The organism is Marinobacter goseongensis (assembly GCF_023156235.1).
In the GTDB taxonomy this organism is placed as follows: Bacteria; Pseudomonadota; Gammaproteobacteria; order Pseudomonadales; family Oleiphilaceae; genus Marinobacter; species Marinobacter goseongensis.
This window is the reverse complement of sequence record NZ_JAKZAI010000015.1, coordinates 1-96,169: the sequence shown is the minus strand read 5'-3', so window position 1 is coordinate 96,169 and position 96,169 is coordinate 1. Positions and strand designations below refer to the sequence as shown.

The 96,169-nt window shown below is 58.8% G+C and carries 77 protein-coding genes and 2 tRNA genes; 26 read left to right on the top strand and 53 right to left on the bottom strand.

Features of this window, described 5'->3' with window-relative positions; all coding sequences use genetic code 11:
• Window positions 1-74: 74 nt before the first annotated feature.
• Window positions 75-1,955, bottom strand: coding sequence for a type VI secretion system Vgr family protein (locus tag MLC70_RS14260; protein ID WP_248184869.1), 1,881 nt, complete (start codon window positions 1,953-1,955; stop codon window positions 75-77).
• Window positions 1,956-2,158: 203 nt separating this feature from the next.
• Between MLC70_RS14260 and MLC70_RS14255 the strand changes: the two genes are divergently transcribed.
• Complete coding sequence (locus MLC70_RS14255) at window positions 2,159-3,184, top strand: NADP-dependent oxidoreductase (RefSeq protein WP_248184867.1); 1,026 nt, start codon at window positions 2,159-2,161, stop codon at window positions 3,182-3,184.
• Window positions 3,185-3,255: 71 nt separating this feature from the next.
• Here MLC70_RS14255 and MLC70_RS14250 read toward each other — a convergent pair whose 3' ends face one another.
• From MLC70_RS14250 to MLC70_RS14230, 5 genes are all read right to left on the bottom strand, one after another.
• Window positions 3,256-4,221: an NAD(P)H-quinone oxidoreductase gene (locus tag MLC70_RS14250; protein ID WP_248184879.1), complete on the bottom strand. Its 966-nt coding sequence runs from the start codon at window positions 4,219-4,221 to the stop codon at window positions 3,256-3,258.
• Window positions 4,222-4,295: 74 nt separating this feature from the next.
• On the bottom strand, window positions 4,296-6,026 hold the full coding sequence (locus MLC70_RS14245) for a sugar phosphorylase (protein WP_248184864.1): 1,731 nt from the start codon (window positions 6,024-6,026) through the stop codon (window positions 4,296-4,298).
• Window positions 6,023-7,246, bottom strand: coding sequence for a glycosyltransferase family protein (locus tag MLC70_RS14240; RefSeq protein WP_248184862.1), 1,224 nt, complete (start codon window positions 7,244-7,246; stop codon window positions 6,023-6,025). The genes MLC70_RS14245 and MLC70_RS14240 overlap by 4 nt, the downstream gene beginning before the upstream one ends.
• A 31-nt stretch (window positions 7,247-7,277) precedes the next feature.
• Window positions 7,278-8,081 (bottom strand): HAD-IIB family hydrolase, encoded by an 804-nt coding sequence (locus MLC70_RS14235; RefSeq protein ID WP_248184860.1) that lies wholly within the window; start codon window positions 8,079-8,081, stop codon window positions 7,278-7,280.
• Between the two features lie 15 nt (window positions 8,082-8,096).
• On the bottom strand, window positions 8,097-9,035 hold the full coding sequence (locus tag MLC70_RS14230; RefSeq protein ID WP_248184859.1) for a hypothetical protein: 939 nt from the start codon (window positions 9,033-9,035) through the stop codon (window positions 8,097-8,099).
• 106 nt (window positions 9,036-9,141) lie between these two features.
• On the opposite strand from MLC70_RS14230, the gene MLC70_RS14225 reads away from it, so the two are divergent.
• The gene (locus tag MLC70_RS14225; protein WP_248184857.1) at window positions 9,142-10,596 is read left to right on the top strand and encodes a protein adenylyltransferase SelO; all 1,455 of its coding nucleotides are present in this window, start codon (window positions 9,142-9,144) and stop codon (window positions 10,594-10,596) included.
• A gap of 26 nt (window positions 10,597-10,622) precedes the next feature.
• On the opposite strand, the gene MLC70_RS14220 is transcribed toward MLC70_RS14225, so the two are convergent.
• Entirely contained in the window at window positions 10,623-12,137 is a 1,515-nt protein-coding gene (locus MLC70_RS14220; RefSeq protein ID WP_248184855.1) for a fumarate hydratase, read from the bottom strand.
• Window positions 12,138-12,294: 157 nt separating this feature from the next.
• On the opposite strand from MLC70_RS14220, the gene MLC70_RS14215 reads away from it, so the two are divergent.
• Together MLC70_RS14215 and MLC70_RS14210 are read left to right on the top strand one after the other, a co-directional pair.
• Window positions 12,295-13,068: an enoyl-CoA hydratase gene (locus tag MLC70_RS14215; RefSeq protein ID WP_248184854.1), complete on the top strand. Its 774-nt coding sequence runs from the start codon at window positions 12,295-12,297 to the stop codon at window positions 13,066-13,068.
• 101 nt (window positions 13,069-13,169) lie between these two features.
• Window positions 13,170-16,106, top strand: coding sequence for an MECDP-synthase (locus MLC70_RS14210; protein ID WP_248184853.1), 2,937 nt, complete (start codon window positions 13,170-13,172; stop codon window positions 16,104-16,106).
• A gap of 149 nt (window positions 16,107-16,255) precedes the next feature.
• Here MLC70_RS14210 and MLC70_RS14205 read toward each other — a convergent pair whose 3' ends face one another.
• Window positions 16,256-16,612, bottom strand: coding sequence for an EF-hand domain-containing protein (locus MLC70_RS14205; protein WP_248184851.1), 357 nt, complete (start codon window positions 16,610-16,612; stop codon window positions 16,256-16,258).
• A gap of 112 nt (window positions 16,613-16,724) precedes the next feature.
• On the bottom strand, window positions 16,725-17,846 hold the full coding sequence (locus tag MLC70_RS14200) for a CaiB/BaiF CoA transferase family protein (RefSeq protein ID WP_248184840.1): 1,122 nt from the start codon (window positions 17,844-17,846) through the stop codon (window positions 16,725-16,727).
• 174 nt (window positions 17,847-18,020) lie between these two features.
• On the opposite strand from MLC70_RS14200, the gene MLC70_RS14195 reads away from it, so the two are divergent.
• Complete coding sequence (locus MLC70_RS14195; protein ID WP_248184839.1) at window positions 18,021-19,037, top strand: AraC family transcriptional regulator; 1,017 nt, start codon at window positions 18,021-18,023, stop codon at window positions 19,035-19,037.
• Between the two features lie 17 nt (window positions 19,038-19,054).
• Here the strand turns inward: MLC70_RS14195 and MLC70_RS14190 are convergent, their stop codons facing one another.
• Complete coding sequence (locus MLC70_RS14190) at window positions 19,055-19,915, bottom strand: hypothetical protein (protein ID WP_248184837.1); 861 nt, start codon at window positions 19,913-19,915, stop codon at window positions 19,055-19,057.
• Between the two features lie 5 nt (window positions 19,916-19,920).
• Window positions 19,921-21,204 carry a DNA recombination protein RmuC gene (locus MLC70_RS14185; protein ID WP_248184836.1) on the bottom strand — a complete coding sequence of 428 codons (1,284 nt, stop codon included), beginning with the start codon at window positions 21,202-21,204 and terminating at the stop codon, window positions 19,921-19,923.
• 86 nt (window positions 21,205-21,290) lie between these two features.
• Here MLC70_RS14185 and MLC70_RS14180 point away from each other — a divergent pair, with 86 nt between their 5' ends.
• From MLC70_RS14180 to MLC70_RS14165, 4 genes are all read left to right on the top strand, one after another.
• Entirely contained in the window at window positions 21,291-21,662 is a 372-nt protein-coding gene (locus tag MLC70_RS14180) for a hypothetical protein (RefSeq protein WP_248184835.1), read from the top strand.
• Window positions 21,663-21,830: 168 nt separating this feature from the next.
• Window positions 21,831-22,625, top strand: coding sequence for an ATP-dependent zinc protease family protein (locus MLC70_RS14175; RefSeq protein WP_248184834.1), 795 nt, complete (start codon window positions 21,831-21,833; stop codon window positions 22,623-22,625).
• Entirely contained in the window at window positions 22,622-24,142 is a 1,521-nt protein-coding gene (locus tag MLC70_RS14170) for an inactive transglutaminase family protein (protein ID WP_248184833.1), read from the top strand. The genes MLC70_RS14175 and MLC70_RS14170 overlap by 4 nt, the downstream gene beginning before the upstream one ends.
• Complete coding sequence (locus MLC70_RS14165; protein WP_248184832.1) at window positions 24,142-25,092, top strand: alpha-L-glutamate ligase-like protein; 951 nt, start codon at window positions 24,142-24,144, stop codon at window positions 25,090-25,092. Before MLC70_RS14170 ends, MLC70_RS14165 begins: the two co-directional genes overlap by 1 nt.
• A 76-nt stretch (window positions 25,093-25,168) precedes the next feature.
• Here MLC70_RS14165 and MLC70_RS14160 read toward each other — a convergent pair whose 3' ends face one another.
• Window positions 25,169-26,758: a BCCT family transporter gene (locus MLC70_RS14160; RefSeq protein WP_248184831.1), complete on the bottom strand. Its 1,590-nt coding sequence runs from the start codon at window positions 26,756-26,758 to the stop codon at window positions 25,169-25,171.
• Between the two features lie 200 nt (window positions 26,759-26,958).
• Here MLC70_RS14160 and MLC70_RS14155 point away from each other — a divergent pair, with 200 nt between their 5' ends.
• Complete coding sequence (locus tag MLC70_RS14155; RefSeq protein WP_248184830.1) at window positions 26,959-28,602, top strand: FMN-binding glutamate synthase family protein; 1,644 nt, start codon at window positions 26,959-26,961, stop codon at window positions 28,600-28,602.
• A gap of 121 nt (window positions 28,603-28,723) precedes the next feature.
• Window positions 28,724-28,800, top strand: a tRNA-Pro gene (locus MLC70_RS14150).
• 105 nt (window positions 28,801-28,905) lie between these two features.
• Here the strand turns inward: MLC70_RS14150 and MLC70_RS14145 are convergent.
• The 22 genes from MLC70_RS14145 to MLC70_RS14040 all read right to left on the bottom strand — a co-directional run bounded on the left by MLC70_RS14145 (window position 28,906) and on the right by MLC70_RS14040 (window position 55,997).
• Window positions 28,906-29,271, bottom strand: coding sequence for a MerR family transcriptional regulator (locus MLC70_RS14145; RefSeq protein WP_248184829.1), 366 nt, complete (start codon window positions 29,269-29,271; stop codon window positions 28,906-28,908).
• Window positions 29,252-29,554: an integration host factor subunit alpha gene (gene ihfA, locus MLC70_RS14140; RefSeq protein WP_213476749.1), complete on the bottom strand. Its 303-nt coding sequence runs from the start codon at window positions 29,552-29,554 to the stop codon at window positions 29,252-29,254. The genes MLC70_RS14145 and ihfA overlap by 20 nt, the downstream gene beginning before the upstream one ends.
• A 4-nt stretch (window positions 29,555-29,558) precedes the next feature.
• Window positions 29,559-31,931, bottom strand: a complete 2,373-nt coding sequence (pheT, locus tag MLC70_RS14135; protein ID WP_248184828.1) for a phenylalanine--tRNA ligase subunit beta — start codon at window positions 31,929-31,931, stop codon at window positions 29,559-29,561.
• A gap of 59 nt (window positions 31,932-31,990) precedes the next feature.
• Window positions 31,991-32,989 carry a phenylalanine--tRNA ligase subunit alpha gene (gene pheS, locus MLC70_RS14130; RefSeq protein WP_248184827.1) on the bottom strand — a complete coding sequence of 333 codons (999 nt, stop codon included), beginning with the start codon at window positions 32,987-32,989 and terminating at the stop codon, window positions 31,991-31,993.
• 152 nt (window positions 32,990-33,141) lie between these two features.
• Window positions 33,142-33,495, bottom strand: coding sequence for a 50S ribosomal protein L20 (gene rplT, locus MLC70_RS14125; RefSeq protein ID WP_248184826.1), 354 nt, complete (start codon window positions 33,493-33,495; stop codon window positions 33,142-33,144).
• Window positions 33,496-33,545: 50 nt separating this feature from the next.
• Window positions 33,546-33,737 (bottom strand): 50S ribosomal protein L35, encoded by a 192-nt coding sequence (gene rpmI, locus MLC70_RS14120; RefSeq protein WP_007151842.1) that lies wholly within the window; start codon window positions 33,735-33,737, stop codon window positions 33,546-33,548.
• 95 nt (window positions 33,738-33,832) lie between these two features.
• Complete coding sequence (infC, locus tag MLC70_RS14115; protein ID WP_248184877.1) at window positions 33,833-34,369, bottom strand: translation initiation factor IF-3; 537 nt, start codon at window positions 34,367-34,369, stop codon at window positions 33,833-33,835.
• Between the two features lie 2 nt (window positions 34,370-34,371).
• Window positions 34,372-36,297: a threonine--tRNA ligase gene (gene thrS, locus MLC70_RS14110; RefSeq protein ID WP_248184825.1), complete on the bottom strand. Its 1,926-nt coding sequence runs from the start codon at window positions 36,295-36,297 to the stop codon at window positions 34,372-34,374.
• A gap of 159 nt (window positions 36,298-36,456) precedes the next feature.
• Window positions 36,457-39,057, bottom strand: a complete 2,601-nt coding sequence (locus tag MLC70_RS14105) for a TRAP transporter permease (RefSeq protein WP_248184824.1) — start codon at window positions 39,055-39,057, stop codon at window positions 36,457-36,459.
• A gap of 85 nt (window positions 39,058-39,142) precedes the next feature.
• Window positions 39,143-40,126 (bottom strand): TAXI family TRAP transporter solute-binding subunit, encoded by a 984-nt coding sequence (locus tag MLC70_RS14100; RefSeq protein ID WP_248184823.1) that lies wholly within the window; start codon window positions 40,124-40,126, stop codon window positions 39,143-39,145.
• 184 nt (window positions 40,127-40,310) lie between these two features.
• Window positions 40,311-42,695: an efflux RND transporter permease subunit gene (locus MLC70_RS14095; RefSeq protein WP_248184822.1), complete on the bottom strand. Its 2,385-nt coding sequence runs from the start codon at window positions 42,693-42,695 to the stop codon at window positions 40,311-40,313.
• Window positions 42,696-42,741: 46 nt separating this feature from the next.
• A complete protein-coding gene (locus tag MLC70_RS14090) occupies window positions 42,742-43,836 on the bottom strand; it encodes a WD40/YVTN/BNR-like repeat-containing protein (RefSeq protein ID WP_248184821.1) in 1,095 nt (364 codons plus the stop codon).
• A 202-nt stretch (window positions 43,837-44,038) separates the two neighbouring features.
• Window positions 44,039-45,427 carry a DUF1329 domain-containing protein gene (locus MLC70_RS14085; RefSeq protein WP_248184820.1) on the bottom strand — a complete coding sequence of 463 codons (1,389 nt, stop codon included), beginning with the start codon at window positions 45,425-45,427 and terminating at the stop codon, window positions 44,039-44,041.
• A gap of 142 nt (window positions 45,428-45,569) precedes the next feature.
• Complete coding sequence (gene pepN / locus MLC70_RS14080) at window positions 45,570-48,212, bottom strand: aminopeptidase N (RefSeq protein WP_248184819.1); 2,643 nt, start codon at window positions 48,210-48,212, stop codon at window positions 45,570-45,572.
• A 72-nt stretch (window positions 48,213-48,284) separates the two neighbouring features.
• On the bottom strand, window positions 48,285-49,127 hold the full coding sequence (locus MLC70_RS14075; protein ID WP_248184818.1) for a DUF2797 domain-containing protein: 843 nt from the start codon (window positions 49,125-49,127) through the stop codon (window positions 48,285-48,287).
• On the bottom strand, window positions 49,124-49,414 hold the full coding sequence (locus MLC70_RS14070; RefSeq protein ID WP_248184817.1) for a YeaC family protein: 291 nt from the start codon (window positions 49,412-49,414) through the stop codon (window positions 49,124-49,126). The genes MLC70_RS14075 and MLC70_RS14070 overlap by 4 nt, the downstream gene beginning before the upstream one ends.
• 177 nt (window positions 49,415-49,591) lie before the next feature.
• Window positions 49,592-50,452 carry a rhomboid family intramembrane serine protease gene (locus tag MLC70_RS14065; protein WP_248184816.1) on the bottom strand — a complete coding sequence of 287 codons (861 nt, stop codon included), beginning with the start codon at window positions 50,450-50,452 and terminating at the stop codon, window positions 49,592-49,594.
• A gap of 3 nt (window positions 50,453-50,455) precedes the next feature.
• Window positions 50,456-51,469: a metallophosphoesterase gene (locus MLC70_RS14060; RefSeq protein ID WP_248184815.1), complete on the bottom strand. Its 1,014-nt coding sequence runs from the start codon at window positions 51,467-51,469 to the stop codon at window positions 50,456-50,458.
• 2 nt (window positions 51,470-51,471) lie between these two features.
• Entirely contained in the window at window positions 51,472-52,356 is an 885-nt protein-coding gene (locus MLC70_RS14055) for an NAD(+) kinase (RefSeq protein WP_248184814.1), read from the bottom strand.
• A gap of 123 nt (window positions 52,357-52,479) precedes the next feature.
• On the bottom strand, window positions 52,480-53,073 hold the full coding sequence (locus MLC70_RS14050) for a hypothetical protein (protein ID WP_248184813.1): 594 nt from the start codon (window positions 53,071-53,073) through the stop codon (window positions 52,480-52,482).
• On the bottom strand, window positions 53,074-53,718 hold the full coding sequence (locus MLC70_RS14045; RefSeq protein ID WP_248184812.1) for a hypothetical protein: 645 nt from the start codon (window positions 53,716-53,718) through the stop codon (window positions 53,074-53,076).
• A 209-nt stretch (window positions 53,719-53,927) separates the two neighbouring features.
• Window positions 53,928-55,997 (bottom strand): oxidoreductase, encoded by a 2,070-nt coding sequence (locus tag MLC70_RS14040; protein ID WP_248184811.1) that lies wholly within the window; start codon window positions 55,995-55,997, stop codon window positions 53,928-53,930.
• 174 nt (window positions 55,998-56,171) lie between these two features.
• Here MLC70_RS14040 and MLC70_RS14035 point away from each other — a divergent pair, with 174 nt between their 5' ends.
• The gene (locus MLC70_RS14035) at window positions 56,172-57,236 is read left to right on the top strand and encodes an AraC family transcriptional regulator (RefSeq protein ID WP_427902110.1); all 1,065 of its coding nucleotides are present in this window, start codon (window positions 56,172-56,174) and stop codon (window positions 57,234-57,236) included.
• Window positions 57,237-57,282: 46 nt separating this feature from the next.
• Here the strand turns inward: MLC70_RS14035 and MLC70_RS14030 are convergent.
• Window positions 57,283-57,359, bottom strand: a tRNA-Asp gene (locus tag MLC70_RS14030).
• A 168-nt stretch (window positions 57,360-57,527) separates the two neighbouring features.
• Entirely contained in the window at window positions 57,528-58,532 is a 1,005-nt protein-coding gene (locus tag MLC70_RS14025; protein WP_248184810.1) for an AraC family transcriptional regulator, read from the bottom strand.
• A 259-nt stretch (window positions 58,533-58,791) separates the two neighbouring features.
• On the opposite strand from MLC70_RS14025, the gene MLC70_RS14020 reads away from it, so the two are divergent.
• A complete protein-coding gene (locus tag MLC70_RS14020) occupies window positions 58,792-59,664 on the top strand; it encodes a MaoC family dehydratase (RefSeq protein WP_248184809.1) in 873 nt (290 codons plus the stop codon).
• On the opposite strand, the gene MLC70_RS14015 is transcribed toward MLC70_RS14020, so the two are convergent.
• The 3 genes from MLC70_RS14015 to MLC70_RS14005 are packed head-to-tail and all read right to left on the bottom strand — an operon-like array spanning window position 59,661 to window position 64,343.
• Window positions 59,661-61,226: an ATP-binding response regulator gene (locus MLC70_RS14015; protein WP_248184808.1), complete on the bottom strand. Its 1,566-nt coding sequence runs from the start codon at window positions 61,224-61,226 to the stop codon at window positions 59,661-59,663. The genes MLC70_RS14020 and MLC70_RS14015 overlap by 4 nt on opposite strands.
• A gap of 44 nt (window positions 61,227-61,270) precedes the next feature.
• Window positions 61,271-61,897: a response regulator FixJ gene (gene fixJ / locus MLC70_RS14010; protein WP_248184807.1), complete on the bottom strand. Its 627-nt coding sequence runs from the start codon at window positions 61,895-61,897 to the stop codon at window positions 61,271-61,273.
• Between the two features lie 37 nt (window positions 61,898-61,934).
• Window positions 61,935-64,343, bottom strand: a complete 2,409-nt coding sequence (locus tag MLC70_RS14005) for a Lon protease family protein (RefSeq protein WP_248184806.1) — start codon at window positions 64,341-64,343, stop codon at window positions 61,935-61,937.
• 279 nt (window positions 64,344-64,622) lie between these two features.
• Between MLC70_RS14005 and MLC70_RS14000 the strand changes: the two genes are divergently transcribed.
• Window positions 64,623-65,000, top strand: a complete 378-nt coding sequence (locus tag MLC70_RS14000; RefSeq protein WP_248184805.1) for a PilZ domain-containing protein — start codon at window positions 64,623-64,625, stop codon at window positions 64,998-65,000.
• 64 nt (window positions 65,001-65,064) lie between these two features.
• Here MLC70_RS14000 and MLC70_RS13995 read toward each other — a convergent pair whose 3' ends face one another.
• The 3 genes from MLC70_RS13995 to pncC form a co-directional block, all read right to left on the bottom strand.
• Window positions 65,065-65,535 carry a flavodoxin family protein gene (locus MLC70_RS13995; protein ID WP_248184804.1) on the bottom strand — a complete coding sequence of 157 codons (471 nt, stop codon included), beginning with the start codon at window positions 65,533-65,535 and terminating at the stop codon, window positions 65,065-65,067.
• Between the two features lie 172 nt (window positions 65,536-65,707).
• Complete coding sequence (gene recA / locus MLC70_RS13990) at window positions 65,708-66,766, bottom strand: recombinase RecA (protein ID WP_248184803.1); 1,059 nt, start codon at window positions 66,764-66,766, stop codon at window positions 65,708-65,710.
• 74 nt (window positions 66,767-66,840) lie between these two features.
• Window positions 66,841-67,341, bottom strand: coding sequence for a nicotinamide-nucleotide amidase (gene pncC / locus MLC70_RS13985; protein ID WP_248184802.1), 501 nt, complete (start codon window positions 67,339-67,341; stop codon window positions 66,841-66,843).
• 82 nt (window positions 67,342-67,423) lie between these two features.
• On the opposite strand from pncC, the gene mutS reads away from it, so the two are divergent.
• Together mutS and fdxA are read left to right on the top strand one after the other, a co-directional pair.
• Window positions 67,424-70,054, top strand: a complete 2,631-nt coding sequence (gene mutS, locus MLC70_RS13980; protein ID WP_248184801.1) for a DNA mismatch repair protein MutS — start codon at window positions 67,424-67,426, stop codon at window positions 70,052-70,054.
• 132 nt (window positions 70,055-70,186) lie between these two features.
• A complete protein-coding gene (fdxA, locus tag MLC70_RS13975) occupies window positions 70,187-70,510 on the top strand; it encodes a ferredoxin FdxA (protein ID WP_248184800.1) in 324 nt (107 codons plus the stop codon).
• Window positions 70,511-70,583: 73 nt separating this feature from the next.
• Here fdxA and MLC70_RS13970 read toward each other — a convergent pair whose 3' ends face one another.
• The 6 genes from MLC70_RS13970 to MLC70_RS13945 form a co-directional block, all read right to left on the bottom strand.
• On the bottom strand, window positions 70,584-71,219 hold the full coding sequence (locus MLC70_RS13970) for a LysE family translocator (RefSeq protein ID WP_248184799.1): 636 nt from the start codon (window positions 71,217-71,219) through the stop codon (window positions 70,584-70,586).
• A gap of 39 nt (window positions 71,220-71,258) precedes the next feature.
• Window positions 71,259-72,308 carry a hypothetical protein gene (locus MLC70_RS13965; protein ID WP_248184798.1) on the bottom strand — a complete coding sequence of 350 codons (1,050 nt, stop codon included), beginning with the start codon at window positions 72,306-72,308 and terminating at the stop codon, window positions 71,259-71,261.
• Window positions 72,309-72,457: 149 nt separating this feature from the next.
• The gene (locus MLC70_RS13960; protein ID WP_248184797.1) at window positions 72,458-73,408 is read right to left on the bottom strand and encodes a DegV family protein; all 951 of its coding nucleotides are present in this window, start codon (window positions 73,406-73,408) and stop codon (window positions 72,458-72,460) included.
• Between the two features lie 121 nt (window positions 73,409-73,529).
• Window positions 73,530-74,363, bottom strand: a complete 834-nt coding sequence (locus MLC70_RS13955; RefSeq protein WP_248184796.1) for a metal-dependent hydrolase — start codon at window positions 74,361-74,363, stop codon at window positions 73,530-73,532.
• Window positions 74,364-74,558: 195 nt separating this feature from the next.
• The gene (locus MLC70_RS13950) at window positions 74,559-76,187 is read right to left on the bottom strand and encodes an acyl-CoA synthetase (protein ID WP_248184795.1); all 1,629 of its coding nucleotides are present in this window, start codon (window positions 76,185-76,187) and stop codon (window positions 74,559-74,561) included.
• Window positions 76,188-76,383: 196 nt separating this feature from the next.
• Window positions 76,384-77,793 (bottom strand): aminotransferase-like domain-containing protein, encoded by a 1,410-nt coding sequence (locus MLC70_RS13945; protein ID WP_248184794.1) that lies wholly within the window; start codon window positions 77,791-77,793, stop codon window positions 76,384-76,386.
• Between the two features lie 179 nt (window positions 77,794-77,972).
• On the opposite strand from MLC70_RS13945, the gene MLC70_RS13940 reads away from it, so the two are divergent.
• The 5 genes from MLC70_RS13940 (at window position 77,973) to MLC70_RS13920 (ending at window position 82,713) form a co-directional block, all read left to right on the top strand.
• On the top strand, window positions 77,973-78,281 hold the full coding sequence (locus MLC70_RS13940) for a hypothetical protein (RefSeq protein ID WP_248184793.1): 309 nt from the start codon (window positions 77,973-77,975) through the stop codon (window positions 78,279-78,281).
• Window positions 78,278-79,081 (top strand): PhzF family phenazine biosynthesis protein, encoded by an 804-nt coding sequence (locus MLC70_RS13935; RefSeq protein ID WP_248184792.1) that lies wholly within the window; start codon window positions 78,278-78,280, stop codon window positions 79,079-79,081. The genes MLC70_RS13940 and MLC70_RS13935 overlap by 4 nt, the downstream gene beginning before the upstream one ends.
• 93 nt (window positions 79,082-79,174) lie before the next feature.
• A complete protein-coding gene (locus MLC70_RS13930) occupies window positions 79,175-80,230 on the top strand; it encodes an NAD(P)-dependent alcohol dehydrogenase (protein ID WP_248184791.1) in 1,056 nt (351 codons plus the stop codon).
• Between the two features lie 21 nt (window positions 80,231-80,251).
• Complete coding sequence (locus MLC70_RS13925) at window positions 80,252-81,433, top strand: BaiN/RdsA family NAD(P)/FAD-dependent oxidoreductase (RefSeq protein WP_248184790.1); 1,182 nt, start codon at window positions 80,252-80,254, stop codon at window positions 81,431-81,433.
• Window positions 81,433-82,713 carry an MgtC/SapB family protein gene (locus MLC70_RS13920; RefSeq protein WP_248184789.1) on the top strand — a complete coding sequence of 427 codons (1,281 nt, stop codon included), beginning with the start codon at window positions 81,433-81,435 and terminating at the stop codon, window positions 82,711-82,713. The genes MLC70_RS13925 and MLC70_RS13920 overlap by 1 nt, the downstream gene beginning before the upstream one ends.
• Here the strand turns inward: MLC70_RS13920 and alkB are convergent.
• Complete coding sequence (gene alkB / locus MLC70_RS13915; protein ID WP_427902109.1) at window positions 82,710-83,363, bottom strand: DNA oxidative demethylase AlkB; 654 nt, start codon at window positions 83,361-83,363, stop codon at window positions 82,710-82,712. The genes MLC70_RS13920 and alkB overlap by 4 nt on opposite strands.
• Window positions 83,364-83,606: 243 nt before the next feature.
• On the opposite strand from alkB, the gene djlA reads away from it, so the two are divergent.
• On the top strand, window positions 83,607-84,383 hold the full coding sequence (djlA, locus tag MLC70_RS13910; protein ID WP_248184788.1) for a co-chaperone DjlA: 777 nt from the start codon (window positions 83,607-83,609) through the stop codon (window positions 84,381-84,383).
• A 9-nt stretch (window positions 84,384-84,392) separates the two neighbouring features.
• Here djlA and MLC70_RS13905 read toward each other — a convergent pair whose 3' ends face one another.
• Entirely contained in the window at window positions 84,393-84,998 is a 606-nt protein-coding gene (locus MLC70_RS13905; protein ID WP_248184787.1) for a methyltransferase family protein, read from the bottom strand.
• A 187-nt stretch (window positions 84,999-85,185) separates the two neighbouring features.
• On the opposite strand from MLC70_RS13905, the gene MLC70_RS13900 reads away from it, so the two are divergent.
• Together MLC70_RS13900 and MLC70_RS13895 are read left to right on the top strand one after the other, a co-directional pair.
• On the top strand, window positions 85,186-86,652 hold the full coding sequence (locus MLC70_RS13900; protein ID WP_345799557.1) for an amidase: 1,467 nt from the start codon (window positions 85,186-85,188) through the stop codon (window positions 86,650-86,652).
• Window positions 86,653-86,786: 134 nt separating this feature from the next.
• Window positions 86,787-88,676 carry a putative bifunctional diguanylate cyclase/phosphodiesterase gene (locus MLC70_RS13895; RefSeq protein WP_248184785.1) on the top strand — a complete coding sequence of 630 codons (1,890 nt, stop codon included), beginning with the start codon at window positions 86,787-86,789 and terminating at the stop codon, window positions 88,674-88,676.
• On the opposite strand, the gene MLC70_RS13890 is transcribed toward MLC70_RS13895, so the two are convergent.
• From MLC70_RS13890 to MLC70_RS13880, 3 genes are read right to left on the bottom strand one after another with little or no spacing between them, the layout of a single operon-like run.
• On the bottom strand, window positions 88,664-89,401 hold the full coding sequence (locus tag MLC70_RS13890) for a pseudouridine synthase (RefSeq protein ID WP_248184784.1): 738 nt from the start codon (window positions 89,399-89,401) through the stop codon (window positions 88,664-88,666). The genes MLC70_RS13895 and MLC70_RS13890 overlap by 13 nt on opposite strands.
• Entirely contained in the window at window positions 89,398-92,469 is a 3,072-nt protein-coding gene (locus MLC70_RS13885; protein WP_248184782.1) for an efflux RND transporter permease subunit, read from the bottom strand. The genes MLC70_RS13890 and MLC70_RS13885 overlap by 4 nt, the downstream gene beginning before the upstream one ends.
• Window positions 92,470-92,474: 5 nt before the next feature.
• Window positions 92,475-93,557, bottom strand: coding sequence for an efflux RND transporter periplasmic adaptor subunit (locus MLC70_RS13880; RefSeq protein WP_248184779.1), 1,083 nt, complete (start codon window positions 93,555-93,557; stop codon window positions 92,475-92,477).
• Window positions 93,558-93,883: 326 nt separating this feature from the next.
• Between MLC70_RS13880 and ilvG the strand changes: the two genes are divergently transcribed.
• Window positions 93,884-95,590: an acetolactate synthase 2 catalytic subunit gene (ilvG, locus tag MLC70_RS13875; RefSeq protein WP_248184778.1), complete on the top strand. Its 1,707-nt coding sequence runs from the start codon at window positions 93,884-93,886 to the stop codon at window positions 95,588-95,590.
• Entirely contained in the window at window positions 95,587-95,865 is a 279-nt protein-coding gene (locus tag MLC70_RS13870; protein WP_248184776.1) for an ACT domain-containing protein, read from the top strand. Before ilvG ends, MLC70_RS13870 begins: the two co-directional genes overlap by 4 nt.
• The last annotated feature ends 304 nt before the right edge of the window (window positions 95,866-96,169 follow it).

Here is a 96,169-nt window from a genome sequence, read left to right as displayed (position 1 = left end):
CTTTTTCATGTTCATCGTCCTCTGCTGTGATGAACATTACTAAGCTGAAAACGGTTAAGCTAGAGGGGAGCAGGTCAACCCCCCGGCGACCCCCCAGAATTTATCTTGATCCCCGGCCCCGCCAGCGTCACGCCGCTCGGGTCCAGTTTAAGCAGGCTGCCGCCGGCGGAGATGGTGAGTTCTGCGCCCGCGTCCAGCACCACCTTGGCACCCGCCTTGTGGTGCACTTCGGTGCCCGCTTCGCTGAGGGTGCCTTTGCCGGATTTCTGGTGGAAGGTGCCGACGATGTTCTGGCTGCAGTCGCCGCTGACGGATTCGCGCTTCTCGCCATCTACGGTGCAGTGGTCATCGCCCTTGATGTGGTTAAACGCGTCGTTCTCTACCGTACAGTGGCTGTCGTTTCTGATGACTTCCGTGCGGTTGTTTTCGGTCAGCAGGTCCAGGTCTTTCTGGGCGTGGAGGTAGATCTGCTCTTTGTCGGCTTCGTCTTCAAACCGCAGTTCGTTGCTGCCCTCGCCCTTGTGGGTCTGGGTTTTTAATGTGGTGCGGGTTTTGTGTTCCGGCAGCGCATACGGCGGCGTGCTGGTGGCGTGGTAAGTTCTTCCGGTAATAATCGGCTGATCCGGATCGCCGTCCAGGAATGAAACAATGACTTCGTGGCCGATTCTGGGCAGCGCCATGAAGCCATACTGACCGCCGGCCCAGCCCTGGCTGACCCTCAGCCAGGCGCTGCTGTGTTCGTCGTTTTTACTGTATCTGTCCCACGGGAACCGCACCTTGATCCGGCCGTGCTCGTCGCAGTGGATCTCTTCGCCTTCGGGGCCGGTAACGATCGCCATCTGCGGCCGGTCCATCAATGGGCGGTATCCGATCTGCGGGCGCCAGGTGCGGTCCGCGGGCACGGCCTTGAAACGATTGCTGTAGCTGGTGGGGTCGGAACCGCCCTCTTCTTCCAGCGCTTGAGGCTGTTTGCCGGTGTGGACAATGCCGGTCAGCAGCCATTCCCGGTTCAGGGGCTCACTGTCGTGGTCGGTGAGGGTAACTTTGGCACCGGGGGTGAAATCGGCGCGGTTGCTTTCACCGCTGGCGGCGCTGACGTCGTTTCGCAGGGCATCCAGCCGGGCTTCGGTGAAGGGCTGGCCACTGGCGTCGGCCTTGAAGCGGCCGGGGTATTGATAGCTCTGGTAGTCCTCGCGGTGATTGAGGTCGGCACCGGCGTCTTCGTGCATCAACGCGTAAGCGGGGTTCTTGAAGGTGTAATCCTTCATGGCCACCGAACTGGTGCGCACTCGCTCCTGACAGGCGAAGCGGAACACGCAGGGGGTTTTGGCGCTGCCGCCGGCTGTGCCGTTGTATTCCACAGCGTCCAGTTTCGGGGCGTCGCCGTGGTGGTCGGCGATGATCAGGGCGGGTTGTTCACTGCCATCCACGGAACCGTGCTGGTAGCGGTAGTGCCAGCCTTCCTCGGCGGCCAGGCGCTCGACAAAGGCCAGGTCGCTTTCCCGGTGCTGCACGCAGTATTCCCGCTCTTCGGGCGTGCGCTTCAGGTCGAACACGGTGTCAACAATGCCGCGCTCTTCCAGCAAGGTGCGCACAATGGTATCGGTGGTCTGAGTCTGGAAAATGCGGCTGTTGTGCATCAGTCCCAGGCGCCACAAGGGGGGCTGGAACACGACTTCGTAGCGGGTGCGGCGGTGGCCGCTGTCGCCGCGGGCGAATTCGTTGGCGACGCCGGTGAAGCGCCGCAACGGGGCACCGTCCTGCCAGACCACCAGGTCCACGGTCTGTTCCAGCACATCGGCGGCGGCGACCGAGGGATCGGTGCTGGCCAGCTCCAGTGTACCGTTGAACAGGTCGGACAGGTGTTCCGTCAGCTGGAAGCCGACAACGGAAAAATGATCAGAGGAAAATTCGCCAATGGTGGCGGTGAACTGCCGTCCGCTTGCCTGGGGCATGTCTTCGGTCCCTGAAGAGAGGTATGTATTTCCGGGGCTCATCCTGAGCGAAACCGATTATAACGATCAGGCCATGGAATGTAACCCCGCGGTCCACAGGTTGAGAGGTTGACCTCAAACCCGATCTGCTGCACTCTCTGCCCCATACAATCTGGTTTCATTATGCAACCGATAACCCGAACAGGCAACAATGGAGAATGTCAGTGAGCGACGTTAAAAACCACGCAGTTGTGCTAAAGCAGCGTCCGCAGGGCGAAATTCAGAACGGTGATCTGGTGATGGAAGAGCGCCCCGTTCGCGCACCGGGAGAAGGCGAAGTGGTCGCCCAGGTGCTTTGGCTGTCCCTGGATCCCTACATGCGCCCACGCATGAACGATGCCAAGGGTTATATGGATCCCATCGCCATTGATGAAGTTATCGTCGGTGAAAGCGTGGCGCGCATCGTGGAATCCCGCTCCGATACACTCAAGGTGGGTGACCTGGTGACCTGTTATTCCGGCTGGCAGGAATACGTCACCTTCCCGGCGAATGCGCCGATGGTCTACAAGATTGAGCAGAAAGAGCATGTGCCGCTGCAGACCTACCTCGGCGTGGCCGGCATGCCGGGTCGCACCGGGTACTGCGGCCTGGTGTATGTGGGCAAGCCCAAAGCTGGTGAAACCGTGGTGGTGTCTGCGGCATCCGGTCCGGTTGGCACCGTGGTTGGCCAGACAGCGAAAAAAGAGGGCTGCCGCGTTGTGGGCGTGGCCGGTGGTCCGGAAAAATGTCGGTTTGTGGTGGACGAACTCGGGTTTGATGCCTGTGTGGATTACAAAGCGGGGAATCTGGAGGGCGACCTGAAAGCCGCCTGCCCGGATGGTATCGACATCTATTTCGAGAACGTCGGCGGCGCGGTCACCCGGGCGGTTGCGCCATTACTCAATCCGGGCGCGCGCGTGCCCATCTGTGGTTATGTGTCCGCCTACAACGCCACCGATATGGCCGAAGTGGAGACGCCGTTCCACGTGCTGAAAGCCCTGGATCCGGTTCCGGAGCACCGTTTCTTTCTGGTGACCGAATGGCAGGACAAGCATCAGGAAATTACCAACATTCTTGCAGACCGTATCGCCAGCGGCGAACTGAAGTACCAGGAAACGGTGGCTGAAGGGTTGGAAAACGCGGTTGAGGCGTTTAAAGGTATGCTGAAAGGCAGGAACTTTGGTAAGCAATTGGTGCACATTGCTGATTGAGGGGATTGGTCGGATTGCGCTTCGCTAATCCGACCTGCACTCTTTGCTGATCCGGCCTACGTACAGCCGGGTCAGGAGTTTACGCTCAGCAGCACTTTGCCGGTGTTTTTGTTGGCGGCGACGTAGGCCATGGCCTCCGCGGCTTCTTCGATGGGCCAGGCGTGATCAATCATGGGTACGATCTGGCCGGAGCTCAGCAAGGGCCACACATGGCGCTGCAGCGCCTGCATCACCTCACCTTTTACCGCGACGGGCCGCGATCGCAGCGTCGAGCCGATCAGCCGATGGCGCTTGATCAACATTACTCCAAGATCCACTTCCGCGGTCCGGCCACCCATCAGGCCGATCAGTACAATGCAACCATCCACGTTCAGCACTTTCTGATTGTCGGCCATGTAGCTGCCGCCCACGGGGTCCAGCACCATATCGATACCGCCCCATTTCCGGACCGCGTCCACAAATGAGCCGTTGCGACGGTTCCAGATGCCCGACGCCCCCAGTTTCTGGCACACCGCCAGCTTCTCATCGTCCCCTGCCGTGGCAAACACCGGGTTGCCGAAGGCAGTGGCCAGCTGTATCACGGCCGTGCCCAGACCACTGGCTGCCGCGTGCAATAACACTTTATCGCCCGGCTGCAATTCCGCTTCCTGATATAGATTCAGCCACGCCGTAGCAAACACCTCCGGCACCGCCGCTGCTTCCTTCAGGGACAGACCTTTGGGAACAGGCAGCACCTGAACCGCAGGTACGACGACGCTGGTGGCATAGCCACCGCCGGTCAACAAGGCACACACTTCGTCACCCGGGCTGAAGTCGCTCACGCCCTCACCCACGTCGGCAATGGTGCCACTGACTTCCAGTCCGAGAATCTCGGACGCCCCCGGGGGTGGCGGATAGACGCCGGCTCTCTGCATCAGATCAGCACGATTGATAGCGGTCCACGCCACATCTATCCGGACATGGCCTTCTGGCAACTCGGCCGGGGCCTCGACTTGCTCCCAGCGCAATTCGTCACCGACAATCCTGATCGCTTTCATCATATGCGTACGCTCCGGTGGATCTTTCGTTAGCCGGAGAGCATACCGCGTCATCGCCGATGGTTACAGAGCCTCTACGCGCGATTGGACAACCACACGCTCTGATAGGGTTTGAGGGTAATGGCGCCACTCAGATCATCCAGGCGCAGCCCGGAGATCAGGTCGACCCACTCATCGGTACCGATCAGATTAATGTCACTGAGGGCAATCTGTTGCACCTCGTCGCTGATGTTGTGAATGCAGAATATGGACTGGTCCCGACGCATGCTCTGGCGCCAGAACCCGAACACCTGCAACCCCAGGTGCAGGGTGAACTGCGTGGCGTTCGGGTGAAATGCCGGCTGGCGGCGGCGGATGGCGATCAGCCGCTTCAGCTCCTTGAACGCCTTGCTGTGATGGCTGAGGGGATCGGCCAGCTCACTTTCGATCACGTCCAGGTTCCATTGACCGCGGTTGATGGAGCGCAGGCGGCCGGTGTGCTCTGCGCGCTCGTAATCGTTTTCGGTAGCCAACAGACTGTGGATATAGAACGCCGGGATGCCCTCGAGCGCCAACATCACGGTATGGGCACAGATGAAACGTGGTAACTGCCAGTGATCGGCGCCGCCTTTGACCGTGCCCTTCAGCGCATCGTAGAGCGCAATGTTCATCTCATAAGGCTGATCGCGGCCGTCTTCCGTACGGCGATAGGACACTTTTCCACCAAAGGATTCCATGGTGTTGATCAGCCCCTGCTTCTCTTCCTCACTCAGCAGGCCATCGGTGGGGCGCAACCCCACGCCGTCGTGGGAGGCAATAAAATTGAGGTAGGTAGTGCCCATCTGGGCCGGCGGCATGCTCATCAGCCAGGTTTTCAAGTGGCGGCAGTTACCGGTTATCAGAGTATGGATCAGCAGCGGCGGCAGGGAGAAGTTGTAGATCACATGGGCTTCGTTGGCGTTGCCAAGATACGTGAGGTTTTCTCGGTTAGGCACGTTGGTCTCGGTGATCACCACCGCCTGCGGGCTGTGATGCTCAATCAGTAGCCGCAGAATCTTGATCAGCTCATGGGTCTGCTGCAGATGAATAGACGGTGTGCCCGGCTCTTTCCACAGGAACGCCACCGCATCCAGCCGGAACATGATGACGCCGTGCTCCAGGTATCGGCGGATGATGGCGACAAATTCCACCAGCACCTGCGGGTTGGCAAAATTCAGATCCACCTGATCTTCGCTGAAGGTGCACCACACGTAGCGCTCGCCGTCTTCGGTCATTACCGGGTTGAGCAACGGGGACGTGCGCGGGCGCACCACCGCGCTCAGATCGTCTGTCAGGCTGGCCTCAAAGAAGTAGTCCTTGCCCGGGTCCACACGCTTGCGGAAATTCTCGAACCAGCGGCTACGCGCCGACATGTGATTGATCACCAGGTCCGCCATCAGTTTGAAGTCCCCGGCAATGCGTTCGATGTCGTCCCAATTGCCGTGGGATTCATTCACCGCCAGATAGTCCATGACGGAAAAGCCGTCGTCGGAGCTGAACGGAAAAAACGGCAGAATGTGAACGGCCGACACTGTGTCTGCGAGGCAATCGGTCAGAAATTCGTTGAGGGTAACCAGCGGCTTTTCGTCGGCACGGCGGATGGTATCGGCGTAGGTGATCAGCACCACGTCGGATTCATCCCAGTTGTTCTGATGGGCCGGAGGCGGCTCCTGATTGGGGGCCAGGCGCATGGTTTTGAGCAGTTTTTCCGCCAGAAACCCACAGTCGAGATCCGGATAAACCACGTCCAGCATACCCGTGAGTTTGGATTTCAGTGGCTCGCTCATGGGCGGAACTCCTCGTTGTCCAGGTCCACCGCCTCCATCAGCTGTTCCTTGATGTCCGGGATGGCACTGGCCACCCGGTTCCAGCTGGGAATAAACGGCGTGTCCATAGGATTATCGAGGAAATAGGCCCCCGCGCGCATCACATTCTGCGCGAACAGCTCCACCGCTTTCTCTTCCTTGTGCCGATCAAACGTCAGGCCGTTGATGATGGCGTCGTTCTGGTAGGTTTCGACGAAATCCAGCGCAATGCGAAAGTACGCCGCCTTGATGGTGCGGAACTTTTCATTGGAGAAAATCTCACCGTTGGTGGCCAGTTTGCGGAACAGGGCCTTGGAGATGTCAGTGCTCATTTTAGACAGACCACGGCTGGCGTCTTCCGGTGACAGCTCCTGATGCTTGTGATCGTAGGTATCGGCGATGTCCACCTGGCACAGGCGATTGGTGGCGTAATTGCGCTTCATTTCTGACAGCACCCCCACTTCCAGCCCCCAGTCACTGGGGATACGCAGATCGTTGATCACGTCGGTGCGGAAGGAAAACTCGCCGGCCAGCGGGTAGCGATAGCTATCCAGATAGTCGAGAAAATCGTTGGGGCCGCAGACTTTCTTCAGCGCGCGAATGAGCGGGGTGACCAGCAGACGGCTGACCCGGCCATTCATTTTGCTGTCGGCCACACGGGCGTAATAGCCTTTGCAGAACATGTAATTGAAGGCCGGATTGGCGACCGGGTAAATCAGCCGTGCCACCAGATCCCGCGAGTAAGTCAGGATATCGCAGTCGTGCAGGGCCACCGACTTGCTGAGCCCGGACGCCAGCACATAGCCAAAGCAATACCAGACGTTGCGCCCCTTCCCCATCTCCGTGGGCGCCAGGTTCTGCTCACGCAGCTTGAGATCGATGGCGCGCAGTCTCGGGCCGTCGTTCCAGAGCACCTTGAAGTTCTGAGGGAGCTCGGAAAAATACTCCAGCGCATGGCGGTACTGCTCTTCGTTGGCTCGATCCAGGCCGATGACAATCTGTTCCAGGTAGGGCACCTTCGCCAACTCGCTGACGATGTGCTTGAGTGCCGGTCCTTCCAACTCCGAATACAGCGACGGTAAAACCAGCGACATGGGCCGCGCCTTGCGGAAACTCATCAGTTCCTGCTCAAGATCCTCAACCGGGCGCCGGGTAAGATTATGAAGGGTGGTGATGATGCCGTTCTGATAAAAGTCGCCCATGGCGGTCTTCCTCTGGTCCTGGGTGGAGAGTTCAGTAGCCGAACTCAACAAGAATATTCAGTAAACAGTCGTTCCAGCCTGCCGGGCCGGGTTTGAGGGAGCGCATGGCGTGGCGATCGGAGGTCAGCTCCACCTGATCGGACTGCACACCACGGATAATCACCGGAATGTTCACCGCTTCCAGCATGCGCTGATCGTTGGGGCTGTCGCCCAGCCCGATGGTCACCCAGGACGTATCGCGCGACTGCTCCCGGTATTTACCCAGCAAGAAACGGACCCCATCGGCTTTGTCGAAATTCCCCATGGCGTGGAGAAAGCGCCCGCCTTGCACCAGTCGCAAACTTTCGGCCGCCAGTTTTTCCGTGAACTCCGCCAGCTCCTCGTCATTGCCCTGCCACAACAACGGCTCGGTTCCGAGGCGGTCTTTTGCAAGCTCCGCAGAGGCCAGGGAGAGCCCGGACATGTCCGCCAGCTCCTCAGCCGACATGTCGGCAAATCCGCGAAACTGGAATCCCTCAGCCCGAAAATCCTGCAACACCGCCAGCACCTGTGTGCGGGATGCCCCAAAATTCACCACCTGTTCCTCCCCCGGTCCAAAACAGTTCGCCGGGATCACCACGGCTGCACCGTTTTCGACAATGAACGGGTCGTGATTAGACAGCTGTGTCCGCACGTCACGAATCTCTGATGCAGTCTTGCTGGAGTTCAGAATCAACGGAACCCCCGCCTCGGCCAACCGCCCCAATGCCGGTACCGCAGCTTTCCAGTCGTAGGTGTCGTGATCCAGCAAGGTGCCGTCCAGATCAGTAAATACAAGCAGATGGGGCTGTTCCATAGCGTCTGACTCTGATCAGTTTGGTCGGGTTGTGAAAACGGGTAAGCCAAGCCGGTGATTCTCGGCGACGTCCACCACCACATCCGCCCGCGACGGCATTTCCGTCAGGCAACGGCGAGTGATGCGCTCGTAATGCATGATAAAACGGGCCACCTCGTCATCGCTCATGATTCTCAGAGTTCGCTCTCCGCCGCCCTCTTTTGGTGCGGACTCAATGCGGCGCGCCAGCTTGTGCTCCTGAAGTGTGCGCCATTCCAGAACACACTCCATGGACGGCGCTTTGAGCATGATCAGCGTATCCATCTGCCCGAAGAAAGACCGGTAACTTTCACTCAGGCACTCATTGACGTATTCACGCCACACCACGTCCGGGTCCTCCGCCAACTCAAGGGCGTTGACCGGGTTGGCCAGATCCCGATGGTCCGTCTGCGGCACTGCCCCCAGACACCAGCCTTCCACCAGAATGACATCTGCGGGACCCTCGAACACCGGCCAGCGGCTCTCAGGACAGCGGTCGTCTGTGGCCTTATCAAAGGCGGGAACGGGCACGCACTCCCCGGGGCCGGCCGCTATTAACTGGTCCAGCAGCCGCTGGCCCAGCGCAACGTCGTGGGTGCCCGGCACGCCCCGGGTAATCAGCAGCGGATGCACGGTGTCGGCAAGGTGTTCGCGCTCGGCCCGGGTGAGGTAAATGTCGTCCAACGAAAAACTGGCGGTGCGGCAATCGAAATGCCGATCCAGTAACTGCCGCAAGAACAGGGTGAGTGTCGATTTCCCGGTACCCTGGGCGCCATGAAGCCCTACAACCACGGCTCGCTGCGTTGTCCGGCGTAGCTCGAGTATGTGCCTGGCCAGCGGCAGAATGGTCTGCTCCACCGTAGTCACGTAGGATGACGGAAGGGCTTCCTGATCAATCAGCGCCTGAACCATGGTCATAAGAGGTTGGTCAATCACGTAGTTGTTCCTGCACGCAGTGTGTTTGCATGGCGATGAGCGGGCCTCTTGCTGTTTTATAGCTATCACCAGCACGTTTTGTACCAGATGGGAGTATAGGCGTTACATGAGTCACAAGGGTTTCAAAGTGGAACATCGCTATCTGGAGCTGCCGGACAGCTTCTATACCCGGGTACAGCCAACGCCCCTGAAGGACGCCCGCATGGTGTGCTTCAATCACGCGCTGGCCAGCGAGATGGGATTTCACAGCGATCAGCCGGAAGACTGGACCGGCGTAGGCGCCGGCACCGAACTGCTCGACGGCATGGACCCGGTGGCGATGAAATACACCGGCCACCAGTTCGGCACATACAACCCGGATCTCGGGGATGGCCGCGGCCTGCTGTTGTGGGAAACCATCGGGCCGGACGGCCGCCGCTGGGACTGGCACCTGAAAGGCGCCGGCACCACGCCCTACTCCCGCTTCGGTGATGGCCGCGCCGTGCTGCGCTCCACCATCCGTGAATACCTCTGCAGCGAAGCCATGGCGGGCCTTGGCATTCCCACCACCCGCGCCCTGTTCATGGTCAGCGCCCGCGACCCGGTGCGCCGTGAGTCCATCGAAACCGCTGCGGCGCTGGTGCGCGTGGCCGAGAGCCACATCCGCTTCGGGCATTTCGAGTTTGCCGCCCATCACGAGGGTAAAGAGACCCTGAAAACACTGGCTGAGCATGTCATTGCCCTCCACTTCCCTCACCTCATCGAACTGCCGGCGGATGAACGCTACGCGCGCTGGTTCGAGGAGGTGATTCAACGCACCGCGCGGCTGATTGCCGATTGGCAGGCAGTAGGCTTTTGCCACGGGGTCATGAACAGCGACAACATGTCCATCATCGGCGACACCTTCGATTATGGTCCCTACGCCTTCCTGGACGATTTCGACGCCGGCTACATCTGCAACCACACCGACCAGGGCGGACGCTACGCCTACAATCGCCAGCCCAATATCGGTTTTGTAAACTGCCAGTATCTGGCCAACGCGCTGCTACCGATTATGGACGAGGACACCCTCCGCCGGAGCATGCGGCATTATGAAACCACCTACAACGGTCGCTTCCTGCAGAACATGCGGGACAAACTCGGGCTGGCACGGGAGGACGAGTCTGATCTGCCGCTGATCATGGACACCTTCAGCATGCTCCACGAGCACCACGTGGATTACACCCGATTCTTCCGCGGGCTTTCCAACCTGCACGGCCTTGGCACCGCACCCATCCGCGATCTGTTTGTGGATCGCAGTGTGGCGGACGAGTGGCTGCAGCGTTACCAGGAGCGCCTGCAGAAAGAGACCCGTGCCCACGATGAGCGCGAGTTCGCCATGCGCAAGGTGAACCCCAAATACATTCTGCGCAACTACCTGGCCCAACAGGCGATCCAGGAGGCACAGAACGGCGATTACGAACCGCTGAAGGAATTACTGACGGTGTTGCAGAAGCCGTTCGACGAACAGCCAAAATTTGAAGGGTATGCGGCGCTTCCCCCGGACTGGGGGAAGCACCTCAACATCAGCTGTTCTTCCTGAATTCAGGCAAGAACCGCTGACCGGCCTTACACGGCCTTGGCGGCGATGATCTTCTCGTGCCACTCGACCGGGCCGGTCTGGTGCACGGAGGAGCCTTTGGAGTCCACGGCGACCGTCACCGGCATGTCTTCCACTTCGAACTCGTAGATCGCTTCCATGCCCAGTTCCGGGAAGGCCACCACTTCGGCGTGCTTGATCGCCTTCGATACCAGGTACGCCGAACCGCCTACCGCCATCAGATACACCGCGCCAAACTCGCGAATGGCATCAATTGCCACCTGACCACGCTCGGCTTTACCGATCATGCCGGTGAGGCCGGTTTTCTCCAGCATGGTCCGGGTGAACTTGTCCATGCGCGTGGCGGTGGTAGGGCCGGCGGGGCCGACCACTTCCTCGCGTACCGGGTCGACCGGGCCCACGTAATAGATGAAACGACCTTTCAGATCCACCGGCAGCTCTTCGCCGCGCTCGATCATGTCCACCATCTTCTTATGGGCGGCATCGCGGCCGGTCAGCATCTTGCCGGACAGCAACACGGTTTCGCCGGGCTTCCAGTCTTTGACATCTTCCGGGGTGACCGTGTCCAGGTTCACGCGGCGCACGCTGTCGCCCACTTCCCAGGTGATTTCCGGCCAGTCTTCCAGGCTCGGTGGGGTCTGCAGTGACGGGCCGGTGCCGTCCAGCACGAAGTGCGCGTGGCGGGTGGCGGCGCAGTTCGGAATGATCGCCACCGGCTTGTTAGCCGCGTGCGTGGGGTAATCCTTCACTTTCACATCCAGTACCGTGGTCAGGCCGCCCAGACCCTGGGCACCGATGCCGAGCTCGTTGACCTTCTCAAACAACTCCAGGCGCAGCTCCTCGGAGCGATCGGACGCGCCACGGGCCTGAAGGTCGTGGATATCGATGGGATCCAGCAGCGACTCTTTCGCCAGCTCCATCGCCTTTTCGGCGGTGCCACCAATACCAATACCCAGCATGCCCGGCGGACACCAGCCCGCGCCCATCTGCGGCACCATTTTCAGCACCCAGTCCACCACCGAGTCGGACGGGTTCAGCATGGCAAATTTGGTCTTAGCTTCCGAACCGCCGCCTTTCGCCGCGACGTGCACGTCAACCGTATTACCGGGCACAATCTTGTAGTGGATAATCGCCGGGGTGTTGTCTTTGGTGTTGGTGCGTTTGCCGTCCGGGTCCGCCAGAATAGAGGCGCGCAGCACGTTGTCCGGATGCATATAGGCCCGGCGAACGCCTTCGTTGATGATGTCATCCAGCGCCATGTCGGCATCCCACTGCACGTCCATACCGACGGTGACGAACACCGTCACGATACCGGTGTCCTGGCACAGTGGCCGCTTGCCCTGGGCACACATGCGGGAATTGATCAGGATCTGCGCCATGGCATCCTTGGCCGCCTGGGACTCTTCTTTCTGATAGGCCTCATACACAGCCTGAATAAAATCTTTCGGGTGGTAGTAGGAAATGAACTGCAGCGCGTCCGCTACGCTCTCAATCAGGTCGTCCTGGCGGATTACGGTGGTCATAGGCGTCTCATCAGTGTTGGTTTAGTGATGACAAAATCGGAAGCCGGAGTTTACCAGAAACCGCCGGAACGGGGCATGCGACCGTGATGGAAAAAAGGTACTATCGAAAAAAGGTACCATCCTAAGTAATTTACCAACAAAAAGAGCAGGAGACACCGTGACCGACCTCGTCCTCACTGAACAACAGGGCCACGTGCTGGTGGTGCGCATCAACCGGCCAGACCGCAAGAACGCCCTGACTCACGCCATGTACACCGCCCTCGGCGACGCCGTTGAACAGTTGCACGAAAACGCTGCCATTCGGTGCGTGCTGTTCACCGGCAGCGAAGAGTGCTTCACCGCCGGTAATGACCTGAGCGATTTTGCCGCCGGCCTGCCCGGTGCTTTCGAGGAAACCCCGGTCGGCCGTTTCCTGTTTCTGCTGGCCACCGCCACCAAGCCCGCGGTGGCCGCCGTCAACGGCCCTGCCGTGGGCATCGGCACCACCCTGCTGCTGCACTGCGACATGGTGTTCGCCGGCAACAACGCCCGCTTTCAGATGCCCTTCGCCAACCTCGGCCTGTGCCCAGAAGGCGGCTCCAGCCTTTTACTGCCCTCCTGGCTCGGGCGGGTGCGTGCCGCCGAACTGCTGATGCTGGGCGGCGCCTTCACCGCTGACGACGCTTACCGGCTGGGGCTGATCAACCGGATCTGCGAACCGGCAGACACCGAAGCCACCGCGCTGGACACCTGCCAGAAACTAGCCGCCCAGGCACCGGCCGCCCTTCGCGCCACCAAGGAACTGCTCAATCGGCCCACACTGGAAGAGCTCAAAACCACCATGCTGGTCGAAGGAAAGAAGTTCAGCGAACGTCTGAAATCGCCGGAGGCAGCAGAAGCCTTCAAAGCCTTTATGGAAAAGCGTACTCCCGACTTCTCAAAATTCGACTGAGAGCCTTGTGGAAACTCGACAAACGTCTAAGCGCCAACTATTTTTCATTCAGGCCAATTTCCAACTGTGCGCCAAGTCTTTGAAACGCCAGAATCACACTTTTGGCTGATCAACAGTGGCCGTGCTGCCGCTATAGTCGAGGCTCCAGAAATTGGCACAAAGCGCTGACTACAATTTCAGAGATGAACAAAAGAAGAACAGGCCTCTGGCAAAGGGTTTACCGGACCATACCGGCCCCGTCATCGGCCGATCATAACGACACAACAACAGGAAAAGGTTCCACACCCATGTTCAAGAAAACACTAATCAGTCTTGCCGTGGCGTCTTCCCTTGGGCTGACGGGCTGCTTCGATAGCGCCGACTCAGGGTCGAATGCGAATCCGGATTTTAAGATCAACGACACAACAATCGATCAGACCCTTGTCAGACCGATTTTCGATCCTATTCTCACTTCGCCGACTTTCGATATTCCGGCCAATTTTGACTTGGTCTTGCTGCTGGGTGCGGGCCAGAGCACAAACTACGACTTCACCGGCTTCACATCGGGCACTGACCCCGCATCAAACTCCGTGAAGGACCTTGAGGGTTTCTCTACCTCCAGCCCCATCAATATTCGATTCAACGGCTCCGTTGATCCTGAAACGGTCATTTTGGGTCAGACCGTTCACTTGATTCCGATCAACATGAACCCGGTGTCAGACAGCACGCCGAACATCGAGCTGACGTCAAACCCTTCCTATATCGATACGGCAGACCCGTTTGATCTGGCGAAACTGGCAGAACAGAATCTGCGCGCAGAAGTGGTATCGCTCGATGGCGGTTCAGACAATGTAATTCGCATTACGCCTCTTGAGCCACTCGCTGACCAGACCAAGTATCTCGTTTTGGTGACCGACGGCGTCAAAGGCGCTGATGGACGGCCTACTGCCCAGTCCACGCCCTACACTCAAATCGTTGGCGACGGCCCGCTGGGCAACGCCGGGTTCGCTGCAATCCGCGATGTATTGAACGCGGCGGTTGGATTGTCCGAGGGATTCCTGGCTGCCAATAGTATCGACAGCGACATTACTCTGGCTTACACCGTCACCACGTCGAATACCAAAACGGTATTCAATGCGATCACCTCACCTGGCACCTATTTAACAACGCTTGGACAGCAGGTGGTTCTGTATTCAGCACTTGAGGTTGTGCGCAGCAATTTAGCAGAAACAGCGACTGCAAGTACGGTCTTTGCCGCTCTCGCAGACGCACTGAGCGATGAGCCAGAAAATGCTGAACTGGCACAAGCGGTCGGTGCAGCCATCGGACCTTACATCTCCGACCCGACGCTGGGTCAGCAAGTTGTCGGTTCAATAGTGCCTGACCTGCCGTTTCCGCAGCCGAGAACTACTGCTTTCTACAGTTCAACCACCAAGTCTGCTGACACCTTACCAGCGATTGCCCTGTCGGGTAATGCGCCGCTCATCGGCGCGGCTGGTGTTGTCAATGTAACAGAAGGTGCCATTGAACTTCCTTACTACCTGGAGCTTCCGGGCGCAGGTGGCGCGGGTCTGGTGCAGGGCTTGTGGAGAGGCAGTGAAAGCCTTGAGGCGGGCCTGAACGAGACCATCGATGCCCTCAAGGGTTCAAACCCGACTTTGTCCAATTTCAGCTTCCCGCGGGACAACGATGGAACGCTGAACCTGACCCAGTACATGCCGTTCCCTGAGGAAAACGCAAAGGTAGTTGCGCCCGTGACTGTGTTCTACCCGAAGGGTGGATGCGCCATTACCGATGTGGTCATATTCCAACACGGCATCACCGTTGACCGCAGTGTAGCGACAATCCCCGCCATCAATATTGCGGCACAAACCCAGCCCGGTGCATGCATTGCAACCGTAGCGATCGATCAGCCACTGCATGGTCTGGGTGGAGACACGGTTGGGACGATACCCGGCCTAACGCCGGCAAGCTCGTATATTGAGGAAACCGATTTCCCGGATGCGGACTTTGTCGGTGAACGTCACTTCAATTACTCCACGCCAGAAGGTGCTTTCGCGCCCCAGCAAGAAGCAGACATTACAGATGTAAGGTCTGGCAGCCTCTTTATCAACCTGGGAAGCTTGCAGACTAACCGCGATAACCTGCGCCAAGGCGCTGTAGATCTGCTTAATCTGGCGGCAACCATCAAGTCCGGCGCCTTCGACATTGATGGCGATGCTGGAACCTATGGCGCCACTAGCCTGCAGACTGCGAATTTCCACTTTGTGGGTCATTCGCTGGGCGGCATCACAGGCACAGTATTCTCGTCGCTAGTGTCCGATCCAGTGCTGCGTGGAACCTATGACGGTGTACCCGGCCTGAATGCGTTGTATCCAGAGCTTAGCTCTGTATCCCTGATGAACACCGGGGGCCAGCTCACCAAGCTGGTCGAGAATTCTCCGGCCTTCGCCCCGGCAATTCTCGGTGGTCTTGCGGCAGCCGGTGCAGAACAGGGAACCTCCACACTGGAAGCATTCCTGTACGTATTCCAGTCCACCATCGACGGCATTGATCCGGTCAACTACGGTAAATCACTGGGGGCCAATGCTGTCGCTGCTCCAACAGTAGGCTTGCTGATCTCCGAAGTTGTGGGGGATCTGACCGTACCGAACGAAGCAAACGTATCGCCGCGCGGACAGGCCCTGTCAGCACCTTTGGCAGGAACCGAGCCTCTGATGGCGTTGATCGACCTCGGTGCCGGCGGCACCAATCTTGCGGACGGCACGGAGCTCTCGCTGATCAGCGCCAGCAGCCCAATGACAGCTGCAGCACCAGTGGCATCATTCTTCTTCGGTCAGGATCCCTGCACGAACGCCAACCACGGCACCTTCGTAGCGCCCGCGACTCCTGCAGATGAGAACGATGCAGTGTGCCCGAATGGGTCGAATACTGGAGCGGCGTTCGCTGAAATGATTGGTGAAGTGATCGGCAACATCACGGTACAGACAATACCGGTCAACAACGCAGCAGTACTGGGTGACAGCAATACAGTAGAGTCAACGCTCGATCAGAACTAATCGCTAAAGCAAAAAATGCCCCGCGCAAGCAGGGCATGGTTGTAAAAGACAAACCCCGGATTTCCGGGGTTTGTTTTTTTGAAGCCCATAATCTCAATCAAGCAACACGTAAAGCAAAAGGCCTGTTCATTGGGCTTTCCGGGCAATCCTCACTCCATACTCTCAAACTCATCCTGCGTAAGCTGCCCATCACTGTCCTGATCCAACTCCATCATCATGTCACGGGTATCCTGACCGGACATGCCAGCTTCATCGGGGTTGCCAGCGGCGGTACTGCCATACACGTTGAGTTCGTCTTCGGTAATCACACCGTCCTGGTTAGCGTCAAGTTCGTCAAAGGTTGCAGTACGTGCGCCCGGTCCGGCGGCGCCGGTTTGTTGTTCCATCGGGTCACTACTGCCAGTTGCGTCTTTTCCCATGTCGCCGGTGTCGTCGGCGGCGTAAACGGCAGGGACAGCGAGCGCCAGGGACATCATGGCGGACAGGCTCAGGGTTTTAATGCTCATCAGACACCTCCTTGATCATTTTTTGATCTATGGTTGACTGCCTTTCCATTAAAGACCGGGGCCAGCTAAATTGCCAATGACTCTTTAGTAAGATCGGCGCGTTCTTAGATCATTAAAGTATGTCGTCGTTGTCTGCCCCCAGCTTTTTACCCACATAACCCGCCGAACAGTTGGTTTGACTGAACTTGATCGGAAAGCCGATCTGGCGTTGTTCACTGCCGTCATCCCGGGATACGCCGATCACCATATTTCTGGCCTTGAGTTGAGGATGTTCCGCGGCTTCGGTAATGGTCAGCACCGGTTCCACGCAGGCGTCCTGCTCGGCAAAAATCGCCTGCCACTCGGCCAGGGTTTTCTCGGCAATTCTGGATTTCAGCGCGGCTTTCAGTTTCTGTTGGTGTTCGGGGTTCTGGCTCAGTGCGTAGCTTTTCAGCTCGTCCAGCCCCAGTGTCGCGCACAGCCGGGTGGAGAATTGCGGCTCCAGGCTGCCTACCGAGAGCCAGCGGCCGTCGGCGGTCTGGTAATAATCGTAGAAACTGCCGCCATTGAGCAGGCTGCTTTCCGGTTTCTGTTCCTGACCGCCCGCCAGGCAGGCGGCGCCCGACATGGCGTTCAGGGCGAAGGCGGCGTCTGTCATGCTGACATCCACAAACTGCCCTTCCCCAGTCTGCTGGCGATGAATCACCGCCGCGAGCAGACCCATAACCGCGTGGTGAGAGCCACCCGCAACGTCTGCGATCTGGATGCCCATCGGGGGCGGACCGCTCTCGGTACGGCCGCAGTGGCTGGAGACGCCCGCCAACGCCAGGTAGTTGATGTCATGGCCGGCACGATCGCGGTAGGGGCCGGTCTGGCCGTAGCCAGTAATTGCACAGTAAATCAGGCCCGGGTTGATGGCCTTGAGGGCTTCATAACCAATGCCTAACCGGTCCATTACCCCGGGACGGAATTGCTCGATCACCACATCGTATTCGCTGACCAGATTCTTGATGATGTCGGTGCTGCCCTCTTTTTTCAGGTCCAGCCCCAGCGACCGTTTGCCACGATTAAGAAAACCGTGGGCCGTGCTGACACCGCCGTCGTGTGGCGGCATCACCCGGGTCAGATCCATGCGGTCCGGCGCCTCCACGCGCAGTACGTCGGCGCCCATGTCGGCCAGCAGCATGGTGGCGTAGGGACCGGGCAACAGGGTGCTGAAATCAAGAATCTTGAGGGAGGTCAAAGGGCCTGCCATGGAATGTCTCCTTGTGGGTTGTTACCGCTATCGTGACCGTTTTTACTGAGCAGGCCAACTGCGGGTTCCGTCATTCCAGTTGGCCATTTCTACCAGCTTTCCGACGGTCCGGCGGTTGCATTGTGGCCCGGGGGTTTTATGATGGGCTTCGTTTTCCAAGGAATTGCGAGCGGCATGTCCAACCTGACGGTTTCACGGCATTTTGTAGAGGCATCTCTGATTGGCGCAGAGCGTGCCGGTTTCGATACCCGCGATATGTTGCGGGAAGCCGGTATTTCGCCGGATTTGCTGAAAATCGAGATGGCCCGCGTCAACAGCGACCAGTTCAGCCGCCTGATGCAGCTGATCTGGACCCGCATGGATGATGAGTTCATGGGACTGGGCCCTCGCCAGTGCCGGGCCGGCACCTTTGCCACCATGTGTGCACTGGTGATGGATTGCCCGAATCTGGAGTCCGTGTACAAACAGGCGTTCCAGTTCTCGCGGCTGTTCGAACCGATGGTGTGTATGAAACTCGAGGTGGACGACAAAGTGGCCAGGCTGGTCACGGTGATCGAAGGCGAGATCAACGATCCGCTGTATTTCATGCGGGAGAGCCTGCTGGTGATCTGGCATCGCCTGGGCAGCTGGTTGGTGGGCCAGCCGGTCGAATTGCTGAAAGCGGAGTTTGACTACGCACGCCCGGACCACGGCGATGAGTACCGCCACATCTTCCGCTGCCCGCTGGAGTTTGAAGCGAGCCGCACCGCCCTCACCTTTGACAAGCGCTTCCTGAGCGCGCCGGTGATTCGCGACCGACCGGAAATGCACCAGTTTCTGAAGACCTCCCCCGCGGACCTGCTGTCACGACCCGACGAGAGCAACACCTTCACGGGTCGGATCCGCGCGCTGATCGGCCGGGATTTCTCCAAACCGCTGCCGGACTTCGAGTGGATCGCCGCGGAGCTTCATACCAGCCCGCAAACCCTGCGCCGCAGGCTCAAACAGGAGAACACCTCGTTCCAGGAGATCAAGGATCTGCTGCGCCGGGACATGGCCATCTACTACCTGGGCCGGCAGGACTTGCCCATCAACGACATCGCCAGCAAGGTGGGCTTTACCGAACCGTCAACGTTTCATCGCGCCTTCAAGAAGTGGACAGGGGTAACGCCCGGCGCCTACCGCGAGGGCGAACGGGCCAGCGCCGGCTAAGTCTTGTGCGGCGCTTGTCAGCCCGGGCTCTGCAGGGTTCTGATCAACCGTCCGAGTGTGCTGGCAATGTCCTCGGCTCGATTCCGGTCGGGACCAAGCTTCAGCAACCTGGAACCGTCCCGGGGGTCATAAATCCAGCAGGTCGCTGCAGGAGCCGACTGGCAATCCCACTCCACTTGTGGGCTGATGCCATACACCTCGATAGCGTTGGTGTTCTTGGTGATCCGCTGTTCCCCTTCGCGCCGGGATTCCTGAATTTCAATGAGGTTCTCGCCAGCGGCAACCCGGTAGCTGACGTCTGCAGGCACGTCGAGCCTCACCACCCGCTGGTCGGCCCGCCACCCGGCCAGATCCAGCAGACTGTTGAGGTGCAACGTCAACGCCTCCCGGTCAGTGTCCACCAGGTACAAACGCTTAAGGTCACCCAGTACCTGTGAATCAGCAGGTTCAATGATCGCCACCGGCTCGCTCTGGGCCGACCGGTTCTGGTCCTTGCTGGATCGTTCCTTGCGCGCCTTTTCGATGGCGGTGATGCGCTTCAGCGATTCCTGATAATGCGCGCCCTCGGACCCGGCCTTCGCTACGTAGGCTTCCAGGGCCGATTGGGCTTCATTGAGATGATCGGATTCCTGCATCACCCGGCCACGAAAATAGTAATAGTCCACCGGCTTTTCACCTTCCAGACCCTGAAGCCGATTCAGGTATTCACCAGCCTCGCCCCAATTGTCGCTGTCGACAGCTTCCTCAGTGGCCAACATCAGGCGGCGCACTTCGTGCTCCGGTGCCAGCGATGTACCCTGCACACTGACGCTCACCAGCAATGAGGCCAACACCAGGCTGCGAAGCGCACTACGCCCTGTTCCGGATACCTTAATCATCGCCTCTACTCCTGCTGATTGTCTGCGATTTCTTTTTTAACACGAACGCCAAGCTCTACAAAGCGGTTGGCCTGTGACACAAGATTCCCCCGCCCGCGGGTCAGGGTGTTCATGGCCGCATCGTAGCTGCCCTGTGCGGTATTCAGCTGCGTGCCCAGCTTCTCCATGGATTCCACGAAGACCCGCAGCTTGTCGTAGACCGCGCTGGCACGGTCTGCAATCCGCCGGGCGTTCTGGCTCTGGCGCTCATAGCGCCAGATATTCTCGATGGTCCGAAGCGTGGCCAACAAGGTGGTCGGTGTTACTACAATAATCTTTCGCTCAAAAGCTTCTGCGAAAAGGTTCTCGTCCTGCTGAAACGCCGCCACAAAGGCCGGCTCAATGGGCATGAACAGAAACACAAAATCCGGTGAGTGAAGGCCGTTGAGTTGACTGTAATCCTTCTCGCTCAGACTGCGGATGTGGGTGCGAACGGCGTCCACATGCTGGCGTAAATGATCGCCTCGGACCGCATCGTCTTCTTCATTGACCCATTGCTGATAGGCCACCAGCGACACCTTGGAGTCCACAACCAGATGGCGCTTGTCCGGCAGGTTCACAATCACATCGGGTCGCAACAACTGGTGGTCGCTGTCGCGGAAGCTGCCCTGGGTTTCGTATTCAACGCCCTTGCGCAGGCCGGAACGCTCCAGCACCCGCTCCAGAATGAGCTCCCCCCAGTTACCCTGGATCTTCTTGTCGCCTTTCAAAGCGCGGGCAAGATTAGCAGCCTCTTCGGTGATCTGTCGGTTAAGGTCCTGTAACGATTTGATTTCACTTCGCAAGGCCTGCCGGTCCCGGGTTTCCGACGTGTACACATCCTCCACCCGTTTGCGAAAGTCCTGTAACTGGTCCCGGAACGGATTCAACAATGAATCCAGACTGGTGCGGGTCTGCTGGCTGAACCGCTCACTTTTCTGGTCGAAAATACGATTCGCCAGATTCTCGAATTCCTGCTTCAGGGCATCCCGGTTGCGCTCCAGCAACGCGACCTTCTCGGACGTGGCCCGCCGCTCGGAAGCCAGCGTCACCTCATGCTCCCGCAGCGCCATACGGGCATCTCCCAGCTCCGCTACCAGCGCATCAAGCTTGCGGGCCTGTTCCGCATTTTCGGCTTCCAGTCGGGCAATCTGCCCACGGCTGTTGCGCAGCAGCAGAATGATCAGCAAACCAACCAACAACAACAGGGCGGCAATAACAATGACGATGCCGGGTTGATTCCGGATGGTTTCTGCAATGGCCTCGGGCACGTTATCCTCCTGTGCGCTGCGTCCACTTATGGACTCAGACGGTAATATAAACTAAAACAACGATGTGTTCTGTCCAGGTAGTCATCATGTTAAAAGAACTCTGGAGAAAACTGGGATCGGAATTCTCGCGCTCTGGCTATGCTGGCGCTCAGAACCCCGGTCATGATGCCCGCGGCAGCGCGGGGTTCAGGCTCCTGCCACACATCACCCACACCGGAGAATTTCACCTTGAGCGTCTGACCCAACTGCTCAAGAGCCGCTATGGCAAGACCTTCGACAATTCCGGCGACACCGGCGATCAAGCGATCCGGGAGCTGATTCGCTATGCCGCACGCATTCAGGATAAGGACGTCCAAAGGGAGCTATTACTGTTCTATCTGAACTGCTCGCCGGTCATTCAGGAGTATCTGCGTTCCGAGGATGTTCTGGGACACCACCACTTCGTTAACGAACCCTGACATCCTCCCCAAAATCGTAAAATATTCTTACCCTTAACCAACTGTAAAGCGAACACACAGATCGGTTGTTGTATACTCCTGCAGCAAGTATCTTACTGCATTTGTTTGCAGGTCATAACGGCGAGCCCAAGCGGGTAAATTGAGGGTTCGCAGGCTCAGGGGTTTTAAATGTTTTCAAAGCGTTTTGGTTGCGGGAAGCTACTGGCTGTCTTCGCTTTTTCGATTGTGCTTACCGGTTGTTCAGCGAATCGATATCTGATGGTGCCCAAGGACAATTTTGATGATTTGAAGGGGGCGGTGCAGATTCAGCGGGCCACACTGGTCACCATGGAAAGCAACGCTCACGCCCGCCACGGGAAAATCGTTGAGGCCAACAGCGAATCCACCAAGACGATCCTGGAAGCGATCGAGCAGAAAATCGAGAAACCGACCTGCCCGGTGGTGCCGCAGCGGGCCTGTCCGCCTGCAGCTCGGGACACCCAGGCCAAAGGCCGTGCAGACCGGCTCAAAGGTAAGGTGATCGTAGGCGAGCTCGAAAAGTTCTATCTGGCCGGACCTGGACTGGTTTATGACGCCCGCATCGACAGCGGCGCCGAAACCTCATCGCTCGATGCCCGGAACATCACCCGCTTTGAGCGGGATGGCAATAACTGGGTTCGCTTCGATGTGCCGGTGCCAGGTACGGAAGATCTCGTCACCATGGAAAAGGAAATTTCCCGCAGGGTGAAAGTGATTCAGAGCAGCGCAGATGAGGCCGACCGCCGCGTGGTGGTCGAGCTTCAGTTTGCCATTGGGGATCACCAGCAAGTCGCGGAATTCACGCTGACGAACCGGAGCCACCTGACACACACCGTCCTGATCGGACGTAATATCCTCAGGGATGTCATGCTGATTGATGTCGGCAAAGAGTTCGCCACCGAACTTCCGGAATCACTCACCCAGAAAAACGGGGATGACTCGTGACCGCACGATCCCGCATTCCGTTCTTTGCCGCCATCGTTCTGTTGATTGTGGCTGGCATCTCCATCGCCACCTGGCGGCATATTGAACTGGGCATTCCATGGCTGACCGGTGAGCAACAACCGGTGTGGATGGTGGAAGCCAGAATCAACTTCGAGGCCAACGGTGAGCCTGTGCTTGCCAGCCTGAACATCCCGGAGCAGTCCCCGGGCTTCCGTATCCTGTCGGAGCAGGCAGCCTCTCCCGGTTACGGGTTTTCGGTCGTCGATAAAAGCGGGAGTCGCCGCGCGGAGTGGTCCAAGCGTAATGTACTCGGTGAACAGACCCTGTACTTCAAGGCGCAATTCATCCCGGATCCCAACGCCAACCGCGACAGGCCCCGGCGCGCACCGAAGCCGATCGCCATATTCTGGGAAGAGCCCCAGGCCACCGCCGTGCGGGAAATCCTGCAACAGGCCGAAGAGCGCTCCAGCACTCCGGAGAGCATGACGCGGGAACTGATCCGCCTGATGCAGCCGGAAGATGACCAGGCCCAGAACACCACGCTTCTGGTCGCCGGCACCAACTATCTGGACCTGCTGGTACGGATGCTGAACCACGCCGGCATTCCGGCCCGCACAGCTGACGGTCTGAAGCTTGAGGACGCCCGCCGCCGCCAGGCTCTCACCCCTTACCTTCAGATCTACAATAATGAGGAATGGCTGACCTTTGATCCCCGAACCGCCGAGCAGGGTCTCCCGGAGAACATACTGTTGTGGCGCCAAGGCGCAGAGTCGCTGCTGGACGTGGTGGGGGGCGACGGCTCTAATGTGAGCTTCTCGATCCTGCGTCAGACCATCCCGGCACTGCAATTGGCCGCCATGCAATCGGAAAAGAACGGCCTGGGTTTCCTGAGCCTGTACCAACTGCCGATTGAGGAGCAGAGCATGTTCCGCATGCTGTTGCTGCTGCCCCTGGGCGCCTTGATGGTTGCCTTCATGCGAATCGTGATCGGTATTCGCACCTCCGGCACCTTCATGCCCGTGCTGATTGCCGTCGCCTTTGTCCAGACCACTCTGGTGCCCGGGCTCATCGCGTTCACGTCAGTGGTCGCTATCGGCCTGCTGATGCGCGGCTATCTGTCCAGCCTCAATCTGTTGCTGGTATCGCGGATTTCCGCGCTGATTATTCTGGTGATTTTCATCACCGCCGGGCTGAGTATCGCCGGCTATCATATGGGCTTTAACACTGGCATGACCGTGACCTTCTTCCCGATGGTGATTATTGCGTGGACCATCGAACGCATGTCCATTCTGTGGGAAGAAGAAGGCGCCCACGAGGTGCTCGTTCAGGGTGCGGGCAGCCTGTTTGTGGCGGTCTGCGCATTCCTGGTGATGGACGCGCCCCTGTCACGCCACCTGACCTTCAATTTCCCCGAGTTGCACTTCGTGGTGCTGGGATTGATTCTGTTGATGGGTCAGTACACCGGGTACAAGCTCAGTGAGCTTCGGCGCTTCACGCCGATGAAGGTGTACGACTGATGGACTGGATTTCACCCCGCGCCCTCACACGCCTGGGCATGTTGAATATGAACCGTCGGAATGTGGATTACATTTCCCGGTACAATGAACGCACGTCCTACCCGATGGTAGACAACAAGCTGAAAACAAAGCTTGTCGTGGCGGAGTACGGCGTCAAGACGCCCAAGCTGCTGCAGGTCGTGCGTCAGCAGCACGAAATCCCCCACTTTCGCGACATGGCAGAGGACTTGACCGGCTTCGCCATCAAGCCCGCCAAAGGCTCCGGCGGCAAAGGCATCACTGTCATCACCGGCCGTGATGAGGACGAATTCGTCAAGGCCTCCGGTATGCGTGTGCCAGCCGCCTTTCTGGAACGCCACCTGTCCAACATTCTCGCCGGCCTCTACTCACTCGCCGGGACGCCCGATGTCGCCATTGTAGAGAGCCTGGTGCAGTCTGTGCCGGGCCTCGCCAAGTATTCGTTTCAGGGCGTGCCGGATATCCGCATCATCATCTTTCAGGGCTATCCGGTGATGGCCATGTTGAGACTGGCCACCAAAGCCTCTGACGGCAAGGCAAACCTGCACCAGGGCGCCGTAGGGGTCGGCCTGGACATCGGCACGGGACAGAGCCTTAACTCGGTACAGTTCAACCGGCCCATTACCCTGCACCCGGATACCGGGCTCGCCCTGGAGAACATCAACATCGCAGATTGGGAAGAGATGCTGACCATGGCCTCGCGCTGTTACGAAGCCACCGGGCTCGGATACATGGGTGTGGATCTGGTTGTGGATGCGAACGAGGGTCCACTGCTGCTGGAACTGAACGCCCGCCCTGGTCTGGCCATTCAGATGGCCAATGGCCGCGGCCTGCTGCCGCGACTGAACGCGATCGAGAACCTCAAGAAACACCACTTCACACCGGAAGCCAGAGCGCGTTACGCCATGGAAATCTTCGCCAGCCGTCGCTAACGGGCTAAACGCGCGTTCTGACACAAAAAAACCGGAGCAACTGCTCCGGTTTTTTTGTGTCAGACAAAGCTGCGGGTTACAGCTTGCCTTCCGCCATCAGCAATTTTCGCTCATGGGTAAGGCCCTTCAACAGACCCCAGGTCATGATCAACAGTATGACCGTGAACGGCAGGCCAGCGGATATGGCTGTGGCCTGAATGGCACCCAGGGCGTCAGCACCGCCGCCGAAGATCAGGGCAGCCGCGATAGCGCCCTCCATGACTACCCAGAACACACGCTGTGCAGTCGGTGCGTCCGTCTTGCCACCGGCGGTGATGCTATCGATCACCAGCGAGCCGGAATCCGAAGATGTCACGAAGAACACCAGCACCAGCACAATGCCAATAAACGAAATGATACCGGTCAGCGGCAGGCCCTCGAACATCTGGAACATGGCCAGCGGCACGTCCGTCAGGCCGTTCGCTGCCAGCTCACCGACATTCTGCTGAATCTGCTCCAGAGCGGTACCACCGAAAGCACTCATCCACACCACGGTGATCAGAGTCGGGATGACCAGTACCGCGGTGACAAATTCACGAACCGTGCGACCCTTGGACACCCGCGCGATGAACATGCCTACGAACGGTGACCAGGAGATCCACCACGCCCAGTAGAACACAGTCCAGCCGTGGAACCAGGTTTCGTCCTCACGACCGAACGGATTGCTCAGGGGAACTATGTTGGCCACGTAGGTGGAGGAAGTCACCCACAAGGTCTCGATGATCGCCATGGTCGGGCCGGCGAAAATAACGAAAAAGAGCAGAATACCGGCCAGCGCCATGTTGAAGTTACTGAGAATCTTCACGCCGCCGTCCAGGCCGCGGAGCACCGACATCAGCGCGACCGCAGTCACACCGGTAATGATGGCCATCTGGGTGTTGATGCCGGACGAAATGCCAAACAGGTAATCAAGACCGGAAGCCGCCTGTTGGGCACCGAACCCGAGCGAGGTCGCCAGACCGAAAATGGTGGCAACCACAGCCAGCACATCAATGATGTGGCCCGGCCAGCCCCAGACCCGGTCCCTCAGCAGCGGGAAAAAGGCGGAGCGGATAGTGAGCGGCATACCTTTGTTGTAAGCGAAAAACGCCAGTGACAGAGCCACAATGGCGTAGATCGCCCAGGGGTGGAAGCCCCAGTGATACATGGTACCGCCCATGGCCATGTCCAGCGCCTCAGGGGTATTCGCCTCAGTATTGAATGGCGTTCCATACCATCCGGTGTAGTAGGCAACCGGCTCAGCTACGGCCCAGAACATAAGGCCGATGCCCATGCCCGCGGCAAACAGCATAGCGAACCAGGACATTGTCGAGAATTCAGGCTTGGCGTCCATACCCCCGATCCGAATCTTGCCCACCGGCATGAAGATCAAAGCGAAGCACACCACCACAAACACGTTGGCGCTCAGCAGGAAAAACCAGTCAAACGATTCGATGATGCTGAGCTTGGTGCCATCAAGCAGGTCTTTCGACTCGCCGGGGAAAACCAGCGTTCCGATAACGAACAGAACCACCAGTATCGCCGTTATCGGGAATACCGGTGCATGAAGGTCGAGGCCGAAAGGATTTATATTATCCTGGCCTGCGACGTAATCCGTCTGGTACTCGTCTTTTACAACGTCGCCCACGTTTGGAGCCTCCTGTGCGGATGGATTACTGAAAATTAAGGTTCAATGGTCATGAAAAAGCAAGTCTAATGTTTTGAGTTCAAAACATCAAAGACGTGATTTTGACACGGTCGACCCAGTCGGAGCGGGAGTCTGAACGACAGTGCAAGCCGTAGTTCGTTACACTGCGCGGAGATAGTCAACGGATAACAGAGGAAATCATGGAGAAAACCACCACGTTCCCGGTCAGATATAGCGCGTTTGCGCTGAGCATAGCAGGACTGTTCATCACCCTTCCCCTGGCGGTTTATCTTCAGGGGTGGTACCTGCTGCCGCTGATATTTGGGGTTTTGACGGCCTTGGGCCTGTGGGACGTCACACAGCGCAAACGCACGGTAAGCCGCAATTATCCGATTCTTGCTAACGTTCGCTATTTCCTTGAATCCATTGGACCGGAAATCCGCCAGTACTTCATTCAGTCCGACACGGAGGAGCGACCGTTTTCCCGGGAACAGCGAACCATCGTGTACCAAAGGGCCAAGAACGTACTCGACAAGCGCCCTTTCGGCTCTCAACTCGGAATGTACGACGAGGGCTATGAGTGGATGAACCACTCTCTGAGCCCGACCCGATTACCCAACAACGACTTCCGCATCGTGATCGGCAAGCAGTGTGCCCAACCCTACAGCGCGAGCGTTTTCAATATTTCGGCCATGAGCTTTGGCTCACTCTCCGCCAACGCGATCCTCAGTCTGAACGCCGGCGCGCGCAAAGGGAATTTCTACCACGACACCGGTGAAGGCTCGATATCCCGCTACCATCGCCAACCCGGTGGCGACCTGGTCTGGGAGATCGGTTCCGGGTACTTCGGGTGCCGGCACCCGGACGGCAGTTTCAACGAGGACATGTTCGTTGCCAACGCCACCCTCGATCAGGTGAAAATGATAGAGCTCAAACTATCCCAGGGCGCAAAACCCGGCCACGGCGGCATTTTGCCCGGCGCAAAGGTTACACCAGAGATTGCCGAAGCCCGTGGCGTTGCCGAGGGAGAGGATGTGGTTTCTCCGGCCAGTCATTCCGCATTCAGCACCCCCGTGGAGATGCTGGAATTCATCGAGCGCTTACGGCAGCTCTCCGGCGGCAAGCCCGTTGGCTTCAAGCTCGCCATCGGTCACCCCTGGGAATGGTTTGCCATCGTCAAAGCCATGCTCAAGACCGGGCTGAAGCCCGACTTTATTGTGGTGGATGGCGGTGAAGGCGGTACCGGTGCGGCACCCCTGGAATTCATTAACCGGCTCGGCATGCCGATGAAAGAGGCCTTACTGCTGGTTCACAGCACACTGGTGGGCACCCACCTCCGGGACGAAATTGCCATTGGCGCTGCCGGCAAGATCACCTCGGCATTCAATATCGCCCGCACACTGGCTCTGGGGGCCGACTGGTGCAACTCTGCCCGGGGCTATATGTTTGCGCTGGGCTGCATCCAGGCCCTGAACTGCCACACGGGGCGCTGCCCGAGCGGCGTGGCCACACAGGACCCCAGACGGGGCAACAAACTGGACGTGCCGGACAAGAGCGAACGGGTATTCAACTTCCACAAGAACACACTGGACGCCCTGCAGAACCTGCTGGAAGCCTCCGGACTGCGTCACCCCTCCGAACTGGGCCCTGAGCACATTATTCAGCGTACCTCGAAAACAGAAGTGCAGTCTTATATGGACTTGCTGCCCTTCCTCGCGCCGGGCGCCCTTCTGGAGGGAAAAACCGGGCTTCTGGTCTTCGACAAGTACTGGCCGGACGCTGACCCACACACCTTCGGGGCGCCGGAATTCGTCCTGCAATTGCGCGACACCAAGCTGCGCTAAAATTTGAGGCAAAATGGCAAAACGCTGTTTATTTTTGATTTGGGCTGGTGTAGACTTCGCTCCCGCTAAGCCACTGAGATAACTCCCATCTTTGGTTGTTTAACAGTCTGGATTAGCGTTTCGGGGCGTGGCGCAGCTTGGTAGCGCACTTGCATGGGGTGCAAGGGGTCGTAGGTTCAAATCCTACCGTCCCGACCAAAATCCCTGAATAAAGCCCGGTACCGCAAGGTTCCGGGCTTTATTCGTCTTCAGACATAAAAAAACCGAAGGCTCACCTTCGGTTTTTTTATGTGCTCTTCGTCATCAGCGCAATGGCGCGTTCAGCACGTCCAGTACATCCTCCAGTTCAGTGATCATCTGACGGATCAGCTGCTTGTACTGGGACGTATCATCCTTGACCTCGTGGCTGCTCAGCTTCTGCTTCGCGCCGCCGATGGTGTAGCCCTGGTCGTACAACAGGCTGCGAATCTGACGGATGGTAATCACGTCTGCCCGCTGATAATAACGCCTGTTACCCCGGCGCTTGACCGGCGACAGTTGCGGAAACTCCTGCTCCCAGTATCTCAGGACGTGCGCTTTTACCGCGCACAGCTCAGCGACTTCACCGATGGTGAAATAGCGCTTGCCCGGAATGGTGGGCAGCTCGTTGTTATGACTCGGTTCCAGCATACGTCTCTACTTTCTGTTTTAGTTTTTGACCTGGTCGGAACGTCACTACGCGTCGCGCACTAATAGGAATCTCTTCACCAGTTTTCGGGTTACGTCCCGGCCGCTGTTTCTTGTCGCGCAGGTCAAAATTACCGAATCCGGACAACTTCACTTGTTCGTTATGGCTGAGTGCGCCTCTGATTTCGTCGAAAAAAGCTTCCACCATTTCCTTTGCTTCGCGCTTGTTCAGGCCCAGTTCGTCGTACAAGCGCTCGGCCATTTCCGCTTTCGTCAAAGCCGCCATCTGCTTAACTCCTTAATGTTGCTCCCAGCTCCGCCTTCAGCGCGTCGATAACACCGTTGAAGAGCGAGTGCACTTCTTCTTCATTGAGCGTGCGTTCGGGATGCTGCCAGAACAGGCTGAGGGCAAGGCTCCGATTACCTTCACCCAGGCTTTCACCTTCATAAACATCAAACGCGCGCAAGGCCGTCAGGCGCTCACCGGCGTGCTGTTTCGCCACACGCTCAACATCCGCAAACGCCACATCGCTCCCGATAATAATAGCCAAATCTCGCCGAACTTCCGGAAATTTTGAAATTTCTTTGAAATTAGGCACATATCCCGAAACGATCGACTCCAAGAATAGCTCAAACATCAGGATCGTGCCATTAAGTTCAAGATTTTTCTGAACTTGTGGGTGCAACGTGCCAAACCAGCCGACGCGTTCGCCATCCCGGACCAGTTCCGCCGTTTGCCCCGGATGCAATGCCGGATGCTGGCTGGCGCTACACTCGACCTGGATCCCCAGCAGGCGGAACAGGCTTTCCAACTCCCCTTTTACATCGAAGAAATCGGCGTTTCTGCGACCGTTTGCCCAGTTTTCAGGCAATTGACCGCCGACCACGACACCCGCCAGCATGGGCTGCTGATCAATACCAGCGCCGTTTTTCACAAATCTCAAGCCGGTTTCGAACAGCCGAATACGCGGTTGCTGGCGGTTCTGGTTGTGGGAGACCGTTTTCAGCAGTCCGCTCCACAGGCTCGTGCGCATCACTGACAGATCCGATGAAATCGGGTTCGCCAGCGCGATCCCTTCACGATCCGGATCGATAAGCTGCTGAACCCTGGGATCCACGAAGCTGTAAGTGATCGCTTCCTGGTAACCGCAGGCCACGAAATAGTTCTGGATCGCAGAAACCGGGCGCACGGCTTCTTCCTGCACGCGCAGGCCGAGAGCACCCACAGGCTCGGTGACCGGCAGATTGTTGTAACCGAAAATACGCCCGACTTCCTCGATGAGATCCTCCTCAATGGAAAGGTCCGGACGGAACGACGGCACACTGACGCGCCAACCGTCTTTCAGCAGCTTGTCGATGTGAAGACCCAACCGGGTGAGAATCTCTTCGACGGTGGTGCGGTCGATGGCGAGACCGAGAACGTCCGCCAGGCGCCCCTCCCGGAGGTCGATCACTCTGGCATCCGGCAGGTGCGTGTCACTGATGACTTCCACGACGTCACCCGGCTCACCACCGACGATGCTTATCAACAACGACGTGCATCGCTCCATAGCGTCTCGCGCTAGCTGATAGTCAACACCCCGCTCGAAGCGGTGGGAGGCATCGGTGTGCAAACCGTAGTGACGGGCCTTGCCAGCAAGAGTAATGGGGTCAAAGTAGGCGGATTCGAGGACCAGATCCCGGGTGCCCGCATTAACACCGGAGTTCTCACCCCCCATCACACCCGCGATGGCCACAGGTTTTTCATGGTCGGCAATAACCAGTGTATCTGCTGTCAGCGCCACTTCCTGACCGTCGAGCAGAACCAGCTTCTCGCCCTGCTCCGCCATCCGGACCACGATGCCGCCGCTGATTCGATCACGATCGAACGCGTGCATGGGCTGGCCCAGTTCGAGCATAACGTAGTTGGTCACGTCCACGGCGGCATCAATGGAACGGATACCGGAACGACGCAGCTTCTCCTGCATCCACAGCGGCGATTCCGCCTCAAGGTTCACGTTGCGCAGAACTCGGCCTAGGTAACGGGGGCAGCCAGCGGGCGCCTTGACGGAGATGTTAGGCACTTCCGAGTGCACCGCTTCTACCGGCGCAATCTCGGGCATGTCCACAACCAGGCTGTTCAGCACCCCCACTTCCCGGGCAATACCCCGGATCGACAGGCAATCAGCGCGGTTTGGGGTGAGATCCACGTCAATGGTGACGTCATCAAGCTTCAGGTATTCGCTGAGTGACTTGCCCACCGGCGCATCCGCCGGCAACTCCATCAGGCCCTCGTGGTCCTCTGACAGCTGCAGCTCGGCGGCAGAACACAGCATGCCCTCGGAAGGCTGGCCACGGAGCTTCGCCTTCTTGATTCTGAAGTCGCCCGGCAGCGTCGCGCCCACCTCGGCAAACGGTACCTTGAGTCCGCTTCTCACGTTCGGCGCACCACAAACCACCTGTACGGTGTCGGTGCCGTTGCTCACCTGGCATACACGGAGTTTGTCAGCATCCGGGTGAGGCTCTACCCCAACGACTTCACCGACCACCACGCCCTGGAACTGGCCTGCCACCGGCTCGAAACCGTCCACCTCCAGACCTGCCATAGTGATCTGGTCCATCAATGCCTGGGTATTGAGATTCGGGTTTACCCACTCGCGCAGCCACTGCTCACTGAATTTCATGGTATTTGCCTTGTCCTGATGCGGTTTTGCCGGATAGATCGGTTGCCGTGAAAAGCGGTTTAACGGAACTGGCGCAAAAAGCGCAGGTCGTTCTCGAAAAACATGCGCAAATCGTTAACGCCGTAGCGCAGCATGGCCAGGCGCTCCACCCCCAGACCAAAGGCAAAGCCACGGTATTCCTCGGCATCTATTCCGCAATGTTCGAATACTTTCGGGTGCACCATGCCGCAGCCCATCACTTCCAGCCACTTGATGCTGCCGTCGGCCTCCCGACCCCACTCGATGTCCACTTCCGCGGAAGGTTCGGTGAACGGGAAATATGAGGGACGGAAACGGACTTTCAGATCGCGCTCGAAAAACACCCGCAAGAACTCCTCAACGGTGCTTTTCAGGTCGGCAAAGCTGACATCCCGCTCAACCAGCAAGCCCTCCACCTGGTGAAACATGGGGGTATGGGTCATATCCGAGTCACACCGATACACCCGCCCCGGGCAGATCATGCGAAACGGGGGCTTGCCCGCTTCCATGGTGCGGATCTGTACCGGTGAGGTGTGGGTACGAAGCAGGGTGCCGGGATTAAAATAGAAGGTGTCGTGCATGGCGCGGGCCGGATGGTGGCCGGGAATATTGAGGGCTTCGAAGTTGTGGTAATCGTCCTCGATCTCCGGGCCCTGTTCCACGGTATAACCCGCGCGGGCGAAGAACTGTTCAATACGCTGAAGGGTGCGGGTGACGGGGTGCAGGCCGCCCAGGTCCTGACCGCGGCCCGGCAACGTTACATCAATGGATTCACCGGCCAGCTTCTGCTCGATCGCAACACGCTCCAGATCGGAACGGCGGGCATTGATGGCTTGCTCAACCTGACCCTTGGCCTCGTTAATTTTCTGGCCGGCAGCAGGGCGTTCTTCCGCGGAAAGCTTGCCCAGGGTTTTCGCCTGCTGGGTAATAACACCCTTCTTGCCAAGGTATTCAACTCGAATATGATCAAGTGCCTGCAAGCTGTCGGCGCCTTCTACCGCAGCCAACCCGTCCTGAACCAGTTGCTCCAGGTTTTCCATTGACCCTGCTCCAAACCAGAAATGGGAGTACGAAAACAAATCTCTGTAAACAAAAATAGGGGAAGAGCGCGCCCTTCCCCTATTAGAGGACGTCTCCATGACCACATGGGGACGCCCGGATCGATCAGTAATCGATGAAAGAGCTTAAGCGATCACAGGGACGCTTTGGCCTTCTCAACTACGGCAGCAAAAGTCTGCTGCTCGTTCATGGCCAGATCGGCCAGAACTTTACGGTCGATCTCAACGTTAGCCTTCTTCAGACCAGCGATCAGACGGCTGTAGGACAGGCCGTTGGCGCGGGCACCCGCGTTGATACGGGCAATCCACAGGGCGCGGAATGCGCGCTTGCGGTTACGACGGTCGCGGTATGCGTACTGACCGGCTTTGATAACCGCCTGCTTGGCTACACGATAGACGCGGCTACGCGCTCCGTAATAACCCTTGGCCTGATTGAGAATCTTCTTGTGACGACGACGTGCTACCACGCCACGTTTTACACGAGCCATACTTTAATCCTTCTACCTTTAAACCTTTTCAGGAATGGTTAGCGGCTGAATCAGCACGCCGTCATACGCTTGATGGAAGCCACGTCAGACTTGGCAATCAGCTTGGTACCGCGGAGCTGACGCTTACGCTTGGGGCTTTTCTTGGTCAAGATATGACTGGTGAAGGACTGCTTGTGCTTGAAGCCAGTGGCGGTTTTCTTGAACCGCTTGGTGGCTCCGCTTTTGGTTTTCATCTTAGGCATTTTTTAAAACTCCGCATTCTATTTTTAAATAAAACAAAATGTGCCCCTGAACGACAAATCCCCCGCAGTCGCGGGGGATCATCACCCGATCAGGTTCACTTCTTTTTGCGGGGAGCCACAATCATGGTCATCTGCCGGCCTTCCATTTTCGGCCGCATCTCAACCGTTGCAATCTCTTCGATGTCCGTTTCAATCCGACCCATGAGCTTCATACCGATTTCCTGGTGTGCCATCTCACGGCCACGGAAACGAATCGTGATCTTGCCGCGGTCCCCGTTTTCAAGGAAACGTACCAGGTTGCGTAGTTTGACCTGATAATCCCCCTCTTCAGTTCCTGGACGGAACTTAAGCTCTTTGACCTGCGTCTGCTTCTGCTTTTTCTTGGCAGCCGCTTTGGCCTTCTTGTCTTCGAAGACCTTCTTGCCGTAGTCCATTATCTTACAGACGATCGGATCGGAATCCGTAACCTGCACCAAATCTAGAGTGGCTTCTTCAGCCAGCCTTATCGCCTCTTCGATCGAAACAACCCCAACCTGATTGCCTTCGGCATCGATCAGACGGACTTCAGTTGCATCGATATTCTCATTGATTGGTGCCTTTGGTGTACGACCCCGGTTCGCTCGCTGTTTAATAATTAACTCTCCGTTTTGGTTCTGCCCTTGCGTTGAATGTCATCAGCCAGCAGCTGTTCAAACGCTTCAAGCGACATAGTTCCCAGATCTTCACCTTTGCGGGTTCTCACCGCAACGGCGTTGTTCTCGATTTCCTTGTCTCCGACAACAATCAAAAAAGGAACTTTATTAATAGTGTGCTCGCGGATTTTAAAGCCGATCTTCTCGTTTCTCAAGTCAGCATTAACCCTATAGCCCAAAGAATCCCACTTTTTCGCCAGATTCTGACAATAATCACGCTGATTATCGGTGATATTGAGGACCGCAACCTGGGTTGGTGCCAACCAGGTGGGGAATGCGCCTTCGTATTCTTCAATCAGAATACCGATGAAACGCTCGAACGACCCGAGCACCGCGCGGTGCAGCATGACCGGCGTCTTGCGCTCGGAATTGTCTGCCACATACTGGGCGCCAAGGCGGCCCGGCATTGAAAAGTCGACCTGAATGGTACCGCATTGCCACACCCGGCCGATACAGTCTTTCAGGGAGAATTCGATTTTCGGACCGTAGAATGCGCCCTCCCCCGGCAACAATTCCCAATCCACACCTTCGCGGTTGAGCGCTTCTTCCAGAGCAGCCTCTGCCTTGTCCCAGACTTCGTCGGAGCCAACGCGCTTTTCCGGCCGAGTCGACAGCTTGTACAGGATTTCAGTGAAGCCGAAATCCTTATAGATTTCGTGGAGCATCTCGATAAACGCCGAGACTTCCTGCTGGATCGCGTCTTCCTCACAGAAAATGTGCGCGTCGTCCTGAGTAAACCCACGCACCCGCATCAGGCCATGCAAGGCGCCGGACGCCTCATTTCGGTGACAGGAGCCGAACTCCGCCAAGCGCAGAGGCAGCTCCTTGTAGCTCTTCAGGCCCTGGTTAAACACCTGCACGTGGCAGGGGCAGTTCATCGGTTTGATTGCGTAGTCGTGCTTTTCGGACTCAGTGGTAAACATGTCGTCCTTGAACTTGTCCCAGTGCCCGGACTTTTCCCACAGCGCCCGGGAGACCACCTGGGGTGTACGAATCTCCTGGTACCCGTGGTCATGCTGCTTGCGACGCATGTACTGTTCAATTTCCTGGTACAACGACCAGCCGTCCGGATGCCAGAACACCATGCCGGGGGCTTCTTCCTGCATGTGGAAAAGGTTGAGCTTCTTGCCGATCTTGCGATGATCCCGCTTTTCCGCTTCTTCGAGTCGGTGGAGGTAGGCTTTGAGGTCTTTCTTGTTGCCCCAGGCAGTGCCATACACCCGCTGAAGCTGCTCGTTGCCGGTGTCGCCCCGCCAGTAGGCGCCGGCTACCTTGGTCAGCTTGAAGGCTTTCAGCTTGCCGGTACTGGGCACGTGCGGGCCGCGGCACAAATCAATGAAATCACCCTGACGGTAAAAAGACAGATCCTCATTACCGGGGATGTCCTCAATGATGCGCACTTTGTATTCCTCGCCCATATCATCGAACAGCTTCACCGCCTCTTCCCGGGACATGACCGAACGGGAAACCGGGATATCCTGCTTTGCCAGCTCTTCCATGCGCTTTTCGATGCGCTGGAGGTCTTCATTGGTAAACGGGCGGTCGAACTTGAAGTCGTAATAGAAGCCGTTATCGATAACCGGGCCGATGGTGACCTGGGCCGCCGGGAACAGCTCTTTCACCGCCATGGCCAGAAGGTGAGCGGTGGAATGACGGACAATGTCCACTCCCTCTTCATCGCGCTCAGTGATGATGGCCAGTTCAACGTCGCCTTCGATCGGGTAGCTGGTGTCCACCAGCTTACCGTTAACCCTGCCAGCAAGGGCGGCTTTGGCCAGCCCAGCACCAATATCGGCAGCTACGTCGTGAACAGTAACAGATTCGGCAAAACTGCGGTGACTGCCGTCCGGCAGGGTAATAACAGGCATGATGTGCTCCTAACGCGCAAAGGTCTCAGCGGTGATCCGTACCAAAGATCACATGGTGGCGACACAACGTGACACAAACCACGGGTCGCATTCGCTGCGGAGTTTACCAGAAAAAAACCCGGCGGGTTAACGCCGGGTTTTCCGAGACAGCCGGATTGATCAGGCCGTTGCCACCTGCGCGTCTTCCCGGCTTTTGCGGCGCAGTTGACCGAAGGCGAGCAGCCCCAGGAGCATCAGGGCCGGTATGAACATCAGTTCCTTCGGCGGTCGATCGAGTTTTACCTGAACCGCGTCAATGGTCCACCCGAAGCCAATCCCGGCATCTTCGGCCTGGCTGCCGAACTCGACAAATTCCACGGCCATACGCTCACCGTCAGGCCGCAACTCGATGCCGGCCGCCATCAGACGCTCTTCCGGTGCATCGCCCGCGGGAATCTCGAGTTTGAGGTAGGTGGTGACATCGCTGCCGTCCAGCGACATTCCCGACGCTTTCAAGACGATGTTGTCGTCAGCGGGCACGGTCTCCACATACTCCATGATTTCTGCACCGGGACGCTCGTCCGTCGGCGGGTACACCATGTCCCACCAGAATCCCGGCCGGAACATTGTGAACGTAATCAGCACTAGCAACAGGCTTTCCCACTTGTAGCTCTTGGTAAACCAATAGCCCTGTGTCGCGGCCGAAAACACCAGCATCGCGGTAACGGCACCGAAAATGGTGACGAGCAAATCGAACCACCCGGTCAGCCCAATTAGCAACAACTGGGTGTTGAAGATGAACATGAACGGCAGAATGGCGGTACGGATGTCATAGGTAAAGCCCTGAATACCCGTTCGTATGGGGTCTGCGCCAGAAATTGCAGCCGCGGCGTAAGCCGCCAGCCCCACGGGCGGCGTATCATCCGCCAGGATACCGAAGTAAAACACAAACAGATGCACGGCAATGAGTGGCACCAGCAAGCCGTTCTGGGCGCCCAGCGTGACGATGACCGGAGCCATAAGAGTCGACACCACGATGTAGTTGGCCGTGGTTGGCAGCCCCATGCCGAGTATCAGACTGATGACAGCGGTGAAAATCAGCATCAGCAACAGATTGCCTCCGGACAGGAACTCCACGAACTCTGTCATCACAAGACCAATACCCGTGAGCGTGACCGTACCGACCACGATGCCCGCAGTCGCCGTAGCAACGCCAATACCCACCATATTACGAGCACCGGTGGCCAGCGAATGCACCAGATCGACGAAGCCGGTCTTGCTGTTATCGAACAACGCGCCCTGCTTTCGGAAGAATGCCAGTAACGGCCGCTGGGTAATCACGATAAAGATCATGAACAGCGTGGCCCAGAACGCCGATAACTGGGGCGAGAAACGCTCGACAGTCAGGCACCAGATCAACACCACCACCGGCAGCAGGTAATAAAGACCGGTTTTAACCGTCGGTCCCATCTCCGGGAGTTCGCCCATCGCTGCGTCCGGGTCATCGATTTCCAGTTCAGGGAAACGCGTGGCGTAGGCAACCAGGGCGACATACACCAGCAGCAGAACGGGCCCAAGGACCCAGATCGCAGCGTCGCCAAGCCAGGCCTTCGTCCAGCCGACGCCGTAGTATACCGCCAGGGTCAGTACGCTGAGCCCGATCAAAAGCACGACCCAATTGAGCATGCGCTGCGCCAGCGTCGGTCGATTCAGACGTTCCATGCCCTGCATGTTCAGCTTGCAGGCTTCGAGATGGACGATATAGATCAGCGCCACATAGGAGATCAGTGCCGGCAGAATCGCGTGCTTGATCACTTCCAGATAAGAAATACCCACATACTCCACCATCAGGAAGGCGGCGGCCCCCATGATCGGTGGTGTCAGCTGGCCGTTGGTGGAGGCAGCCACCTCCACGGCACCCGCTTTGGTCGCGGGGAAGCCCACACGCTTCATCAGCGGAATGGTGAACGTACCGGTGGTAACCACGTTGGCAATCGAGGAGCCGGAAATCACGCCGCTCAGGCCACTGGACACCACGGCCGCCTTGGCCGGCCCGCCACGCATGTGCCCGAGCCCCGCATACGCAACCTTGATGAAATAGTTGCCGGCGCCCGCGCGCTCGAGCAAAGCGCCGAACAGCACAAACAGGAATACAAAACTGGTGGAGACGCCCAGCGCTACCCCGAACACCCCTTCGGTGCCGAGCCACTGGTGCGACGCAAGCTTGTTGAGACTCACGCCCTTGTGCGCAATTACATCGGGCATGTAAGGGCCGGCAAGTGAATAGGTAATGAACACGCCGGCGACAATGGTCAGCGGAAGCCCCAGAGAACGGCGCGTCGCCTCCAGCAACAGCACCAGACCAATCATGGCAACCCACAGGTCCATGGTGGTTGGCAGGCCAGGGCGGGACGACAAGGCTTCGTAAAATACGTAAAGGTAGGATGCGCAGAAGGCCGCAACCAGAGCCAGAATCCAGTCATAGAACGGAACATCGTTAACATTCCGCCCCTTGATCATCGGGTACGCCGAGAACGCCAGGAACACCGCGAACGCCAGGTGTATCGACCGCGCTTCGGTGGAATTGAACAATCCAAAATTGAAGATATATGGCAGTGGTGACGCTATCCAGAGTTGGAACAACGACCAGACCAGGGGAACCATAAAAAGAACAATCGCGGCATTACCACTGGCGGCCCTGCCTCCGGTCTCGGTCTGCAGAATCTGCTCTACTTTGCCGCCATCTACACCAGCCCCGTTAGCCGGGTCGCTTGTTGCCATAAAAAGATTCCTGCTACATGAAAGATTAATCGCCCCAGAGACAACACAGCGGGCACGTGGCCCGCTGTGTTGAGGCGCAGACAGATCAGTCGATCAGGCCGGCTTCCTTGTAGTACTTCACAGCACCCGGATGCAGCGGTGCACTGTTGGCATCGGTCACCATCTCACTTTTGTCGAGATTACCGAAGGCCGGGTGCAGGCGTTTGAAGCTGTCGAAGTTCTCGAAAACAGCTTTCACAACGGCATACACCACGTCGTCCGGTACATCAGTGGAAGATACGAACGTTGCAGCCACACCAAACGTTGTCACATCGTCATCGCTGCCACGGTACATACCGCCGGGAATAACGGCTTTGCGGTAGTAGGGATTGTCATCGATCAGCTTTTTGGTTGCTGCGTTATCGACGTTGACCAGCACACTGTCACAGGAGGTCGTGGCTTCCTTGATTGCACCGGAGGGGTGGCCCACGGTGTAAAAGAAAGCATCGATATTGCCATCGCACAGCGCCTGGGACTGTTCCGCAGCCTTGATCTCAGCCGCCAGGGAGAACTTGCTCTCATCCCAGCCCATTTCCTTCATCAACACTTCGGCGGTGGCGCGCTGACCGGAGCCCGGGTTACCGATAGACACACGTTTACCTTCCAGGTCCTCAAAGGTCTTGATGCCGGAGCCCTTGCTGGCTACCACGGTGAACGGTTCCGGGTGCAGAGAAAACACTGAGCGCAGCTTTTCGTCCTTGCCGGCGCTCTCGAACTCGCTGGAGCCGTTGTAAGCATGGAACTGCCAGTCGGACTGGGCGACAGCCAGGTCCAGCTCTCCTTCGCGTATGGCGTTCAGGTTGTAAACGGAGCCACCGGTACTCTCAACGGAACAACGAATACCGTGCTCCTTACGGTCCATGTTGACCAGACGACAAATCGCGCCACCAGCCGGGTAGTAAACACCGGTCACACCACCGGTGCCGATGGTGACAAAGCGCTGCTCCTGAGCGGTAACCGCTGATGAAGCCGCGCCCAGGCTGACTGCCGCAGCAAGCGCGAGAACGGAACTCTTGATTTTTAGCGTCATGGGATCTTCCTTTTTTCTCATCGTTATCATTTATTGCCCACGGTCGATCGCGGACAAACTACCGGTTCGAATTGAAACATAGACCACATCGGATGATAAATAAAGGATGCATTAGCTGCCTAACCGGTTGAGCAGGAACCAAAAAAGCCCGCAAAGCGGGCTTTTTTGGTGGTTCAGGCAACGCTTATTTCGATGCGCGCGCCTTCGCCAACATGCGATCCGGGCGCAGCAGGAAGCGCGCCAGGGCCGGTAGCAGCCAGATGGCTCCGATCATGTTCCACAGGAACATAAAGAACAACAGGAAGCCCATGTCTGCCTGGAACTTGATGGGTGAGAAGATCCAGGTCACCACACCAAGACCGAGAGTCACGCCGGTAAAGATGACCGCCTTACCGGTGGAACGCAGCGTCTCGAAGTAGGCATCCTGAAGCGTCTTGCCTTCCAGCAGGAACTTCTCCAACTTGCTGTAGATGTAGATGCCGTAGTCGACACCGATACCCACGCCCAGCGCAATTACCGGTAGCGTCGCCACCTTGATGCCGATACCGGACACCGCCATGATCGCCTCACAAAGAATGGAGGTCAGGCCCAGGGGCACCACGATACACAGCACCGCCCGGATCGAGCGGAATGTCAGGAAGCACAGGAAGCTCACCACGCTGTACACGAAGATCAGCATCATGTTCTTCGCGCTGGAGATGACTTCGTTCGTCGCCGCCTCAACACCCGCGTTACCGGCTGCCAGCTTGAAGGTGTGCTCCTCGTTGCTGTTGGCCTGGGCAAATTCCTCGACACGCTCAACGACGGTCTGCAGGGTTTCCGCCTTGTGGTCCTCGAGGAACACCAGCACCGGCGTCAGATCGCAGTTGGTGTTGATCAGCCCGGCCGGAGCTTCACGGATAGACGCGTTGATGATGGTCTGGTTGCGGGAAATTTCATACCACTTCCAGCTGCCCTCGTTGAGCGCCTTGGTCACAATCTTGGAAACATCCGCCAGCGATGCCGTCGACTGGACGCCCGGGGTGTTCTGCAATTCCCATTGCAGATTGTCCATGGCCCTCAGCACGTTGTACTGGGTGCACTGCTCTTCAGGCGTCTTGACCATAACGACCATGACATCGGCGCTGGTCGAGTAGTTATCGATGATGTAAGCGTTATCCAGATTGTAACGGGAGTCCGCCCTCAGCTCGGGTGCACCCTGATCCAGATCGCCTACCTTGAGGCCCTGCTTGTAATACAGGCCCAGCCCAAGGCCGATAACGGCAATCAGCAGGGAGATAGGTGCCACGCCCGGATGGGCGAAGTAAGACATAACACGCCACTTGCGATCCTGTTTCTCGCCGCGGTTCTGAACGTTACGGATACCACCCTTGGTGATCCCGATGTAGGACATGATCAGCGGGTGCAGAACCAGATTGGTGATGATCACAATGGCCACACCCAGGCCAGCTGCAACGGCGAGATCCTTGATCACGTCAATCTCGATGTACAGCAGCGTGAGGAAGCCGAAGGCATCGGAAATCAGAGCGAGCATACCCGGAATGTACAGCGCCCGGAACGCAAGCCTGGCGGCAGTGATCGGATCGAAACCCTTGGCCGCCTCGGACGCCATGGCGTTCACTATCTGAACGCCGTGACTGATACCGATGGCGAAGACCAGAAAGGGAACCAATACCGAATACGGATCCAGACCGTAGCCGAGCAGTTTGAGTATACCCAACTGCCAGAACACCGCGATGATCGAAGAGAACACCGGGACCAGCGTGCCGGCGATGCAGCGGGAATACCAGAACAGCAAGAGCGTGGTCAGCAGGATGGTGATACCGGCGAAGTAAGCAATGGAGCCGATACCTTCAATCAGGTCACCCACTTTCTTGGCAAACCCGACAATGTGAATTTCGATGTTGGGGTTGTCGGCGCCGTACTTCTGGCGGATTTTTTCCTCAAGCTGGCGGGAAAACTCGCCGTAATCCAGCGGCTCACCCGTGTCCGGATTGTTCTCGTACAGCGGTGCGTACACGATGGTCGAGCGGAAATTGTCCGAAATCAGGCGACCGACTTCGTTGGAGCGCAGCACGTTCTGGCGCAAAGCCTCCAGGCTTTCCCGGGAACCGTCATAGTTATCCGGAATGACGGTACCGCCCTGGAACCCCTGCTCTGTGACCTCTACCCAGCGGACGTTGGCGGTCCACAGCGATTTGAGTCCGGAACGATCAACGCCGCTAAGGTAGAAAACCTCGTCGGTGATCTGCTTCAGGGTTTCCATATACTCTTCGGTGAAAATGTCGCCTTCCTTGACCTCCACCGCAATTCGCACAAAGTTGCCCAGGTTCTCCAGATCATTTCTGTGTTCGAGCATGTTCACAATGTATGGATGCTCAAGCGGAATCATCCGCTCAAAACTGGCATCCGGCTGAATCTTGATGGCGTTATAGCCAAGAAACAGTGTCAGTATAAAAAACGCAATCAGGATGATGGCCCGATTGTTGAAGATCAGACGTTCCAGGAACGGCTCCGCCTTCGGTGTCGTCAGGTAATGTTCGCCCTTGTCGTGCTTCGGGTTCGACATTCAAAAGCCCCTCTATTATCCGTTCTGTTGTTGCCGCATCAGGGCGTTATTGAAGGTTCTTGCCACGGGCATCGGTGAATTTGACCCCACCTTCACCAACCAGGAGCAGGTCTGTCCCAGATGTCGGAACCACACCCATCACGCTTTCCCGATCATTGCGGAAATACGGGCGAAACGATTCGCCGCCGTTCGTACTCATCAGCACAACGCCACCGTTACCCACTAGCGTAATGCGCCCGTCTTCGGCCACAGAGCCACTCATCAATGTTGCGCCAGCCTCGTTGGTGATCATGTTCCAGGACCGCCCCAGATCGGTAGAACGCATCATGTTGCCACGCAGTCCGAAGGCAAGAACCTCGTTCACCTGGCCGGTTCCGATGACACCGAACAGGGAGCCTGGATAAGGGCTCTCGCGACGCTCCCAGGTGTCCCCGCCATCTGTCGAGACATGAATCTGGCCAGCTTCGCCCACGATAACCAGTGCACCGCCGGTAATCTGCGTAATGCTGTTCAGGTGGAAGTTCTGATCGTTCTCGATCTCAGCCGACATGTCCTGCCAGCTCTCGCCACCGTCAGTGGTGCGCAGGATCATGCCGTAGGCACCGATCACAAATCCGTGGCTGTCGTCCTCGAACCAGACATCCAGAAACGGATTCACCGGACCAATATCCAGATCGGCTTCCATGTTTTCGACCGCAAAGAAGAGGTCGTCCAGCGCCCACTCAAGATCGCCCTTCTCTTCCTCAGGCGCCTCTTCGATCCGCTCTTCCATCTCGGCAATCTGTTGCTGCTTGCTTTCGATCGCAAGCTCGGCAGCCTCAATACCAGTGAGTTGCAGCTCCCAGGTTTTCCCCTGGTCGGAAGAGTGCAGCACCACACCACTGTGGCCGACGGCCCAGCCGTGCTCATCTGTGCCGAAGTCGATGCCAGTCATGGTGACTGATACGGGAACCTGCCCCTGCACCCAGGTCTGACCTTCATCATCGGAAAAAATGATGTGGCCCCGCTCTCCGGTGGCCACCAGCCGGTCACCGGCCCTGGTCACATCGTTGAGCAGTGATTCCGGTGCCAGCAGCGTCGGCCGGGATGGGGTTTCGATGATATCTGCAAGCGCAAACACCGAGGGGGCGGACAATGCCATGGATACTCCAAGACACGCCGCACCCAGAGTCTTGCACATCAACCTTGTAGCCATTCAGATTGCCTATATGTTGTTTTGGACAGTGTCTCTCTGGTGCCGGAAACCGGCCAGCTTCATAAACATGCCGGCAACCTTTCGGTTACCGGCAGATCGGTTCGCCACGCCCTTTGGGCGAGGACATTGTCCGCGGGGCAAGATTGCCTCAGCGAACACTCCGACGGCGCAGGGACGCCGGCGAGAAGTAGCGTTTGTTGGGGGTCTCGTCTGTAAAAACCCGGGTGTTGGGCTCTTCGGTATCAAGACCCAAGACATGGTAACGGCGTGCCTGCAGGTCATGGTACACATCCAGTACCGTCCAGACGCCCGGCAGTTCATAATAGTTCTTTGGCAGGCCCATGGTGACGCGCCATAGTTCGCCGCGACCGTCGTACTGATCGACCAGAACGATATTCCAGCTGTCTGCGTCGATGTAGAAACGACGCTTGCCGTAGATGTGACGTTCCCCGTCTTTGAGCGTCGCTTCCACAACGTGAACGCGATGCAGCTCCCAGCGGGTCAGGTCCGGGTTGACGTGGGAGATACCGAGAATCTCGGAATATGAAGTACCTTTTTCACCGATACGGTAGTTATTGTACGGAATGTACAGTTCCCGCATGCCCTCATAGTCCCAGTTGTAGCGGTCGAGAGCTCCGTTGAAAATATCGGTGTCATCTGCCGTACGCAGATTATCGGCGGCAGCAATCGGCGAATCGTAACCAAGGTTCGGCGCACGACGCACCCGACGCTGGCCGGCATTGTAGCCCCAGCCGTTACGGGGATTGATGATCTGGTTCAGGGTTTCGTGAATCAGGATGGCACCGCCGGCCAGACGTGGCGGCGACTGGGTAAACGACAGGTAATAGAATATGACGTTGTCCAGATCCTTTTCGCTGCCTTCCGGATTGTAGAAGTTGAAAAAAGCTTCCTGCTGAGAGGTTACCAGCGAATAATCGCCGTCGGTCTGAACAGCGACCTCACTGGACCGACGGGTCACGTTCACGCCGCGCCAGCGGGTGAGATGATTCCAGATAGCCTGCCACGCCTTTTCTTCATTTCCGCCGTGCAGGATCGGGAACGGGTAGCCACCGAAGGCCCCGTCAAGGCCCTCACCACGGCCTACGATCTCGGCGTTGACCGCGTTTTCACGGGTATTCCCCGCAACCCAGTCCGGCACCGCGTGCGTGCGACGGCTTTTATAAACCGGGATGTTGAACGTTGTGGGATAGGTGTCAATCAACGCTCTCACGCCGTCAGTCAGGAATTCGCTGTACTGATCCACGTTGGCAGCATTGATGGTAAACAGAACTTCGTCTTCGGGGAACGGATTGATGTGGTGTTGGCCGCTGCCGTCGTAACCGGACGGCGGCGTCGTCAGGCCACCGTCCCACGCCGGAATCGTCCCGGCGTCGTTGCCCGCCTTGACAGAGCCGAAGGGGGTCAGATCCTGCCCCAGCCGCGAAGCTTCGGCGGAGGAGACTGCGGCCATGGCGGGAGACGAGGCCACTGAAAATGCAAACAGACTGCCCAAAATGAAGTTCTTGTTATATCTCATTTTAAAACCTTAATTCCGTCTGGAGGCCCTTCGAAGGACCTTTTTATTGTCGTTCCATGGTTTACCGACTATTTCACAGAGTAGACGATTGGCCAATATTGTCTATCGACCGAAAGTGCGATTTTGTATCCGGGTTGCTCCCTCAGCCCGCCAGACTCTTGTGAACCACCTCATAGACGTCACGTGAGAGGCCGGTTTTGTCGCGGATCAGCTCCAGCGCTGTTTTCATCTGGTCGCCGTGAACCGGTGCGAACTTCCTCCAGCGAGTCAGCGGAGAAACCAGACGAGCGGCGATCTGCGGGTTGCTGTCATCAAGACGCGTCACCTGTTCCGCCAGGAACCGATAGCCGGAACCGTCAGCGGCATGGAACGACGCGAGGTTCTGGCCGGCAAACACGCCAATCACCGAGCGAACCTTATTGGGGTTTTTCCAGTCAAACGCGTCGTGAGTCATCAGCTGACGAATCTGCTCGAGGTTGCCGGTAGCTGGATTCGAGGCCTGCACTGAGAACCACTGCTCCACCACCTGCGGATCCTCTGAATAGCGCTGATAGAACTGTTCCAGGGCCTGCTCACGCTCACTGACAAAGCCTGAATTCACCAGCGCGCGCAGCGCACCGAGCCGGTCGGTCATATTATCTGCTTCACCGAACTGCCGGATGGCCAGGTCCCGCCCCTCTTTGTCGTCAATATGAAGCAGCCACGCCAACGCGGTATTGCGAAGGCTGCGACCGGCAACCTCTTGCGGAGACAGACCGTAGTCGCCTTTGGCGCCGTGCCGCTGATAACAGTTGAGCAAATCCGGCCGCAGTGCGCCAGCCAAATGGCCGAGCACGCGCTCCCGCGCCTGGTGAATGGCCTGCACGTCCGGACTGTTTGCCAGTTCGATCAGATAGGCCTCTGACGGCAGCTGCATCATCTTGGCTACCAACGCCTGATCCAGAGATTCATCCGACAGCAGCTGGCGATAAGCGGCTGCCAGCCTGGGCTCTATCTCCGCATCGGCGGGAGCCCCAACCAATGACTGGATTACGTCAACCGCCAGCCGCTGACCGGCATCCCAGCGATTGAACCCGTCCGTATCGTGGCTCATCAGGAACAGCAATTGCTCCCGGGTCCAGGGGTAGACAACCCGCACCGGTGCGGAAAACTGTCGCAGCAACGAGGGCACCGGGCGCTCTGAAACGCCGGTGAATTCGAACGTGTGGCTGGCTTCTGTCAGATCCAGCACCCGTTCCGCCGGAGCCTCACCGCCCTCACCGGCCAGATTCAGCGCCATGTCCCCGCCCTGGCTGTCGAGCAGTCCGAGGGCAAAAGGTATGTGCTGGGGCTTCTTGCCTTTCTGCCCCGGGGTGTCGGGAATGTTCTGCGTGATGGTCAGGCTGTAGGTACCGCCCTCGTCGTCGTAATGGTCACTGACGTCAAGTACGGGTGTGCCGGCCTGTTCATACCACAATCGGAACTGGGAGAGATCACGCCCACTGGCGTCCTCCATCGCTGTCACAAAATCGTCGGTGGTGACGGCCTGGCCGTCATGCCGGTCAAAATAGAGATCACTGCCCTTACGGAACAGGTCCGGCCCCAACAGGGTGTGGATCATGCGCACCACTTCCGCGCCTTTCTCATAGATCGTCAGCGTGTAGAAGTTGGAAATCTCCATATAGGAGGCGGGACGCACCGGATGCGCCATGGGACCGCCATCCTCGGCGAACTGAGCCGTTCTGAGCAGCGTAACATCCTCGATGCGCTTGACGGTGGGCGACCCCATGTCGGAGGAGAACTGGGAATCCCGAAATACAGTGAAACCTTCTTTCAGACTGAGCTGAAACCAGTCGCGACAGGTCACCCGGTTGCCGGACCAGTTGTGGAAATACTCATGAGCGACGATTGCCTCGATGCGCTGGAACGCCAGATCGGTTGCAGTGTCCTGGCTGGCCAGCACGCAGGAGGAGTTGAAAATATTCAGCCCCTTATTCTCCATCGCCCCCATATTGAAGTCATCCACGGCAACGATCATGAAAATGTCCAGATCGTACTCACGTCCATAGACCTGCTCATCCCAACGCATGGAGCGCTTCAGGGAATCCATCGCGTAGTCGCATTTCTCGGCGTTGCGGGGCTCTACGTACATGCGCAGGTCAATAGCCCGATCCGATACGGTGGTGAAAGTGTCGCGCTTTTCCACCAGATTGCCGGCCACCAGGGCAAACAGATAGCAGGGTTTCGGGAACGGATCTTCCCAGGTCACATAATGACGACCGTCGGCCAGATCCCCCTGCTCGGTGTCATTGCCGTTCGAGAGCAAAATCGGATAGGCGGTCTTGTCGGCCTCAATCCGCGTGCGGAAGCGGGCCATCACATCGGGCCGGTCCGGAAAATAGGTAATGCAACGAAATCCCTCGGCCTCACACTGGGTGCAGAACATACCGGACGACTTGTACAGCCCCTCAAGACGGGTGTTGTTCTGGGGCTCGATCCAGGTCACCACCGCCAGCTCGAACGCCTCCGGGACGCCTGCCACCACCAACCGATCACCGAGATCCTCGTATTGCCCGGCGCTCAGGGGGGTGCCGTTGAGGGCCACGGATTCCAGCCTCAAGCTGTCACCATCCAGCTCAAGCGCGCCCGAGCGGTCACCCGAGTCCGGGTTACGTCGCAGGGACAACACGCTGTGCACGCGGGCACCGTCCTCGAACAGCTCGAAGCGGAGGTCGACGTGGTCCACCAGAAAGGCCGGCACGCGATAGTCGTTCAGATAAATGGTCTGTGGCTGGCTGGTACGCATTCGCTGTCTCCAGAAATTCGTTGCGGGCGGCACGGATACACGATGCTCTCGCCCAATCGGTAGTGACGGGGGTCAGGACTTGGGAAATACCCGGAAGCGCACGTCGTAGCCGGTGTACTTGCGGATATTGATCACACCGGTATCGAGCATCAGGTACTGCCCCTTGATCCCCTCAAGAACGCCTTCTGCCGACGGCGCCTTGTCGAGATTATGGGTTTTGATCTTCTGCGGCCAGACCTCAACCGGGTAACTGAGACCCAGTGCCGGCTCGTCTGTTGTCCGCAAGGCATCCTCGCCGTGGGCCGCTCTCAACTGCGCCAGATCATCGACAATCAGCGCCAGCAGACGTTCACGCTCTGCGGCCAGGTCCAGATCGGCGACGTCGCCTTTGAGCATGGCGCGCCAGTTGGTGCGGTCTGCCACATGCTGTTTGCAGGCGACCTCAACAAATCCCGCCAGTTGCCGCGTGGCGACCCTCAGCATCGGAATGGCATCCACCGCGCCCTGGTCGATCCATCGGGTGGGCACCTGGGAGCCGCGGGTAATCCCAACTTTCAATCCTGACGAGTTTGCCAGATAGACCACATGTTCCACCATACAATGGGTCTCGCCCCATTCGGGCTCACGACAGGTGTCCTCATGGTAGTGGCACTTCTCCGGACTCATGATACAGGTGTCGCAAGCCGCCAGTTTCCGGAAGCAGGGATAGCAGTAGCCCTGACTGAAACTCTTCTTAGTCTTGCGGTCACAGTGGATACAGCGAATGACACCGTCATAATCGATCTGCACCGGGTGGCCAATCAACTCGTTGAGCGGAACCCGGGTATCTCCAACGCGGACCACGTAATCCACCGGTTTACCCGCCTCTGCAGGCATTTTCCGCAACCGGCCACTGACATCCACCAGTGGGCTCAAGATTTGACCTCAACGAACTGTGACGGATCCACCGCGGCCTGACTCGAGCTCTGTTTCACCGACGGGTCACAGGCCGTTCCGGCTTTGCGGCCGCGGTCCAGGTAGCCGGTGCGCTCAGTTTCGGGAATGTTGTGGAGGTTCTCGTAATAAATCACCGCCTCCAGACTGATCTCCCGCTGCTCGGGGGTCAGCTTGCGGCCGTCGGGCCACTTGCCGAGCTCGAGTGAACGCCGCAGGTTGGCGTAAACCGTCGGGTCCAGCCGTTCGATCAGTTCTTCATAGGTCATCTTGGCCTCCTGTGGGCGTGCCCAGAAAAATTATATGCAACCGGTTGACAGATATAAATGATAACCATTATCATTGTTTCACCAAATGACGAAGGTCGTATTCATTTGGTCTCTCTCATCAGGAGCTTTAAGCTCTTTTCATGCCTCGCCTTTTGGCGGGGCTTTTTTTTGCCGTCGTTATCGTGCGGGGCGGCGTACAGGCATCGTGACCGCCAGTGCCAGCCCGGCAATAAACCCGCCCAGGTGAGCCTCATTGGCCATGCGACCCAACCCGAGCATTTCCGGCAACGGTGTAAATCCGATCACCATCCAAACCACGGCGAACGTCACCAGCGCCGGCGGAAACTGGAATCGTGGCAGCCGGCGCTGGCTGAGCCAGCAATACCCGAGAATGCCGTAGACCACGCCGGACAGGCCGCCAAACAGCGGCCCGGACACGAAATACTGCAAGCCGTTAGAGACCAGGCTGGCAAACACAACCAACACCAGCAGCCGAGCCTTGCCATCAAACCATTCAACCTGGCTGCCGAGGAACCAGAGCATCACCGAATTGAAAATGATGTGGGTCCAGCTGAAATGCAGAAAATCCGGCGAAATCAGGCGCCAGACCTGGCCTGCGGTCAGCGTTTCTCTGAGCGCCTCTACCCTGGCTGACAAGGTGTTCCAGGCAAAGTTCTGGGGATCCACCATCATCAGCACAGTGGACAGCTGACTGCGCCCCATATCCGTGACCCAGGCCACTGTCGCGGCGATCACGATCATCGCCAGCACCAGCGGTGCATGGCGGGGTGACGGCTGCCATCGGCCAGCCACAAAAACCGGAGACTGGCTGGTCGCGTTGACCGCTTGCTGCACCTCTGGCTCGGAGAGGAAGCGATCCAGCGCCTCCAGCACCGGGTCGGTATGATCAGGGTTTTCCAGCCAGAGCACCTGGAACCCGCCCTCTTCGGTAATGCGGTAGCCTACCCCCTGCTCCCGCAACCACTGACTGAAACCCGCCAGGTCCAGGCTGGCATCCAACTGTTTGACACGATACACCGGCTACCTCGCCACGCTGTCTTCGCTGGTGGGGTAATCCGACCGCTCCGGCCGATCCACATCTACCCACACGAACTTGTCTTTGGACAACGTACGTTCACCATCCATGCGATAGGCCACTAAACGGCCATATTTTACGGCGCTGTAATCGATACAGGCGACATTGGCCTTGAGGGGTGCCGGGCTGCTGTCCATCCAGTAATGGCCGACAAACACCGGTGGCTCCCCTGCAGGGTAGGAAATCAGCTGTTTGCGCTCCTCGTCGGTCAGTTTCATGCGTGCCACTTCCGGCGGCAGCGGGTCCGGCTGGAACACAACGTCAGCGTAGGTCTGCGGGTTGTCTGCCCAGAACTTGGTGCGGAAGAACTCCCGCACATAGCCGTCTTTACCCGTAATCTTTACCCCTTCGGGCAGGCGCAGATCCGTTCCCCGCAGCAGCGTATCCATGACCTGGCCGGCAAACGACTCAATGGCCGACGAGGCGTGCAGAAAGTCCTCATCAATGCAGGCACCGCCCTGGGATTGCTTGAATTTTTCAATCAGATCGCCGTCCCAGCATGCGTGCACCACCCGAAACCCGTCCTCTTCGATAAACAGGGGGATGGTGTAGAACCATTCAAGAAATTCGTTCCACTCATGGGGGTAATGATCAAACTGCTCAAGGGTTTCCCGGATCAGACGGTCATGGCGGGCATTGTGTTCACGCAGCCACTTCCGGCCGCTGCCGGGGCGGGCGCGGGTGCAATAGCCCAACGCGTTGTATTCGTGGTTGCCCATGACAATGCGCGCCGACCCATGCTCTACCATGTCCCGAACGAGGTGCAGCGCCTCACGGATGCGCGGGCCGCGATCGATGATGTCGCCAATGAAAATCGCCTGCCGCTTCGGGTGCTGGTAAACACCGTTGATCTTGCGGTAGCCCATCTGATCCAGTAGTCGGGTCAGTGTGTGGCCGCATCCGTGGATATCACCAATAATGTCGTAGCCGCGACTCGCGGCGTTTCCCTGTACTGGCATGCTCAACTCGCTGCAATCTCACTGGCCCAGCCCAGCTTATCGCGGCATGTGGCGTAAAAATTGTGATCAACCGGATGGATCAGGCGGATCTTGAACGGCTTTTTGGTGATACGGATGATGTCACCGGGCGCACAGGCAATGTTCATCTGTCCGTCGAAACTGATCTGGGGGTAGGTTTCGTTGGTTTCGCCGATCACCAGCTTGATCTCGCTTTTACCGTCGACCACGATCGGACGGCTGCTGAGAGTGTGGGGGAACATGGGAACCAGTACAACCGCGTCCAGCTTGGGGTGCATGATAGGGCCGCCCGCCGAGAGCGAGTAGGCGGTGGAACCGGTCGGTGTCGATACAATCAATCCGTCCGAGCGCTGGCTGTATACAAAATGCCCGTCGATAAACAGGTCGAACCCGATCATCCGTGTCGATTTACCAGGGTGCAACACCACATCGTTGAGCGCTGTACCAAAGCCCAGGGGCTGGCCGTTACGCTCCACATTGCCATCCAGCAGAAACCGGGTTTCCTCGATGAACTCTCCCTGCAGCACCTGGCCCAGACGCTCTTCCAGGTCAGAGGGCGAAATGTCCGTCAGAAAGCCCAGGCGACCACGATTCACGCCGAGCAAGGGGATTTTGGATTTTGCCAGCTCACGCGCGGCGCCCAGCAGGCTGCCATCACCCCCGACGACAATAACCAGATCACAGATTTCACCCAGCAGTTTCTTGCTTGCCACCTGGAGTCCATGGCCCGGCAACATACTGGCGGTGTCTTCCTCGATAATGACGTGATAATTATTGTTGACCAAGTATTGCTTGAGCTGGCGCAGGGATTCGACCACTTTGACGCTGCCCATACGGCCAATGACGCCGATATTCCTGAATTGATCCATGTAGCTTCCTGTGGTGTCGGGAATGGAGCCGGCCAATAACGCAACGCCGGTGACCGTCTCGGGACAGTTTAACGAAAGTTACCGGGAATCTGAAAAAAGACTCAGTCTGGAGGACAAATCCGTTCAGGCTGTGACCGGCTCACGGTGTTTTTCACAGCGGTCGTCGGTACCCGCCTGGAAATCCGCCGGCTGGCTTACGCGCATCACCGGCTCGCCACAGGGCTCGCCGTCGTCGCCCGGATGCAGGCACACCGGGTTTTCGTAATGCTCGAGCCATTCGCGATAGGCGGGTTCGTTGAGACCACACCGCTCGGCGGCGTAAGCCACCGGATTGCGAAAGTAGGTTTCAATATCCTCGTACGGCAGAGTCAGGTGCCCCACCCCGGCGTGATACGCCACCAGGAAAACCGACTGCCGCTGCAGCTGCTCCATCACCGAGTTCTCTACCGGCTCCTGGTGCCGGAGGTCATAGTTTTCCTGCTCGAGAGCCACGATCTTTTCGTCCCTGACCTCCAGCTCCCGCTTTTTGCGCTCCAATTGCTCCCGGATCAGAACCATTTCTGCATCGCTGTTGGCGTCCTGCCGAACATCCTGCTCTGAGTTACGGGCAATCTGCTCCTGCATGGTGAGGTACTGCTCGTTACGCTCAGCCAGGCGCGTCTTCAACTGCTCATTGCTCAACCGCTGGCGCTCGTATTTCTGCTCAAGCGCCGACATCTAGCTGCGCAGCGCCTGCATTTCCAGGCGGTGCTCGCGCTGGATATCAGCCAGTGAATCCCGGTGCACACTCTGCAGCGTCTTGATGCGCAGCCGCTGCTCACGAATCAGCTGGGCCAGGCGGGCCCGATCTGCAGTCTCTGCCTGCGGTGGCTCGGCGGCCAGGGTGGGAATCTGTTCTTCCTGTGCGGGCTCAACCTTGCGGAACTTGAGACTGTTAGCCTCAATCGCCTTGCGGATGAATTGAAAGGTATTGCTGCCCGGAGTCATATCCGGATCCCAGAGCTCTGGCGCTACAGCGGGATCCGGGCATTGGCTGCGACATACGAGGCGGATAGGGCCGGCCCCCATGTCAGGCCCCTTGGCGCCCACCAGAGCCAGTTTTTCGATGGGGATATTCCAATGGCTGTCGGCGCGGCCTTCCTCGTCAAAGTAAATCCGGAAAAACACCAGCGAGCGGACCAGAAGATCGCCCCCCAGGTTTACCAACACCGCCCTGACGTCGGTTTCCGCCAGGTCTGAAAGCCCGACATAACCGTCCAGAAAAGCACCAAACTCTGTCGCCCGCATTTGCCGCGACACGTTGCTGCCATCCATGAAAAACACCGCCGAATAACCATCACTTGCCTGGTCGGCAGATACCATCGTTGACTCCCCGCTCGTTCAAACCTGACACCAGAACGCCCGGCACCCCAGACTGTTCCATCTGAACGGTACGCCGCGAACATGGGTGCCAGCAACCCGGCCCGGACCCTGCAGGGTCTCGGGCCAGATTTTATTATCTGACTGCTCTAACCATCATAGTCTAGCCAGACTGACGGCGGGGGACAGCGAAAAACTGAAACGTTTTGTGATCAGATCTCCGCGGCGAGACGACTGCCCTGATCGATGGCACGTTTGGCGTCCAGCTCTGCCGCCACATCCGCACCTCCGATCAGGTGAACCGCAAGCCCGGCCGACTCCAGACCCTGTTGCAGCTCTCGCAGCGGCTCCTGACCGGCACAGAGGATGATGGTATCCACCGGCAGCAGTCTGTCTTCGCCCTGCTCTGCGCCCTTGGGAGTAACCGTAATGTGCAGGCCCTGATCATCAATCTTGCGATAGGTCACGCCGGGCATCATCTGAACCTGCCGGTTCTTGAGCGAGGTGCGGTGAATCCAGCCCGTGGTCTTACCCAGATTTTTACCGACTTTCGACGCCTTGCGCTGCAGCAGATACACCTCACGGGCCGGCTTCGGTACTTCCGGCGTCACGCCCTGAATGCCGCCGCGGTGCTCAACACTGAGATCAACGCCCCACTCCCGCATGAAGTGGTCCGGATCCAGGGCCGCCGAGGAGCCTTTGTGGACAATGAATTCGGACACATCAAAACCGATACCACCGGCTCCGATGACCGCAACCCGCTGGCCGACCGGCTTACGCTCCAGCAAGGCATCCAGGTAGCCGATCACCTTGGGGTGATCCACACCCTCTATTTCCGGGATGCGCGGCATCACACCGGTAGCCAGCACCACATGCTCAAAACCGCTGGTCTTCAATTCCTCGGCATCAACCCGCGTATTCAAGCGAACGTCCACGCCGTGCTTGTCCAGCATGACGCGAAAATAGCGCAGGGTTTCATAAAACTCTTCCTTGCCGGGAATACGCTTAGCAACGTTGAACTGACCGCCAATCTCGCTTCCCGCATCGAACAGGGTCACCTGATGACCACGCTCCGCTGCCACGGTGGCGAAGGCCAGACCGGCAGGACCGGCACCGACAACGGCGATGTTCTTCGGCGCCGCGGTTTTCACGTAGGTCAACTCGGTTTCGTGACAGGCACGGGGGTTGACCAGGCAGGACGTCAGCTTGCCACTGAAGGTATGGTCCAGGCAGGCCTGGTTGCAGCCGATGCAGGTGTTGATCTCGTCAGCCCGGTCCTGAGCGGCCTTCAGCACCAGATCCGCATCCGCCAGGAATGGGCGCGCCATGGACACCATATCGGCGTCGCCGTCCGCCAGAATCTTTTCGGCCACATCCGGCATGTTGATACGGTTGGTGGTGACCAGCGGAATTGACACCTCGCCTTTCAGGCGCGCAGTGACCTTGCTGAACGCGCCCCGCGGAACCGAGGTGGCGATGGTCGGAACCCGCGCTTCGTGCCAGCCGATCCCGGTGTTGATGATGGTCGCGCCGGCCTTCTCGATTTCTTTTGCCAGGTGAACCACTTCACCCCAGGTGCTGCCATCTTCAATCAGGTCCAGCATGGACAGACGGTACACCAGAATGAAATTGGCCCCGACCCGCTCACGGACACGACGCACAATCTCGATGGGCAGACGAATGCGATTCTCGTAACTGCCACCCCAGCCATCGGTGCGGTGGTTGGTGTGGGAGACAATGAACTGGTTGATGAAATAGCCTTCCGAGCCCATGATTTCCACGCCGTCGTAGCCGGCCCGCTGGGCCAGGGCGGCGCAGTCTGCGTAAGCCTGAATCTGTTTCTCGATGCCGGCTTCGTCCAGTTCCCTGGGCGTGAACGGATTGATCGGTGCCTGAATCGCTGACGGTGCGACCAGGGATGGCGAATAGGCATAGCGACCGGCATGGAGAATCTGCATACAGATTTTGCCATCGGCGTCATGAACGGCTTTGGTAATGACCTTGTGCCGGTCCGATTCCTCTTCGTTGGTCATTTTCGCCGCGTGCTGAAACACACCACCCTCTTCGTTGGGCGCAATGCCCCCGGTCACAATCAGCCCCGCACCGCCGCGTGCGCGCTCGGCATAGAAAGCGGCCAACCGGTCGAAGCCGTTTTTGGCCTCCTCCAGACCGGTGTGCATGGAGCCCATCAGGGTCCGGTTACGCAGGCGGGTAAAGCCCAGATCCAGCGGCTCCAGCAGATTCGGGTACTTGGTCATGCCGGGTGTTGATGCTGCGGTCATTGTCTCTCTCCTCGGGGAACACCGTGGTCAGGAAATCTCGGTAGCCGGTCATGTCGCCGGCGCCTGTCTTGTTGGTGTCTCTAAATTACCGATGCCCCTTGCTTTGAACAATATCCCTGGATTACATTTTATTATCTCTGGATAACATGTAAGACAAAGGCATCCATACACACCATGATGAACCAGGCCGGCAGAAAGCCTCGAAATTCACTCGGCGACATCAGCGTGCTCTACGTCTCCGTGCTCATGCGGGCCATTGCCGAAGAGGGGCATGATGCTGCCGCCTTGATGGGGCGATTCGGTCTGACCAGTGAGACCCTCACCTCTCCCGATGCCCGCATCAGCATTCCGCGATTCATGCGGCTCGGGCAGGCAGCCATCGAACTGACTGGCAACCGGGCGATAGGCCTGACCATGGGTGAGCTGACGCGGCCAGTGGATGCAGGCATCGCCGGACTGGCCGCGCAATGCGCACCCACCACAGCCGGCGCCCTTGCCACCCTGATTCGCTACAGCCTGCTGACCAGCCGCAACAGCCGCGGCGCAGCCAGCACCTCGGGGAACGGCGAGCAGGCGCACTTCTACTCCATTCGTCCCTACAATGTGTTCAATTATTTCGTGGTGGATTCTGTTCTGGCAGCCTGGACCCGCTTTGTGCGCATTATCAGCGGTGAACATCGGGCGCTGGAGCGGGTAACCATCGAGTACCCGTCCATCGGCCTCGATGACGCATTCGAAGCCTGGTTCGCCTGCCCGGTGCAGTTTGGCGCCCGTCATAACCAGTTGATCCTGGCTCCGGGCGTCGGGTCGCTGCCGTCGCGACAAGCCCAGCCTGCCATGTACGCGTCACTCACCCGGCAATGCGACGAGGCGCTGACACGTATACGCGGCGGCTGGACCACCGGGGACCGGGTACGGGATCTGCTCATGCCCTTGCTGCAGGGCACCACGCCCTCACTGGACACCGTGGCCACACGGCTGGGCACCTCCCCATGGACGCTACAGCGGCAACTGGCGGAGGAGCATACGGGATTCAGGGAGCTGTTGGACGATACCCGCAAAGATCTGGCCGGCGACTACATCCGGGAAACCCGAAACGCACTGGCCGAGATCGCCTGGCTTCTCGGCTTTGCCAACCCGGCGGCATTCCACAAGGCTTACAAACGATGGTTCGGCATCAGCCCGGGCGAGCACAGAAAACAGTTTCATGAGGAACAGACGCGCAAAGGGATACGCTAGGGAATAAGGAACAGGGAGAGAATCGGAATTCAGAGAGAAGGAAAAATGGCGGAGCGGACGGGACTCGAACCCGCGACCCCCGGCGTGACAGGCCGGTATTCTAACCAGCTGAACTACCGCTCCGCGTGAGCCATCACCTTCAGGATGCAACCGCTTTCTCGTTTAAGATCAAGCTCTTCCATCCACCACAATCAGGGGCCTGACTGCTTGGTGACAACGAGGGCGCATTATAAAGACGCCCCCGTTTATGTCAACGCTTTTTCCGAAAAAACTTCACAGACGTTGACCCAATTACATGGCATCAACCATCGCGTCCTTGCCCTGTGCGGTTTTGCGGTATTCGATCGGCGTCATGCCGGACCAGCGCTTGAATGCACGATAGAAGGTGCTGGGCTCTGAAAACCCCGTCAGATAGACGATCTCGTCAATGGACTCATCGGTCGTGGCCAGCAGCTGCCGCGCCAGGCGGTAGCGGAAATCGGCAAGCACCTGGTTGAAGCTGGTCTCGGCTTCGGTCAAACGGGTGCGCAACGTGCGGGGCTTGATGCCCAGCCTTTCGGCCACCGCATCCAGCGTGACCTCACCGCTATCCAGCAGCTCCGCCACGATACGTTCGACCTGGCCAACGATGTCTTTTTTCTCGAGCCGGGCAACCTGCTCACTGGCAAAACGTTCATGCAGGTCCAGCAGCTCGGGCTCGGCATGGGGCGAGGCGTGGGAAAGCATCTCGACGGGGAAGTACAGGCGGTTTTCCTCGGCGCCGAACACCACCTTACAGCCGAGAATTTCCTCCACATGTTCATGACCGCCTTCACGTTCGTGTTCAAACTCAATGCGGGATGGCCCAAACTGATCGTTGGTGATCGATTTGAAGAAAATAATAATGCCCTGCACGAAACACTCGTTGAAGTGCCTCAGCCGGCTGATTACCTCGGAGGCGGCGTCCAGCACCATGCAGGCCTCATCGCCTTCGATGAAAAAATCGGTGTTGGCGGCATCGCTGAGCAGACGCTGATAGTTCTGTGCCCGGCGCAGACCTTCACCAAAGGTGGGACTGCTCAGAAACAGATACTCAAGCACCTGCCCTTTGTAGGCAGGGAGCAGCTGCCCCAGATGCAATCCGATGTCAGGGTCACGGGATACATCCTCGACGGCTTGCCAGAAGTAGACCTGAGCGCTATGGGGGGTTCTTAACTGATCGGTGTATACGTAATTTTCGTCAACACCCAAACGGCTGAATATCGCATGCGTGTCGATACCTTTCCTTTTCATCGCCTCGTAGATCAGACGTAACATCACTCCTGCGTCACGAAGTTCCTGCATAACATCCCGCTTTATAGTTGTGTTTGGATAACGCCTTGGCCCATCGGACACTCTCCGCTGTGAGCCAAGTCAATGTCGGATCTGGCCGGGTTTGCCAGACTTTGAGGCTTTGGTCTCATATTAAAGCATATCAGGCCACGCGCGCACAGTTGTACCAGAATATGTAAAACGTCCTCGCTTTTCAGTCACCAAACGCCCTATAACTGTTTCAACGTGTTGGAGTTTCAATACCATGCCGGATATCTCGATCTATCAGAACAGCCCCCCCTCGCTCTGGTCACTGTATGGCAAGGCCGTTCTGCCAAGGGGGCAGAGTGCCGGCTCCGACATCGTCATTCCCGACCTGCGGGCGCGGCTGGTGGGTGTCAGCACAGCCAACGATAACCTCGACCGCTATCGCAAAGTGTGCGGCTTTTCGTCGCAGGCCAGCGTGCCCATCACCTGGCCGCACATCCTGGCATTCCCGCTGCACCTGAAACTGTTGACCGAAAAGACCTTTCCCCTGCCCTTACTGGGACTGGTGCACCTGCGCAACACCATCACCCAGCACCGTCCCATCGGCATTGGCGAAACGCTGGATATTGATGTGCGCCTGGGCGGCCAGAAACAGGGCTCGAAGGGACTGGAATTTGATCTGATCACCGAGGCGCGGTCCGCCGGCAGGCTGGTGTGGGAAGAAAACAGCACCACTCTGTTCCGCCAGCCCCAAGCCGGCGGTTCATCCGGTACAGGCCAGCCGCCCGAACTGCAACGCTTTCCCAACACCGTGAACATCAAGGCACCGGAATTCATCGGCCGCCAGTACGCCGGCGTTTCCGGTGACCGCAATCCGATTCACCTGCACGCGCTGACGGCCAAGGCCTTTGGATTTCCCCGCGCTATCGCCCACGGCATGTGGAGTAAGGCACAGGCCCTGGCCTGCCTGGAACAACAGCCGGGCTGGAACGGCACCAATGTGACGGCCAGCTGCCAATTCAAGAAACCCCTGTTCCTGCCAGGCACTGCTCAACTGAACTGGCAAGCCGGCTCCGGAAACTGGGATTATCAATTGCTGAATGCGAAAGGGGATGCACCTCACCTGACCGGTGAGGTGAGCTGGGGCTAGTCAGCCCGGCAGGCGTTGGCGACAGCACCGGCAACGGGTAAAGTGAAATAGAAACGGGCGCCGCCATCCTCGGGGCGCTCGAAGCCGATGTCACCACCCTGCGCCTGGATCAGCGATCGGCACATCGACAGCCCAATGCCCATACCGTCCTGCTTGGTGGTGTAGAACGGCAGGAACAACTTGTCCTCAGCGCCCTCCGGCAATCCGGTACCGTGGTCGCGCACCTCAATGCGCACACAGCCGCTGCCACACAGGGCCGCAGACACCTCCACCGGAACGGATGACCCCGTGCCGCGGGTTGACTCCAGGGCGTTACGGATCAGGTTGAGGGCCACCTGCTGGACCTGGATCGGATCCGCCAGCACCTCAGGCAGGCTGTCGTCCACCGTGACCTCAATGCCACCTTCGTTATTGCGCATATCCACTTCCGCAAACTGGCGGGTGTCTTCCAGCAGCGCCGGAACCGACAGCACCTCTTTGCCCGTCGCCGGTTTTTTCATGAACCGGCGGATGCGGCGGATGATCTCACTGGCGCGATGGGACTGAGCCTCGATTTTGTCGAGGGTTTCCTGCAGCAGCTCCCGGTCAAGGGTGTCTTTCGCCGTCATGCGTTTGGCAACGCGGGCGTAATTAGTGATCGCAGTCAGCGGCTGATTGACTTCATGGGCAAATCCCGCAGCCATTTCCCCCATGGTGGACAGCCGCGACGCGTGGGCCAGCTGATCACGTTGTTCCTGCACCAGCTCTCTGGCGGCATCCAGCTCCTGCTCGTTCTCCAGCTCGGTGGTAATATCCTGGAACACCACCACCGCGCCGTGCAGGGTGTCCCCTTCCAGTTTTGGGGTAGAGCGGTACTCGGCCGGAAACGAGCTGCCGTCCGCCCGCAGCAGGGCAATGTCACGCTGGTTTTCAGCCACACCCTGCTGGCAGGTGGCCTGCACCGGCAAAAGCGCAAACTCGTCACCGCTGGCCGCCATATGCAATTTGAAGAAGTTTCGGCCAATCAGTTCCTCGACCGGGCTGCGCATGATGAGTGCCGCGGCCGGGTTGGCAAACACGATGTTGCCGCCCGCATCGAGCCCGTAGATCCCTTCGCTGATGGCATTCAGAATGCGGGCCTGATCGTTCTCGAGCTGACGGTTGCGGGCCTGCAGCTCTCTTTCAAGGCGGATAACGCGGGCGTGGGTCTTGACCCGGGCAATGACTTCCTGGGCCTGGAAAGGCTTGGAGATGTAATCGGCGCCGCCAAGTGAAAAACCTTTGACCTTGGCCTGGACATCGTCCAGCGCAGAGAGGAACACCACGGCGCTGTCGGAGGTCACGGGGTCGGCCTTCAGACGCTGACACACCTGATAGCCGTCCAGTTCCGGCATCATGATGTCCAGCAGGATCACCTCCGGCTGGTGACGATGCGCCAGATCCAGGGCTTTTTCGCCATCGTTTGCAATCAGCAGGCGATAACCTTTGTCTTTCAGGGTTTCATAGAGCACTTTCAGGTTCTGGGGATTGTCATCCACCAGAAGAACCGTTGTCTCTTCAGTCTCGCTGACAACTGCAGTCATATAAAAGGGCCGGTTGGAAAATTACCCGTATCATGCCGGCCGAATCAACGGGCGTCGATAAGGTCCTTTACGGACAGGACCATACGAACCAGATGCGCGAGGGAGTGGGTGCCCATCTTGTGCATCACCCGGGAGCGGTGAATCTCGACGGTACGCTGGCTGATCTCCAGCTCGATGGCGATCACCTTGTTGGCCTGACCGGCAATCATGCGATCCATGATCTCATGCTCACGCGGGGTAAGGCTCTTGATGCGTTTGATAATTTCCTGTTTCTCATCCAGCGACTTGCGCTGCTCCAGATCCTGCTCCAACGCCGCCTCTATCTTTTCCAGCAACGCCTCTTCCCGATAGGGTTTCTGGATGAAATCCACGGCCCCTTCTTTCATTGCATCGACCGCCATGGGCACGTCGCCGTGACCCGTCACAAAGATGATGGGCAGAATGGAGTGCTTTTCATTGAGCTTTTTCTGAAGCTCCATGCCGTCCATGCCCGGCATGCGGATATCCAGCACAATGCAGCCGGCCATCTTCTCGGAATAGTCTCCGAGGAACGCGGTCGCATTCTCATAGGTTTTTACTGGCTTGCCATCGGACTTCAGCAGCAACTCGAGGGAATCCCGAACGGCCTCGTCATCCTCGACCACGTAAACGGTTTGCTGGATATCAGTCATGTGCACTTGCTCTCCTGTTCTTTATTATCAGGGCCGGTCAGTGGATCGACGGATCTTTATGCTCGTCCCGGGCGTGCTCCTGACGCTCGTGCTCGCGCATCTTTTCGAGCCGTTGCTGGATAATGCCAAAAACACTCTGCTTCGGGTACCGGCCGTTCTCATCGGCTTTACCGGCGGGTTTGCCCAGCAACAGGGTGATCGCCTCTTCCGCACGCGCCACAGAATATACGGCGAACTGGCCTTTTCGCGTTGCCTGGACCACCTCACTGTCCAACATCAGGTTCTGAACATTGGTAGACGGCACAATGACCCCCTGAGTTCCAGTCAGACCGCCCTTAAGCTGACAGGTATTGAAAAAACCCTCAACTTTCTCGTTCACGCCGCCAATCGGCTGTACTTCGCCAAACTGGTTTATCGAACCGGTGATCGCCAGATCCTGCCGCACCGGCAGTTCCGACAACGCGGATACCAGCGCACACAACTCCGCCAGCGACGCGCTGTCACCGTCGACTTCACCGTAGTTCTGCTCAAAGGTGAGACTTGCCGACAGGTGCATGGGGTCATTCACCGCAAAGTGCGCTGCCAGCCAGCTGCTGAGAATCATCACACCCTTGGAATGGATGTTACCGCCGAGTTTGACGTCTCGCTCGATATCCATCACCGCACCGTCTCCATAATAGCAGGTGGCCGTAATGCGATTGGACAAGCCGAACTCGAAACCGCCGGTGGATAACACCGACAGCGCATTCACCTGCCCCACACAGGTGCCAACAGTAGACACCAGCGTTGAGCCGTCACGGATGGAATCGTAGAACTGATCGCGAATCCGGCTGCTGCGGTATTTGGCACTCTCCAGCGCCCGCTCCACGTGCAAATCCTGAATCAGCTTCGCCCCGGCCTGGCGGGCCCAGAAATCCGACTCCCGCAAGAGATTGGCAATATCCGCGGCATGCAGGGAGAGCCGGTCCTGGTGTTCCGCCATACGAGCGCTGTATTCAATAATTCTTGCCACCGCCTTGTTAGAGCAGTGCAACAGTTTCTTTTCACTGACCAGGCTGGCGATGAATTTGGCGTACAGAATCTGGCTGTCATCCGAGCGGTACATTTCGTTCTCAAAATCCGCCGTGACCCGGAACAGTTCGCTGAACTCCGGATCGTAATCCTGCAGCAGCAACCAGGTTTCCCGGTCACCGAACAGCACCAGTTTCACTTCCAGCGGGATGGCTTCCGGCTCAATGGAAATGGTGCCTGACAGCGTCAACTCCCGCTCCAGGGAGTTGATCTGTATCGACTTGGAACGCAAGGCCCGCTTGAGCGCGTCCCACACAAACGGCTGCTCCAGCACCTTGATGGCATCCATCAACAAGTAGCCGCCGTTAGCACGATGGATACTGCCCGGCCGAATCAGGGAAAAATCGGTGAACACAGTGCCTTTATAGGTGACGTTTTCCACGTAGCCGAACAGGTTGTGGTAGGTGGGGTTATCTTCCACAACCACCGGAACCTCGTCCGTTTTCTGATGCACCAGCACGTTGACCAGATAGCGGCGGGGCATCTTCTTATCGAGGGAGGCATAGGCAATCGCCGCCTGCTCCTCGTTGTCCTCGAGGAAAATATCGAGGTTTTCAGCCATATCCTTGCGAACCGCCTCGATATACTCAACCACTTCGGGCAGTTCCTTGTACCGCGCCACCAGCTCATCCAGCTGATGCCCGGAAATACCCTCAAGGGTTTCCTGATTCAGGGCCTGCTGTTCTTCGGCGTAGTCCTGCTCCCAGTCCGCCAGCTTGCGCAGCGCCTGACGCAGCTTTTTCTCAAGGCGATTAATGTCCTCTTCGAATTTGTCCCGTTGCTGATCCGTCAGGTTCTTGAACGACTCCGCCGTGTGTGGCTCGTCGCCGTTCATAGCCACCAGACGATACCCGCCGGGTGTGGAAATGGTCAGGCTGACTTTCTTGCGACGGGCCTGAGCGGCCACCTTTTCCAGCTCGTCTTCCTGCTTCTTGCCGTATTCGCTTTTCAGCTGTTCAGAGCGTTCCAGAAAACTGTCACTGTCGAACGTCTGGGGGATGATTTTCATCAGCCGCCCCATCAGCTTTTCCATGTCCTGCTTGAGCGTGGTGCCCTTACCAGCCGGCAGCCGCAGCACCTTGGGCACCCGCGGTTCCTCGAAGTTCGCCACATAGCACCAGTCATGGCTACTGTGTTCGGTGTCCACGTGATGCTCAAGGTAGCGAAGCATCATGGTGCGCTTGCCAAGCCCGTTGCGGCCGACCGCGTAGACGTTGTACCCGCTGTGGGGCATGGCGAGCGCGAAGCGCACGGCTTCCTGGGCGCGGTTCTGGCCAACAATTTCCGCCAGCGGCTCCAGTTGCCGGGTGGTTTTGAACGGCAGATCTTTTAGAACACAGGCTTTGTAAAGCTGGTGCAGGGACAGTGACTTCAAGGTTCGGTCCTGTAACGGTCAGAATGCCTGGCGATCACCCGCTCGGGGGCGGAGCCGCCTTCTGGTTTTGTTTATGGGCGGTCATTGTAGAATCTGCTGCCGGCTATGTCGCGTTCCAGCCAAACATTTTCCAACCGACGTCCGACAATCCGGTTTTTGTTATTCAGTTCACAATTTCAGCCCTGGTTATTTTTCAGACAGCTGTTCCAGAACTAAACTTCATCTCCCGGCGGACGTCCGGGTTACAACAATCATAAGAGTCGCAATGGATGCTGATTGATGATGAGTGATTCGGCAGACCGCAGAATCAAGGACCGTTACCCCGCCATGTGCCTGAGGGTCCGACTGCGTGAGCGCGGTTTTTTCGGCCGGGGGAAACACTCCACGGCGGTGACCTGTCTCGATATGAATCGTTATGGCATGGCCGTGTTGTGTCCGCGGCCAGTTGAGCCCGGCGCCCGGCTTCATCTGGATTTTGATGGCAAGTACATTTCAGAGTCGCGGGTGGCGGCGGAGGTGGTGAATTGTCAGGCGTTCCAGACCGGCTATCGGGTCAGTATCAGGTTCAGTTATTGCTGTGACAAGCGCGGCTACTCTCGGACCGTGGACAATGCCTTGTCGCGAATCGAGGGCTTTTACAACCGTTTCGCCGGTTAGCATCGGCGCCGGTATGAGCGCATCCGCATCAATTGTGCTTCTGTACCGCTTTTTGAAGTAACTTCTAGAGAACTCCGGCATCCAGGCTGGCGGCTACATACATCCCCAGTTCCCGGCACTGTTCCTCGAATTCGTCTCGGTAATCACCGCGGCAAATCAAAGGTTCCTGAATCAGCTTCCAGCGCAGACCGGTGGTGATGCTCTCAATGGCGCGATGGGTGCCGGTACCGTCATGACCGGCGCGAATACAGTAAGTAAAGGGCAGGCCCTGGGTCTGCTCCAGGCAGGGATAGTAGCTGCGATCAAAGAAGTCTTTGAGAGCACCACTCATGTAGCCGAGGTTTTCCGTGGTGCCAAGGATAATGGCGTCACAAGCGAGAACGTCATCGGGGCCGGCCTCAAGGGGCGGTAGAACGGTGACGTCAACATTTTCGATATCCGGATGTCTGGCGCCCTGCTCTATGGCATTGCGCAACTTGAGGGTGTTCGCAGAGGGCGCATGGGCGACGATTAAAAGTTTCTTTGCCTCAGTCATGATTAAACCTCCCTATCGTAATTTCCGACTGCCCCCTCACCCCAACCCATGTGCCTGATCAGCGCAGAGCCTTCCCTTCCGGACAACGCTACAAGCACATCCATGTGCGCTTGATCTCCAGGTTTGGCGCATGCCCCGCCAGAAATCTGGAGATCGACAAAAGACCAACCGATTAAATCAGCTCTCCATTCGTTTCTGCCGACTCGGCTTTTTCAGCCTCGGCGGCGTCTTTTTTGGAAACCGGTTTCGGCATGAGCTTGTCGCGCACCTTGGCTTCGATTTCGTGGGCGATGTCCAGGTTCTCTTCCAGGAATTTACAGGCGTTGGCTTTGCCCTGACCGATCTTGTTGCCGTTGTATGCGTACCAGGCACCGGATTTGTCGACGAAGCCTTCTTTTACGCCCATATCGACCACTTCCGCCATGTGGTAGATACCCTTGCCGTACATGATCTGGAACTCGGCCTGTTTGAACGGCGGAGACACCTTGTTTTTCACCACTTTGACGCGGGTTTCGTTGCCCACCACTTCGTCGCCATCCTTCACCGCACCGATCCGGCGGATGTCGAGGCGTACGGAGGAATAGAACTTGAGCGCGTTACCACCGGTGGTGGTTTCGGGGCTGCCGAACATGACACCGATCTTCATACGGATCTGGTTGATGAAAATCATCAGGCAGTTGGCGTGCTTGACGTTACCGGTCAGCTTGCGCAGCGCCTGGGACATCAGGCGGGCCTGCAGGCCCACGTGGCTGTCGCCCATCTCGCCTTCGATTTCGGCTTTCGGCGTCAGTGCCGCGACCGAATCGACGATGATGACATCAACAGCGTTGGAGCGAACCAGCATGTCGCAGATTTCCAGCGCCTGCTCACCGGTGTCCGGCTGGGACACCAGCAGTTCGTCCACGTTTACGCCCAGCTTTTCGGCGTAGACCGGATCAAGGGCATGCTCGGCGTCCACAAACGCGCAGGTTTTACCGGCTTTCTGGGCTTCGGCAATCACCTGGAGGGTCAGCGTGGTTTTACCGGAGCTTTCCGGGCCGTAGATTTCACAGATCCGGCCGTAAGGCAGGCCGCCTATACCCAGCGCGACATCCAGACCCAGGGAGCCGGTGGAGACCGCAGGAATGGCTTCGCGAGGCTGGTCGCCCATTTTCATGACAGCGCCCTTGCCGAACTGACGTTCGATCTGACCCAACGCTGCGCTCAGTGCTTTCTTGCGGTTGTCTTCCATCGGTGCAAAACCCTCATGCCTGTATATTTGAACAGTATTAAAACATAACCGGTTGGCAAGACCAACCCCTGTTTTCAGGATCGCTTCACATACTCGCTAACCCCTTGCAACGCATACAGAACCGCCTGTCGCCGCACGGCATCGCGATCACCCTCGAAGCGCTTCCGCTTCGCTTCCGTGGTGTCGCGGCTGCTGCCCCAGGCAAACCAGACGGTGCCTACCGGCTTTTCGTCGCTGCCCCCACCGGGGCCGGCAACGCCACTGATGGCAACGGCGACATCAACGCCGGTGACGGCCAGGGTGCCGGCCACCATGTCCCTGACGACCGGCTCGCTGACCGCACCAAACGCCTCGAGGTTCTGCTCAGGCACGCCAAGCAGCTCGTGCTTCGCCGCATTACTGTAGGTCACCAGACCACCCTGCACATAGGCGGATGAGCCGGCGCGATCGGTCAGCACCTTCGCTACCCAGCCGCCGGTGCAGCTTTCGGCCGTGGCGATGGTACATTCGTGCTGCATCAACAGATCGCCCAGCGTCGCGCCTGCCCTCTCAAGATCCGAATCGGTGACGGACATATTGATCTCCCTCGTTTCATCCGCGGCATTATTTTCTTACAATCCGGGGCTCCGTTTAAAGCCAATGGATCCGGACGCCTTCATGTCAGCAGCTCAGACCGACCTCTCCCACCACACGCCAATGATGAGGCAGTACCTCAGGATCAAGGGCGAGCACCCCAATGAACTGGTGTTCTATCGCATGGGGGACTTCTACGAGCTATTTTACGACGACGCCAAAAAAGCCGCCGAGTTGATGGACATTACGCTCACCGCCCGTGGTCAGTCCGGTGGTAACCCCATACCCATGGCCGGCATTCCCTATCACTCCGCTGAGGGCTACATTGCCCGGCTGGTTCGGGCAGGTCAATCCATCGCCATCTGCGAGCAGATTGGCGATCCTGCCACCAGCAAAGGCCCGGTCGATCGCCAGGTGGTGCGCATTGTCACCCCGGGCACCCTGAGCGACGACGCCTTCCTGGAAGACCGGCGCGACAACCTGCTGGTGGCCATTTTCAACCACCGGGAGCGCTTTGGCTTTGCCTCCCTGGACATATCCAGCGGCCGTTTCGCGGTGTCGGAGCTGGACGATCTGGAAGCGCTGCAGGGTGAGCTTCAGCGCCTGCGCCCGGCGGAAATTCTGATCAGCGAAGACTTTCCCTACCAGGAGGTGCTGGACGGCTTTACCGGCGTGCGGCGCCAGGGGCCGTGGCTGTTTGAATCCGACACCGCACGCCGGGTAATTACCCAGCAGCTGCAGGTACGGGATCTGACCGGCTTCGGCTGTGAAGAGCTGACCCTGGCCGTCTGTGCCGCCGGCTGCCTGCTCCAGTACGCCAAGGAAACCCAGCGTACCGCCCTGCCCCACATTCGCAAGCTGACTCGTGAGCGCCGGGAGGAAGCGGTGATTCTGGACGCCACCAGTCGCCGCAATCTGGAAATTGACACCAACCTGATGGGTGGCCATCAGCATACCCTCGCCTGGGTCATGGACCGCACCGCCACTGCAATGGGTGGTCGCGAGTTGCGGCGCTGGCTGAACCGGCCGTTGCGGGATGTGGACGTGGTGCAACAACGCCAGCAGGCGGTGTCGGCGCTGCTGGAGGGTTTCCACTACGAGCCGGTCCACGACCTGCTGAAAACGGTAGGCGATATCGAACGGGTTCTGTCGCGGGTTGCCCTGCGCTCCGCCCGTCCGCGGGATCTGGCACGGCTGCGGGACGCCTTTGCGGCCTTACCGGATTTGCAGGAAACCCTGAAACCGGTGAATTCCCACCACATCGTCAAACTGGCCACGGTGATCGGCGAATACCCGGAACTGGCGGACCTGCTCGAAGGTGCCATCATCGACAACCCGCCGGTGGTGATCCGCGACGGCGGCGTGATTCGCGAAGGCTTTGACGAGGAACTGGACGAGCTGCGCAACATCAGCGAAAACGCCGGCCAGTACCTGCTGGATGTGGAGACCCGGGAAAAAGAGCGTACCGGCATCAGCACCCTGAAGGTGGGCTACAACCGCGTTCACGGCTACTACATCGAGATCAGCCGCGCCCAGTCCGGGCAAGCACCGGTAGATTACATCCGTCGCCAGACCCTGAAAAACGCGGAGCGTTTCATCACCCCGGAACTCAAGGAATTCGAAGACAAGGCCCTGAGTGCCAAAAGCCGTGCTCTGGCGCGGGAAAAATCGCTCTACGATGAGGTGCTGGAAACCGTCGCGGCGCAGCTCGCCCCCCTGCAGGATGCCGCCCAGGCTCTGGCGGAACTGGACGTACTGAGCAACTTCGCGGAACGGGCCACCAGCCTGCGCTTTACCGCGCCGGAATTCAGCGAGATGCCGGGCTTCGATATTGAGGAAGGTCGGCACCCGGTGGTGGAGCAACTGCTCAGCGAGCCGTATGTGCCCAATGACCTGCTGATGGATACCCAACGCCGCATGCTGGTGATTACCGGTCCCAACATGGGGGGCAAGTCCACCTACATGCGTCAGGCGGCGCTGATTGCCCTGCTGGCCTACACCGGCAGTTTTGTGCCGGCCAACCGCGCCATTCTCGGGCCGGTAGACCGCATATTCACGCGCATGGGCTCCTCCGACGACATCGCCGGCGGCCGCTCAACCTTCATGGTGGAAATGACGGAAACCGCCAACATTCTCCATAACGCCACCGAATACAGTCTGGTATTGATGGACGAAGTGGGTCGCGGCACCAGCACGTTTGACGGCCTGTCACTGGCCTGGGCAACGGCGGAGCACCTGGCGAAGGAAATTCGCTGCTACACCCTGTTTGCCACTCATTATTTCGAGCTCACTCAATTGGCGGACGACCTGCGCCACGCTGTGAACGTCCACCTGACGGCCACCGAACACGACGACAGCATCGTGTTCCTGCACAATGTCCACGACGGCCCCGCCAGCCAGAGTTATGGTCTGCAGGTGGCCAAACTGGCGGGCGTACCGCAGGATGTGATTCGCAACGCCAAGGTCCAGCTGGCCAACCTGGAAAGCGCCAACGCCGCGGCCCCGGCACAGGCCACGACTACCGCGGCGCCCGCCACTCGGGCTGTCCGTGAACCACTGGCCAGTGAGACCGCCTGGCAGAGCGACATGTTTGCAGGCGCGGAACCGAGCGCGGTGGAAGAAGCGCTGAAAGATCTCGATCTGGACGATCTCACGCCGCGGGATGCGTTAAACCGGCTCTACCTGTTGAAGGAAATGCTGCAAAATAAGCGGTAAAAGCGGCCAGATTGACCTATGTAATAACGTTATAGCAGGGTGACGCTTGCGGGACCGGGGGCTGCTCCCTACAATATCGCGCAATTATTATGACCAACTGATGAGACTGACCACTGGACCAGGGACCTGACTATGGCCTTTATCGTTACTGATAACTGCATCAAGTGTAAATACACCGACTGCGTAGAAGTATGTCCGGTTGACTGCTTTTACGAAGGCCCGAACTTTCTGGTAATCGACCCGGACGAGTGTATCGACTGCGCTCTGTGCGAACCGGAATGCCCGGCTGAAGCTATCTTCTCCGAAGACGAACTGCCGGCCGGTCAGGAGCAGTTTGTTGAGCTCAACGCCGATCTGGCGGGCAAATGGCCGAACATCACGGAAAAGAAAGACCCACTGCCGGATGCGGAAGAGTGGGACGGCAAGCCCGACAAACTCCAGTACCTGGAGAAGTAACGGTAGGCGTTTGAATGCAAAAATAAAAAGGGAAGCCTCGGCTTCCCTTTTTATTCGCCTGCCGGAAACCCGCTCAGTTCCCCGCCAACTTTACCCCCATGGCAACGAAAAAACCGCCAGTAAGCGCATTCAGGGTGCGCTTGAATCGGACACTGGCGCCCATGCCCCGAAAACGCACCACCACCCAGGCCAGACCACTCTGCCATGCCATCGCCACCGCGAAATGCACCCCCGCCAGCACCATGGACTGCTGAAGTACACTCCCGGCCGGATCGACAAACTGGGGTAACAGTGCCATGTAGAACAAGGCGGTTTTGGGATTCAGAACGTTAGACAGCAGCCCCTCCCGGAACGACTGCCGACGGTTCACCCTGCGCCGCGGCGCCGGCTGCTCCGGCCGCCCAGGCTCATTTCCCCGGGCCATGGCCTGTCGCAAGGAGCCGATTCCCAGCCACACCAGATAACAGGCGCCCGCCCACTTGAGCACAGAGAACGCCCAGGCGGTTTCCACCAGCAGTATGGAAATACCCAGGGCAGACAGGGTGGCATGCAGAAACAGCCCGCTGCAGATGCCGGCACTGGTCACCCAGCCGTCCGCCAACCCGCCGCGACCCGTGTTTCGCATCACCAGCAGGGTGTCCACGCCGGGGGTGACGGTCAACAGGGTGATGGCCACCAGATAGGCCCAGAACAGCTCGGAAACCAACACGCTACGCCTCCATCAAGGTGCTGATGGGAGCCTTGGCGATCAGGCTCCCTGAGACAGAATCTTCTTCGCCGCAGCAGACTTGTAGAACGAGGACAGCCGGCGACGCAACAGCGCTTCAACATAACCCGCTTCACGCAACACGTCCACGATTGGCAGGGCGAGTGCGTCGACCTCGGCCATGATCACATCGCGGTTTACGCCGATGTCGTTGAGCAGATCCATGATCGGACGATCGCCATACTTGGCATACAGATGCGCGACCACCGCGCGGGCACAGCCCAGGAAATACTCGGTCTTGCGGAACCGCAGCCAGAACTCATACCCCAGTACCACAAACTCCTGAAGCTGAACATCGCCCAAGCCTTCCTGCAGTTCGGCAATGGTACGATCCTCGACCGAAACCCACACGGCCATCACGCTGTCCCGGAGCTCATCGTCAGACAGTGCGCGGTGCAGAAACTGTTCACTGCGGGCGATCAGCCCCGGCAGGCTCTCCGACAGCCACGCCTTGAAGCGGCGTTCGAAGGTTTCATCCAGGCCGGGAACAGCCTTGTTGGCCATGCGCTTGCCGAACTTCATCATCGAACCCACGCCGGGCACGGATTTGGTGATCAGGTTGTCTTCGTAGAGGTAATTGACCAGACCGTGATACACCACGTTGGATACCAGTTCCTGGTATACCGGATGCGCCATGATTTCACTGATGATGCGCTCGCGCTGATGCCTGAGTTCGAGGAATTCTTCCAGCAGACCGGTGGCCTGCTCACGGGACATGATGTCGCCCAGCGTGGTCGTTTGCTGAACCGGCGCATTCAGCACCTCGGTGGCCATCTCCGCCGCCAGCTCCGGAATGCCGGCATCCAGCTCCATGTCCACCACGATGCGCTGGATCACACCCATGATCTGTTCTTCGGAGGTCAGCCCGCCCAGAGTAATCTCACTGGCGTGATTCAGCAGCTCATCGACTTCCTGCTCCAGAAACTTTCGCAGCTTGGCGCCTTTCAGGGCAGCCATTTCGTGCTTTACGTGCTGTTCCAGCAGTGCATTGGCCAGATCACCGGCTCCCTGCGTTGTCGTGTCTTGTGTCATGGTGTCGGCTGTCCTGTTATTAAAATGAAAATTCAGACCCCCAAGGCTATCACGAAGACCAGCGGTCGCGGTTTGCCAAAAATACAGCGGGGGAGTCGCAGGCCGGCCAGTTCACACTGACCGCCCGGACTTTTGGACTAGCGGGCGGGTTACTGGAAATCGTTGAATGTGTGTGGTTCCGCAGCCAGCGACAGGCACAGACTGCCGGGCCCGATATAGATGCTGCTGGTGATGCCCATCTGGGAAAGGAGCAATTCCACACCGTTGCGCTCACAGGCATCGCGCAGCCGGTTCAGCCCGGGCAGATCCTCGATCTCTGTCCAGGTCAGGCCACAGGACAGGCTCACATAGGGCGTCAGCAGCCCGGCGTCCACCCGCGCCGCCGCGTAGTTCATGACCTTTTCCGCCGCCATGTCAAAACTGCGGGTTTTTGCCGCCGGCTGACCTTCCGCGCCCTGCCCAAAAATCACCGGCGTGATGTTCAGCGCCTTGCCCAGAAATGCCACCAGGGCGGACACACTCTTGTCACCGCGGCGACGGGCCCGTTCACGGATGTAATGCAGGTCCCGCGGGATCACACAGGTGTAGATCTTGTCTGTGAAAGTTTCCACCTCATGCCGCAGGGCGTTCTTCGACACCTTCTGATTGATCAGTCTCAGGGTGTGAGCCGCCAGCAGGCCCTGGCCGGCAAAGATCTGCTTGCTGTCGATCACCCGCATGGCAAATTTGCCTTCCCGCCCCGATGCCTTACGCGCCTCCTGGTAATGGGACATCACGCTGTTCATCGCCTCGGTGGCGTTCTGGTAGATCAGGCTGCGGCTCCGGGTCACCGTCTCGCAGATAGCCACATCAAACTGGGTGACGATTTTCTCCATGAACAGGTCGTGAATCTGCTCCGCGCTGAACGCACGGGTTTCGGCCTGATGGCCCTTCTGCAGAAGGCCACTCTGGTAGAACTCCTGGGTCCGTACCGGGTCGTGATCGTCGGTGTAGGTCTGGCCGTCGATAACGGCCGTGACGGGGAGAATGAACAGGTCGTGCTTGCGGGTGAACTCGTAAGGTAAGTCACACGCAGAATCCACGATAAGACCAACTCGCATTGGGGTGCCTCCAGCTGCGGGATGTTCCCCTTCCCGAAAGAATCGGGAACTCCCTTTATTGTCATTGTTTTTAGCTTGGTCAAGTTTCACACAAAGTAATCAGAAATTCAGCAGCCGCAATTTATGGCCGCGGTATGGCCGCTTCAAGCTCCCTCAGATTGGCCCTCAGCAGCGCGCGGTTGTCTTGCTGCCAGGGGTGAAAGCCCTTGCGGAAGTAGGCCAGGAACTCGGGCAGGCAGTGCCGCAACACCCCCGGCTTCCCCCACAGAAAGTTCATCCCACCGAGCCAGGTGCTCAAACTCCATAGCTTGCCATCGGTTTTCAGCAGGCTGCAGGTGTTAAGGAAGGTGTACTTGAAGAAATTCCAGGTCACGAACAGGAAAACGATACGCCGCAGGCGCTCATTGCCAATGCAGTGGCGGTAGACATCAAAAGCCACGGACTTGTGTTCGGTTTCCTCGATGGCGTGCCAACGCCAGAGCCTTCTCATGGTCGGCGTTGCGCCATCCATCCACTGCGGGTTGCGCAGTATCGCGTTGGCCAACACCGCGGTGTAATGCTCGGCGCCACAGGTACCAGCCAACTGCCGGCTGGGGGGCAGGCGCCCGACCCAGTCCATGTGTTTGCGGAACCGCTGATCCAGTTTGTCAATCTCGTAGCCACGGGCTTTCAGAGCTTCGTTGTAGCTCTTGTGCTCCCGACTGTGGAGGGCCTCCTGGCCGATAAAACCGCGGATCTCCCCCTTCAGTTTGGGATCGTCAATCTGGTCGCGGTACCGCCGCACCGCATTGATGAACTGTTGTTCGCCGTCCGGGAACTGCAGGGAAAGCGCATTGAAAAACGCCGTGCGGAACGCGTCGTTTCCGTGCCACAGGGTTTTCAGTTCGTCGGTCACATCAAAGCGAATGTGCCGCGGGGCGACGGACACGTCATCCGGCGTGGAACTGATGGTCATCACGAACTCCTGCTTCTTATGGTTGTGGAGCGGCGAGTGAAATTTTACCAGCTATAGCAGTGTAGACCTGGAAACAGTATGGACGAAAGCGGTGGGACCCGTGCGCCGACAGATTGTCATGAAATGACAGGTCGTCAAAACACGAGGACCAGAAGGGGGGCCTGACAGCACCACATTAACCGCCGGGGGGTGCGGTTATTCGAGCTCTTTGGCCTGATCTCGCAACACGAATTTCTGGATCTTCCCGGTGGAGGTTTTCGGCAACTCCGAGAACACCACGGTCCGCGGTACCTTGAAGCGGGCAAGGTGCTCGCGACAGAACCCAATAATGTCGCTCTCACTGACCTCGCCGGCTTCGGGTTTCAGGGTCACGAAAGCGCAGGGCGTCTCTCCCCATTTTTCGTCTGGACGAGCGACCACCGCGGCCTCAAGCACGGCCGGGTGACGGTAGAGTGTGTCTTCCACTTCGATGGTAGAAATGTTCTCACCACCGGAAATAATGATGTCTTTCAGGCGGTCCTTGATTTCCATGTAACCGTCCTCGTGCCACACCGCCAGATCCCCGGTGTGGAACCAGCCGCCACGGAAGGCCTCTTCGGTCGCCTTGGGGTTCTTCAGGTACCCTTTCATCACGGTGTTGCCACGCAGGAAAATCTCACCGATGGTTTTACCATCCCTGGGCACCGGTTCCATGGTGCTGGGATCACCCACCATGGTGCCGGCCAAAGTGTGATAACGAACGCCCTGACGGGCTTTCTTGCGGGCGCGATCGTGCAGCGGCAGCGCATCCCATTCGGTTTTCCAGGCACACACGGTGACCGGACCATAGACCTCGGTCAGCCCGTACACGTGGGTAACCGCAATGCCCATCTCCTCAACGGCGCCGATCACCTGGGCCGGCGGCGCGGCACCGGCGGTCATAGATTTCACCTCGTGGTCAATGCCGGTCCTGGCGGATTCGGGCACGTTCAGCAGTGCGTTGAGCACAATCGGCGCTCCGCACATGTGCGTGACCTGGTGATCGCGGATCAGCTGCAGGACCTTTTCCGGCTCAACCCGACGCAGGCACACGTGGGTGCCGGCCATGGCGGTGACCGTCCAGGGAAAACACCAGCCATTGCAGTGAAACATCGGCAGGGTCCAGAGATATACCGGGTGCATGTCCATGGACCACACGGCCTGGTTGCCCAGCGAGTTCAGGTAGGCGCCGCGGTGGTGATACACCACACCCTTGGGATTACCGGTGGTGCCGGACGTGTAATTCAGGGAGATGGCATCCCACTCGTTTTCCGGGAAACGCCAGACGTAACCGGGATCACCTTCCAGCAGGAAGGCCTCATAGTCCAGTTCACTGACCTGAACGCCCTCGCCGTATTCCGGGTCGTCCACGTCAATCACCAGCGGCGGGCTGTCCAGACGGCTGACCGCATCACGGATAACCTCACCGAATTCACGGTCGGCAATCACCACTTTGGCCTCGCCATGACCCAGCATGAACGCAATGGCCTCGGCATCGAGGCGCACGTTCAGGGTGTTCAGCACCGCGCCGATCATCGGTACGCCGAAATGGCACTCCACCATGGCCGGAATATTGGGCAGCATCACCGCAACGGTATCGCCACGCCCGATGCCGCGCCCTGCCAGCGCCGAGGCAAGACGACGGCTGCGGTCGTAGGTCTGCCGCCAGGTGTAACGCAACGCTCCGTGGACCACCGCCGGGTAATCCGGGTAAACCGTGGCGGTACGCTCAATGAAATCGATCGGAGACTGAACCGCGTAGTTAGCGCCGACGGGTGCGAGACCCTGGTCAAAAATCGAGGTCATGGATGTAGGTCCTCTGTGATTTGCATTGTTCTTGTCACGTCGTGAGGGGGCGTGCGTTTTAACAACGAGACTTCAAATGAGTAAAAGGGTATCCGACAGGCCGGCGATCAGAAATTGCACCTAGGTAGTACAGTGTAGCCGTCAGCAGGCCGATAACCATCACGCCCATTGACGGAGCCCGCTATCGCTCAGACAGTTACCGGTTCAGGGACTCCCCGGCCAACTCCCCCAACCGGCGCACTGCCTGCTCAATCCGGTCCGACCAGGGATTCGCGCTGTTAATCCGCAGGCAATTGCTGTACTTGTCCGCCGTGGAGAACATCATCCCCGGTGCCACGTTGATGTTTTCCTGTCGGGCCCGGTAATACACGTCCGTGCCGGTGTCCTTGCCCGGCAACTGCACCCAGATCACAAAGCCCCCCTGAGGCCGGCTGACGGCTGTGCCCTCGGGGAACCAGCGGGCCACTGCGGCGCGCATGCGCTCCGTGCTCTGGCGGTAGTGCTGCCGGGCCGACCGCAGGTAACGGTCGTATCCGCCCTGCTCGAGAAAATGCCCCACCGCCAGCTGAGGAATACTGGCGGTCGCCAGATTCACAAAATACTTGTGCTGCCTGGCCTCCGCCATATAGCGGCCCGGTACCATCCAGCCCAGTCGCAGCCCCGGGGATATGGTTTTGGAGAAGGAATTGCAGTAAATCACGTTGCCGGTTCGATCAAAGGCTTTCGCGGGTCGCGGGCGCTCGCCGCTGTGGAACAGGTCACCGTAGATATCGTCCTCGATGAGCGGGACTCCCGCGTCCTCCAGCATGGCGACCAGCTGCTGCTTGCGCTCGTCGGGCATGCACGCCCCCATCGGATTGCTGTGATTGGTCACCACCACGCAGGCTTTCACCGGCCACTGTTCCAGGGCCACCTGCAGCCCCTCGAGGCTGAGCCCTTCCGCCGGGTGGGTGGGCACCTCGATTACCCGCAGGCCGACCACCTCCAGCGCATGAAGAATGCCGGGAAATGAGGGTGATTCCACCACCACGATGTCACCGGGCACAGTCACTGCCCGCAAAGCCAGAATGATGGCTTCCTGAGCGCCGTTGGTGGCAAGCACGTCATCGGCGGTGATGGGCACGCCCAGAGTGGCCATGCGCTGGGCCAGCTGTCGCCGGTAGGACTCCTTGCCGGGGAACGCATAATCCTGATACTCCAGCCCTCGCCGCGCCGCCCACAGAATCGACTGCTGGATCTGGCGCACAGGCAGGAACTCCGGGTGCGGCACCGCGGCGGCAAGCGGCACCATGCGCTTCTGCTCATCCACACACAGCTCAAGCGCCATATCCCGAGCGCTGACGGGCATCGGCCGTGCCCGATATCGCTGCATGATCGGCTCAGGCGCGTCCCTCGCCGGCACGCGCACGAAGAAACCGCTGCGCTCCCGGGCCTGTACATACCCCCGGCCCTCAAGCGTCTGGTGTGCCTGCAATACGGTCGAGATGCTGACCCCGAACTGACGGCTGAGAACCCGCACGCCGGGCAGGCGCTCGCCTTCGCGATATACGCCATCGCGAATCAGGGCCTGGATCTGATCTGCCACCTGATTATAGAGAATCCCCATAACGCTATCCTGCCAGAGCCGCGGCTGTCACGGGCAGTACAGATCACCCGGATTCCGACCGGTACAGTTCTCCTGGCAGATCATCTGTACCGGTTCAAAAACAGGTTATCTGAATCTGTAATGGATGTCAGCGACGACTCAAAATGGCATCGTCAAACAACGGAAGAGGGACTTTCGCCATGAACGCCTTGAACCGGGGCTTGCCCGGGACCACCGAGCCATCATCGACAGGCGTCAGCAGAAAAGATCTGCTGGCACTCTCCACCCACTTGCAACAACCTGCCGTGCTCAAAGGCAACCGCGCCACAACACAATGGCTGACAGACCTCGGCTTCCGGATCAGCCAGCGGCGCCCACACCACTGGGTGCTGACCCACACCGATGCCCTGCCCGAATGGCACTTATACAGCGACGCGGAACTTGAGGGGTTTGCCACCGGCAAAGCCCACGAATACGCTAGACGACTTCTGAAGGAGACATGCCCATGAGTTTTCCGATCTACCAGCTTGACGCCTTCACCGGCGAACTGTTCGGCGGCAATCCGGCTGCCGTCATGCCTCTGGACCACTGGCTTGACGACGCCACCCTGCTGGCACTGGCGGGCGAAAACAACCTGTCTGAAACTGCCTTTTTCGTTCGCGATAACGTCAGTGCCGAGGCCGACTTCCACATCCGCTGGTTCACCCCAAGCGCTGAAGTGCCCCTTTGCGGGCACGCCACCCTGGCCAGTGCCTGGGTGATCTTCAACAAACTGGGCTGGTGCGATGAACGCATTCGCTTGCGCTCACAGAGCGGCATTCTCGGGGTGCGGCAAAACGCCGACGGCTGGCTAACGCTCAACTTTCCGCGACTCGATTGGCAGGAGGTGGCCACACCGGATCTGCTGAAACAGGCACTGCCCGGGGCACCCGGCACCGCCCTGTTCGTTCCCAACGACACCAACTACCTGCTGACCCTGGAATCGGAACAGGCGGTGCTGGACGCCAATCCCGACATGCGGTTACTGAAACAGCTGGGCAACCAGGGCGTGATTGTGACGGCCCGCGGCGAGAACTGCGACTTCGTCAGCCGCTACTTCGCACCCGGGTTCGGCATTGATGAAGACCCGGTCACCGGCTCTATCCACAGCGTTCTGGTGCCCTGGTGGGCCGATAAACTCGGGGGCACCCGCTTTCTGGCTCGTCAGCTGTCGGCACGTGGCGGTGAGCTTCGCTGCGAACTGAAAGGCGATCGGGTCGAGATTGCCGGCCAGGCCGCCTTTTACATGGAGGGACAGGTGCATCTTTAGCGCGGCAAGTTACAAAACCGACATGGTGTTGTGTGATAGCTTCCGGGTAACGCAGAGTATAACCCGCAACCATAGTCGAAAGGAGCCTGAACCATGACACAGACGAAAGCGTTCGCAGCGCAATCCCCCACCTCAGGCCTGGCGCCTCACAACATTGAGCGCCGGGCGCCCCGCCCGGATGACGTCGCCATCGAGATCGATTACTGCGGCGTATGCCACACCGACATCCATTTCGCCCAGAACGACTGGGGCGTCACCGAGTACCCGGTGGTTCCGGGTCACGAGATTGTTGGCCGCGTGACATCGGTCGGGCCGCAAGTAAAAGCCTTCAAGGAGGGCGATGTGGTGGGTGTAGGTTGCATGGTGGATTCCTGCCGCACCTGCTCCGCCTGTGATGCGGGGCTGGAGCAATACTGCAGCAACGGTATGACCGGCACCTACAACGGCGAGGACCGTCACGACCACTCTATCACTTACGGCGGCTATTCCGAACGCATCGTGGTCAGCGAACGCTTCGTGGTGCGGGTGCCGGAGAAACTGGACATCAAGGCCGCCGCGCCGCTGCTGTGTGCGGGCATCACCACCTATTCGCCACTGCGCCATTACGGCGTCAAAGCCGGCCACAAGGTGGGCGTTATCGGTATGGGCGGCCTTGGTCACATGGGCGTGAAATTTGCCAAAGCCCTGGGGGCCGAAGTCACCATCTTCACCCGGTCCGAGAGCAAAGTCGGCGAAGCGAAGAAGCAGGGCGCCGACCATGTGGTGGTGTCCACCGACGAGGACCAGATGGCGGCTGTCGCCGAAACCTTCGACTTCATGCTCGATACCGTGCCGGTCCAGCACGACCTGAATCCGTACCTGAACTGCCTGACCTACGACGGCACTCATATCATCGTCGGCTTGCTGGAACCGGTGGAGCCACCGCTGGAAGCCGGAGCGCTGGTGTTCAAACGGCGGGTACTGGCAGGCTCGCTGATCGGTGGCATGCCGGAAACCCAGGAAGTGTTGGATTTCTGCGCCGAGCACGACATCAGCTGTGACGTGGAAATGCTCGACATCCACAACATCAACGACGCCTACGAGCGCATGAAGAAAGGCGATGTGAAATACCGCTTCGTCATTGATATGAAGACCCTGAAGAACGGATAATACCGTTTTTTAGGAGTTTTCATGGCCGCACACTACGATGTCATCATTATCGGCGCCGGCGCGGCTGGCCTGATGTGTGCGGCAACGGCCGGTTACCGGGGCCGCAGAGTCCTGGTAATCGACCACGCCAACAAGCCGGGCAAGAAAATTCTGATGTCCGGTGGCGGGCGTTGCAATTTCACCAACCTCAACAGCACGTCGGCCAATTTTCTTTCCGACAACCCCCATTTCTGCATTTCTGCGCTGAAACGGTACACGCCCCAGCACTTTCTCGAGCTGGTGGACCGCCATGGCGTGGAATACGAAGAAAAAGCACCGGGTCAACTGTTCGGCAAACACAGCGCGAAAGACATTCTCAATCTGCTGCTGACCGAGTGCGAATGGGCCGGTGCAGATATTCGGCTGAAAACCCGAATCGGAGACATCACCGAGACCCCCACCGGTTTTCATCTGGCCACCGGGTCGGGATCGGTCACTGGCGACTCCCTTGTCGTTGCCTGCGGCGGACTGTCGATTCCCACCATGGGGGCCAGCGGTTTCGGGTATGACATCGCCAGACAATTCGGACTCACAGTGCTGCCAACACGGGCCGGATTGGTGCCCTTTACCCTGCACCCGGAATTGAAAGAGCAGCTGGCCCCGCTGGCCGGCATCAGCTGCGAGGTTGATGTGAGCTGTCGCAACGATCATTTCCGCGAACCCATGCTGGTGACCCATCGCGGCCTCAGCGGCCCTTCGATGCTGCAGATCTCCAGTTTCTGGCAGCCCGGAGACGGTCTTGCCATCAACCTGCTGCCCGCCTGTCCGGTTCAGCAGGACCTGCTCGACCTGCGCAAAAACAGGCCTCAAGCCACCGTCGCACACTATCTTGCTCAGCATCTGCCGAAACGCTTCGCCAGTGCCTTCAATGATCTGCATGGCTGGACCGGCCCCCTGCAGGGCTACAAGAACAGCGACATTGATCAGGTAGCAGCTACACTGAACCAATGGGCCATCAAGCCCGCCGGTACCGAGGGCTATCGCACTGCGGAAGTCACTCTCGGCGGCGTCGACACCCGTCAGCTGTCGTCCAGAACCATGGCGACATTGGAGCGTCCGAACCTGTATTTCATCGGTGAGGTGGTGGACGTAACCGGCCATCTCGGCGGCCACAACTTCCAGTGGGCATGGGCGTCAGGCGTGGCGGCAGGAAACAGTGCGTAATGGATGACATCACCCAGCAGTTTCTGAACACCAACCAGACCGCCCTGCGCCTGGCCCTGGCGCTGCTTCTGGGTGCGGTCATCGGCCTGGAGCGGGGCTGGGGGGCGCGCGAGCAGAAAGCCGGCGAACGCATTGCCGGCATTCGCACGTTCTCGCTGATCGGTCTGCTCGGGGGCATTTCCGCAGTTCTGAGCGCGGAGATCACCCAATGGGCGTTTCCGGTTCTGCTGATCAGCGTGGTGGCAATGGCACTGGTGGCCTACAGCCAGCGCCTTTCCCATATTCGTAATTTCAGCATTACCGGCACCGTCGGCATGGTGCTCACCTTCTGCTACGGCGCCATCGCCGTTGCCGTGGACCCGGTCATCGCCATCGCGGCGGCCGTGATCACTGCGGTGATTCTGGACAGCAAACAGGAAATTCACGGCTTCGTTAATCGCCTACAGGCCCACGAACTGGACGCAGCGCTGAAGCTGCTGCTGATCTCGGTGGTGATGTTGCCGCTGCTACCGAACGAAAAGATGGGGCCCGGCGGTGTGCTGAATCCCTATGAAATCTGGTGGCTGGTGGTGCTGATTGCCTCTATTTCCTTTGTGGGCTACTTCGCCATCCGGCTCGCCGGCATGAAAAAAGGCATTCTGTTCACCAGCCTGTTTGCCGGGCTGAGTTCGTCCACCGCACTGACCCTGCATTTCGCCCGGCAGGCCACCCGGGCGCCCGAGCTGAGCCCGCAGTTCGCCAGTGGTATTCTGATTGCCTGCGGCACCATGTTTCCCCGCATTCTGGTGTATTGCGCGCTGATCAACCCAGCGCTGTTATCACTGCTGGTCTGGCCCGTGGTGATCATGTCCGCATTGCTCTATGTGCCGGCGCTGGTAATCTGGAAACGCCATGAAGTCAAGCTGGAGGTCTCTCAGCCGACACTGACCCAGAACCCGCTGGATCTCAAATCCGCAGTCGGGTTCGGCATCCTGCTCACAGTCATTCTGTTACTGGGTGAGCTGTTGCGGGACTGGCTGGGCAATCTCGGCATCTACATGCTGGCCATCACCTCCGGCATTGCCGATGTGGACGCCATCACCCTGTCACTGACCCGGATGTCCCAGGACGCCATTCCCATGACCACGGCGGTGATTGCCATCGTCATGGCCGCCGCCACCAACAATCTGGTCAAGGCCGGCATCGCGGGCAGCCTGGGCACCCGCCAGCTGGGACTGATGGTAGGCCTGCCCATGACGGTGTCTTTACTCGCGGGTCTGGGCACGGCGTGGCTGCTCTAACGGGCCCGGCGGAAGGTCAGGTTGTAGCGACTCTCGCCCGTCAGCGGATGCTGGCCGGCTTTCAGGCGCAGCACACCGTGGTAAAAACGCCGCGCCTCGCCACCCCACACCACCACATCGCCACTGGTTAACACTGTATTCAGTGGCCGCTCGCTGCGCCTGGGCCCACCGAACTGGAAGGTGGCCGGCACGCCGAGCGATACCGACACAATGGGCTGGTCAAAATCCTGCTCGTCCTTGTCCTGGTGCAACCCCATTTTGGCGCCCGGCTGGTAACGGTTGATCAGACAGGCATCCGGCTGGAAGTTGGCGTAGCCGGCCGCGGCGGCAGCACCTGCGGCAAGCCGGCGGAAACTCTCAGGCATGTCCGGCCATGGCTGCCCGGTTTGTGGGTCCGTTGCCTGGTAGCGATAGCCCGCCCGGTCCGTCACCCAGCCCCAGCCACCACAACAACTCATGGCCACCGACATGGTGTGGCCACCCGGAGTCTGCATCCGCCGGAACGGCGACTGCTCGGTGACCTCAGCAATACTTCCCAGCAAGGCTGCCTCCTGCGGCAATGCAAAATGCCGAAGGATCACCGCCCCCGGGCAGATGGCCTCTGTCCATGGCTCCGGCAGTTCGGCTGCAAACAGGTCCGACGTTGTCACATGGGCCTCCCGTTGGGTCTCCGGAAAAGAAAAAGTGCGCGGCACGGTCTACCTCATCAATATCCGGATACGTTCTCTCATTGGCTCAAGGATCAATGATGTCCGCAAAACATCAGTCAACACAGGCATCCTCGGATGCATATGGGCGCGGAAGGTCGATGACGTAGATGAAAGCCTGTTCATGAAAACTGACTGAAAACCCGTATACTTTAGCGCTTATCTATCGTCTTTGAAGGGATATCCATGCTGTTTGCAATCATCATTGGTGGTCTGATCGGGTACGCGTTCGGCAAATTTCCCGGCTTTCTGATAGGAGCGGCCATTGGCGCATTCCTGATGCAGCGGCTGAAACGCCGGCTGCTGGGTAAGCTGCAGAGCATCCAGTCCGGCTTTGTGGATTCGGTTTTCGCAGTCATGGGCGCCCTGTGCAAAGCCGACGGTGTGGTCAGCCAGGATGAAATCCAGATGGCGGAATCCCTGTTTGTGCGTTTCCGTCTGTCAGAACCGCAGAAGGCATCAGCCAAAGCAGCATTCAACCGCGGCAAGGAGGCAGACTTCGACCTCGAGGCCGAGCTCAGCCATTTCCTGACCGTGACCGGTGGCCAACCGGCACTGCTGCAGATGTTCATGCAGGTGCAGGTCTCGGCCGTAGCCGCTGACGGCGTAGTACACCCGGCAGAGCACGAGATGCTGGTGCGTATTGCCCGCGGCCTGGGCTTGCCGGAGAGCCAGGTGGATCAGCTGGAAGCAATGCTACGCGGTGCCCATGCAGGTCAGGCAGGCCGTGGCCAACCCTCATCCGCACAACAGGTAGACGACGCCTACAAGGCCCTCGGGGTTTCACCCTCCGCCAGCGATGCGGACATCAAGAAGGTGTATCGCAAACTGATGAGTGAAAACCACCCGGACAAATTGGCCGGGCGCGGATTACCGGAAAGCATGCGGGAAATGGCGGAAGAGCGCACCCGCGAGATCTCCCATGCCTACGACGTGATCAAGGAAGCGCGCAAAACCGGCTGAGCCCGGGTTTCAGAGCCAGCGGGGAACCCGCTGCCGGTACGCCTCATAGGCGTCTCCGAACATCTCCGCCAGCGCCTTTTCCTCCTCACGGGCCTGGCGGGTAATCACCAGCACTCCCGCAATCAGGCAGATCCCCGAGAACACGCTGGGTAACGCCAGAAAAAACCCGAATTGCCCCAGCATGACCGCCATGAACAAGGGGTTGCGGGAGCGCCGGTAGGGGCCCTCTGTCAGCAGATGGTGTTTTTGTTGCGGATCGATCCCCGAGCGCCAGTCCTCGTGCATGTAGCCCTGGAAGTAGTTCACCAGGGTAAAGGACGCCAGCAGGCAGATCATGCCCAACAGCAGCACCGGAGCAATGTAAAGTCGGTCAAACACCCCGAGCCAGGGGTCAAGGTCCACCACTACTCTCGCCAGACAGATCACCAGAATCAGCAACCGGAACACGTTGAAGGTGTGCCGGTGCCACCAGGGGGCACTGCCCTTTTTGCCATAGTGGATGTAGGAGACCTTCATACGCTCGAAAAGTCCCAGGCTCCTTCCGGTGAACTGAAGGCCGATCATCAGGAAAAAGAAGCCGAGAAAATACCGCACAAAAGGTTCTGCAAAGTCCATGGTATACGCTTGCTGAAAAATGAATGCTGCAAGCTTAGTACCTGAAAAGCGCCGAGAAAAGACAGAATTCTGTACCGGGGTGATTTATTTCTTCTATGCCCTGCTGCGCGCTGGAGTTTCCCGATATGACATGCCGTCACGTTGGGAATTGGGCTAGAGTGTGGCAACAACGCTCAGGAGCCAAACCATGACCATGCGGGCAAAACCGGACACCATACACGCCTTCCAGGATGACGCGCTGGGCGATCTCGATGCCACGGCAGTCGCCGATCTGATCCGGCGGGGTGAGGTATCAGCCGCCGAAGTCACCAACGCGGCCATTGCACGAGCCCGAAAAGTGGAACCCTTTATTCAGGGCATCGTTTTCGAGGCGTTCGAGCAAGCCGCCGAAGCGCCGGTTCGCTCGGCCGATGGCTTTTTCCAGGGCGTACCGACGTTTATCAAAGACAACATGGATGTCACGGGCATGCCGACACGCCACGGCTCCGCCGCCGTTCCTCCCAGGGCCGCCACGGCAACCGGCGCCTTTGCGGAACAGATGCTGGCTCAGGGCTTCGTTTGCCTCGGCAAGAGCGCCCTGCCGGAGTTCGGCTTCAACGCCAGCACCGAGCATGCCGGAGCACCGCCGTCCCGCAACCCCTGGAATCTGGCTTACTCCACCGGTGCCTCGTCCGGCGGTTCCGCCGCCCTGGTTGCGGCGGGCGTGGTGCCGCTGGCGCACGCCAACGATGGCGGCGGCTCCATTCGCATTCCGGCCGCCTGTTGCGGCCTGGTGGGCCTGAAACCCAGCCGTGGGCGACTGGTGGACAACGAAGCAGCAAAAGCGTTGCCCATCAACATCGTGTGCGACGGCGTGGTGACCCGCAGCGTTCGCGACACCGCCCGCTTTTATGCCGAAGCGGAGAAGCATTTCCGCAACCGCAAGTTGCCGGAACTGGGTCTGGTGGAGGGTGCGTCGTCACGGCCGATGACCATTGGCCTGGTGCTGGATTCCATCAATGGCCACCCCACTGACCCGGCAACCCGCGAGACCGTCGAGCACACCGCCCAATTGCTGGAAAGCATGGGGCATCGCATCGTACCGATGGATGTGCCCATTGCCTCCACCTTTCCCGACGACTTCGCCCGCTATTGGGGCATGCTCGCGTTCGGGGTGAAAGCCAACGGTCGCAAGCTGATGCATCCCGGTTTCGACAAATCCAGGGTGGACGGACTGACCCACGGGCTGGACCGGATGTTCCGCAAACAGTTCTACAAACTGCCCGCCACGCTCTGGCGACTGCATCGCTCGGCGCAGGAATACGCCGCGGCAGTGGAGGGCTACGACGCCATATTGACACCCGTTCTGGGCCACACCACGCCGGAACTTGGCTACCTCAACCCGGAGCAGGATTTCGACCAGCTTTTCGAGCGGCTGACCCGTTATGTCAGCTTCACACCCCTGGCCAATACCACCGGTGCACCGGCCATCGCCTTACCCATGGGTCAGACCCATAACAACCTGCCGATCGCCGTGCATCTCATGGGGCGCCACGGTGGCGAGCGAACCCTGCTCGAGCTGGCCTATGCCCTGGAAGAGGCTCAGCCTTGGCCATCGCTGGCACACTCCATCACCGAATCGGTGTCACCCCCTCCGGTTGCCGCAGTCGATTAAAAGGCCGGAGGTAGTCTAGAATTAGACAGGTTAAAACTGCACTGCCACTATGGAAGCCAGGTGGCAGGCGCAGTAACGAGGATCCAATCTGCCGCAAACACCGTAGTTTTCCAAAAGGATGGGACCGCAGCACGATGCGAGACAGCGACACCTTTGTGACCTTTCACAAAGCCCTGACGGAACTGAGCCACGACTCGAACTTCATCGGCCAGCGGCGGCACCTGAAACTCGAGGCGCTGACCGCATTATGCGGTCGCCTGATGGGTGTCGAGCGGGTCAGCGTCTGGATCTTCCCACCGGAGCGGGATCGCATTACCTGTGAGACCCTGTTTGACGGCTTTGAAGCTGCGAGCAGCGGTGAGCCCTGTGCCGCGTCAGCCACCACCGCCACCCACAGCACTGACCTGAGCCCCGTCAGCCTCTACCGCTCGGATCACCCCAACTATTTTCAGGCCATTGCCGAAGAGCGCATCATCGCCGTTGACGACGCCCACACCGACCCACGTACTGCCAGCTTCAACCCGGACTACCTTACCAGGGTCGGCGTTCATTCCATGCTGGACACCCCGGTTTTCGAGGGCTCGCGTCTGAGCGGCGTGATCTGCCTGGAGGCATGTCACCCGAGGCAATGGACACTGCCCGAGATGTCTTTTGCGGTCGCCATTGCCGATACCGTCAGCCTGATCAACACCCATGAACGCTGGATGAACTCCAAGCGGGCGCTGGACTACATCAGCCGCTTCGACTCCCAGACCGGGCTGGCCAACATGGACTCTCTGCGGGAGCGGGTCTCGCACCTGGCCGAGAAGATCAATCGGCGGGGTCAGGGCAGTCTCGCCCTGATCTGGATCGACGTCGACCGCCTGAAAACCATCAATGACGGGCTCGGCCCCCAGGTTGGTGATGCGGTGATTGCCGAGATCGGCCAACGCCTGCGCAGCCTCAGGCTGCAGGGCAAGGATCTGCTGGCGCGAATCGGCGGTGATGAATTTGTATTGCTGATTCGAACTCACACCAAGGCTGACTCCATTGGCGACACGGCGCTTCAGATTCAGGACGCGATCCGCCAGCCGATCCGGGTGGCGGGGCAATCGCTGAGCGTCAGCGCCAGCCTGGGCATCTGCCATTTGCCGGAAGACTGCCAACGATCCCGGGAGCTGCTGCGGGGTGCCGAAGCGGCCATGTATCATGCCAAGCATCTTGGCCGGGCCCAGGCCACGATGTTTGATTCCGCCATCCAGATCAGCGCGCAATCCCGCTTCGCCCTGGAGCGGGAACTGCGGGCGGCCATCAACAACCGCGAGCTGGACGTGTTCTACCAGCCGATCCTGGATGCCTCCGGCAAGCGCATGGTCAGCATGGAGGCGCTGGTACGCTGGAACCACCCGAGCCGGGGCTGGCTCGCCCCCATCGAATTCCTCGATATTGCCCGCGGTGGCGGGCTGATGTATGCGCTGGGGGAATGCGTGCTGGCACGGGTGTGTGAAAACTGGCGCGAAGCCCGCAACCGCGGCCTGCAGTTGCCGGTGATTTCCGTCAACCTGTCGTCGGAGCAGGTGTTGGCCACCGAGCTGCCCGACAGGGTCAAAGCCCTGTGCGCGGAACACGAGATGCCAGTCAATGCGCTGCAGTTCGAAGTCACCGAAGACTCCATTCAGGGCGATTTCAACACCCTCGCTGGCGTGCTCGAGCGGCTGGTGGAAGCCGGGGCGGAACTGGCCATTGATGATTTCGGCACCGGCTACTCTTCTCTGGCGCGACTCAAAAGCCTGCCGTTCTCACGCATCAAGATCGACCGTTCGTTTATCAATCAGTTGCCCGACGATGAAGACGATTGCGCCATCACCTTGTCCATTCTGGGGCTCGCCCGCGGTCTCGGGCTGATGGTGGTGGCCGAGGGCGTGGAGACCAAAGCTCACGAACAGTGGCTGGTGGAGCAAGGCTGCGATTTTCTGCAGGGTTACCTGTACAGCAAACCCCTACCTTTTTCAGAGCTGATCGAACGCTTCTTTCAGGGCCACTGAAACCCGGGGAAGATCGCCAGCACCCGGGTAAAGTTGTCTTCAAGAAAACTCTCGATTCTGACCTCAGCGCCCGTCACCGGGTGGCGGAACCCGATGCTGGTGGCCGCCAGCATCAGCCGCCCCTCACCAAACCGCTCGGCAAAATACCGGTTGTGGCGCCCTCGCCCATGATTGGCATCACCAATAATGGGGTGGCTGATGTGTTTCATGTGCCGGCGCAACTGATGCTTGCGCCCGGTTTCTGGCCTCAACTCGACCACCGCATAGCGGCTGGATGGGTAGGTCTCCACCTGCACGGGGATGTCTGTGGTCGCCAGCCGGCGGTAACGGGTAACGGCGTCCCGCACGGGATGCTCCATCCCCTTCAGCCGCCGGTCCTCCGGTTCTTCCCGCAGCGGATGATCAATCACTCCCTGCTCCGCCGGCCAGCCCCTGACCACCGCCAGATAGGTTTTGCTGACCTCCCCGGCCATCATCTGCTGACCCAGTAGCCGCGCGATGTCCGGGTGGCGTGCGAACACCAACACACCGGACGTGGGGCGGTCCAGACGGTGCACGGGGTACACATGCCCGCCGCCGTTCATGGCCCGGGCGTACTGCAGTGCAAACTCGGTTTCGTGACGGTCAATGGGGCTGCGATGCACCAGCAACCCCGCCGGTTTGTGCACAACCAGCAGCGCGTCGTCGCGATAGAGCTCTGTCAGGGGATTACCGTGCCCCGTCATCCCCTGAACATTCGCCGTAAGCCCTGCCCCGCCTTATCCCCGAGCACCAGCAGGGCCGGGGTCAGCAGCAGCGTCAATACGGTTGCGAACGTCAGACCACCGGCAATGGCGCTGGAGAGCTGGGTCCACCACTGGGTAGACGGTGCACCGATGCCCAGAGAGGGCGTCAGCAGATCGATATTGACGCCCAGTACCATCGGCGTCAGGCCGAGCACGGTGGTCACCGCGGTCAGCAGCACCGGTCGCAGACGCAGGCAGCCGGTCTCCAGTGCCGCCTCGTAGGCGGCCAGGCCGCTCTTGCGCATCTGGTTGTAGGTATCGATCAGAATGATGTTGTTGTTCACCACAATACCGGCCAGGGCAATGATACCCATGCCCACCATCACAATGCCGAAAGACTGGCCATTGAGCAGCAGCCCCAGCAGCACGCCGGCAGTGGACAGCACAATCGCGGACAGGATCAGGAAGGTCTGATAGAGGGAATTGAACTGGGTAACCAGTATCAGCAGCATCAACGCGATGGCCACCAGAAAAGCCGTGGCCAGGAAATTGGCCGCCTGCTGCTGATCTTCATTTTCGCCAGCCACCTGCACAGTCACGCCCTGCGGCGGTTCCGGCATGTCGGCCTGCAGGCTGCGCAGCAATTCATCCACCCGGCGCCCGGGCTCAAGGTCTGACTTGATGGTGATGGTGCGCTGGCCGTCCACCCGCACAATGCTGCCGGTTTTCTGGCCGGGCTCCAGAGCCACAAACTCTGACAACGGCACCTGCCCGCGTGCGGTGTTGATGGTCTGACGCTGGAACTGGTCGAGTTCGCGCCAATTATTGGGTACCCGCACGGCAATATCCACCTCATCACGGACATCCTCCGGCCGGTAGGTGGCCAGCACCAGCCCGTTGGTAATCAGGCGAACGGCGCTCCCCACGCTCAACACATCGGTACCAAACAGCGCTGCGGATTCCCGGTCTACCTTCAACTGCCATTCAATGCCGGGCAGACTGCGATCGTCTTCGATATCCACGAATCCGCCCATCGCCGCCATTCGCTCCCGCAGCTGATCCGCATAGGCATTAAGCTTATTGCTCTCCAGACTGCTGACCTTCAGCTCGACAGGTTTGCCATCGGCGGGGCCGCCCTCCTGTTTGCGGAATTCCAGTTCGATACCGGGAATGTCTGCGGTGCGTTCCCGGAAGTCCTCGAGAATGTCGCTTGCCGGCCGGCGGGTGAACCAATCGTTGAACTGGAATTGCAGCACCCCGATCACATCCGGCGCCATCTGGTTACCGGCGGCGACCATGGAGCGGGCATACAGAGCTTTCACTTCAGGCATATCCTGCAGGCGTTGCTCGACAGTACGAACAATGCTGTCTCTCTCCCAAACCGACAGATCCCCCCGGGCTCTCACCTGCACCTGGGCGGAATCCGGCTCCACGCTGGGGAAGAACTCCACCCCGTAGTTGAAGCGGGCATAGCCGGCGTAGATCACCACAATCACCGCCAATACGCCCAGCAGGGTAAAGCCGGGATAACTCAGCAGAGTACCCAGCACCTTGCGGTAACCGGCCATCATGGCGCCGCCACTTGCACTGTGCCGGGCCCGGCGGCCACCGCTGACACCGCCAAGCACCGGCAGGAACACCAGCGCCATCAACAGTGAAGCGGCCAGGCAGATAATCACCGTGATCGGCAGGAATTTCATGAATTCACCCACCACCCCCGGCCAGAACAGCAAGGGCGCGAAAACCGCCAGCGTGGTTGCGGTGGAGGCAATAATCGGCCAGGCCATCCGGCTTGCGGCGTCAGCCCAGGCAGAGCGCACCGTCTGACCTTCTGACAGGTTACGGTCTGCCAGCTCCGACACCACGATGGCGCCGTCCACGAGCATGCCCGCAACCAGGATGAGACTGAATAACACCACGATATTCAGGGTCAGCCCCATGCCCCAGATCACCAGAATGCCGGTGAGGAATGCACCGGGAATGGTCAGGCCCACCAGCACCGCTGAGCGCGGCCCCATGGCGGCGATGACCACGATGATCACCAGCACGATGGCGGTCAGCACGTTGTTCAGCAGGTCACTGAGAATGTCCCGTACTTCGGTGGACTGGTCCATGATGTAACGCACTTCGAGTTCGTCCGGCAATTCAGATCCGGCCGCCTCGATCAGCCCGCGCACCTCGGCAATGGTTTCGATGATGTTGGCGCCTGCGCGTTTGGACACTTCCAGCACCAGAGCTGGCTCGCCATTGATACGGGCAAATCCGGTGGGATCCTTGAAGGTGCGCTGCAACATGGCAACATCACCAAACGTGACCACAGTGTCTTCACTGATCTTAATGGGCATGGACATCACGTCTTCGATATTCTCGATCACGCCGGGCACCTTGATGGCCATCCGCCCCGCGCCGGTGTCCAGGCTGCCCGCTGCCACCAGCTGGTTGTTGCGGGTGACCAGCGAGGCCAACTGGTCAAAATCGACGCCGTAGCTCTCCAGCACCTGCGGATCCACCACCACTTCCAGCAGGTCTTCCCGATCCCCGCCGATGTCCACTTCCAGCACTTCGGGGATGCCTTCAATCGCATCCTGTAACCGACGGGCGATGGTAATCAGTTCACGCTCGGAAAGCGGTCCGGAAAGCCCGATCGACAGCACCGGAAACAACGACACGTTGATCTCGTTCACCCGCGGTTCGTCTGCCTCCTGGGGAATCTTGGCGCGGGCAGTGTCGACTTTTTCGCGCACATCCTGCAATGCTTTGTCCGGATCAAAGCCGGCATCGAACTCCAGCATGACCGAAGCGTGTCCCTCGGAAGCCGTGCCACGCATTTCCTTCACCCCTTCCAGGGATCGCAGCTCCTGCTCCATAGGCCGTACCAGCAATCGTTCGCCATCCTCAGGGCTGATGCCCTCCAGGGTCATGGACACGTAAATCATCGGAATGGTGACGTCGGGGTTGGCTTCCTTGGGGATACTGTAAAACGCAGCCACGCCGCCCAACAGCAGAAAGGTCAGCGTCAGCAGTGTGGTGCGGCTGCGGTCAAGCGCCGCGTGAATCAGTGCGCGCATACGGATCAGCCCCGGTTACTGTCACGGTCAACCGGCTCAACTTCCTGGCCGATCGCGACAAATCCGCCGCCACGGGTGATCAGCCGGATTTCATCCGGCAACCCACTGACCCAGGCGCCATCGGTGGTCACGTTCAGCAATCTCACCGTGCGGAACACCACCTCATCGCGATCATTCACATAACGCACACCGGGGCGGCCGTCGTCACCGAGAGACAGGTAGGCCGGGGAAATAAACGTCGCGCGGGTTTCCGGCAGAGCAATGCGTAGGGTCGCACTGCCACCGGCAACGCGTTTCAGCTCAGGGTTTTCCACCGTCACTTCAACAGCGAAACTGCGGGTGTCAGGATCAGCGGCGCTGGCCACGAAGGTCACCTCGCCCTCCAGCGAACCGCCGTCCAGCAGCCGAACCATAACCTTCTGCCCCTCCTCGACCTGGCTTACCGACTGCTGTGGGACTTGTCCGGTTGCCTTGAGGCGATCCACCTGCACCAGATCCAGCAGCGCAGTGCCCTGCTGGACGAGACTGCCGAGATCCACATGGCGGCGGTTTACCACGGCGTCGAAGGGCGCGGTGGGCGTCAGATCTCTGGTCGCTTTGCGCACGGTTGCCAGCTCCGCACGGGCACCGGCCAGCTCGCTTTGCAACCCGAGGATGTCGGACTGGCTCGCCAGATTGCTCGCGCCCAGGCGTTGGGCGGCGGCAAGATCAGCCTCCAGTTTACGGATCTGCGATTGCCAGCGTTCAACGCCCGCCTGGCGACCATCATCAGACAGTCGCAACAGCGTCTGCCCCTGCGCTACACGCTCGCCCTGACGCACCATCAGCTCTTCAACTGTACCGCTCACCCCGGCACTGATGGCCACCGTCCGCCAGGGTTCCAGCTGCCCCTGCAGCATCAGCCCGGGCTCATACAGGCGAGCCGCAAGGGTTTCCACCTCAACCCGGGTGCGCTCCGGGGCCGGTGGCTCTTTCATCTCCGGCGCGTCCTGCTGCGCCACTTTGACCTCGCCACTGGCCATCCAGAGCACCAACCCGATTACGATCAGTAATGCCAACCCCAGGGAGCCCCACCTGCTCTTGCTCATGTTCTTCTCGTTTATTGCGCATGCGTTGTATTTGAAAGGAGACAAACGGTATCACAAAAAAGTGACATTAGGGGTTGCGTCAGTGGCCAGGCTCGGGTTAACTTTTGATCATTCTTAACCCAGCTTGAGTCGTCGCCCGAATCTCATGAATCTTAACGCTGTTATCGTCCTTGTGAAGCTTGTCCTGGTGGTCGTGGTACCGTCCGGGGGCTCTTGCGTGGACAAGCGGGTGAGATAGCGACAAACCTGACAAGACACCAAGAGCCCCCGGCACCGAAAGGTCCCGGGGGCTTTTTTTTGCAGCAAGAAAAAAGGGAAAAACGACCATGAACGGCGCACAGCACATTCTTGACGCGTTCCACCGCCACCACATCAGCACGGTTTTCGGTTATCCGGGCGGCTGCATCATGCCGCTCTACGATGCGCTGGTGGACGATGTGGGCGTAGAACACGTACTGTGCCGCCACGAACAGGCCTGCGCCCTGGCCGCCGACGGCTACGCCCGCGCCAGCGGCAAACTGGGCGTATGCATTGCCACCTCCGGTCCCGGCGCCACCAACCTGATCACCGGCGTCGCCAACGCCCACCGGGACTCCATTCCGATGCTGGTCATCACCGGCCAGGTGCCGTCCGGGCTCATCGGTACCGACGCCTTCCAGGAAACCGACGTGCTGGGCATGACCCTCGGCATCGTTAAACACAGCTACCTGATCGACGACGCCGACACCCTGCCCACCGTCATGGAAGAAGCCATGGCGCTGGCGCAGAGCGGCCGGCCGGGGCCGGTGTGGATCGACATTCCCAAAGACGTATTGTTGACCGAGGTTGCCGCTGCGCCCTTTCCTTCCAGCGAGCCACAGGAAAGCGGTTCCAGCTGCCCCGACCTGACCGATGCTCTGGCCATGCTCCACGCCGCCCGCAAGCCCTTGCTCTACAGCGGCGGCGGCATCAGCCTGGCCCATGCCGAAGACGGCTTCCGCGTGTTTGCCGAGTCATCCGCCCTGCCGGCGGTGGTCACCCTGAAAGGCATCGGCAACCCTGGCAAACACAACCCTCACAACCTCGGCATGCTCGGCATGCACGGCTCCCGCGCTGCCAATAAGGCAGTGGACGAGTGCGACCTGTTACTGGTCATCGGCGCCCGTCTGGACGACCGCGCCACGGGTAACCTGAATGGCTTTGCGCCCAACGCAAAGATGATACACATCGACGCCGACGCCGCCGAGATCAACAAACTGCGCCCGGCGGATCTGGCCATAAAAGGCGAGCTGAACGTCATTCTGGAACATCTGACCGGCGCTCTTGAGCGCGAACCACTGACCATTCCAGACTGGCAGAAACAATGCCGCACCTGGCACACCACCGGCGGCTTCAGTGCTGCAGACAACGAGGAACCCCTGGCCCCGATCACCGGCCCGGCGTTCATCCGCCAGCTTTCCCGCATCGCACCGGACGACACCCTCGTGGCCTGCGATGTGGGCCAGCACCAGATGTGGGTCGCCCAGCACTACGAATTCGACCACCCCCGCCATCACCTCACCAGCGGCGGCCTGGGCACCATGGGATTCGGATTGCCGGCCGCCATCGGCGCGCAGTTTGCGGATCGTGCCAGCACCGTGATCAACGTCACCGGCGACGGCTCGTTCATGATGAACGCCCAGGAACTGGCCACCATCCGCCGTTACAACCTGCCGGTGAAACTCATCGTGATGGACAACCAGTGTCTCGGCATGGTGCGCCAGCAGCAGGAGCTGTTCTACGGCAACCGCGAAAGCCAGATCAACCTGGACGACAACCCCGATTTCGTGGCTATGGCCCGCGCCTTCGACATCCCGGCCCTGCGCATCGAGCGCACCGACCAGATCCGCCGCGGCATCGAAACCATCCTCGCCTACGACGGCCCGATGCTGCTGCACGTGGCCATCAGCCGCGAAGACAACGTATGGCCCATCGTCAAACCCGGCGCCAGCAACCGCGAGATGATTGACGAAACCCGACGCCCCAGCACGGCAAACAAGGAGCACGTAGCATGACCCCGCAAGCGGATACCTCGATACCGAGTTACACCCTCAACTGCCGCATGGCCCAGGAAACCGCCGCACTGGAGCGCCTGTGCCAGGTGATCCGCATTCGCGGATTCCGTATTGCCCGAATGGCGGTAGAATCCGCCGGGGAACATCTCGACATCGCCCTGACCCTGGAGGGCTCCCGGCCGATTGCCATGCTGCAGTCGCAGCTGGAGAAGTTGCACACGGTGGTGGACGTCGCCCTTGGCCAGGGTGCTGTTGCCCGGTCTCGGTCGGCCTGACTTGGGAGTTGGCTTCGGTTCGGTAGCCTGTGGGTTGAGGGGCGGGTACGCGGGGATGCGAAGTAAAAGACAAGAAATGAAAAGCAGAAGGTGTTTTTTTATTAGTAGGTCGGATTAGTTCGTTGGTCTCTCGGCGCGGGGTGGTAGGTGGATTTTTTCGCCGGAAAAAGGTGTCTGAGCGAAGCGAGTTCTTTTTCCAAGAAAAAACTCCACCTGGAGCCTGTAAGCCAAATTGTGTAACTGCCCACGAGTGAGTAATCTTTTCAAAAGGATACCATCGTGGGTACACAAGTGGATCAAGAAA

Excerpts from the sequence above, each read along its gene's own strand:
- MLC70_RS14260 (WP_248184869.1), bottom strand. The coding sequence starts at position 1,955 with ATGCCCCAGGCAAGCGGACGGCAGTTCACCGCCACCATTGGCGAATTT.
- MLC70_RS14250 (WP_248184879.1), bottom strand. The coding sequence starts at position 4,221 with ATGAAAGCGATCAGGATTGTCGGTGACGAATTGCGCTGGGAGCAAGTC.
- MLC70_RS14245 (WP_248184864.1), bottom strand. The coding sequence starts at position 6,026 with ATGAGCGAGCCACTGAAATCCAAACTCACGGGTATGCTGGACGTGGTT.
- MLC70_RS14240 (WP_248184862.1), bottom strand. The coding sequence starts at position 7,246 with ATGGGCGACTTTTATCAGAACGGCATCATCACCACCCTTCATAATCTT.
- MLC70_RS14235 (WP_248184860.1), bottom strand. The coding sequence starts at position 8,081 with ATGGAACAGCCCCATCTGCTTGTATTTACTGATCTGGACGGCACCTTG.
- MLC70_RS14225 (WP_248184857.1), top strand. The coding sequence starts at position 9,142 with ATGAGTCACAAGGGTTTCAAAGTGGAACATCGCTATCTGGAGCTGCCG.
- MLC70_RS14220 (WP_248184855.1), bottom strand. The coding sequence starts at position 12,137 with ATGACCACCGTAATCCGCCAGGACGACCTGATTGAGAGCGTAGCGGAC.
- MLC70_RS14205 (WP_248184851.1), bottom strand. The coding sequence starts at position 16,612 with ATGAGCATTAAAACCCTGAGCCTGTCCGCCATGATGTCCCTGGCGCTC.
- MLC70_RS14200 (WP_248184840.1), bottom strand. The coding sequence starts at position 17,846 with ATGGCAGGCCCTTTGACCTCCCTCAAGATTCTTGATTTCAGCACCCTG.
- MLC70_RS14195 (WP_248184839.1), top strand. The coding sequence starts at position 18,021 with ATGTCCAACCTGACGGTTTCACGGCATTTTGTAGAGGCATCTCTGATT.
- MLC70_RS14190 (WP_248184837.1), bottom strand. The coding sequence starts at position 19,915 with ATGATTAAGGTATCCGGAACAGGGCGTAGTGCGCTTCGCAGCCTGGTG.
- MLC70_RS14180 (WP_248184835.1), top strand. The coding sequence starts at position 21,291 with ATGTTAAAAGAACTCTGGAGAAAACTGGGATCGGAATTCTCGCGCTCT.
- MLC70_RS14175 (WP_248184834.1), top strand. The coding sequence starts at position 21,831 with ATGTTTTCAAAGCGTTTTGGTTGCGGGAAGCTACTGGCTGTCTTCGCT.
- MLC70_RS14165 (WP_248184832.1), top strand. The coding sequence starts at position 24,142 with ATGGACTGGATTTCACCCCGCGCCCTCACACGCCTGGGCATGTTGAAT.
- MLC70_RS14155 (WP_248184830.1), top strand. The coding sequence starts at position 26,959 with ATGGAGAAAACCACCACGTTCCCGGTCAGATATAGCGCGTTTGCGCTG.
- MLC70_RS14145 (WP_248184829.1), bottom strand. The coding sequence starts at position 29,271 with ATGCTGGAACCGAGTCATAACAACGAGCTGCCCACCATTCCGGGCAAG.
- ihfA (WP_213476749.1), bottom strand. The coding sequence starts at position 29,554 with ATGGCGGCTTTGACGAAAGCGGAAATGGCCGAGCGCTTGTACGACGAA.
- pheT (WP_248184828.1), bottom strand. The coding sequence starts at position 31,931 with ATGAAATTCAGTGAGCAGTGGCTGCGCGAGTGGGTAAACCCGAATCTC.
- pheS (WP_248184827.1), bottom strand. The coding sequence starts at position 32,989 with ATGGAAAACCTGGAGCAACTGGTTCAGGACGGGTTGGCTGCGGTAGAA.
- rplT (WP_248184826.1), bottom strand. The coding sequence starts at position 33,495 with ATGGCTCGTGTAAAACGTGGCGTGGTAGCACGTCGTCGTCACAAGAAG.
- rpmI (WP_007151842.1), bottom strand. The coding sequence starts at position 33,737 with ATGCCTAAGATGAAAACCAAAAGCGGAGCCACCAAGCGGTTCAAGAAA.
- thrS (WP_248184825.1), bottom strand. The coding sequence starts at position 36,297 with ATGCCTGTTATTACCCTGCCGGACGGCAGTCACCGCAGTTTTGCCGAA.
- MLC70_RS14105 (WP_248184824.1), bottom strand. The coding sequence starts at position 39,057 with ATGGCAACAAGCGACCCGGCTAACGGGGCTGGTGTAGATGGCGGCAAA.
- MLC70_RS14100 (WP_248184823.1), bottom strand. The coding sequence starts at position 40,126 with ATGACGCTAAAAATCAAGAGTTCCGTTCTCGCGCTTGCTGCGGCAGTC.
- MLC70_RS14095 (WP_248184822.1), bottom strand. The coding sequence starts at position 42,695 with ATGTCGAACCCGAAGCACGACAAGGGCGAACATTACCTGACGACACCG.
- MLC70_RS14090 (WP_248184821.1), bottom strand. The coding sequence starts at position 43,836 with ATGGCATTGTCCGCCCCCTCGGTGTTTGCGCTTGCAGATATCATCGAA.
- MLC70_RS14085 (WP_248184820.1), bottom strand. The coding sequence starts at position 45,427 with ATGAGATATAACAAGAACTTCATTTTGGGCAGTCTGTTTGCATTTTCA.
- pepN (WP_248184819.1), bottom strand. The coding sequence starts at position 48,212 with ATGCGTACCAGCCAGCCACAGACCATTTATCTGAACGACTATCGCGTG.
- MLC70_RS14070 (WP_248184817.1), bottom strand. The coding sequence starts at position 49,414 with ATGACCTATGAAGAACTGATCGAACGGCTGGACCCGACGGTTTACGCC.
- MLC70_RS14060 (WP_248184815.1), bottom strand. The coding sequence starts at position 51,469 with ATGCCAGTACAGGGAAACGCCGCGAGTCGCGGCTACGACATTATTGGT.
- MLC70_RS14055 (WP_248184814.1), bottom strand. The coding sequence starts at position 52,356 with ATGGATCAATTCAGGAATATCGGCGTCATTGGCCGTATGGGCAGCGTC.
- MLC70_RS14050 (WP_248184813.1), bottom strand. The coding sequence starts at position 53,073 with ATGTCGGCGCTTGAGCAGAAATACGAGCGCCAGCGGTTGAGCAATGAG.
- MLC70_RS14045 (WP_248184812.1), bottom strand. The coding sequence starts at position 53,718 with ATGGTATCTGCCGACCAGGCAAGTGATGGTTATTCGGCGGTGTTTTTC.
- MLC70_RS14040 (WP_248184811.1), bottom strand. The coding sequence starts at position 55,997 with ATGACCGCAGCATCAACACCCGGCATGACCAAGTACCCGAATCTGCTG.
- MLC70_RS14035 (WP_427902110.1), top strand. The coding sequence starts at position 56,172 with ATGATGAACCAGGCCGGCAGAAAGCCTCGAAATTCACTCGGCGACATC.
- MLC70_RS14025 (WP_248184810.1), bottom strand. The coding sequence starts at position 58,532 with ATGTTACGTCTGATCTACGAGGCGATGAAAAGGAAAGGTATCGACACG.
- MLC70_RS14020 (WP_248184809.1), top strand. The coding sequence starts at position 58,792 with ATGCCGGATATCTCGATCTATCAGAACAGCCCCCCCTCGCTCTGGTCA.
- MLC70_RS14015 (WP_248184808.1), bottom strand. The coding sequence starts at position 61,226 with ATGACTGCAGTTGTCAGCGAGACTGAAGAGACAACGGTTCTTCTGGTG.
- fixJ (WP_248184807.1), bottom strand. The coding sequence starts at position 61,897 with ATGACTGATATCCAGCAAACCGTTTACGTGGTCGAGGATGACGAGGCC.
- MLC70_RS14000 (WP_248184805.1), top strand. The coding sequence starts at position 64,623 with ATGATGAGTGATTCGGCAGACCGCAGAATCAAGGACCGTTACCCCGCC.
- MLC70_RS13995 (WP_248184804.1), bottom strand. The coding sequence starts at position 65,535 with ATGACTGAGGCAAAGAAACTTTTAATCGTCGCCCATGCGCCCTCTGCG.
- recA (WP_248184803.1), bottom strand. The coding sequence starts at position 66,766 with ATGGAAGACAACCGCAAGAAAGCACTGAGCGCAGCGTTGGGTCAGATC.
- pncC (WP_248184802.1), bottom strand. The coding sequence starts at position 67,341 with ATGTCCGTCACCGATTCGGATCTTGAGAGGGCAGGCGCGACGCTGGGC.
- mutS (WP_248184801.1), top strand. The coding sequence starts at position 67,424 with ATGTCAGCAGCTCAGACCGACCTCTCCCACCACACGCCAATGATGAGG.
- fdxA (WP_248184800.1), top strand. The coding sequence starts at position 70,187 with ATGGCCTTTATCGTTACTGATAACTGCATCAAGTGTAAATACACCGAC.
- MLC70_RS13965 (WP_248184798.1), bottom strand. The coding sequence starts at position 72,308 with ATGACACAAGACACGACAACGCAGGGAGCCGGTGATCTGGCCAATGCA.
- MLC70_RS13960 (WP_248184797.1), bottom strand. The coding sequence starts at position 73,408 with ATGCGAGTTGGTCTTATCGTGGATTCTGCGTGTGACTTACCTTACGAG.
- MLC70_RS13955 (WP_248184796.1), bottom strand. The coding sequence starts at position 74,363 with ATGACCATCAGTTCCACGCCGGATGACGTGTCCGTCGCCCCGCGGCAC.
- MLC70_RS13950 (WP_248184795.1), bottom strand. The coding sequence starts at position 76,187 with ATGACCTCGATTTTTGACCAGGGTCTCGCACCCGTCGGCGCTAACTAC.
- MLC70_RS13945 (WP_248184794.1), bottom strand. The coding sequence starts at position 77,793 with ATGGGGATTCTCTATAATCAGGTGGCAGATCAGATCCAGGCCCTGATT.
- MLC70_RS13940 (WP_248184793.1), top strand. The coding sequence starts at position 77,973 with ATGAACGCCTTGAACCGGGGCTTGCCCGGGACCACCGAGCCATCATCG.
- MLC70_RS13935 (WP_248184792.1), top strand. The coding sequence starts at position 78,278 with ATGAGTTTTCCGATCTACCAGCTTGACGCCTTCACCGGCGAACTGTTC.
- MLC70_RS13930 (WP_248184791.1), top strand. The coding sequence starts at position 79,175 with ATGACACAGACGAAAGCGTTCGCAGCGCAATCCCCCACCTCAGGCCTG.
- MLC70_RS13925 (WP_248184790.1), top strand. The coding sequence starts at position 80,252 with ATGGCCGCACACTACGATGTCATCATTATCGGCGCCGGCGCGGCTGGC.
- MLC70_RS13920 (WP_248184789.1), top strand. The coding sequence starts at position 81,433 with ATGGATGACATCACCCAGCAGTTTCTGAACACCAACCAGACCGCCCTG.
- djlA (WP_248184788.1), top strand. The coding sequence starts at position 83,607 with ATGCTGTTTGCAATCATCATTGGTGGTCTGATCGGGTACGCGTTCGGC.
- MLC70_RS13905 (WP_248184787.1), bottom strand. The coding sequence starts at position 84,998 with ATGGACTTTGCAGAACCTTTTGTGCGGTATTTTCTCGGCTTCTTTTTC.
- MLC70_RS13900 (WP_345799557.1), top strand. The coding sequence starts at position 85,186 with ATGACCATGCGGGCAAAACCGGACACCATACACGCCTTCCAGGATGAC.
- MLC70_RS13895 (WP_248184785.1), top strand. The coding sequence starts at position 86,787 with ATGCGAGACAGCGACACCTTTGTGACCTTTCACAAAGCCCTGACGGAA.
- MLC70_RS13890 (WP_248184784.1), bottom strand. The coding sequence starts at position 89,401 with ATGACGGGGCACGGTAATCCCCTGACAGAGCTCTATCGCGACGACGCG.
- MLC70_RS13885 (WP_248184782.1), bottom strand. The coding sequence starts at position 92,469 with ATGCGCGCACTGATTCACGCGGCGCTTGACCGCAGCCGCACCACACTG.
- MLC70_RS13880 (WP_248184779.1), bottom strand. The coding sequence starts at position 93,557 with ATGAGCAAGAGCAGGTGGGGCTCCCTGGGGTTGGCATTACTGATCGTA.
- ilvG (WP_248184778.1), top strand. The coding sequence starts at position 93,884 with ATGAACGGCGCACAGCACATTCTTGACGCGTTCCACCGCCACCACATC.
- MLC70_RS13870 (WP_248184776.1), top strand. The coding sequence starts at position 95,587 with ATGACCCCGCAAGCGGATACCTCGATACCGAGTTACACCCTCAACTGC.